Source organism: Glutamicibacter sp. 0426 (genome assembly GCF_001906485.1).
Taxonomy (GTDB): Bacteria; Actinomycetota; Actinomycetes; order Actinomycetales; family Micrococcaceae; genus Glutamicibacter; species Glutamicibacter nicotianae.
The window spans coordinates 803194-918536 of the sequence record NZ_MPBI01000001.1; the positions used below are offsets into that span (position 1 = coordinate 803194).

108 protein-coding genes (2 of these 108 only partly in view) are annotated in these 115343 nt (G+C 62.3%); 79 read left to right on the forward strand and 29 right to left on the reverse strand.

The genetic code is table 11. The features are described from left to right. Nucleotides 1-1852: the 5' portion of a M3 family metallopeptidase gene (locus BKX98_RS03820; RefSeq protein ID WP_073706188.1), read on the reverse strand. Its footprint begins 161 nt before the window's first position; the window shows 1852 of its 2013 coding nt (coding positions 1-1852); it begins with the start codon at nt 1850-1852; its stop codon lies beyond the left edge, outside the window. 283 nt (nt 1853-2135) lie between these two features. Between BKX98_RS03820 and BKX98_RS03825 the strand changes: the two genes are divergently transcribed. Further along, entirely contained in the window at nt 2136-3134 is a 999-nt protein-coding gene (locus tag BKX98_RS03825) for a CapA family protein (protein ID WP_233125268.1), read from the forward strand. Nucleotides 3135-3139: 5 nt separating this feature from the next. Here BKX98_RS03825 and BKX98_RS03830 read toward each other — a convergent pair whose 3' ends face one another. Together BKX98_RS03830 and BKX98_RS03835 are read right to left on the reverse strand one after the other, a co-directional pair. After that, nucleotides 3140-3775: a DUF6226 family protein gene (locus BKX98_RS03830; protein ID WP_143181010.1), complete on the reverse strand. Its 636-nt coding sequence runs from the start codon at nt 3773-3775 to the stop codon at nt 3140-3142. A gap of 42 nt (nt 3776-3817) precedes the next feature. Further along, nucleotides 3818-4651 carry an aldo/keto reductase gene (locus tag BKX98_RS03835; RefSeq protein WP_073706191.1) on the reverse strand — a complete coding sequence of 278 codons (834 nt, stop codon included), beginning with the start codon at nt 4649-4651 and terminating at the stop codon, nt 3818-3820. 158 nt (nt 4652-4809) lie between these two features. On the opposite strand from BKX98_RS03835, the gene pdxT reads away from it, so the two are divergent. The 9 genes from pdxT (at nt 4810) to BKX98_RS03880 (ending at nt 14455) form a co-directional block, all read left to right on the forward strand. Beyond that, nucleotides 4810-5421: a pyridoxal 5'-phosphate synthase glutaminase subunit PdxT gene (gene pdxT, locus BKX98_RS03840; RefSeq protein ID WP_083586603.1), complete on the forward strand. Its 612-nt coding sequence runs from the start codon at nt 4810-4812 to the stop codon at nt 5419-5421. 3 nt (nt 5422-5424) lie between these two features. Beyond that, a complete protein-coding gene (locus BKX98_RS03845; protein ID WP_073706193.1) occupies nt 5425-6183 on the forward strand; it encodes a YebC/PmpR family DNA-binding transcriptional regulator in 759 nt (252 codons plus the stop codon). Between the two features lie 3 nt (nt 6184-6186). Then, nucleotides 6187-6786 (forward strand): crossover junction endodeoxyribonuclease RuvC, encoded by a 600-nt coding sequence (ruvC, locus tag BKX98_RS03850; RefSeq protein WP_073706194.1) that lies wholly within the window; start codon nt 6187-6189, stop codon nt 6784-6786. Between the two features lie 106 nt (nt 6787-6892). Further along, the gene (ruvA, locus tag BKX98_RS03855; RefSeq protein ID WP_066138500.1) at nt 6893-7510 is read left to right on the forward strand and encodes a Holliday junction branch migration protein RuvA; all 618 of its coding nucleotides are present in this window, start codon (nt 6893-6895) and stop codon (nt 7508-7510) included. 26 nt (nt 7511-7536) lie between these two features. Further along, nucleotides 7537-8586: a Holliday junction branch migration DNA helicase RuvB gene (ruvB, locus tag BKX98_RS03860; protein WP_073706195.1), complete on the forward strand. Its 1050-nt coding sequence runs from the start codon at nt 7537-7539 to the stop codon at nt 8584-8586. A gap of 187 nt (nt 8587-8773) precedes the next feature. Continuing rightward, entirely contained in the window at nt 8774-9184 is a 411-nt protein-coding gene (yajC, locus tag BKX98_RS03865) for a preprotein translocase subunit YajC (RefSeq protein ID WP_233125269.1), read from the forward strand. Nucleotides 9185-9244: 60 nt separating this feature from the next. After that, nucleotides 9245-10987 carry a protein translocase subunit SecD gene (secD, locus tag BKX98_RS03870; RefSeq protein WP_073706196.1) on the forward strand — a complete coding sequence of 581 codons (1743 nt, stop codon included), beginning with the start codon at nt 9245-9247 and terminating at the stop codon, nt 10985-10987. Next, nucleotides 10980-11948: a protein translocase subunit SecF gene (gene secF / locus BKX98_RS03875; protein ID WP_073706197.1), complete on the forward strand. Its 969-nt coding sequence runs from the start codon at nt 10980-10982 to the stop codon at nt 11946-11948. The genes secD and secF overlap by 8 nt, the downstream gene beginning before the upstream one ends. Before the next feature lie 239 nt (nt 11949-12187). Next, the gene (locus BKX98_RS03880) at nt 12188-14455 is read left to right on the forward strand and encodes a bifunctional (p)ppGpp synthetase/guanosine-3',5'-bis(diphosphate) 3'-pyrophosphohydrolase (protein WP_038991313.1); all 2268 of its coding nucleotides are present in this window, start codon (nt 12188-12190) and stop codon (nt 14453-14455) included. Between the two features lie 22 nt (nt 14456-14477). Here BKX98_RS03880 and BKX98_RS03885 read toward each other — a convergent pair whose 3' ends face one another. Beyond that, complete coding sequence (locus BKX98_RS03885) at nt 14478-15101, reverse strand: hypothetical protein (protein ID WP_143181011.1); 624 nt, start codon at nt 15099-15101, stop codon at nt 14478-14480. A gap of 60 nt (nt 15102-15161) precedes the next feature. Further along, on the reverse strand, nt 15162-16520 hold the full coding sequence (locus BKX98_RS03890; RefSeq protein ID WP_073706199.1) for a DUF349 domain-containing protein: 1359 nt from the start codon (nt 16518-16520) through the stop codon (nt 15162-15164). 143 nt (nt 16521-16663) lie between these two features. Here BKX98_RS03890 and hisS point away from each other — a divergent pair, with 143 nt between their 5' ends. The 4 genes from hisS (at nt 16664) to BKX98_RS03910 (ending at nt 21465) form a co-directional block, all read left to right on the forward strand. Next, complete coding sequence (gene hisS / locus BKX98_RS03895) at nt 16664-17986, forward strand: histidine--tRNA ligase (RefSeq protein ID WP_073706200.1); 1323 nt, start codon at nt 16664-16666, stop codon at nt 17984-17986. An 89-nt stretch (nt 17987-18075) separates the two neighbouring features. Beyond that, a complete protein-coding gene (aspS, locus tag BKX98_RS03900; RefSeq protein WP_073706201.1) occupies nt 18076-19878 on the forward strand; it encodes an aspartate--tRNA ligase in 1803 nt (600 codons plus the stop codon). A gap of 146 nt (nt 19879-20024) precedes the next feature. Beyond that, entirely contained in the window at nt 20025-21143 is a 1119-nt protein-coding gene (locus BKX98_RS03905; protein WP_143181012.1) for a hypothetical protein, read from the forward strand. Beyond that, nucleotides 21136-21465 carry a PadR family transcriptional regulator gene (locus BKX98_RS03910; RefSeq protein ID WP_073706203.1) on the forward strand — a complete coding sequence of 110 codons (330 nt, stop codon included), beginning with the start codon at nt 21136-21138 and terminating at the stop codon, nt 21463-21465. The genes BKX98_RS03905 and BKX98_RS03910 overlap by 8 nt, the downstream gene beginning before the upstream one ends. On the opposite strand, the gene dtd is transcribed toward BKX98_RS03910, so the two are convergent. After that, nucleotides 21462-21899: a D-aminoacyl-tRNA deacylase gene (gene dtd, locus BKX98_RS03915; protein WP_073706204.1), complete on the reverse strand. Its 438-nt coding sequence runs from the start codon at nt 21897-21899 to the stop codon at nt 21462-21464. The two genes, BKX98_RS03910 and dtd, sit on opposite strands and share 4 nt — an antisense overlap. A gap of 89 nt (nt 21900-21988) precedes the next feature. Between dtd and BKX98_RS03920 the strand changes: the two genes are divergently transcribed. The 28 genes from BKX98_RS03920 (at nt 21989) to BKX98_RS04055 (ending at nt 50525) form a co-directional block, all read left to right on the forward strand. After that, complete coding sequence (locus tag BKX98_RS03920) at nt 21989-23395, forward strand: replication-associated recombination protein A (RefSeq protein ID WP_022875202.1); 1407 nt, start codon at nt 21989-21991, stop codon at nt 23393-23395. A gap of 187 nt (nt 23396-23582) precedes the next feature. Continuing rightward, on the forward strand, nt 23583-24206 hold the full coding sequence (gene rpsD / locus BKX98_RS03925; RefSeq protein WP_038991153.1) for a 30S ribosomal protein S4: 624 nt from the start codon (nt 23583-23585) through the stop codon (nt 24204-24206). A 125-nt stretch (nt 24207-24331) separates the two neighbouring features. Further along, nucleotides 24332-24703 carry a DUF948 domain-containing protein gene (locus BKX98_RS03930; RefSeq protein ID WP_038991152.1) on the forward strand — a complete coding sequence of 124 codons (372 nt, stop codon included), beginning with the start codon at nt 24332-24334 and terminating at the stop codon, nt 24701-24703. 80 nt (nt 24704-24783) lie between these two features. Continuing rightward, nucleotides 24784-24993 (forward strand): hypothetical protein, encoded by a 210-nt coding sequence (locus BKX98_RS03935; RefSeq protein ID WP_038991150.1) that lies wholly within the window; start codon nt 24784-24786, stop codon nt 24991-24993. Nucleotides 24994-25012: 19 nt separating this feature from the next. Further along, nucleotides 25013-27703, forward strand: a complete 2691-nt coding sequence (gene alaS / locus BKX98_RS03940) for an alanine--tRNA ligase (protein ID WP_073706205.1) — start codon at nt 25013-25015, stop codon at nt 27701-27703. Then, on the forward strand, nt 27696-28169 hold the full coding sequence (gene ruvX / locus BKX98_RS03945) for a Holliday junction resolvase RuvX (protein ID WP_066138484.1): 474 nt from the start codon (nt 27696-27698) through the stop codon (nt 28167-28169). The genes alaS and ruvX overlap by 8 nt, the downstream gene beginning before the upstream one ends. A 45-nt stretch (nt 28170-28214) precedes the next feature. Then, nucleotides 28215-29636 (forward strand): endolytic transglycosylase MltG, encoded by a 1422-nt coding sequence (gene mltG, locus BKX98_RS03950; RefSeq protein WP_083586604.1) that lies wholly within the window; start codon nt 28215-28217, stop codon nt 29634-29636. Between the two features lie 65 nt (nt 29637-29701). Continuing rightward, a complete protein-coding gene (locus tag BKX98_RS03955; protein WP_143181013.1) occupies nt 29702-30550 on the forward strand; it encodes a shikimate dehydrogenase in 849 nt (282 codons plus the stop codon). A 29-nt stretch (nt 30551-30579) separates the two neighbouring features. Beyond that, the gene (gene aroC / locus BKX98_RS03960; protein WP_038991142.1) at nt 30580-31779 is read left to right on the forward strand and encodes a chorismate synthase; all 1200 of its coding nucleotides are present in this window, start codon (nt 30580-30582) and stop codon (nt 31777-31779) included. A gap of 13 nt (nt 31780-31792) precedes the next feature. Next, entirely contained in the window at nt 31793-32281 is a 489-nt protein-coding gene (locus BKX98_RS03965; protein WP_066138479.1) for a shikimate kinase, read from the forward strand. Nucleotides 32282-32361: 80 nt separating this feature from the next. Further along, entirely contained in the window at nt 32362-33453 is a 1092-nt protein-coding gene (gene aroB / locus BKX98_RS03970) for a 3-dehydroquinate synthase (RefSeq protein ID WP_066138477.1), read from the forward strand. A 4-nt stretch (nt 33454-33457) separates the two neighbouring features. Then, a complete protein-coding gene (locus tag BKX98_RS03975) occupies nt 33458-33988 on the forward strand; it encodes a tol-pal system YbgF family protein (RefSeq protein WP_038991136.1) in 531 nt (176 codons plus the stop codon). Nucleotides 33989-34098: 110 nt separating this feature from the next. After that, entirely contained in the window at nt 34099-34659 is a 561-nt protein-coding gene (efp, locus tag BKX98_RS03980; RefSeq protein WP_038991131.1) for an elongation factor P, read from the forward strand. Then, nucleotides 34659-35069 (forward strand): transcription antitermination factor NusB, encoded by a 411-nt coding sequence (nusB, locus tag BKX98_RS03985; protein WP_038991129.1) that lies wholly within the window; start codon nt 34659-34661, stop codon nt 35067-35069. Before efp ends, nusB begins: the two co-directional genes overlap by 1 nt. A 110-nt stretch (nt 35070-35179) precedes the next feature. Beyond that, entirely contained in the window at nt 35180-35737 is a 558-nt protein-coding gene (locus tag BKX98_RS03990; RefSeq protein WP_073706206.1) for a DUF664 domain-containing protein, read from the forward strand. Nucleotides 35738-36004: 267 nt separating this feature from the next. Next, nucleotides 36005-36574 carry a bifunctional pyr operon transcriptional regulator/uracil phosphoribosyltransferase PyrR gene (gene pyrR, locus BKX98_RS03995; RefSeq protein ID WP_198934341.1) on the forward strand — a complete coding sequence of 190 codons (570 nt, stop codon included), beginning with the start codon at nt 36005-36007 and terminating at the stop codon, nt 36572-36574. After that, entirely contained in the window at nt 36571-37533 is a 963-nt protein-coding gene (locus BKX98_RS04000) for an aspartate carbamoyltransferase catalytic subunit (protein ID WP_038991125.1), read from the forward strand. The genes pyrR and BKX98_RS04000 overlap by 4 nt, the downstream gene beginning before the upstream one ends. 11 nt (nt 37534-37544) lie before the next feature. Continuing rightward, complete coding sequence (locus BKX98_RS04005; protein WP_121866846.1) at nt 37545-38849, forward strand: dihydroorotase; 1305 nt, start codon at nt 37545-37547, stop codon at nt 38847-38849. After that, nucleotides 38842-39348 (forward strand): hypothetical protein, encoded by a 507-nt coding sequence (locus BKX98_RS04010; RefSeq protein WP_083586605.1) that lies wholly within the window; start codon nt 38842-38844, stop codon nt 39346-39348. Before BKX98_RS04005 ends, BKX98_RS04010 begins: the two co-directional genes overlap by 8 nt. Continuing rightward, nucleotides 39349-40518 (forward strand): glutamine-hydrolyzing carbamoyl-phosphate synthase small subunit, encoded by a 1170-nt coding sequence (carA, locus tag BKX98_RS04015; RefSeq protein ID WP_066138470.1) that lies wholly within the window; start codon nt 39349-39351, stop codon nt 40516-40518. Further along, nucleotides 40518-43796, forward strand: coding sequence for a carbamoyl-phosphate synthase large subunit (carB, locus tag BKX98_RS04020; protein ID WP_073706209.1), 3279 nt, complete (start codon nt 40518-40520; stop codon nt 43794-43796). Before carA ends, carB begins: the two co-directional genes overlap by 1 nt. Further along, nucleotides 43789-44631, forward strand: coding sequence for an orotidine-5'-phosphate decarboxylase (gene pyrF / locus BKX98_RS04025; protein ID WP_073706210.1), 843 nt, complete (start codon nt 43789-43791; stop codon nt 44629-44631). Before carB ends, pyrF begins: the two co-directional genes overlap by 8 nt. Nucleotides 44632-44778: 147 nt before the next feature. Further along, nucleotides 44779-45114 carry an integration host factor, actinobacterial type gene (gene mihF, locus BKX98_RS04030; protein ID WP_013349055.1) on the forward strand — a complete coding sequence of 112 codons (336 nt, stop codon included), beginning with the start codon at nt 44779-44781 and terminating at the stop codon, nt 45112-45114. 3 nt (nt 45115-45117) lie between these two features. Further along, nucleotides 45118-45684, forward strand: a complete 567-nt coding sequence (gene gmk / locus BKX98_RS04035; protein WP_038991117.1) for a guanylate kinase — start codon at nt 45118-45120, stop codon at nt 45682-45684. A gap of 8 nt (nt 45685-45692) precedes the next feature. Continuing rightward, the gene (rpoZ, locus tag BKX98_RS04040; RefSeq protein ID WP_038991115.1) at nt 45693-45953 is read left to right on the forward strand and encodes a DNA-directed RNA polymerase subunit omega; all 261 of its coding nucleotides are present in this window, start codon (nt 45693-45695) and stop codon (nt 45951-45953) included. 96 nt (nt 45954-46049) lie between these two features. Beyond that, nucleotides 46050-47276, forward strand: coding sequence for a bifunctional phosphopantothenoylcysteine decarboxylase/phosphopantothenate--cysteine ligase CoaBC (coaBC, locus tag BKX98_RS04045; RefSeq protein ID WP_038991114.1), 1227 nt, complete (start codon nt 46050-46052; stop codon nt 47274-47276). A gap of 76 nt (nt 47277-47352) precedes the next feature. After that, a complete protein-coding gene (gene metK, locus BKX98_RS04050) occupies nt 47353-48558 on the forward strand; it encodes a methionine adenosyltransferase (protein ID WP_038991113.1) in 1206 nt (401 codons plus the stop codon). A 5-nt stretch (nt 48559-48563) separates the two neighbouring features. Next, entirely contained in the window at nt 48564-50525 is a 1962-nt protein-coding gene (locus tag BKX98_RS04055; protein WP_073706211.1) for a primosomal protein PriA, read from the forward strand. A gap of 15 nt (nt 50526-50540) precedes the next feature. Here the strand turns inward: BKX98_RS04055 and BKX98_RS04060 are convergent, their stop codons facing one another. Continuing rightward, complete coding sequence (locus BKX98_RS04060; protein ID WP_073706212.1) at nt 50541-51416, reverse strand: alpha/beta fold hydrolase; 876 nt, start codon at nt 51414-51416, stop codon at nt 50541-50543. A gap of 10 nt (nt 51417-51426) precedes the next feature. Continuing rightward, nucleotides 51427-52434, reverse strand: coding sequence for a sugar-binding transcriptional regulator (locus BKX98_RS04065; RefSeq protein ID WP_073706213.1), 1008 nt, complete (start codon nt 52432-52434; stop codon nt 51427-51429). A 106-nt stretch (nt 52435-52540) separates the two neighbouring features. Between BKX98_RS04065 and BKX98_RS04070 the strand changes: the two genes are divergently transcribed. Genes BKX98_RS04070 through glpK form a run of 3 tightly spaced genes read left to right on the forward strand, consistent with a single transcriptional unit; the run spans nt 52541 to nt 56546 of the window. Then, nucleotides 52541-54220, forward strand: coding sequence for a glycerol-3-phosphate dehydrogenase/oxidase (locus tag BKX98_RS04070; protein WP_083586606.1), 1680 nt, complete (start codon nt 52541-52543; stop codon nt 54218-54220). A 59-nt stretch (nt 54221-54279) separates the two neighbouring features. Then, the gene (locus BKX98_RS04075; protein ID WP_038991305.1) at nt 54280-55008 is read left to right on the forward strand and encodes an MIP/aquaporin family protein; all 729 of its coding nucleotides are present in this window, start codon (nt 54280-54282) and stop codon (nt 55006-55008) included. A 17-nt stretch (nt 55009-55025) separates the two neighbouring features. Beyond that, nucleotides 55026-56546: a glycerol kinase GlpK gene (glpK, locus tag BKX98_RS04080; RefSeq protein WP_073706215.1), complete on the forward strand. Its 1521-nt coding sequence runs from the start codon at nt 55026-55028 to the stop codon at nt 56544-56546. Between the two features lie 113 nt (nt 56547-56659). Here glpK and BKX98_RS04085 read toward each other — a convergent pair whose 3' ends face one another. Next, nucleotides 56660-57922 (reverse strand): HNH endonuclease signature motif containing protein, encoded by a 1263-nt coding sequence (locus BKX98_RS04085; RefSeq protein WP_073706216.1) that lies wholly within the window; start codon nt 57920-57922, stop codon nt 56660-56662. Nucleotides 57923-57926: 4 nt separating this feature from the next. Then, on the reverse strand, nt 57927-58535 hold the full coding sequence (locus BKX98_RS04090) for a hypothetical protein (protein WP_073706217.1): 609 nt from the start codon (nt 58533-58535) through the stop codon (nt 57927-57929). A gap of 287 nt (nt 58536-58822) precedes the next feature. On the opposite strand from BKX98_RS04090, the gene leuS reads away from it, so the two are divergent. The 5 genes from leuS to holA are packed head-to-tail and all read left to right on the forward strand — an operon-like array spanning nt 58823 to nt 66214. Continuing rightward, nucleotides 58823-61312 (forward strand): leucine--tRNA ligase, encoded by a 2490-nt coding sequence (leuS, locus tag BKX98_RS04095; protein WP_073706218.1) that lies wholly within the window; start codon nt 58823-58825, stop codon nt 61310-61312. 9 nt (nt 61313-61321) lie between these two features. Then, the gene (locus tag BKX98_RS04100) at nt 61322-62260 is read left to right on the forward strand and encodes a DegV family protein (RefSeq protein WP_073706219.1); all 939 of its coding nucleotides are present in this window, start codon (nt 61322-61324) and stop codon (nt 62258-62260) included. A 15-nt stretch (nt 62261-62275) separates the two neighbouring features. Then, nucleotides 62276-62923: a ComEA family DNA-binding protein gene (locus tag BKX98_RS04105; protein WP_083586607.1), complete on the forward strand. Its 648-nt coding sequence runs from the start codon at nt 62276-62278 to the stop codon at nt 62921-62923. After that, on the forward strand, nt 62920-65187 hold the full coding sequence (locus BKX98_RS04110; protein WP_073706220.1) for a ComEC/Rec2 family competence protein: 2268 nt from the start codon (nt 62920-62922) through the stop codon (nt 65185-65187). Before BKX98_RS04105 ends, BKX98_RS04110 begins: the two co-directional genes overlap by 4 nt. A gap of 34 nt (nt 65188-65221) precedes the next feature. After that, nucleotides 65222-66214: a DNA polymerase III subunit delta gene (gene holA, locus BKX98_RS04115; protein WP_073706221.1), complete on the forward strand. Its 993-nt coding sequence runs from the start codon at nt 65222-65224 to the stop codon at nt 66212-66214. A gap of 177 nt (nt 66215-66391) precedes the next feature. On the opposite strand, the gene rpsT is transcribed toward holA, so the two are convergent. Both rpsT and BKX98_RS04125 read right to left on the reverse strand, forming a co-directional pair. Then, nucleotides 66392-66652 (reverse strand): 30S ribosomal protein S20, encoded by a 261-nt coding sequence (gene rpsT / locus BKX98_RS04120; protein ID WP_038991103.1) that lies wholly within the window; start codon nt 66650-66652, stop codon nt 66392-66394. 170 nt (nt 66653-66822) lie between these two features. Next, a complete protein-coding gene (locus tag BKX98_RS04125; protein WP_073706222.1) occupies nt 66823-67392 on the reverse strand; it encodes a type II toxin-antitoxin system PemK/MazF family toxin in 570 nt (189 codons plus the stop codon). Nucleotides 67393-67504: 112 nt separating this feature from the next. Here BKX98_RS04125 and lepA point away from each other — a divergent pair, with 112 nt between their 5' ends. Together lepA and hemW are read left to right on the forward strand one after the other, a co-directional pair. Next, nucleotides 67505-69352, forward strand: a complete 1848-nt coding sequence (lepA, locus tag BKX98_RS04130; protein WP_073706223.1) for a translation elongation factor 4 — start codon at nt 67505-67507, stop codon at nt 69350-69352. After that, nucleotides 69353-70582, forward strand: a complete 1230-nt coding sequence (gene hemW / locus BKX98_RS04135) for a radical SAM family heme chaperone HemW (protein WP_038991099.1) — start codon at nt 69353-69355, stop codon at nt 70580-70582. It begins immediately after the preceding gene. A 16-nt stretch (nt 70583-70598) separates the two neighbouring features. Here the strand turns inward: hemW and BKX98_RS04140 are convergent, their stop codons facing one another. Further along, nucleotides 70599-71000, reverse strand: coding sequence for a DUF4870 domain-containing protein (locus tag BKX98_RS04140; protein ID WP_073706224.1), 402 nt, complete (start codon nt 70998-71000; stop codon nt 70599-70601). Nucleotides 71001-71091: 91 nt separating this feature from the next. Further along, on the reverse strand, nt 71092-71961 hold the full coding sequence (locus BKX98_RS04145) for a DUF3097 domain-containing protein (protein WP_073706225.1): 870 nt from the start codon (nt 71959-71961) through the stop codon (nt 71092-71094). 127 nt (nt 71962-72088) lie between these two features. Between BKX98_RS04145 and hrcA the strand changes: the two genes are divergently transcribed. The 3 genes from hrcA to BKX98_RS04160 all read left to right on the forward strand — a co-directional run bounded on the left by hrcA (nt 72089) and on the right by BKX98_RS04160 (nt 75070). Next, nucleotides 72089-73102, forward strand: a complete 1014-nt coding sequence (hrcA, locus tag BKX98_RS04150) for a heat-inducible transcriptional repressor HrcA (protein WP_073706226.1) — start codon at nt 72089-72091, stop codon at nt 73100-73102. 66 nt (nt 73103-73168) lie between these two features. Next, nucleotides 73169-74293, forward strand: coding sequence for a molecular chaperone DnaJ (gene dnaJ / locus BKX98_RS04155; RefSeq protein WP_038991094.1), 1125 nt, complete (start codon nt 73169-73171; stop codon nt 74291-74293). Between the two features lie 3 nt (nt 74294-74296). Next, nucleotides 74297-75070, forward strand: coding sequence for a 16S rRNA (uracil(1498)-N(3))-methyltransferase (locus tag BKX98_RS04160; RefSeq protein WP_073706227.1), 774 nt, complete (start codon nt 74297-74299; stop codon nt 75068-75070). 352 nt (nt 75071-75422) lie between these two features. On the opposite strand, the gene BKX98_RS04165 is transcribed toward BKX98_RS04160, so the two are convergent. Further along, a complete protein-coding gene (locus BKX98_RS04165) occupies nt 75423-76334 on the reverse strand; it encodes a GerMN domain-containing protein (protein WP_141355314.1) in 912 nt (303 codons plus the stop codon). A 310-nt stretch (nt 76335-76644) separates the two neighbouring features. On the opposite strand from BKX98_RS04165, the gene BKX98_RS04170 reads away from it, so the two are divergent. The 4 genes from BKX98_RS04170 to era are packed head-to-tail and all read left to right on the forward strand — an operon-like array spanning nt 76645 to nt 80389. Further along, the gene (locus tag BKX98_RS04170; protein WP_073706228.1) at nt 76645-77673 is read left to right on the forward strand and encodes a PhoH family protein; all 1029 of its coding nucleotides are present in this window, start codon (nt 76645-76647) and stop codon (nt 77671-77673) included. Next, a complete protein-coding gene (gene ybeY / locus BKX98_RS04175; RefSeq protein ID WP_038991091.1) occupies nt 77670-78143 on the forward strand; it encodes an rRNA maturation RNase YbeY in 474 nt (157 codons plus the stop codon). The genes BKX98_RS04170 and ybeY overlap by 4 nt, the downstream gene beginning before the upstream one ends. Before the next feature lie 4 nt (nt 78144-78147). Continuing rightward, a complete protein-coding gene (locus tag BKX98_RS04180) occupies nt 78148-79434 on the forward strand; it encodes a hemolysin family protein (RefSeq protein ID WP_038991090.1) in 1287 nt (428 codons plus the stop codon). Continuing rightward, complete coding sequence (era, locus tag BKX98_RS04185; RefSeq protein WP_073706229.1) at nt 79427-80389, forward strand: GTPase Era; 963 nt, start codon at nt 79427-79429, stop codon at nt 80387-80389. The genes BKX98_RS04180 and era overlap by 8 nt, the downstream gene beginning before the upstream one ends. A gap of 84 nt (nt 80390-80473) precedes the next feature. On the opposite strand, the gene BKX98_RS04190 is transcribed toward era, so the two are convergent. Further along, complete coding sequence (locus BKX98_RS04190) at nt 80474-81646, reverse strand: FAD-dependent monooxygenase (RefSeq protein ID WP_073706230.1); 1173 nt, start codon at nt 81644-81646, stop codon at nt 80474-80476. Nucleotides 81647-81944: 298 nt separating this feature from the next. Between BKX98_RS04190 and leuA the strand changes: the two genes are divergently transcribed. The 3 genes from leuA to BKX98_RS04205 all read left to right on the forward strand — a co-directional run bounded on the left by leuA (nt 81945) and on the right by BKX98_RS04205 (nt 85487). Continuing rightward, nucleotides 81945-83687 (forward strand): 2-isopropylmalate synthase, encoded by a 1743-nt coding sequence (leuA, locus tag BKX98_RS04195; protein ID WP_073706231.1) that lies wholly within the window; start codon nt 81945-81947, stop codon nt 83685-83687. 247 nt (nt 83688-83934) lie between these two features. Next, nucleotides 83935-84684: a DNA repair protein RecO gene (gene recO / locus BKX98_RS04200; protein WP_073706232.1), complete on the forward strand. Its 750-nt coding sequence runs from the start codon at nt 83935-83937 to the stop codon at nt 84682-84684. After that, nucleotides 84681-85487, forward strand: a complete 807-nt coding sequence (locus BKX98_RS04205) for an isoprenyl transferase (RefSeq protein WP_073706233.1) — start codon at nt 84681-84683, stop codon at nt 85485-85487. The genes recO and BKX98_RS04205 overlap by 4 nt, the downstream gene beginning before the upstream one ends. A gap of 5 nt (nt 85488-85492) precedes the next feature. Here the strand turns inward: BKX98_RS04205 and BKX98_RS04210 are convergent, their stop codons facing one another. Continuing rightward, entirely contained in the window at nt 85493-86656 is a 1164-nt protein-coding gene (locus tag BKX98_RS04210) for an alpha/beta hydrolase (protein WP_083586608.1), read from the reverse strand. Between BKX98_RS04210 and BKX98_RS04215 the strand changes: the two genes are divergently transcribed. Next, nucleotides 86591-87655, forward strand: coding sequence for a quinone-dependent dihydroorotate dehydrogenase (locus BKX98_RS04215; RefSeq protein WP_073706234.1), 1065 nt, complete (start codon nt 86591-86593; stop codon nt 87653-87655). The two genes, BKX98_RS04210 and BKX98_RS04215, sit on opposite strands and share 66 nt — an antisense overlap. Nucleotides 87656-88060: 405 nt before the next feature. Here the strand turns inward: BKX98_RS04215 and BKX98_RS04220 are convergent, their stop codons facing one another. Then, nucleotides 88061-88654 (reverse strand): DUF3043 domain-containing protein, encoded by a 594-nt coding sequence (locus BKX98_RS04220; protein ID WP_038991084.1) that lies wholly within the window; start codon nt 88652-88654, stop codon nt 88061-88063. Between the two features lie 69 nt (nt 88655-88723). Between BKX98_RS04220 and BKX98_RS04225 the strand changes: the two genes are divergently transcribed. The 6 genes from BKX98_RS04225 (at nt 88724) to BKX98_RS04250 (ending at nt 94758) form a co-directional block, all read left to right on the forward strand. Then, complete coding sequence (locus BKX98_RS04225) at nt 88724-90133, forward strand: M20/M25/M40 family metallo-hydrolase (RefSeq protein ID WP_073706235.1); 1410 nt, start codon at nt 88724-88726, stop codon at nt 90131-90133. 133 nt (nt 90134-90266) lie between these two features. Further along, nucleotides 90267-90641, forward strand: coding sequence for an iron-sulfur cluster assembly accessory protein (locus tag BKX98_RS04230; protein ID WP_038991082.1), 375 nt, complete (start codon nt 90267-90269; stop codon nt 90639-90641). 172 nt (nt 90642-90813) lie between these two features. Continuing rightward, entirely contained in the window at nt 90814-91737 is a 924-nt protein-coding gene (gene coxB / locus BKX98_RS04235) for a cytochrome c oxidase subunit II (protein WP_223308954.1), read from the forward strand. A gap of 2 nt (nt 91738-91739) precedes the next feature. Then, nucleotides 91740-93458: a cytochrome c oxidase subunit I gene (gene ctaD, locus BKX98_RS04240; protein WP_073706236.1), complete on the forward strand. Its 1719-nt coding sequence runs from the start codon at nt 91740-91742 to the stop codon at nt 93456-93458. A 2-nt stretch (nt 93459-93460) separates the two neighbouring features. After that, the gene (locus BKX98_RS04245) at nt 93461-93862 is read left to right on the forward strand and encodes a cytochrome c oxidase subunit 4 (protein ID WP_038991079.1); all 402 of its coding nucleotides are present in this window, start codon (nt 93461-93463) and stop codon (nt 93860-93862) included. Between the two features lie 113 nt (nt 93863-93975). Then, nucleotides 93976-94758 carry a GntR family transcriptional regulator gene (locus BKX98_RS04250; protein WP_038991078.1) on the forward strand — a complete coding sequence of 261 codons (783 nt, stop codon included), beginning with the start codon at nt 93976-93978 and terminating at the stop codon, nt 94756-94758. Between the two features lie 742 nt (nt 94759-95500). Here the strand turns inward: BKX98_RS04250 and BKX98_RS04255 are convergent. From BKX98_RS04255 to BKX98_RS04270, 4 genes are all read right to left on the reverse strand, one after another. Next, the gene (locus tag BKX98_RS04255) at nt 95501-97168 is read right to left on the reverse strand and encodes a ubiquinol-cytochrome c reductase cytochrome b subunit (protein ID WP_038991077.1); all 1668 of its coding nucleotides are present in this window, start codon (nt 97166-97168) and stop codon (nt 95501-95503) included. Nucleotides 97169-97170: 2 nt separating this feature from the next. Then, nucleotides 97171-98220, reverse strand: coding sequence for a ubiquinol-cytochrome c reductase iron-sulfur subunit (locus BKX98_RS04260; RefSeq protein ID WP_066138349.1), 1050 nt, complete (start codon nt 98218-98220; stop codon nt 97171-97173). Between the two features lie 70 nt (nt 98221-98290). After that, nucleotides 98291-99085, reverse strand: coding sequence for a c-type cytochrome (locus tag BKX98_RS04265; RefSeq protein WP_073706237.1), 795 nt, complete (start codon nt 99083-99085; stop codon nt 98291-98293). Nucleotides 99086-99161: 76 nt separating this feature from the next. Further along, on the reverse strand, nt 99162-99800 hold the full coding sequence (locus BKX98_RS04270; RefSeq protein WP_038991074.1) for a heme-copper oxidase subunit III: 639 nt from the start codon (nt 99798-99800) through the stop codon (nt 99162-99164). A gap of 287 nt (nt 99801-100087) precedes the next feature. Between BKX98_RS04270 and trpD the strand changes: the two genes are divergently transcribed. After that, nucleotides 100088-101155, forward strand: a complete 1068-nt coding sequence (trpD, locus tag BKX98_RS04275) for an anthranilate phosphoribosyltransferase (RefSeq protein ID WP_073706238.1) — start codon at nt 100088-100090, stop codon at nt 101153-101155. Between the two features lie 84 nt (nt 101156-101239). Here trpD and BKX98_RS04280 read toward each other — a convergent pair whose 3' ends face one another. Continuing rightward, nucleotides 101240-101521, reverse strand: coding sequence for an Lrp/AsnC family transcriptional regulator (locus tag BKX98_RS04280; RefSeq protein WP_066138340.1), 282 nt, complete (start codon nt 101519-101521; stop codon nt 101240-101242). Nucleotides 101522-101685: 164 nt separating this feature from the next. Here BKX98_RS04280 and BKX98_RS04285 point away from each other — a divergent pair, with 164 nt between their 5' ends. Then, nucleotides 101686-102282, forward strand: a complete 597-nt coding sequence (locus BKX98_RS04285) for a sigma factor-like helix-turn-helix DNA-binding protein (protein ID WP_038991298.1) — start codon at nt 101686-101688, stop codon at nt 102280-102282. Next, a complete protein-coding gene (locus tag BKX98_RS17100; protein WP_052253720.1) occupies nt 102283-102825 on the forward strand; it encodes a hypothetical protein in 543 nt (180 codons plus the stop codon). On the opposite strand, the gene BKX98_RS04295 is transcribed toward BKX98_RS17100, so the two are convergent. Beyond that, a complete protein-coding gene (locus BKX98_RS04295) occupies nt 102814-103188 on the reverse strand; it encodes a DUF3054 domain-containing protein (RefSeq protein WP_073706239.1) in 375 nt (124 codons plus the stop codon). The two genes, BKX98_RS17100 and BKX98_RS04295, sit on opposite strands and share 12 nt — an antisense overlap. Nucleotides 103189-103337: 149 nt before the next feature. On the opposite strand from BKX98_RS04295, the gene BKX98_RS04300 reads away from it, so the two are divergent. Further along, nucleotides 103338-104318 (forward strand): arsenic resistance protein, encoded by a 981-nt coding sequence (locus tag BKX98_RS04300; RefSeq protein ID WP_073706240.1) that lies wholly within the window; start codon nt 103338-103340, stop codon nt 104316-104318. A 334-nt stretch (nt 104319-104652) separates the two neighbouring features. On the opposite strand, the gene BKX98_RS17370 is transcribed toward BKX98_RS04300, so the two are convergent. Continuing rightward, nucleotides 104653-105147, reverse strand: coding sequence for an SRPBCC domain-containing protein (locus tag BKX98_RS17370; RefSeq protein WP_083586609.1), 495 nt, complete (start codon nt 105145-105147; stop codon nt 104653-104655). A gap of 171 nt (nt 105148-105318) precedes the next feature. Beyond that, complete coding sequence (locus BKX98_RS04310) at nt 105319-105681, reverse strand: helix-turn-helix transcriptional regulator (RefSeq protein ID WP_073706241.1); 363 nt, start codon at nt 105679-105681, stop codon at nt 105319-105321. A gap of 319 nt (nt 105682-106000) precedes the next feature. Between BKX98_RS04310 and zapE the strand changes: the two genes are divergently transcribed. The 6 genes from zapE (at nt 106001) to BKX98_RS04340 (ending at nt 110647) form a co-directional block, all read left to right on the forward strand. Beyond that, on the forward strand, nt 106001-107053 hold the full coding sequence (zapE, locus tag BKX98_RS04315; protein WP_073706242.1) for an AFG1/ZapE family ATPase: 1053 nt from the start codon (nt 106001-106003) through the stop codon (nt 107051-107053). Further along, on the forward strand, nt 107050-107691 hold the full coding sequence (gene def / locus BKX98_RS04320) for a peptide deformylase (protein WP_038991065.1): 642 nt from the start codon (nt 107050-107052) through the stop codon (nt 107689-107691). The genes zapE and def overlap by 4 nt, the downstream gene beginning before the upstream one ends. Continuing rightward, nucleotides 107691-108542 carry a putative RNA methyltransferase gene (locus BKX98_RS04325; protein WP_038991064.1) on the forward strand — a complete coding sequence of 284 codons (852 nt, stop codon included), beginning with the start codon at nt 107691-107693 and terminating at the stop codon, nt 108540-108542. Before def ends, BKX98_RS04325 begins: the two co-directional genes overlap by 1 nt. Before the next feature lie 104 nt (nt 108543-108646). Beyond that, the gene (locus BKX98_RS04330; protein WP_038991063.1) at nt 108647-109123 is read left to right on the forward strand and encodes an NfeD family protein; all 477 of its coding nucleotides are present in this window, start codon (nt 108647-108649) and stop codon (nt 109121-109123) included. Between the two features lie 53 nt (nt 109124-109176). Continuing rightward, the gene (locus tag BKX98_RS04335; RefSeq protein ID WP_073706243.1) at nt 109177-110115 is read left to right on the forward strand and encodes an SPFH domain-containing protein; all 939 of its coding nucleotides are present in this window, start codon (nt 109177-109179) and stop codon (nt 110113-110115) included. Between the two features lie 184 nt (nt 110116-110299). Beyond that, nucleotides 110300-110647, forward strand: coding sequence for an RNA polymerase-binding protein RbpA (locus tag BKX98_RS04340; RefSeq protein WP_038991059.1), 348 nt, complete (start codon nt 110300-110302; stop codon nt 110645-110647). 255 nt (nt 110648-110902) lie between these two features. Here the strand turns inward: BKX98_RS04340 and BKX98_RS04345 are convergent, their stop codons facing one another. The 3 genes from BKX98_RS04345 to BKX98_RS04355 form a co-directional block, all read right to left on the reverse strand. Then, complete coding sequence (locus BKX98_RS04345; protein ID WP_073706244.1) at nt 110903-111631, reverse strand: polyprenol monophosphomannose synthase; 729 nt, start codon at nt 111629-111631, stop codon at nt 110903-110905. A 410-nt stretch (nt 111632-112041) separates the two neighbouring features. Further along, a complete protein-coding gene (locus BKX98_RS04350) occupies nt 112042-113646 on the reverse strand; it encodes an amidohydrolase (protein ID WP_038991056.1) in 1605 nt (534 codons plus the stop codon). A 55-nt stretch (nt 113647-113701) separates the two neighbouring features. Beyond that, nucleotides 113702-115343 carry the 3' portion of an RNA helicase gene (locus tag BKX98_RS04355; RefSeq protein ID WP_073706245.1) on the reverse strand. 1157 nt of this gene lie beyond the right edge of the window, so the window shows 1642 of its 2799 coding nt (coding positions 1158-2799); its start codon lies beyond the right edge, outside the window — the gene reads right to left on this strand; the stop codon is at nt 113702-113704.

Genomic DNA, 115343 nt, shown 5'->3' on the forward strand with positions numbered 1-115343 from the left:
CCTCGAACCACTGCACAGTGTCGGCATCGAGCACCTCACTCCAGATGTAGGAGTAGTAGCCAGCGGAGTATCCATTGGCGAAAATGTGCTGGAAATAACCGGTGCGGTAACGAGGCGGAATCAGCTCGGTATCGAAGCCGGCTTGCTGAAGCACGTCTTGTTCGAACTGCAGCGGATCGGCGATAACGGTCCCGGCGCTGATGGTATGCCAGGCCCAGTCGAGCACGCTGGCAGCCAGGTACTCGGTGGTTGCAAAACCCTGGCCCCATAGCGAAGCTGCGCGGATCTTCTCGATCAGCGCCTCGCTCAACGCTTCGCCGCTCTGGTGGTGGACTGCATAACCGGTGACGACATCCTCGTGGAGCATCCACATCTCGTTGACCTGGGAAGGGAACTCCACGAAGTCGCGCGGGACCGAGGTGCCGGCAAGAGAAGCGTATTTTCCACTGGAGAACATGCCGTGCAGCGCGTGGCCGAACTCATGGAAGAGCGTATTCGCCTCATCCATGGACAGCAGGATTGGATCACCAGGCGCAGGCGGGGTGATGTTCAAGGTGTTGGTGACGATCGGTCGTTCTTCCAGGAATGAAGCGGCATCGCGCAGGCTGGTCATCCACGCGCCGCCCTTCTTCGTGTCCCGGGCCAGATAGTCTCCGGTGTAGAGCGCCAAAGGCTTGCCATCGGCGTCGAAGACTTCGAAGACCCGAACGTCCGGGTGGTAGGCAGGCAGGTCGAACCGTTCCTGGAAGGTGATGCCGAACAGCTTGGTAGCCGTCGCGAAGACCCCATCGATGAGCACCCGGTCCAACTCGAAGTAGTTGCGCAGCGCTTCGGAATCCACCGAGTACTGATCACGCAGGACCTGATTGGAGAAGTATTTCCAATCCCACGCGTTGATTTCAGCACCGGAAATCTCACCGAGCACCTCAGCTTCCCTCCGGGCGTTTGCGGTGGCAGCTTTCGTCAGTTCGGCTAGGCGCTCTTCCACCGCAGCGGTGGAAGGGGCGGTGGCTTGGGCGAGCACGGTTTCGGCATGATTGGCGAATCCGAGCAGCGCGGCTCGTTCGGCACGAAGCTGCGCCATTTCGGCGGCAATGTGAATTGTCGCGTTATCCTCGGTGCCACGGCTCGTTGATGCATTGAAAACCTTGCGGCGGGACTCGCTTGAGGCCAGCGACTCCAGAACCGGCTGCTGGGTCGGAGAAACCAACGCCAGCAGGTAGCCCGACTCGTGGCCTGCTTGCTTCGCCGCCTCCGCTGCCGACTCGATGGCTGGACCGGACAGGCCGTCGAGTTCCGCTGCATCCTCGAAGTGCACCGCATGGGCGTTCTGATTCTTCAGCACGAGGTCAGCGAACTGCGTTGAAAGTTCGGCCAGCTTCGCGTTCAGTGCCTTCAGGCGATCCTTTTCGGCATCGCCCAAGCCTGCCCCGGCCAATTGGAAATTCTTCAAAGTTTGATCCGCTAAGCGGGCGTCTTCACCCTGGAGGCTTGCACAATCCAAGGCTTGTAAACGCGAATACAAGGTTTGGTTCAGGTAGATCTCGTCTTCCTGCTCGGACCAGATCGATGAAATCTCTGATTGAATCGCCCGCAGATCTTCCGTCCCATGGGCAGAAATCACCGAGAAGTAGGTCATGAGCGCACGGCGCAGGGTCTGCCCGCTGGCTTCCAAAGCGAGGAAGGTGTTCTCGAAAGTCGGCTCCTGCGTATCGTCAATAATGCGCTGCAGCTCTTCGCGTTGCTCGGCTGCCCCGAGACGAACTGCCTCCACGTAATGCTCTGCAGTGAGCTGGTCGAAGGCTGGCCACTGATAGGGCCTGGTACTGGGAGTCAGAAGAGGGTTTTGCATAGGCCTAGGTTTTCATGGAAAAAGTGATTCAGCTTGCATTTACACCCCGCATATCAAGCTGGGCTAGGCTCGATGCATGCCCCAACGTGCTCCGTCCGTAATACTTCCGCTTGGATCAACGCTCATGGCCGCGTTGCTGATTGGCGGCTGCTCTGCAATCCCGAGCAGCAATCAAGAACCAGCAACCCCGCGGTCTTCCGTTCAGTCCTCATCGGATCCGGCTTCAAGTCCAACCACGGAGGATAGCTCTGCCGCACCGTCGAGTCCCGAAGAACTCTCGCTGATGGTCACCGGAGACGTCTTGCTGCATCCTCAGCTATTGGATGAAGCCGAGAAGGCAGCTGGCGCACAATCGGGCAATGGCGAGGACTACGATTTCAGCCCATTGCTGGCGGGCCTGGCCCCCTATGTCCAGGACGCAGATGTGGCGCTTTGCAATCTGGAGACACCAATTGGTATCCCTCCGTATTCCGGGTATCCGCGGTTCACCGTCCCGGAACAAATCCTCATCGATCTCGAAGCCATTGGCTACGACGGATGCACCACTGCCACCAATCACACGGTCGATGCCGGTACGGCCGGAGTCGAACGAACACTCGATGCGCTGGAGTCCAATGGGCTGTTTGCGACAGGCTCCTACCGCAATGAAAAGGACTCCGAAAAACCGTCCATCCTGGAAACAAACGGGGTGAAGCTCGGGGTAGTAACCAGCACCTATTCGCTTAACGGACTGCCGGAAGCAGCTCACTGGCAGGTCGATACCGGAGTGGATGCGCAGGAGCTGATTACCCGGGGCAAGGAAACGCGCAAGTCCGGAGCGGACATCGTGGTGGCAGCCGTGCACGATGGAGCTGAATACACCACCGAGCCGACCGCCTCGCAAAGAAAACTCGGCCAGGCCCTGGCAGAATCTGGCGTCTTCGATTTCATCTACATGCACCACACCCACTCGGTCCTGCCCATTGAGAAGCACGACGGAACCTGGATCGTCTACGGTTTGGGAAACTCTGTGGCCAAGCATGCAACGCCGACCATTCTCAACCGCGAAGGCATCAGCGTGAAGGCAACATTCACCCAGGACGAACCTGGCGAATGGGAGGTCAGCAACTTGCGGTGGGTTCCGCACCAGTTGTCGAACGGGCCGGTAGCGTGGTGCCAAGTCTTCAACGCTGATGGATGCGTTCCGGAAGCTGATGGGCAAGCGTCCCTGAAGCGCAGTGAAGCCACCGTGAATGCCTATGGCGCCTTTGAGGATGGACTGCAGGCGTGGACGCTGGACTGAGCTAGCTAGCGTCTGGGCCACGCTTCCCATGCACCGTTTGGAGGCAGAATCGCTTGCGCCTTGGCCAGCTGGGCCGGCGATATGTCATCGAGGCCGCCGGATTGCTCACTGAATTCCGTCTCCTTGGCAACGAAACGATGCACGAGGCGGCCAGCGCCGATATCCAAGGACTCGCCAAATGTTCCGGACACGGCTGCCCCCACCTGGGCTTCCAGTTCCTCGATCATCTCGGGAACGTGTTCATCGCAGGCGTCGCAACCGCAGGTCGGGAAAACCGCGTGGTAAAGCGCACCGAGCTCCAGATGCACCCCGGGAAAGGTCGTAAGGATCATGCCCAATGGAGCGCAGCGCGAATTCAACGGAAGGATCCGGACAGAACTCACCACGGTGTCCGGCGGAATCCGCAGTTCGGCGGCCAGTCCGGGATCATCGAAGCAGCGCACCTCGAATTGCTCCTGCATCCAGCTCAGCAACGCCCGGGCTACTTGCTGCACCGGGGCAAAACGCTGGGGGTGGGCGGTTACCGAGTAGCTGTCGTCAGCTGGCTGCCCATCCCATCGTTGGCCGTAGGCGATCGGGGTCCCAAGCTCGTCGAAGTACTCCCCGGGGACGTTGTCCGGCCGCTGGTAGCCAAGGAGCATGCCCAGTTCCTCCTTCCGCATCAAAGACCGGCGATCAGTGGATTAATGCCCGAATTCATCTGAATCCGTGAAGGGGCCGACTCCGGTATCCATGGCATCGATGGTGGCCATGTCCTCCGGGCTGAGCTGGAAGCCGAAAATGTCCAGGTTCTCACTTTGCCGGCGCGGATCGGCCGATTTCGGTGCCGCGGCTCGTCCGGACTGGACATGCCAGCGCAGGGTCACCTGGGCGGTGCTCTTCCCATGCGCTCGGGCAATCCGTGCCAGGGCGGGATCCGAGCGGAACCCGGACTTCTGCCGTCCCAATGGGGAATAGGCTTCGGTCCGCACGCCATGCTCCGTATTGAAAGCTTGCCAATCGACGTTTTGCCGCTCAGGGTCCACCTGGATCTGGTTCAGTGCCGGCACGAGCCCGGCATCGAGGACCTTCTGCAACTGGTAAGGCTTGAAATTCGAGACGCCGGCGGCCCGGATCTTGCCCTCGGCAACGAGCTTGTCCAGCTCAATGAAGGCTTCCACGTGGGTGTTCTGCTGCGGGTTTGGCCAATGGATCAGGAACAGGTCCACATAGTCGAGGCCAAGGCGGGACAGGGAGTTGTCCAACGCCTGACGTACGCCCTGGGCCGAATGCCACATCTTGTTGAACTTGGTAGTGACGAACAATGCATCGCGGTCAAGCCCGCTTAGCGCCAAGGCCTGGCCTACGGCATCCTCGTTCTCATAGTTCTCCGCCGTGTCCACGCGGCGGTAACCCGTATCCAGGGCCGAACGGACCGCGGCAACCGCCTCCTGGCCGCGCAGGGGCCACGTGCCCAAGCCAATGGAAGGCATGCTCACGCCACCGGCAAGTTCGAGGGAAGAAATATCAGCAGTCATGTTCCCGAACCTACCAAGCTTCACGGGCTGCCAGGAGATTGCACCGAAGAATCCGCGACACACCGGGAAACAAAACCGGCGCACGGGGTCCATGGGTTTAACGTTGTTTCGGCGCATTTCCGTGTTGCCAGCCACCGAACACCATGAAGGTTACAACCATGCCGAAAATAGGCGTCCTCGCGCTGCAAGGGGATTTCCGCGAACACCTGGCCTCTTTTGAACGGCTTGGGCAACCTGCTCAGATGGTGCGCACTGTCGAGGATTTGGCGCAGGTCGACGCGCTGGTGCTTCCCGGCGGCGAGTCCTCGGTGATCGACCGGCTCTCCCGCAACTACGGGCTGGCCGATCCCATCAAGGAACGCATCGCCGACGGCATGCCGGTCTACGGCTCCTGCGCTGGAATGATCATGCTCGCCGATCGCATTGAGAATCCTGCAATCGCGCGGGATGGCGCGGTGCAGCAAAGCTTCGGCGGCATCGACATGACGGTGAAGCGCAATGCCTTCGGGCGCCAGGTCGACTCGTTCGAGCACCAGCTGGACTTCAACGGGCACACTCTCGAAGCGGTGTTCATCCGCGCCCCGGAAGCCGTGCAAGTTGGTCCGGATGTCGAGGTGATCAGCACCGTTCAAGCCGGGCCGAATGGCGGACAGGGTAGAATTGTTGCAGTACGCCAGGGAAAATTGTTGGCAACCAGCTTTCACCCGGAAGTCACCGGCAGCACGGCTATCCATCAATTTTTCATCAATCTCACGCGAGGAGACGCTTAAAGCATGTCAGGCCACTCCAAATGGGCAACTACCAAGCACAAGAAGGCGGCGATCGACGCCAAGCGCGCCAAGGCCTTCGCCAAGTTCATCAAGGGCATTGAAGTTGCCGCCCGTGCCGGCGGAGCCGACTTGTCCGGCAACCCGGCCCTGGAACTTGCCGTCAGCAAGGCCAAGAAGAACTCCGTGCCGATCAACAACATCGACCGCGCAATCAAGCGTGGCGCTGGCCTGACCGGTGAGGTCGTCGACTACACCGAGATCATCTACGAAGCACGCGGCCCGCAGGGCTCGGCGTTGCTGATCGAGTGCCTGACCGACAACAAGAACCGCGCAGCCTCCGAGGTCCGCGTGGGCATCACCCGCAATGGCGGCACCGTCGCCGACCCGGGATCGGTGGCCTACCTGTTCAACCGCCAGGGCGTAGTGCGCCTGCCCAAGGGCGAGCTGACCGAAGATGACCTGCTGATGATCGTGCTGGATGCCGGTGCCGACGAGATCCTGGACGAGGACGAGAACTTCGCCATCGTGTGCGATCCTTCGGACCTGCGCGCGGTCGCAGCGGCGCTGGACGAGAACGATATCGCCTACGAATCCGACGAAATGGAATTCCTGCCGTCGATGAAGGTGGAACTGGATGTCGACGGAGCACGCAAGTTCCTGAAGCTCTACGACGCACTGGAAGAACTGGACGATGTCCAGGGCATCTACACCAACGCCGACCTGTCCGATGAGGTTCGCGCCGCATTGGACGAAGAGCAGTAGGGCTTGGCCTTACGTGTTGTCGGCGTCGACCCCGGCCTGACCCGTTGCGGTCTTGCCGTGGTCGACGTCGCTGCTAACAGGCAGGTTTCGCTGGTGGACGTCACCGTCGCCGGCACCCCGCCGGGCACCCCGCTCGACGCCCGGCTCTTGACGATCGCCAACGCGATCGAGTCGTGGCTGGATCAGCATCAGCCGGATGTGCTCGCCCTGGAACGCGTATTTGCTTCGGCGAACGTCTCCACAGTGATCGGCACCGCCCAGGTCACCGGCGTGGTGATCACCGCAGCTGCGCGACGGGGCATTCCTGTTGCGTTGCATACGCCGACCGAGGTCAAGGCCGCGGTGACTGGTTCCGGCCAGGCGACCAAGGCGGCGATCGGCAAGATGATTGCCAAGATCTGCCGGCTTGATGAACCGCCGAAACCTGCCGACGCCGCTGACGCGGTGGCTCTGGCAATTACCCATGGCTGGCGCGGAGCGGCCACCGGCTCGAACGCCTCGGCCTCTGCGGTGCATGCCGGCGGGTCCTCGCAGCTGACAGGTGCGCAGCAGGCATGGATCGCCGCCGAAGCGTCAGCCAAGCGCCGCGCGGTGCGCCGCTAGCCGGCTGCCGGGCAATGGTCTCGACCCACCGGGAAACGCGGCGGATCGATATTCGTAGGTATCTTCGATAAACTGGGTTTCATCGAACATACTTCCAAGGAGTGGCATGATCAGCTCATTGACCGGCACCGTGCAGGCGGTTGCACTGAACACCGCGGTAATCGACGTTAACGGCTTCGGAATGCTGGTCAACGCCACCCCCGGAACGCTGTCCGGCCTGCATCAAGGGCGCGAGGCGACGGTCTTCACCTCCATGGTGGTGCGCGAGGACTCCATGACCCTCTTCGGCTTCGCCACCGCTGAGGAGCGCGATGTCTTCGAGGTCCTGATCTCCGTATCGGGAATCGGGCCGCGCACCGGCCTGGCCATCCTTGCCGTGCATTCTCCTGAAGAAGTGCGCATCGCGGCGAACACGAAGGACACCGCCGCCTTCACCAAGGTGTCCGGCATCGGCCCCAAGGGCGCCAGCCGGATCGTGCTGGAACTGAACGGCAAGCTGGTCCCGACCGGCGCGCCGGTGGCTCCGGTGTCCGGCGGCGGTACCGCCAGCGTCTGGGAACCGCAGGTGATCGAAGCGCTGACCGGACTGGGCTGGAGCGAAAAGGATGCAACCAGTACCCTGAAGTCGCTGTCCAAGGCCGATCCGGATGTCGTTGCCACCGGTAACGTCGCAGAAATCCTGCGTGCCGCGCTGCGCAGCATGTCCAGCGGAACCCGCGTCTAAGCGGTCTGCGAGAGGATCGACTTTTCATGAATGACTCCACCGGGCTCACGAACGCCGGCAGCGAACCCGAAGAACGGGTTATCGAAGCTGCCCTGCGCCCGCGGAACCTCGACGACTTCGTCGGCCAATCCCGGGTGCGCCAGCAGCTTTCGCTGGTACTCGAAGCAGCCAAGATCCGCGAACGCACCGCGGACCACGTACTGCTCTCGGGTCCGCCCGGGCTGGGCAAGACCACTTTGTCGATGATTATCGCCGCCGAGATGAACGCGCCATTGCGCATCTCATCCGGCCCGGCAATCCAGCACGCGGGCGACCTGGCCGCGATCCTCTCTTCGCTGACCGAGGGCGAGGTGCTGTTCTTGGATGAAATCCACCGCATGTCGCGGCCTGCCGAAGAAATGCTCTACATGGCGATGGAAGACTTCCGGGTCGACATCGTCGTCGGCAAGGGGGCTGGCGCGACAGCCATTCCACTGGAACTTCCGCCGTTTACGCTCGTTGGGGCGACCACGCGTGCGGGCTTGCTGCCTGGGCCGCTGCGCGACCGCTTCGGCTTCACCGGGCACCTGGAGTTCTACGCGGTCAAGGAACTCGAGCTGGTACTGCGCCGTTCGGCAATGATGCTGGATCTGAGCGTGACCTCAGCTGCATTCACCGAGATCGCCGGTCGATCCCGCGGAACCCCGCGTATCGCCAACCGCCTGCTGCGCCGCGTGCGCGACTGGGCCCTGGTGCACAAGCTCGAAGAGATCGATGCCAAGGCAGCGGCTGCCGCTCTGGACATGTACGAGGTCGATGCGCGCGGACTGGACCGCCTGGACCGCGGAGTGCTGGAAGCACTGTGCACGAAATTCGGCGGGGGACCGGTGGGGCTTTCAACCCTGGCCATTGCCGTGGGCGAAGAAACCGAAACCGTCGAAACCGTCGCCGAGCCATACCTGGTGCGCGAAGGATTGATGGGCCGGACCCCGCGAGGGCGCATCGCCATGCCCGGAGCCTGGGAGCATCTGGGCTTGGCCATGCCCAAGGATGCCGTCTTCGCCAGTGCGCAAGGCTATGAAAACGATGAGGATTAGGCAAGCATTACTTCACTGCCCGCGTAAATGGCCTGCCGGTTCACCGTGACCCATTAGACTAAAGACGCCCGACCTGTGCCCATTTCAGGGTAAGGTGGGGCGTCTTTGCTGTTTCGCGCCAGAAAATGGCGCAGCGGCATCCCAGAATTCCAGATCAAATCGCAACGAATCGTTAGCAGGTAAATACGTGAATCCTCTCGTAATCGCACAGGCCGCTGGTGGCGGCTTCAACCCATCGCTGATCCTGATGGTCGCCCTGTTTGCAGTGCTGATCTTCATGATGTTCCGTGGCCGCAAGAAGCAGGCCGCCCAGCAGGAGAAGCTGAAGAACAACACCGTGCCAGGCGCCAAGGTGATGACCAACTCGGGAATTTTCGGCACCGTCGTCGGTGTAGACGCAGAGGATCGCGTACAGGTTGAGGTTTCGCCAGGCGTGGTGCTGACCCTGCACCGCCAGGCCATCGCCACCTTCCTGGACAAGGATGCGGCAACCCCGGCCGCTGCCGACGAACCAGCAGCACCCTCCAGCACCACCGAAACCCCGGAAGAGTCCCTGCGTCGCTTGAACGACGAGGGCAAGGACGAGCGCAACGCCTAAGTCCCGGGCAGCATAGCGGTGGCCTGAAGGCTAAGCCACCCGAACCAGAAAGCACATTAGATGTCATCAATCAGACCTGTTAAGCAGGCGCGCAAAGCGTTGCTGTGGTTGCTGGTCGTCTTCATCATCGCAACCGGCGTGTTGGTGGGTGGTGCGGTGAACGGCAAAACCGGATGGGGGCCGAAGCTGGCCCTCGACCTCGAAGGCGGCACCGAGATGATCCTGGCCCCTCGGGTCCAGGGCGACGAGGCGATCAACCAAGAGCAGCTGGACCAAGCGGTGGAGATCATCCGCCAGCGCGTGGACGGTTCCGGTGTCACCGAATCGGAAATCACCACCCAGTCCGGACGCAACGTCGTGGTCTCGATGCCCGGTACCCCGGACCAGACCACCCGCGATTTGATCCAGGCCTCGGCCAACATGGAATTCCGCCCGGTGCTGATCACCGGTGGCTTCGCGGCCACTCCGAAGGAAGACCGCACCCCCAAGGAAGACCTGCCAAAGCCTAGCGGCAAGCCGGAGAATCCATCGGATACCAACTGGATCACCCCAGAGCTGTTCCAGGAGTTCGAAGGCTACGACTGCGAGGTAGAGCTCAAGGATCGCGGTGGCGAAGCCGCCGACCCAGACAAGCCAATGATCTCCTGCGACCGCGAGATGGGCGTGAAGTACATCCTCGGCCCGCAGGAAATCTCCGGTGACATGATCAAGGACGCCTACGCCCAGTTGGCCCGCGGCGTCAATGGATCGGTGACCGGCGAATGGGTCGTCGTTATCGAGTTCAACGCCGAAGGCACCAAGCTCTTCGCGGATACCACCCAGCGTCTGATTGCCCTGCAGGGGTCGCAGAACCAGTTCGCTATCGTGCTTGATGGCGAAACCATTTCGGCGCCAACCACCAATGCAGTGATTTCCGATGGCCGTCCGCAGATTTCCGGCGGTTTCACCCAGGAAAGCTCGCAGGCGTTGGCCGAGCAGCTGAAGTACGGCGCGCTGCCAATCAGCTTCGACATCCAGTCCGAGCGCCAGGTTTCCGCAACCCTGGGCGCTGACCAGCTCACCGCTGGCCTCATCGCCGGCATCATCGGCCTGGTTCTGGTCTTCATCTACTCGCTGTTCCAGTACCGGGCCTTGGGCCTGGTGACCATCGCGTCGCTGCTGGTTTCCGGCGTGCTCACCTACCTGGCGCTGGTGCTGCTGGGCTGGGGCATGAACTACCGCCTGTCGCTGGCAGGCGTCGCCGGCCTGATCGTTGCCATCGGCCTCATCGCCGACTCGTTCATCGTGTACTTCGAGCGCGTGCGCGACGAGCTGCGCGAAGGCAGGCCGCTGGCAAGCGCCGTGGATATCGGCTGGAAGCGCGCCAAGCGCACCATTCTGGCATCCAAGGCAGTGAACGTGCTGGCCGCAATCGTGCTCTACATCGTTGCCGTGGGCAACGTGCGAGGCTTCGCCTTCACCCTGGGCCTGACCGCCATCATCGACCTCATCGTCGTGTACGGCCTGACCCACCCGACCTTGGTGCTGCTGGCACGCACCAAGTTCTTCGCCAACGGCCACCCGATGTCGGGCATGGATCCATCGTTGCTTGGCGTCAAGCCGCTGTACCAGGGCGCGGGCAAGGTTCGCCGCTTCGATGAGAATGTTGCGGCAAATCGCGGCAAGAAGAATGCGAAGGCATCGGCTGAGGCAGCGAAGCGCATGACCATTGCCGAACGCCGCCGTGCACAGACCGAGCAGTCCGCTGGCTCGAACGCGTCTGGCAGCACGCAGGCCAAGGCCCAGGAGGAGAACAATGAATAAGCTAGTCACTTGGGGCAACGAGCTCTACACCGGCAAGCGTTCCTACCCGTTCACTTCCAAGCACCGCTTGTGGTTCCTGATCGCCGGCATCCTGGTGATCCTGTCCATCCTGATCCCGGTGGTCAAGGGCGGCTTCAATCTGGGTATCGACTTCCGCGGCGGTTCTGAATTCACCGTTTCGGATGTGCAGAACACGGATATCTCGATTGGCGAAGAGACGGTCAGCTCAGTGGCTTCGGGATCTGAGGCAACGGTGACCAATATTGCTCCGGGCACCATGCGCGTGCAGACCGAGCGTTTGAGCGATGACCAGACCCTGGCCATTGCCGATCAGCTCGCGAAGAACTACGGCGTCAGCAGCGACGAAGTGACCAGCAACTTCATCGGCCCGACCTGGGGCGAAGACGTTTCACGCCAGGCACTGTTTGGCCTGGTCGTCTTCGTGGTCCTGGTGGGCTTGCTGATGGCAGCATACTTCCGCACCTGGAAGATGTCACTGGCAGCGATCGTCGGCCTGATGGCAGTGGTGATCGTGACTGGGGGCATCTACTCGCTGACCGGTTTCGAAATCACGCCGAGCGCGATCATCGGCTTCCTGACCATCCTGAGCTACTCGCTGTATGACACCGTGGTGGTTTTCGACAAGGTCCGCGAAAACACCAAGGACTACACCCAGCAGACCAAGCGCACCTTCGAGCAGCTGGTCAACCTCGCTGTGAACCAGACCTTGGTCCGCTCGATCAACACCTCGGTTGTGGCCGTGCTGCCTGTGGCCGCGATCCTGTTCATCGGCTCCTACCTGCTGGGAGCTGGTACGCTCAAGGACCTTTCCTTGGCGCTGTTCGTCGGCATCATCGTCTCGGCCCTGTCGACCCTGTTCGTCCAAGCACCGATGTTCCACTGGCTGCGCCACAAGGACGAGGACGTGGTTGCGCACGACAAGAAGATGGCAGCGCTCTAACGCGATCTGAAGTCTAGGATATGGTGCCCCCGGCAGATGGCCGGGGGCACCATATCGCTTAAGCTGGAAGATGCGTAATTAGTTGTCACCGCGCGAACGTGCTATAACGTTTGAACTAAAGAAGGTGTTTTTCAAGTGCACGGCCACCGGTGATCTGGCGGCCCGAAACTACCGATGGATTTGACCTGGCTCCATTCAGGCTTCGGGACAATTCCAACGGCAACGGGAAGGAGCGGGGCATGGCGAATACGCCTAACCTGAACAATTCGAAACGACGCTCTATCTCTCGTCTGGTGCGCTTTGCAGGCCGGGGGAGCACTCCGAGCACATCGCCGACTCTCGAACCGCTGCTGCGCACGGTCAAGTCCAAGCATCCGAAGGCGGATCTGGATTTGCTGGTCCGTGCCTACGAGGTCGCAGAAAAATATCATGAGGGCCAAAAGCGCAAGAGCGGCGACCCCTACATCACGCACCCTGTCGCGGTCGCCACGATCTTGGCAGAAATGGGCATGACCGGTTCGATTCTCGCCGCTGCCTTGCTGCACGACACGGTCGAAGACACCGAGTACTCCCTCGAGTCGGTGAAGAAGGAATTCTCCGAAGAAATCGCCATGCTGGTGGACGGCGTGACCAAGCTGGACAAGGTCACCTACGGCGATGCGGCCCCCGCCGAAACCGTGCGCAAAATGGTCGTCGCGATGTCCCGCGACATCCGCGTGCTGCTGATCAAGTTGGCGGATCGCCTGCACAATGCACGCACCTGGCGCTACGTCTCGCCGGAATCCTCCTCCCGCAAGGCAAAGGAAACCCTGGAAATCTTCGCTCCGCTGGCACACCGCCTGGGCATGAACACGGTCAAATGGGAGCTGGAGGACCTGTCCTTCGCCGCTTTGCATCCCAAGGTCTACCAGGAGATCGTCCGCATGGTCGGCGACCGCACCCCTGAGCGCGAAAAGTACCTTTCATCAATCCGCCAGACCCTTTCGCACGATCTGGGAGATGTGGCCATCCACGCCTCGGTATCCGGCCGGCCCAAGCACTACTATTCGATCTACCAGAAGATGATCGTGCGCGGCAAGGACTTCGACGACATCCACGACCTGATGGGCGTGCGGATCCTGGTCGACACCGTCAAGGACTGCTACGGCGCGCTGGGCGTCGTGCACGCGGAGTGGAATCCGCTGCCCAACCGCTTCAAGGACTACATCGCCATCCCGAAGCTGAATCTCTACCAGTCGCTGCACACCACGGTGATGGGTCCCGAGGGCAAGCCCGTGGAAATCCAGATCCGCACCCATGACATGCATGTGCGCGCTGAATACGGCGTCGCCGCGCATTTCCAGTACAAGCATGGCCAGACCGACAACTCCATGCTCTCTCCGGAGCAGAACATGGATTGGCTGCGCTCCCTGATGGAATGGCAAGCCGACACCGCCGACTCCGAAGAATTCCTGGACGGGCTGCGCTACACCATCAGCTCCGCCGAGGTCTACGTGTTCACCCCGAAGGGCGACATCATGTCCCTGCCGGTTGGGGCAACACCGGTGGACTTCGCCTACTCGATTCACACCGACGTAGGGCACCGCACCATCGGTTCGCGCGTCAATGGCAAGCTCGTGCCCCTGCATACCGAACTCAAGCAGGGCGATGTGGTGGAGGTCTTCACCTCCAAGGCCGAAGGCGCCGGCCCATCCCAGGACTGGCAGAATTTCGTCAAGTCGCCGCGGGCCAAGGCGAAGATCCGCGGCTACTTCTCCAAGGAGCGCCGCGAAGAGGCCATCGAAAAGGGCAAGGAGCTGCTGACCAAGGAACTGCGACGCAACCAGCTGCCGTTGCAGAAGCTGATGACGCACGATTTGCTCACCGCGGTAGCCAACGAGCTGCACCACACTGACATTTCTGCCCTGTACCAGTCGGTGGGCGACGGCCATACCAGTGCGCAAAACGTCATCGAGCATCTAACGGCTCTGATCGGCCCGCCAGAAGCCGAACAGGTCGATGAGGAAGCGGTAATCCACCCGGTCGCTCCTAGCCCGTCTACGGGCAATGAGGCCGGCGTGATCGTCGAAGGCCTGGGTGACGTGCTGGTCAAGCTGGCGCGTTGCTGCACCCCCGTGCCGCCAGACGAGATCCAGGGCTTCGTCACCCGTGGCGCCGGCGTCTCGGTGCACCGCACGGATTGCCTGAACCTGACGCAGCTCGCTGAGCAGCCGGATCGGCTCGTCAACGTCACGTGGGCCACCAAGCACCATGGCGTATTCCTGGTCGAAATCCAGGTCGAGGCGCTGGATCGCAAGTCGCTGCTGTCCGACGTGACCCGGATCCTCTCCGAAAGCCACCTGAACATCCTCTCGGCCAGTGTGCAGACCAGCAAGGACCGTGTTGCCATTTCCCGCTTTGCCTTCGAAATGGGCGACCCGAAGTTCCTGAGCCACGTGCTGAACCAGGTGCGGCGGATTGATGGCGTCTACGATGTCTACCGCACCACTGCGGGATCGCGCCGGTAACTTGCCTGGCCGGCCCCGCGGCCTATGCGGCCTGTGCTGTGCCGGAGAAGGACTGCACCAGGCGCAGCGCCCTGGATCGTTCAGGTGACGGATCCTCGCTATCCAGCGCCTGCCGGATCAGATCCAAGTTCAGGTAGGGGTCTGCCAGGGATATGACGGTGCCCAGCACCCGGCTGGCAATGGGCAATGGATCATATTTGGCGCAATCGCAGGCGCTGCGCAATGCCGTGGTGACCTTGATGCGGCTGCGGAATACCATCTGCGTATCTGGCACCTGCATCTGGGCGAATTCGGCCTTCAGGCCGTGCCCGGGATAAAAGGGTCGATGGTAGTTCTTGGTGTAGATGCACAAGGTGAAGACCGAGGGCAAGAGCCCGTGGATCCAGGCCGCGGTCTGGCGCGCCAGCACTGCATCGCGGCCCAGTTCCCGGCCGCAGGCGAAGCCCGCAATGCGGGCACGCACCGAGGCGTTGACCTCAATGCTGCTGGGCAGGAAGTAGTCACCAAGCACCTCGCGCAATAAGCCGTTGGAAGCCATGGCGGCCAATTCATTGCGGGTGAACATCTCGCCGGCGATCCAGAGATCCCCGGGAATGCGCAACGCGGCGGCGCGGGGTCCGGTAGCTGCGGAATTTCTCGTTTCCATAGAGCTACTGAACCAGTCCGCACCGCCGCGTTGGCGGGTTGCAAGCGATCTGTGGATTACTTACTGGAAGTCGGCTGCCGACTTCTCCAAGGTGCTCAGCCACATGCGGCGTGCATCCAGGGCTTCCTGGGCTGCCGCGATCTGCTTGGCATTGCCCTTGGCCTGCGCTGCTGCCAGATCATCTTCCAGAGCGGCGATGGTGTCCTGCAGCTGCGAGAGCATGGAGTTGGAACGGGCCTTGGTCTCCGGGTTGGAACGGCGCCACTGCTCGTCTTCGGCGCCCTTGACCGCGTCCTCGACCTGGCGCAGTGCCGATTCGATGCGCTGCAGGTCGTTGCGCGGCACCTTGCCGGCTTCTTCCCAGCGGGTGCGGATCGAATCCAGTTCCTTCTTGGCGGTAGCCAGGTCCTTGATCGGAAGCAGCGCGCGGGCTTCTTCCAGCAGCGCTTCTTTCACCACGAGGTTCTGGGCGTACTCTTCATCGATCTTGGCGTTGGCCGCGGCGCGAGCCTGGAAGAAGACATCCTGGGCGGCGCGGAAGCGGCTCCACAGCTGGTCGTCATCCTTGCGCGAGGCGCGGCGCGACTTCTTCCACTCATCCATGAGCTTGCGGTACTCGGCGGCCGTGGCAGCCCAGTCGGTCGAACCCTGCAGCGCCTCGGCGCGGGCGATCAGTTCTTCCTTGACTTCCTTGGCGGCCGCGTTGGTCGAATCCAGCTGCGAGAAGTATGCGCGGCGGTGGCGGTCGAAGGTGGTGCGGGCCGAACGGAACCGCTTCCACAGCGCATCCTCGGTGGCGCGCGGCAGGCGGACCGAGGAACGCTGCGCGCCCTTCCAGGCATCGAACAGCTCGTTCATGGTGGCCGAGGCGGTCTTCCACTGGATCTGCTCCGGGCGCTTGGCGGCCAGCGCCTCGGCCTGCTCGACAATGGCTTCGCGGGCAGCGAGCTGCTCGGCACGAGCCTCGTCGTTGGCCTTGCGCTGTTCGCTGGCCAATGCCTCGACGGCGACGCGGACATCTTCCAGGCGGGATTCCAGTGCCGGGATGTCGCCGACCATGTGGCGTTCTGCGACGGTGGCCGACAGCGCCTGCACAGCCTTGCTGAGCTCGCCGGCCGGGGCCTTGGCGACAACACGCTGCTCCAGCAGCATCAGCTGCGAGAGCGCGTCGTCGTATTTGCGCACGAAGTAGCCAAGGGCTTCTTCCTGCGTTGCGTCCGGGTACTGGCCCACGGGGGACTCGGCGCCGTCGATGATCACGAAGACGTGGCCGTCCTCGGTCACGCGGGCGAACTTGGCCGCTTCATCGAGGGGAGTGGTGTGTGCGACGCTTGGCGCTACAACCGGCTTTGCGGCAGGCTTCTGCGCCTGAGGCAAGGGGGTCTTCTGGCTGTCGTCGGATTGCTGACTGGTGGTCACCGCTGAAACTCTTTCACTTTACGAGCACTTGCTTTACCCAACTCTACCTGTGACCTCCGCTTCTTAGTAAGCCGACGTGCACAGGTTTCTCGGGTTTCGGGCTATAAGATGGGTAGGTAGCCCAATTTGCACTAAGGAGTTTCATGGCACGCAAGGCCTCACTATCAGGTTTCCCGGAATGGCTTCCAGCCGAACGGGCTGTCGAACAGCACGTGCTGGACACCTTGCGCCATGTCTTCGAACTGCATGGATTCGCCAATATCGAGACCCGTGCCGTGGAAACCCGCGCGCAGCTGCTGCGCAAGGGCGAAATCGACAAGGAAGTCTACGGACTGTCGCGCCTGGCCGCCGAGGATGACAAGAACGATCCGAACGCCCTGGCCCTGCACTTCGACCTCACCGTGCCTTTCGCCCGCTACGTGGTGGAGAACGCCGGACACCTGGCCTTCCCGTTCCGCCGCTACCAGATGCAGAAGGTGTGGCGCGGCGAACGCCCGCAGGATGGCCGTTTCCGCGAATTCACCCAGGCAGATATCGACGTCGTGGGCGATGGCGCCCTGCCCTTCAGCTACGACGTGGAACTGGCGCTGACCATCGCAGATGCGCTTTCCGCCCTGCCGATCGGAGATTTCCGCCTGCGCGTGAACAACCGCAAGCTGGCCGAGGGCTTCTACCGCGGTCTGGGCCTGGAGGATCCGGACGCCGTGTTGCGCGCCATTGACAAGCTGGAGAAGATCGGCGATGACGCAGTTGCCAAGATCCTCATCGAAGAAGTCGGCGCCACCGCCGAGCAGGCCGCCGCCGCCCTGGCCCTGGCCAAGATCCGCACCCTGGACACCTCCTTCATTGAGCAGGTCCGCGCCCTGGGTGTGACGCACGAGCTGCTGGACACCGGCCTGGATGAGCTCTCGCAGGTCATCGACGCCGCGTCCAAGCGCGCACCGGGCAAGGTCATGGCCGACCTGTCCATCGCCCGCGGCCTGGACTACTACACCGGCACCGTGTACGAGACCGTGCTGGTGGGCCATGAGTCGCTGGGTTCGATCTGCTCGGGAGGCCGCTACGAATCATTAGCTTCCAAGGGGAAGAAGAACTACCCGGGCGTGGGCCTGTCCATCGGCGTCACCCGCTTGGTCTCGCGCATCCTGGCCGAAGAGGTGGTAACCGCGAGCCGTTCGGTGCCGTCGGTGGTATATGTCACCTTGGCCAACGAGGACTCCTGGCACGAAGCTCAGGATGTCGCCGCGCAGCTGCGCGAGCGCGGCATTGCCTGCGAGGTCGCGGCCAGCGCGGAGAAGTTCGGCAAGCAGATCAAATACGCTGATCGCCGCGGGATTCCGTTCGTGTGGTTCACCCACGCCGACGGCACCCATGAGGTCAAGGACATCCGTTCCGGCGAGCAGGTGACCGCCGATCCGGCCACCTGGATGCCGGCCGAAGCAGATCTGAAGATCGCCATCAGCTAGTTTCAGAGCTTTGCCGCCCGCCCGCGCATCAGCAATGGTGCACTAAACTTCATGGGAAGCAACTTTCCACACAAACCGAAAGGATCGTAGTGCTACGCACTCATCAGCTGGGCGTCTTGAACGCCGAGCACATTGGACAGCAAGTCACCCTCACCGGCTGGGTCGCACGCCGCCGTGACCACGGCGGAGTCGCCTTCCTGGATTTGCGCGACGCGTCGGGCGTGGCCCAAGTCGTCGTGCGCGATGAAGAGGACTTCCATCCGCTGCGCAATGAGTTCGTCCTGCAGATCACCGGCAATGTCGAGCGCCGCCCGGAAGGCAACGAGAACCCGAACCTGCCAACCGGCGAGATCGAGGTCATCGCGGACACCGTGACCGTGCTGAACACCGCCGCTCCGCTGCCGTTCCAGGTCGATGAGCACGTCGAGGTCGGCGAAGAGGCGCGCCTGCGCCACCGCTACCTGGATCTGCGCCGCCCGACCCCGGCACGCAACATCCGCCTGCGCTCCGAAGCCAACCGCGTCGCACGCAACCTGCTGCACGATGAGGGCTTCATTGAAATCGAAACCCCGACGCTGACCCGCTCCACCCCGGAAGGCGCCCGCGACTTCGTCGTGCCTGCACGCCTGACCCCGGGCTCCTGGTACGCGCTGCCTCAGTCCCCGCAGCTGTTCAAGCAGCTGCTGCAGGTCGGCGGCTTCGAGAAGTACTACCAGATCGCCCGCTGCTACCGCGACGAGGACTTCCGCGCGGACCGCCAGCCGGAGTTCACCCAGCTGGACATCGAGGCATCGTTCGTCGAGGAAGACGACATCATCGCGCTCGGCGAGAAGCTGGTCAAGGAGCTGTGGAGCCTGATCGACGTCCAGGTGCCGACCCCGATCCGCCGCATGGCCTACTCCGAGGCGATGGCCAAGTACGGTTCGGACAAGCCGGACCTGCGCTTCGGCCTGGAACTGACGGAGATGACCGAGTACTTCGCGAACACCTCCTTCAAGGTGTTCCAGTCCGAGTACGTCGGTGCCGTAGTCATGCCTGGCGGCGCATCCCAGCCACGCCGCACCCTGGATGCCTGGCAGGAATTCGCCAAGCAGCGCGGTGCCAAGGGCCTGGCCTACGTGCTGATCAAGGAAGATGGCGAGCTGGCAGGCCCAGTGGCCAAGAACCTGTCCGACGAGGAGAAGGCCGGCCTGGCCGCAGCCACCGGCGCCTCTGCCGGCGACTGCATCTTCTTCTCCGCCGGCAAGAAGAACGAATCCCGCGCGTTGCTCGGCTCGGTCCGTGTCGAGATCGGCCACCGCACCGGCCTGATCAAGGACGGCGACTGGGCCTTCGTCTGGATCGTCGATGCACCGATGTTCGAAGTCGCTTCCGACGCTGTCGCTTCCGGCGACGTGGCAGTGGGTGCCGGCGCCTGGACCGCTGTGCACCACGCGTTCACCAGCCCGAAGCCTGAGTTCATGGATACCTTTGACACCGATCCTGGCTCGGCCCTGTCCTATGCCTACGACATTGTCTGCAACGGCAATGAAATCGGCGGCGGCTCGATACGTATCCACCAGCGCGACGTGCAGGAGCGTGTCTTCAAGGTCATGGGCGTGACCCAGGAGCAGGCCGACACCCAGTTCGGCTTCCTGCTCGAGGGCTTCAAGTACGGCGCCCCACCGCATGGCGGCATCGCCCTGGGCTGGGACCGCGTGCTGCAGCTGCTGACCAACTCCGAGTCCATCCGCGACGTCATCGCATTCCCGAAGACCGGTGGCGGCTTCGATCCGCTGACCCAGGCTCCTGCGCCAATTACCCCGCAGCAGCGCAAGGAAGCCGGCATCGATTTCAAGCCGGAAAAGAAGAAGGCCGAAGAAGGCGACAAGGCTGAAGCAGAAGCCAAGTAGGCATTCGCTGTTCAAGGAAGCCGGGTGGAACGCATTTCATGTGTTCCACCCGGCTTCTTTTGCGTATTTGTTGGCCAAGCAATGGATTAATGGCGATTTTAATACTAGGTTGGTTTTCAACCTAGTTTTCGATCCCAGGAGAACCCGTGTTGTTAGTGCTTCCCGACGACGTTATTGAGCTCTACCCAGAAAGCGACCGCGAATGGGCGCGGGACTTCAACATTGCTCTGTGGTGGAAGGACCTGGATGATTCACAGTGCGCAGCGGAACTGGGGAAGGTCCTGGATGCCATCCGCGACAGCGGGCAGAGCGCGGAAGAACTCTTCGGTGATCCCGCCGAATTCGGCGAAGTCCGCGCTTATGCGCGCTTGACCCCTCAGCAACTGGCTGATTCGGAGCTGCCGGTCAGTAATAGCTGGGGCCTGATTGCTGGTGCCGGCTTGGTCGTCGGGCTGCTATGCGCAGGGTTCGGTATTTGGATCGGATTCAGAGATGGATGGGCCGCGACATCGTGGCATTATTGGCAGCTGGCGGCTTTGTCCGCCGGGGCCGGCTTGGCAGTATCTGGACACCTGTGGTGGTTGCATCGGGTCAGGGGCAAATTCGCCCTATCCTGGATACTCGGCCTTGCCGCAGCCACTGCTGCCACCGCTGTAGCCGTGCTGATCGCAGTACTCGGCGCGGAGGAAGCGATGCCGCTGCCCAACTGGCTGGTGCCGATCATCGGCGTTGCACTGGTTGTCAGCGTTTTTTGGTTGCCGTTCACAGAGGAATCTGGCGCGAAACGAGAAGCGGTCTGCGTGGATGTGGATCCTGAGTCCTGGTTTGCCGAGGTTTCGCGTTTACTACGCGGGCGCTATGGAATGCGGAGCAAAGAGGCGGACTTCGCCCTTGAATCTGCCCGCGAACACTGGTCAGCCCTGCACAGGGAGGACGGCAATGCCAGAATTTCCGATGAGTTCGGCACGCCGATCGAATTCGCCATCGGGCTGTCGGTCAACACCGGCAAAGCGTTAAAGCGGCGCTGGTTGCTTCGTCGCCTGTTTCCGCTAGCCGTCGTGGGTCTGTACAGCATCAGCCTTGTTCCGGCAGTGATCGCTCCAGAACGCAGCGGTTGGGATATCTTCTTCGCGGTCTGCATGCTGATTTTTGCTGCAGGGACACTCTATGAGCTGCGTCCTGCGAACCGGGCAAGCTATGTCGAGGACAGGCTGGCCGAAAGGCGTGCCCAGTCCCGCGGGCTGGAAGAAGGAAAAGATGGGTAAAGATGCGCCATTTCCCGGTAGCTGGCAACGCGCGATGCTGCCCATGCTGCTTCTTGCAGAGCTCTCCAGCAGCCCGGCTCATGGTTATGCGCTGTCCAAATCCCTGCAGGAACGGGGTTTCGGTCCGATCAAGGGTGCCACGCTCTATCCCGCATTGTCCAAGCTTGAGGCCGCGGGCTTCGTGGACACGCGGTGGGAAGAAGGCCAAGGTGGTCCTGGACGGAAGGTCTACGGGCTATCTGCCGCCGGTCGCGCCGAGCTGGGCCGCCAGCGCGACAGTTTCGATAAGCTGGCAGCACTGGTTCAATCCACCGGAACCTAGGCCAGATCGGCCGAATCCACGATCACCGTGAAAGGCCCGGAATTCACCAGCGACACATTCATCATCGCCCCGAACTTCCCGGTCTCCACGTGGGCCCCCAGCTCCCGCAGGTAGGACACGAAGTACTCGTAGAGCGGTTCGCTCACTGGGCCCGGCGCGGCATTGGACCAGGACGGGCGCCGGCCCTTGCGCACCGAGCCGTAGAGCGTGAACTGGCTGATCACCAGCAGTGGAGCGGCAGTGGACTCTGCACTGGATTCGTCCTTCAAGATCCGCAGCCGCCAGATCTTCTCCGCAACCTTGCGTGCCGTTGCTTCATCATCGTCATGGGTGACCCCCAGCAGGATCACCAGCCCGGGGGAAGCGAGACGGCCTACGATCTCCCCTTCGATTTCGACGTGGGCGGTGCTGGCGACCTGGACGACGGCGCGCATGGAGCAAGTCCTTTCAAGAGGCGGTGTGTGAGTGCGACGACGCGTTGGCTTGCGCCGCGCGACTACCAGAGTATCGGTAGGCTTAGGGGGTGAGCGATTTGTTCGATTCCTTGTCCGATGATCAGCACGATGGGAGCACCTCCCAAGTCAACCGGCCGCGTCCGCCGCTGGCGGTGCGCATGCGCCCTCGATCCCTGGACGAACTGGTTGGCCAGCAGCACCTCTTGGGTCCCGGCTCTCCGCTGCGCCAGCTCGCCGAGCATCCGGAAACCGGCCTGGCAGGCCCGGCCAGCGTGATCCTCTACGGCCCTCCGGGGATCGGCAAAACCACCATCGCCCACGTGATCGCCCGCGCCACCGACCGCAAGTTCGTCGAGCTCTCCGCGATCACCGCAGGCGTCAAGGACGTGCGCCGGGTCATCGAACAGGCGAAGGACGACCGAGATCTGCGCGGGATCACCACCGTCTTGTTCCTCGATGAGATCCACCGCTTCAACAAGGCCCAGCAGGATGCCCTGCTGCCCGGCGTGGAGAACCGTGTTGTCGTCCTAGTAGCCGCGACGACCGAAAACCCTTCCTTCTCGGTGATTTCTCCGTTGCTCTCGCGCTCCTTGCTGCTGACCTTGCGCCCGCTGACCGACGGCGACCTGTCCACCTTGCTCGAGCGTGCTGTAGCCGACGAGCGCGGCTTCGATGGACAAGTGATCCTGGACGACGAGCAGCGCGAGGCGATTGTCCGCCTGGCCCAGGGCGATGCGCGCCGCTCGCTCACCGTGCTGGAGGCCGCCGGCGCGGTCGCCTGGAACGCCGCCGGGAAGGATGTCGCACCGCCGGTGCACATCACCGCAGGCCATGTGCAGCTGGCCATGGACCAGGCAGTACAGCGCTACGACAAGGATGGCGACCAGCATTACGACATCATCTCCGCGTTCATCAAGTCCATCCGCGGCTCGGATGTGGACGCTGCCCTGCACTATCTGGCCCGCATGCTCTCCGCAGGGGAGGACCCCCGCTTCATCGCCCGCCGGCTGATGATCTCGGCCTCGGAAGACATCGGCATGGCCGATCCCACCGCGCTCCCGCTCGCGGTCGCCGCCGCCCAGTCGGTTCAGCTCACCGGCATGCCCGAAGCACGGATCATGCTTGGCCAGGCGACAGTGCATCTGGCCACCGCTCCGAAGTCCAACGCCTCCTACAACGCGATCAACGCCGCCCTGGCCGATGTGTCCGAAGGCAAGGGCTCGCTGGTACCCGACCACCTGCGCGACGCGCACTATCCAGGTGCGAAATCGCTGGGCCACGGGGTGGGCTACATCTACTCGCACGATGCGCCGCATTCCATCGCCACCCAGCAGTACCTGCCCGATGACCTGGTGGGCACCAACTACTACACGCCCACCAATAACGGCGCCGAAAAGACCCTTGGGTCCCGCCTGGCCCGCTTGCGCGAGATCATCCGAGGCAAGGATCCGCTGCGCTCCAAGGGCAAGCGCTAAGTGTGCGCTAGGACTCAGCGAAAGCAACGGCGGTTTCGTGTAAACTTGATCTTTGGCTGGCAAGCCTTGCCTGTGCATCCGAGTGATCGGCTGCACAGCGAGGTTGAAGTGAAGCAGGGACGCGACGCCCACACACTCTCCCTCCTGGAGGCCAGTAGATACCGTCGCTAATCGAAAGGGACACACCATGGCTAACGCCCGTGCCCGCCGTACCGTACGCCTCTCGCGTGCGCTCGGCCTTGCATTGACTCCAAAAGCTGAAAAGTACATGGAGCGCCGTCCATACGGTCCAGGCCAGCACGGCCGCGCCCGTAAGAAGCAGGACAGCGACTACGCAGTACGTCTGCGCGAAAAGCAGCGTCTGCGTGCCCAGTACGGCATCCGCGAAGCTCAGATGCTGAGCGCCTTCAAGGAAGCTAAGCGCCTCGGCGGCGAAACCGGCGGCAACCTGCTGGCTCTGCTCGAGTCCCGTCTGGATGCCCTGGTTCTGCGTGCAGGCTTCGCCCGCACCATCCAGCAGGCTCGCCAGATGGTTGTACACCGCCACATCCTGGTCAACGGCCAGCGTGTAGACCGTCCGTCCTTCAAGGTGCAGCCGGGTCAGCTGATCCACGTGCACGAGAAGAGCGAGAAGATGGTTCCATTCCAGATGGCTGCAGCCGGCGAGCACGCAAAGGTGCTGCCAGCTGTTCCTGCTTACCTGGACGTGAAGCTGGAAGCCCTCCAGGCGACCTTCGTGCGCACCCCAGAGCGCGCCGAAATCCCAGTGACCTGCGAAGAGAACCTCGTGGTCGAGTACTACGCACGCTAAATCCGTGCGCTAGTTCCAAGCCCGCAGCCGGAAACGGTTGCGGGCTTGTCGCTTAACTACCTATCTATGCTCTGACTTCGATAAGGTGGACTGGCACCAAAAACCCAAAGCAGAAGAGGAAGCACATGTCGGGTTCGGATATTGCAGGGCTCATCGCCGCCGGCGCGTTTGTCGTACTAGTTGTGCTGCTGGCAGTGCCGATCATCAAGTTGGGCAAGGTGTTCGACGAGCTGCGCAAATCGATCAAGGACCTGGCTGACGGAACCACTCCGTTGATCGGCGAAGTCGCGACCACCGTTGCGACCACCAATGACCAGCTCAAGAAGGTCGACGTCATCACCAGCAACGTTTCTGACACCACCGCCAACGTTTCCGCGCTGTCCTCGCTGATAGCAGCCACCGTTGGCAAGCCGCTGATCAAGGTTGCAGCATTCACCGAAGGCGTTAAGGCTGCCATGAACACCAAGCCAAGCGGCAAAGCACGCCGCAGCCGCTAAGCAGGCAACGCTGTTTGATCGAACACGTATCGGCGTGCTGAATAGGATACGGCCATCTGGTGGCCGCCAAGGAGACTAGAATGAAAAAGCTCTTGTGGGTTTCGATTGGAGTGGGCGTTGGCGTGCTCGCGTCCAAGAAATACGCTGAAGTTTCGTCCGGGGCGGCGCTGAACCGCCAGGTCGGCAAGTACGCCGACCGCGCCTCGGAATATTGGGAAGCCTTCCGCCAGGGAATGAGCTCCCGCGAAGAAGAATTGCGTTCCGCCTTGGGCGTGGACGCCGCTAAGTGAAGGGATCATCCGTAACACGATGAAAACGCAGGAAATTGCCCGTCGTTGGGTCGACTTTTTCGTCTCTAAGGGCCATGCCGCGGTGCCGAGCGCCTCGCTGGTCTCGGCCGACCCTTCGCTGTTGTTCACGGTGGCCGGCATGGTTCCGTTCATCCCTTACCTCACCGCGCGCGAAGAGCCGCCATACTCCCGTGCCACCTCGGTGCAGAAGTGCATCCGCACCGGTGACATCGAAGAGGTCGGCAAGACCGCCCGTCATGGCACCTTCTTCCAGATGTGCGGCAACTTCTCCTTCGGCGACTACTTCAAGAAGGAAGCCATCCACTTCGCCTGGGAGCTGCTGACCAGTTCCGTCGAGGACGGCGGCTACGGCCTGGACAAGGACCGCCTGTGGGTCACCGTCTACGAAGACGGCGACGAGAAGGACCTCGAGGCCCGCCGCATCTGGGAAGAAGAGATCGGCATGCCTACCGAGCGCGTTGTCGGCACCGGCAAGGAAGACAATTACTGGAACACCGGCCAGCCAGGTCCGGGCGGACCATGCTCGGAGATCTACTACGACCGCGGCCCGGCCTACGGCGTCGAAGGCGGCCCCGCCGTCGACGAGACCCGCTACGTGGAAATCTGGAATCTGGTGTTCATGCAGTACCGCCTCTCGGCAGTACGCTCCAAGACCGACTTCGACGTTGCCGGCGAACTGCCCAAGCGCAACATCGATACCGGCTTGGGCCTGGAGCGCCTGGCGATGATCCTGCAGGGCGTCGAGAACATGTACGAGACCGACCAGGTCCGTCCGGTCCTCGACAAGGCAGCCGAACTGGCTTCCGTCACCTACACCTCCACCGAGGATCCTGCCGACCCGAACCACGCCACCGACGTACGCCTGCGCATGATCGCCGACCACATCCGCTCCTCGCTGATGCTGATCTCCGACCAGGTCACCCCGGGCAACGAAGGCCGCGGCTACGTGCTGCGCCGGCTGATCCGCCGCGCCGTGCGAGCCATGCGCCTGATGGGCGTGGACACCGAGGTGCTCCCTGAGCTGCTTCCGGTCTCGCGCGACGCCATGAAGGGCGTTTACCCGGAGGTCGAGGCCGATTTCGAGCGCATCGCCCGCATCGCCTACGCCGAGGAACGCGCCTTCCGACGCACCATCGCTTCGGGCACCACCCGCCTGGACGAGGCGCTGAACCACGCCAAGGAGGAAGGCAAGAACCTCTCCGGCGACGACGCCTTCACCCTGCACGACACCTACGGCTTCCCGATCGACCTGACCCTGGAGATCGCCGCCGAGGCTGGCCTGTCCGTCGACGAGTCGCGCTTCCGCGAACTGATGAACGAGCAGCGCACCCGCGCCCAGAAGGACGCCAAGGCCAAGAAGGCCGGCCACGCCGACCTGTCGGTGTACAACAAGCTGGCCGAGGCCGGCAACGTGCACTTCACCGGCTACGACACCCTCGAAGGCGAATCCTCCATCCGCGGCATCATCCGCGATGGCCAGGTCGTGCCGTTCGCCGAGCAGGGCCAGGAAATCGACCTGGTGCTCAACGAAACCCCGTTCTACGCCGAATCCGGCGGCCAGGCAGGTGACAGCGGCCTGATCACCGGCGACGGATTCGTGCTGGAAGTCACCGATGTGCAGGCCCCGGTCAAGGGCCTGAGCGTCCACAAGGTCATCGTGCGCGAAGGCGAACTGCCTGCCGAGGCACTGGTGCGCACCCAGGTCGACGCCGTGCGCCGCCGCTCCGGCGAGCAGGCGCACTCGGCTACCCACCTGGTGCATGCCGCCCTGCGCGAGCTGCTTGGCCCGACCGCCACCCAGGCCGGCTCCTTCAACAAGGCAGGCTACCTGCGCTTCGACTTCTCCTGGGCCGAGGCGCTGTCCGCTGCCGCGCGCAGCGAGGTCGAAGAGGTCGTCAACCTTGCCATCGCCGCTAACCACCAGGTCATCACCAACGAGATGGCGCTGTCCGAGGCGAAGAAGCTGGGCGCGATGAGCCTGTTCGGCGAGAAGTACGCCAACGACGTGCGCGTGGTGGAGATGAACGGCGCCTGGTCGCGCGAGCTGTGCGGCGGCACCCACGTGGATACCACCGCCCGCATCGGCCAGCTGACCCTGCTCTCCGAGGCTTCGGTGGGTTCGGGCAACCGCCGCGTCGAGGCGCTGGTGGGCATGGAAGCCTTCCGCCACGGCGCTGCCGAGCGCGCCCTGGTCTCCGAGCTTTCCGGCCTGTTTCGCGTGCCATCCAGCCAGGTCTCCGAGCGCGTCAACGATACCGTTGCCAAGCTCAAGGCCGCTGAGAAGCAGATTGCCGAACTGAAGAGCCAGGCAATGCTGGCCCAGTCCGCGGCGCTGCTGCAGAAGGTCGTCACCATCGGCGGCACCCGCCTGCTGGCCCACAACGCCGGAGAGGTCGACTCCGCCGATGCGCTGCGCACCATGGCGCTGGACCTGCGTGGCAAGCTAGGCTCCGACGCCGCAGTCATCGTGCTGATCGGCGTGTCCAACGGCCGTCCGCTGGTGCTGGCGGTCACCAACGAGGAGGCCCGCGCCAACGGCTTCAAGGCCGGCGCCCTGGTCCGCACCGCAACCGGCGTGCTCGGCGGCGGTGGCGGCGGCAAGGACGACATGGCCCAGGGCGGCGGCCAGGACGCGTCGAAGATCGACGACGCGCTGGCTGCCATCCAGGCGGCACTGGCCAATGGCTAATGCCGCTCTCGGCGTCGACGTGGGCCTGGCCCGCGTCGGCGTCGCCGCATCCGATCCCTCGGGAATCCTCGCCACTCCGGTGATGACCCTGCGCCGGGATGCCAAGAAGAATTCGGATCTGCGGATGCTCTTGCGCATCATTGCCGATCGCGGCGTCACCGAGGTCTTCGTCGGGGAGCCGAAATCGCTGGCCGGCAACTCGACCGAATCCACCAAAATGGCACGTGACTACGCGATTGCCTTGGCGGAAGAAGCCGCAAGCGCTAATATCGAGCTTGAGGTTTTCCTGGTCGACGAACGCCTGAGCACCGTCAACGCGCATCGGTCGTTGCACGCCTCGGGCAAGAAGATGGCAGAGCACCGCAAGGTGGTCGACCAGGTCGCAGCCACCGAGATCCTGCAGCAAGTGCTGGAAATGCGGCGCAACAACGTCCGCGTGCAAGCCAGCCGGATTGTGCTGCGCTAGCCCATCACCGCTAGTGCTCCACAACGACCCGAGAGATGAGAGTTGATGCGAGAAGAAGCCCGCCACGAACGGCAACGCGAAACGCATCGCGCGCTATATGAACGCTTTGCCGCCGGAACTGGCGTGCCGATCGCACAACCCTCTGAACCGGAACTGGCCGGCGCCGAGCACTACCGCGAATCGCTAGCGGCCACCGCAGAACCCGGCGCTTCGGGCGGGGAAGACACCCACACCAGGTTCCTCCCCGCCCAAGCGGCCGCTGACCCCGAAATGCAGGAATCCGACGATCCTGCAGACGCCCAGGATGAGGACTACACCGGGGAAACGCACGCCGTACAGCCGGCAGTTGTCTTCGGCGACGAGCCGCAGGACGAGCAAGCCGCAGCACACAAGGCCCAACGGCGCAAGCGCACCAAGCGCAAGCGCAACCTGGTGATGCTGGCCACCGTCCTGATCTTCGCGCTGGTGGTCTCCGGCTCGGTCTTCTTCGTCAAGTCCGTGCTCAAGCAGTTCAACCCCGACGATTACCCGGGCCCGGGCGGGGCCACCGTGGAATTCACCGTGGAAGATGGCTGGGGCGTGAACATCATTTCGCGCAAGCTCGAAGAGCTCGACGTCGTCTCCGACGATGGCCTGTTCTCCGACGCCGTCGCCAACTCCGAAGCCGAGAACAAGCTCATCCACCCCGGCACCTACCTGCTCAAGAAGCAGATGCCAGCAGCCGACGCGGCCGAGATCCTCATCAACCAGCGTCCGGACAAGGTCTTCTACATCGCGTTGAAGGCCAATATGCGCATGGATGCCGCGCTCAAGGAAATTGCCAAGGGCTCGGGCCTGAAGGAGAAGGACCTGCAGGCGCTGGCCACCAAGCCGCAGGAATTCGGCCTGCCCGACTCGGTGACCAACCTCGAGGGCTGGCTGCACCCGGGGGAGTACCGCTTCCCGTTGGAAACCAGCGCCAAGGAAGTGCTGGCTGAACTGGTCAAGGCCACCAAGGTTTCCCTCGAGCAGGCGGGCATTACCGACCTCGACGAGGGCTACCGCATCTTGAAGATCGCCTCGATCCTGCAGGCGGAGGCGCGCACCCCGGACTACGCCACGGTCGCCGGAGCGATCGAGAACCGGCTGGATCCGGGCAACCGCGAGACGCACGGGCTGCTGCAGGTCGACTCCGCGGTGATCTACGGGCTGGGCCGCTACTCGCTGCAGTTCAGCGCGCAGGAGAAGCAGGACGCGTCGAACAAATACAACACCTACGTGCACAAGGGCCTGACGCCAACTCCGATCGGCTCGCCAGCGAATCCTGCGATCGAGGCCGCCGCCAATCCGGAAGACAACGGCTACTACTACTGGGTGACCGTCAACATCGAAACCGGCGAGACCAAGTTCGCCTCGACCTACGAAGAGCACCAGCGGTACAAGGCCGAATTCGACGCCTGGTGCGACGAGCATCCAGACGTCTGCTAGCGCAAGCCCGCGAACGAAAGACGCGTTGCCGCCCCCAGGGCCGGGCAATTACCAGCAGGAAGTCCATGAAGAAAATGAAGCAGGCAGCCGTCCTCGGCCACCCCATCAGCCACTCCAAATCGCCGGTGCTGCACCGCGCCGCCTACCAGCTGCTCGGCGCGCCGATCAGCTACAGCGCGATCGACATGGAACCGGGCCAGGCTGCCGAGCATGCTGCCGCACTGCGCGCAGGCAACTGGGCCGGCTGCTCGGTGACCATGCCGCTGAAGGACGCATTCGTGCCATTGATGGATGACCTGTCCGCACGCGTGCAGCGCCTCGGCGCGCTGAACACCATCGTGGTCCGCGACGACGGCACCCTCTACGGGGAAAACACCGACGTCGACGGCCTGGTCCAGGCCCTCGCCGATTTCGGGCTCGCCCAGTGCGCGCAGGCGATGATCCTGGGCTCTGGCAACACCGCGCTGGCAGCCATCGAGGCCGCCGCTGAAGTGGGCGTGAGCCAGCTGGCACTTGTCGTGCGCAGCGCCGCGCGGGCCTCCCGGGCCGTCGATCTGGCCCACCAGCTCGGGATGGAAACGACCGTCCACGAGATTTCGGGAATCGACCAGGCAGTGGCGGCGACACTGAACGATATCCCGCTCGTGTTCTCCACGCTGCCGCCGCGTGCGGCCGACGACTGGGTGCCGGTGATCGGCGCAGGCAGCGGCATCCTGCTGGATGTGGCCTACGACCCCTGGCCCTCTGCCTTGGCGCAAGCATGGCAAGGCACCGTAATCTCCGGTATCCACATGCTCGTGCACCAAGCCGTGGAACAAGTGCGATTCTTCAGTGCCGGAGCCTGGCAGGAATCGCGCCGAGCGGACGTCACAAATGCGATGTATGACTCTTTGGGTCTGGCCCGACACCAGTAATCAGTTCGTGTCATGGCAAAATAGATGACATGTTGCGTTGGTTGACCGCGGGCGAATCGCATGGCCCGGCACTCGTTGGAATTCTTGAAGGCCTACCCGCCGGAGTATCGGTGGATAGCGAAGCAGTGCGGGAGGCACTGGCACGCCGCCGTCTCGGCTATGGCCGCGGCGCGCGCATGAAATTTGAAAAGGACCAGGTCACCTTCCTCGGTGGCGTCCGCCATGGCAAGACACAGGGCGGCCCGGTAGCCATCGAAATCGGCAACACCGAATGGCCCAAGTGGGAACGCGTGATGAACGCCGACCCGGTGGATCTGGATGAGCTGGCCTCGCTGGCGCGCAACGCGCCGCTGACCCGCCCGCGTCCGGGCCACGCCGATTTCACCGGCATGCAGAAGTACGGCTTCGAGGACGCCCGCCCGATCCTCGAGCGCGCCAGCGCCCGCGAAACAGCGGCCCGCGTCGCACTGGGCACGGTGGCCTCGCGTTTCCTCAATGATTTGGGGATCCAGCTCGTCTCGCACACCACGGCCGTTGGCGCCGTGGCCGCACCGGCCGATGCACCGCTGCCCACCGCAGCCGATGTCGCCGCCCTGGACGCCGACCCGCTGCGCTGCTTCCACCCCGAGACCAGCGTAGCCATGGTCGCCGAGGTCGACGACGCCCACAAGGCAGGGGAGACCCTGGGCGGCGTCGTCGAGGTCCTCGCCTACAACCTGCCTCCGGGCATCGGTTCCTACGTGCACTGGGACCGCCGCCTGGACGCGCGCCTGGCCGCCGCCCTGATGGGCATCCAGGCCATCAAGGGCGTCGAGGTCGGCGACGGCTTTGCCACCGCCGCGCGCCGCGGTTCGGCCGCGCACGATGAGATCGTGCACGCGGAAGACGGCAGCATCAAGCGCAACTCGAACCGCGCCGGCGGCATCGAGGGCGGCATGAGCATCGGCGAGGTGCTGCGCGTGCGCGCCGCCATGAAGCCGATCGCCACCGTGCCCCGCGCCCTGCGCACCGTGGACACCGCCACCGGCGAGGACACCACCGCGCACCACCAGCGCTCGGATGTCTGCGCCGTGCCGGCTGCCGGCGTGGTCGCCGAGGCCATGGTCGCCCTGGTGCTGGCCCAGTCCCTGCTGGAGAAGTTCGGCGGCGATTCGGTGGCCGAGACCAAGCGCAATATCGAGTCCTACCTGGCCAGCATCCCGGGCAATCTGGGTTCGACCGGCGTCTAGGAAGCACGCTTCAATGATCTACCTCATTGGTCCGATGGCCAGTGGCAAGTCCACCGTGGGCAAGTCACTGGCCACGGCCCTTTCTACCAGCTTCGCGGATTCCGACGCGGCCATCGTCGCCCACCACGGAACCATCGCGCAGATCTTCGCCGAACATGGCGAAGCGCATTTCCGCGACCTGGAAGTCCAAGCGCTGTGCCGGCTGCGCACCGGCGTGGTCGCCACCGGCGGAGGCGCGGTGCTGCGCGAGGAGAACCAGCAGCTGCTCTCGCGCGGCACGGTAATCTACCTGGAACTCGGCGAACAGGCTGCCGCCGAGCGCATCAAGGGCGACGGGCACCGCCCGCTGCTGGCTGGTGACGAAGCCCTCAAGAGCTGGATCGCCGTCTACGAAAAGCGCCGCCCGATTTATGAAATGCTCGCTGACGTGCATGTTCTCGTGGATGGAAAGTCCGTTTCGCAAATTCTCGACGAGGTATTGCCGCAGCTGGAACGGCTGTGATTAGCCTCACGAGATGCAACTTCTGGCCGGGCTCACGCGTACGCTAGAAAAATCACCACCATCAGGAGGAAGCTAGACTGATGCCTATCGCACCGACCACCATGAAGGTCACCGGAAGCACCCCCGCGGAGTCGTACCCCGTCATGGTCGGCAACGGCCTCTTGGGCCAACTGCCCGACCTGCTTGGTCCCGCGGTCAAGAAGGTCCTGGTCATCCACCCGCGAGCACTGCGCGCCACCGGCGACGTGGTTCGCGACGAACTGGCGAAGTTCGGCCTGGAGGCATTGACCGCGGAAATTCCGGACGCCGAAGAAGGCAAGCACATCCAGGTTGCCTCCTTCTGCTGGGAAGTGCTGGGCAAGAACGACTTCACCCGCTCCGATGCAGTCATTTCCGTGGGCGGCGGGGCCGTCACCGACGTGGCAGGATTCGTTGCTGCCACTTGGCTGCGCGGCGTGAAGGTCATCCATATTCCTACCTCGCTGCTGGCCATGGTCGACGCTGCCGTGGGCGGCAAGACCGGAATCAACACCGCCGAGGGCAAGAACCTCGTCGGCGCCTTCCATCCGCCGGCCGCGGTGCTCGCCGACCTGGACGCGCTGGCCACCTTGCCGAAGAACGAGCTGGTCACCGGCATGGCTGAAATCGTCAAATGCGGCTTCATCGCCGACGAGCGCATCCTGGAACTGATCGAAGAGGATCCGGCCGACGCCGTCGATCCCGCCAGCGACCGCCTGCGAGAGCTGGTCGAGCGCACCATCGCCGTGAAGATCGACGTGGTCTCGCGCGACTTGAAGGAATCCGGCGACCGCGAATTCCTGAACTACGGCCACACCCTGGCCCACGCCATCGAGCTGGCCGAGCGCTACCAGATGCGCCATGGCGCAGCCGTGTCCATCGGCCTGGCCTTCGCCGCCGAACTGGGCCGCTCGGTGGGCTACACCTCCGACGCCGTGGCCGACCGCCACGTCGCGATCCTGAAGTCCCTCGGGTTGCCGACCACCTACCGCAACGACCGCTGGGCGGCGCTGCTCGACGGCATGAAGCGCGACAAGAAGGCCCGCGGCAGCCAGCTGCGCTTTGTCGTGCTGGAAGAAATCGGCAAGCCGCGCATCTACGAAGTGCCCGATAACTCGCTGCTCTTCGCCGCCTACCAGGAAATCGGGGAGTAAGCACATGGTCGACTACACCGCATACGCCATTGACGTCGCATCGGTAAACCGCGAAGGTGTCGGCACAGCTGTTGAAGGCGTGCTGATCGATCCCGAGACGCTCAAGCCCTACATCGCCGACGAGGCGGCCGCCGAGCAGCAGCTGCTGGTGGGTTCGCCCACCGACCAGGTAATGGTGCTGCTCGCCCGGGGCGAGCTGGCCAAGGCCGGCGAGCTGATCGCGGAATCGCGTTTCGTTGATCCGACCAACGCCCATCTGCGCGTCCTGGACACCGAGCTGACCCGCATGCAGGGCGACTTCGATCGCGCCATCAACCGCCTGCGCAAGCTGGCCGAGGAATTCGCCGGCACCGCGTACGAGCCGCTGATGCACTACCATGCAGGCCTGTCCTTCTTCGCAAAGGGCGATTACAAGGCGGCGGCCACGCGATTCCGCAAGGCCCTGGAGCTGCGCATCGAGTTGGACGACGACGCATACCTGGTCAACGCGGCCAGCACCTGCATGCATATTGCCGAAGAGCGCGCCGCGCAGTAATGCGCGCCACCGCGCCCAACCCTTTGTGCCCCATGGCGCGTAGGGTAAACTTGAACATGGATTTTTGATAATGCCGGCTGCAGCTGGCGAAAATAGAGGATTGAGGAAACGTGGCGGATACAACTGACATCAAGAATGGACAGGTCATCAAGATCGATGGCCAGCTCTGGACCATCATCGACTTCCAGCACGTCAAGCCAGGCAAGGGCGGCGCATTCGTGCGCACCAAGATGCGCAACGTCATCTCCGGCAAGGTCCTGGACAAGACCTACAACGCAGGCACCAAGATCGAACTGGCCACCGTTGACCGCCGCGATTACCAGTACCTCTACCAGGATGGCGAAGACTACGTCTTCATGAACCTGGAAGACTACGACCAGCTCACCGTTCCCGGCGCCACCGTTGGCGATGCCGCCGGCTTCCTGCTGGAGAACCAGAACCTGACCATCGCCATGTACGACGGCAGCCCGCTGTACCTGGAACTGCCGGCATCGGTCGTCCTGGAAATCACCTACACCGAGCCGGGCCTGCAGGGCGACCGCTCCTCGGCTGGCACCAAGCCGGCAACCCTGGAAACCGGCAAGGAAATCCAGGTGCCGCTGTTCGTCGAGCAGAACACCAAGGTGAAGGTTGACACCCGCACCGGCGATTACCTGGGTCGTGTCAACTAGTGAGAGCCCGCGCCAAAGCCCGCCGCCGAGCCCTTGAGTTCCTGTTCGAAGCCGAGGCCCGCGATGCAGATCCGCTGGCCGTAGCCATCGCACGACGGGAAAACTCGGACATCGTACTCAACGAGTACTCGCTGGCGATCATCGAAGGCGTGACCGCCCACCTGGCCCGCATTGACGAAGTTCTCGAAAGCTACGTCAAGGACTGGACCATCGAGCGCATGCCAGCTGTTGACCGCAGCGCACTGCGCATCGGCGTGTGGGAGCTGCTGTACAACGATGACGTTCCCGACGCTGTCGCTGTGGCCGAAGCCGTGGTGAACGTGCGGGAATTGTCCACCGATGAATCGCCGGAGTTCGTCAATGGCGTTTTGGGCCGCATCCAGAGTGTCAAGGACACCCTGGTCGACTAATTCGATCCTCACGTTTCCGAGCCCGGGCCGGAACCCTTTTGCGGGGTTCCGGCCCGGGCTTTTTTGCGCAGCCATTGCCCGCGGGGCGTGCAACGGCGAGGCTAGGGTGCATGAACCAGAAGCCCGAACGCTGGAGCAAATCGGTGATCATGCCGGACATGTGGCTTGATCCCGACCGGGATCCGCGGGAAGCAGGGGACGACCCGGTAGGGGAGCGGGCCACCTGCGAACGCTACCTGCGCGACTACCGGCTCACCATCGAACTCAAATGCCAGGGCCTGGACGCGGCCCAGATGGCCTCGCGCCCGGTCCCGCCCTCCACGCTCAGCCTGCTGGGCCTGCTGCGCCATCTCGGCGAAGTCGAGCGGGACTGGCGCAACTGGATCACCGCGGGCGAGCCTGCCGGCAGGATCTACTGCCCGGCGGGATCCGACTTCGAAACGGTGCGCCCGGATCCCGCCCAGGTATCCCAGGCGCTGCGCATCCTGCATGAAGAGCAAGACGCCACCGACCGCCTGCTGGCCGGCTTCGAAGACCTCGGCCAGCGCGCAGGACGCGAGCAGGTGGTCATCCGCGACCTGATGGTTCACCGCATCGAGGAGTACGCCAGGCACAGCGGGCATGCAGACCTGCTGCGCGAATGCTTCGACGGACGGGTGGGCCAATAGCGCAGCACACTTCCAACGGTCCTGGCCGCTTAGTGCGTGTGTCGATCGCAACACCTGCCGTGCCTGCGGCAGAGTCGGTTCACGGGATCTGCGTGATTCTGCCTCTCGGCGAGAACCGCCAGCTGCATCCTTGTGACCGATTCCACGCCCTATTCAGTGTCATGCATAGGTTTCCGCTAGGGAATCGCCTCGCGCTCGTGATAATTTGAGTTAGCAATATTCCTTTAAATCCCGTCCCGTGAGGCGGAGAAGGGAGAGATGCACAGCATGGATGAGAATCCAGTGCCAGATGCCGCGCGCACGGTATTAACCGGCGACGACATCGAACGTGTACTCACTCGCGTAGCCTACGAAATCATCGAGGCCAACAAGGGCACCGACGACCTGGTCCTCCTTGGCATTCCCAGCCGCGGATTCCCGCTGGCCCAGCGCCTGGCAACCCGCATCGCAGCCACCGCCGACGGCAATCTCGACCCGGCATCGCTGGTCGGCCAGCTCGACATCACCATGTACCGCGACGATCTGCGCCACTCCACCACCCGCACCCCGGCGCCAACGCGCCTTCCAGCAGGCGGCATCGAGGGCAAGGTTGTCGTCCTGGTCGACGACGTGCTCTATTCAGGTCGCACCATCCGCGCCGCCCTGGACGCACTGGCCGACTGGGGGCGCCCGCGCATCGTGCGCCTGGCCGTGCTGGTTGACCGCGGGCATCGCGAACTGCCGATCCGCGCCGATCATGTGGGCAAGAACCTGCCGACCGCGAAGAGCGAAAAGGTGCGCGTGCACCTGGCAGAAATCGATGGCACCAACGAAGTAGTGATCGAGGGCGCCGCATGAAGCACCTGCTCTCCACCGCGGATCTGACCCGCGACGAAGCCATCGCCATCCTGGATATCGCCGAAGAGATGCGTGAATCGGGAACCCGCCAGATCAAGAAGCTGCCGGCCCTGCGCGGGCGCACCGTGGTGAATCTGTTCTTCGAGGACTCCACCCGCACCCGGATTTCCTTCGAGGCCGCCGCCAAGCGCCTGAGCGCCGACGTCATCAACTTCTCGGCCAAGGGATCGAGCGTATCCAAGGGCGAGTCGCTGAAGGACACCGCGCAGACCCTGCTGGCCATCGGCGCCGACGCGGTGGTCATCCGCCACCCGGATTCCGGTGCCCCGGCCCGGCTGGCGGCCACCGACTGGATCGGGCTGCCGATCGTCAACGCCGGCGACGGCACGCATGAGCACCCCACCCAGGCGCTGCTCGACGCCTTCACCCTGCGCCGCCAGGTGGCGCTGCGCGAGGGCACCAGCCCGGCAGGCCGCGGCCTGGACGGGCTGAAGGTCGCGATCGTCGGCGACATCCTGCACAGCCGTGTCGCCCGCTCCAACCTGTGGCTGCTGAACACCCTCGGTGCCGAAGTCACGATGGTCGCCCCTCCGACCCTGCTGCCGGTCGGCGCCGGATCCTGGCCGTGCACCATCAGCTACGACCTGGACGAGGTGATCGCCAAGGGCGTCGACGCGCTGATGATGCTGCGCGTGCAGGGTGAGCGGATGAATGCCGCCTACTTCCCGAACCCCCGCGAATACTCGCGCTACTGGGGACTGGACGATGCGCGTCTGGCGGAATTGGACGCTTCGGGCGCCGAAACCCTGATCATGCACCCGGGTCCGATGAACCGCGGCCTGGAGATCTCCTCGGCCGCCGCGGACTCGCCGCGCTCCACCGTGCTCGACCAGGTCACCAATGGCGTGGCCGTGCGCATGGCCAGCCTCTACATGCTCCTCTCCGGCGACCTGATCTGAAGGAAGAAACCATGAACTACTTGATCAAGCAGGCCTCCATCCTCGGCGGCGAACCTGCCGACGTGCTGATCGCCGACGGCAAGATCGCCCAGCTAGGCACCATCGCCGACGCCGGCGACGCGCAGGTGATCGATGCGACGGACCTGGTGCTGCTGCCGGGCCTGGTCGACACCCACACCCACCTGCGCGAACCGGGCCGCGAAGACGCCGAAACCGTGGAAACCGGTTCGCAGGCAGCCGCCCGCGGCGGCTACACCGCCGTGCACGCGATGGCCAACTCCACCCCGGTGGCCGACACCGCCGGCGTCGTCGAGCAGGTCTACGAATTGGGCCGCAAGGCCGGCTGGGTGGATGTCCGCCCGGTCGGTGCGGTCACCGTCGGCCTGGCCGGCAAGCAGCTGAGCGAAATCGGCGCGATGGCCGATTCCCGTGCCGCGGTGAAGATGTTCTCCGACGACGGCATCTGCGTCTTCGACCCGCTGCTGATGCGCCGCGCCCTGGAATACGTGAAGGCCTTCGACGGGGTCATCGCCCAGCACGCCCAGGAACCGCGGCTGACCGAAGGCGCCCAGATGAACGAGGGCGAAGTCTCCTCGATCCTGGGCATGCCCGGCTGGCCTGCGGTCGCCGAGGAATCGATCATCGCCCGCGATGTGCTGCTGGCCGAGCATGTCGGCGCGCGGCTGCACATCTGCCATGTGTCCACTGCCGGCTCGGTGGAGATCATCCGCTGGGCCAAGGCCCGCGGCATCCAGGTCACCGCGGAGGTCACCCCGCACCACCTGCTGCTCACCGACGAGAAAGTCCGCACCTACGACCCGGTGTTCAAGGTCAACCCGCCGCTGCGCCGCGAGGAAGACGTGATGGCGCTGCGCGCCGGCGTCGCCGACGGCACCATCGACGTGATCGGCACCGACCACGCCCCTCACCCGTCCGAAGCCAAGGACTGCGAGTGGGGCGCGGCGGCCATGGGCATGACTGGGCTGGAGACCGCGCTGTCGATCGTGCAGCACACGCTGGTCGACACCGGCTTGATGGGTTGGGCTGACGTCGCGCGCATCACCTCCGAGGTGCCCGCGCAGATCGGCCGCGTCGCCGACCAGGGCCGCCCGATCGCCGTGGGCGAGCCGGCCAACCTCACCCTGGTGGATCCGGCAGCCCGCTGGATCGTCGACCCGGCAGCCATGGCCACCAAGGGCCGCAACTCGCCGTTCGCCGGCATGGAGCTGCCCGGATCGGTGCGCGCCACCTTCTTCCACGGGCACGCCACCGTGCTCGATGGCCAGCTGGCAACCCCGAGGTCGATCAATGCCTGAGGGAGCACTTCAGCCGCTCATCTGGACGATCGTCGCGGTCGTCGCTGCCGTGACGCTGATCCTGCTGGGCTGGCGCAACCTCAAGGCCCGGCAATCGGCGATTCCCGAGCCGTATGAGGAGTTCGCCGACCAGGTGGAGCACAGCTTCGAGGGCATGTACGTGGTCACCACGAAATTCGACGACTGGCTGGACCGCATTGCCGTGCATGAGCTCGGCGTGCGCACCAACGCCACCTTGGAACTGGGCAGCGAAGGCGTGCACCTGATCCGTTCCGGAGCGCGCGACGTGCACATCCCGTGGGAGCGCTACGAACAGGTCAAGCGCAGCAGCGGGATGATCGGCAAGGTCGTGGAGAAGAACGGCCTGATCGTCATCACCTGGAACAAGGATGGCTTCACCTTCGACACCGGATTCCGTCCCCGCTACCACGAGGACACCCCCAAGATTTATCAGTTGCTGGCGTCGCACGACGACGTAAGCCGAGCAGGAGACAAATAAGTGAATTCCCTGAGCAACCTACCAGCCGTGTTGGTACTCGAAGATGGCCGCATCTTCCGCGGACGCAGCTATGGCGCCGTGGGCACCACCCTGGGTGAAGCAGTCTTCACCACCGGCATGACCGGCTACCAGGAAACCCTGACTGACCCGTCCTACGCGCACCAGATCATCGTGCAGACCTTCCCGCACATCGGCAACACCGGCGTGAACTCCGAGGATCCGGAATCCACCCGCATGTGGGCCGCCGGCTACGTGGTCCGCGACGCCGCCCGCCGTCCAAGCAACTGGCGCAGCGAGCGCACCCTGGACGAGGACCTGGTCGAGTACGGCATCGTCGGCATCCAGGGCGTGGACACCCGCGCGCTGACCCGGCACCTGCGCGACGCCGGCGCCATGAAGTCCGGCATTTTCTCCGGCGATGACGCCGCGAAGTCCGACGCCGAACTGGTGGAACTGGTCAAGGCGCAGCCGTCGATGGCCGGGCGCAACATCTCCGCCGAGGTCTCGGTTGACACCGCCTACATCGTCGAGCCGGCCGACCACGGCTACACCGGCGAGCCCAAGCGCACCGTCGCCGCCATCGACCTGGGCATGAAGTCGATGACCCCGCACCGCCTGGCCGAGCGCGGCCTGCGCGTGCACGTGCTGCCGTACAACGCCACCCTTGAGGACATCAAGGCCACCGGCGCCGAAGGCGTCTTCTTCTCCAACGGCCCGGGCGACCCCGCCACCGCCACCGCGCAGGTGGAACTGGTGCGCTCGGTGCTCGATGCCGGCATGCCGTACTTCGGCATCTGCTTCGGCAACCAGATCCTGGGCCGCGCGCTGGGCTTCGACACCTACAAGCTGCGCTTCGGCCACCGCGGCATCAACCAGCCGGTGATGGACAAGGCCACCGGCCGCGTGGAAATCACCAGCCAGAACCACGGCTTCGCCGTCGACGCGCCGATCGAAGGCACCGTCACCGCGCCGGTCGAGCGCTTCGGCAAGGTCGAGGTCTCGCACTACTCGCTGAACGACCACGTGGTCGAGGGCCTGTCCTGCCTGGACATCCCGGCCTTCTCCGTGCAGTACCACCCAGAGGCCGCATCCGGCCCCCACGATGCCGCCTACCTCTTTGACCGCTTCATGACCGCGTTGGATTCCGCCGCAGAAAAGGACAGCAAGTAATGCCTAAGCGCACCGATCTGAAATCAGTTCTCGTCATCGGTTCGGGTCCGATCGTCATCGGCCAGGCCGCCGAGTTCGACTACTCCGGCACCCAGGCCCTGCGCGTGCTGAAGGAGGAGGGCCTGCGGGTCATCCTGGTCAACTCCAACCCGGCCACCATCATGACCGACCCGGAATTCGCCGACGCCACCTACGTCGAGCCGATCACCCCCGAGGTCGTCGAGAAGATCATCGCCAAGGAACGCCCGGATGCGATCCTGCCGACCCTGGGCGGGCAGACCGCGCTGAACACCGCGATCGCGCTGGACAAGTCCGGCGCCCTCCAGAAGTACGACGTCGAGCTGATCGGCGCGAACATCGAAGCCATCGAGCTGGGCGAGGACCGCGAGAAGTTCAAGGGCGTCGTCGAGCGCTGCGGCGCCGAATCGGCCCGCTCGGTCATCGTGCACACCCTGGACGAGGCCTTTGCCGCCGTCGAGGAGCTGAACTACCCGGTAGTCGTGCGCCCGTCGTTCACCATGGGCGGCCTGGGTTCGGGCATGGCCTACAACCCGGAGGACCTGCGCCGCATCGCCGGCGCCGGCCTGCAGTATTCGCCAACCACCGAGGTGCTCCTTGAGGAGTCTATCCTGGGCTGGAAGGAGTACGAGCTGGAGATGATGCGCGACAAGAACGACAACGTCGTGGTCGTGTGCTCCATCGAGAACTTCGATCCGGTCGGCGTGCACACCGGCGACTCGATCACCGTCGCCCCGGCGATGACCCTGACCGACCGCGAATACCAGAAGCTGCGCGACATCTCCATCGCGGTCATCCGCGAAGTCGGCGTGGACACCGGCGGCTGCAACATCCAGTTCGCCATCGACCCGGCCACCGGCCGCGTCGTGGTCATCGAGATGAACCCGCGCGTTTCGCGTTCCTCCGCGCTGGCCTCCAAGGCCACCGGCTTCGCGATCGCGAAGATCGCCACCAAGCTGGCCGTGGGCTACACCCTGGACGAGATCCCGAACGACATCACCCAGAAGACCCCGGCTTCCTTCGAGCCGGCCCTGGACTACGTGGTCGTGAAGGTCCCGCGCTTCGCCTTCGAGAAGTTCCCGGCCGCGGACAAGACCCTGACCACCACCATGAAGTCGGTCGGCGAAGCGATGGCCCTGGGCCGCAACTTCACCGAAGCGCTGCAGAAGGCGCTGCGCTCCCTGGAGCAGAAGGGCTCCGAGCTGTCCTTCGAGCCGATCCCGGAAGCCGAGCACGAAGCAGTGCTGGCCTCGATCGTGAAGGGCTCGACCGAACGCCTCTCGCTGGTCCAGCGCCTGCTGTTCTCCGGCGTGTCCATCGAGAAGCTGTTCGAGACCACCGCGATCGACCCGTGGTACCTGGACCAGCTGCAGCTGATCAACGAGGTCGCGCAGCTGGTGGCCGCGAACAAGCACCTGCCCGAGCACGTGCTGCGCGAAGCCAAGCGCCACGGCTTCTCCGATGCGCAGCTGGCCCAGCTCACCGGCAAGTCCGAGTCGGTGATCCGCGGCATCCGCCACGCGCTGGGCGTGCGCCCGGTCTACAAGACCGTTGACACCTGCGCCGCCGAGTTCGAGGCCTTCACCCCGTACATGTACTCCTCGTACGACGAGGAGACCGAGGTGGCGGCCCACGAGAAGAAGTCGGTCATCATCCTCGGCTCGGGTCCGAACCGCATCGGCCAGGGCATCGAGTTCGACTACTCCTGCGTGCACGCAGTGATGGCGCTGCGCGCCGAGGGCTACGAGACCGTGATGGTCAACTGCAACCCGGAGACTGTCTCCACCGACTACGACATCTCCGACCGCCTCTACTTCGAGCCGCTGACCCTGGAAGACGTGCTCGAGGTCATCCACGCCGAAGAGGAAACCGGCGGCGTGCTGGGCGTATTCGTCCAGCTCGGCGGCCAGACCCCGCTGAAGCTCGCCGCCGAGCTGAAGGCCGCCGGCGTGCCGATCCTGGGCACCTCGCCGGAAGCCATCGACCTGGCCGAGCACCGCGGCGCCTTCCAGCAGGTGCTGGACAACGCCGGGCTCGTCGCGCCGAAGAACGGCACCGCCGTGTCCTTCGCCGAGGCCAAGTCCATCGCCGACTCCATCGGCTACCCGGTGCTGGTCCGGCCGTCCTACGTGCTGGGCGGCCGCGGCATGGAGATCGTGTACGACGAGGCCAACCTCGAGCGCTACATCGCCAACGCCACCGAGATCACCGTGGACCACCCGGTCCTGGTCGACCGCTTCCTGGAAGACGCGATCGAGATTGACGTCGACGCCCTGTTCGACGGCACCGACCTGTACGTCGGCGGCATCATGGAGCACATCGAGGAAGCCGGCATCCACTCGGGCGACTCGGCCTGCACCCTGCCTCCGATCACCCTGGGCCCTGACGTGCGCGAGCGCGTGAAGCAGGCCACCCGGGCGATCGCCGAAGGCGTGGGCGTGCGCGGCCTGATCAACATCCAGTTCGCGCTGGCCAGCGACATCCTGTACGTGATCGAGGCGAACCCGCGTGCTTCGCGCACCGTGCCGTTCACCTCGAAGGCCACCGGCGTGCAGCTGTCCAAGGTCGCCGCGCTGATCGGCGTCGGCAAGACCCTGGCCGAGCTGCGCGGCAGCTACCTGCCGGCCACCGGCGACGGCGCGCACCTGCCGGAAGCCGCGGCCATCGCCGTGAAGGAAGCGGTCATGCCGTTCGCCCGCTTCCGCACCCCGGAAGGCAAGGTCGTCGACTCGCTGCTCGGCCCTGAAATGCGCTCCACCGGCGAGGTCATGGGCTTCGACAAGTACTTCGACACCGCCTTCGCCAAGTCGCAGGCCGCGGCGAACAACCCGCTGCCCACCGCCGGCAAGGTCTTCGTCTCGGTCACCAACCGCGACAAGCGCTCGATCGTGATGCCGGTCAAGCACCTGTCCGACAACGGCTTCGAGATCATCTCCACCGGCGGCACCGCCGAGGTGCTGCGCCGCAACGGCATCCCGACCCAGGTGGTGGGCAAGCTGCACGAAGGCGGGGAGTCCATCGTCGACCTGATCGTGGCCGGCCAGATCGGCCTGATCCTGAACACCCCGTCGGGTTCGGATGCGCGTGGCGACGGCTACGAGATCCGCGCCGCCGCGACCTCGGTCGGCACCCCGGTGATCACCACCGTTGCGGAATTCAACGCCTCCGTCCAGGCAATCGATGCCCTGCGCGAGTACGAGTGGGATGTCACCAGCTTGCAGGTGCACGACGCCAACCTGAACGCGGCACGCAATGCCTGAGCCGATTCCATTCGGCCAGCGGCTTCGTTCGGCCATGCAGGCTTCCGGCCCGCTGTGCGTGGGGATTGATCCGCACCCGGCGCTGCTGGAAGCCTGGGGGCTGGAGAATACCGCCGATGGCGTGCGATCTTTCTCACTGGCAGTCGTGGAAGCGATGGCCGGTGCGGCGGCAATCCTCAAGCCCCAGGTCGCCCTGTACGAGCGCTTCGGGTCCAAGGGATTTGCCGCGCTGGAGGACACCTTGAGCGCCGCGAAGGCCGCCGGGCTGCTCACGCTGGCCGACGCCAAGCGCGGGGATATCGGTTCGACCATGGCCGCGTACGCGACCGCATGGCTCGATGACGCTTCCCCGCTGGCCTCAGACGCGGTGACCTTAAGCCCATACCTGGGCTACGAGTCGCTGCGACCGGCACTGGATTTGGCTGCTGCCACCGGCCGGGGAGTGTTCGTTCTCGGACTGACTTCCAACCCGGAGGGGCCGTCGGTGCAGCATGTCGGCGGAGAAAACTCTGTTGCTAAAACGATTATTGACCAAGTCACTGCGGAAAATTCAGGTGCAGAAGATTTAGGTCATGTCGGTTTGGTCGTCGGCGCCACCATCGGCGATGCGCCGGCCAAGCTCGGAATCGATCTAGCGACCTCCAAGGCTCCGCTGCTCACACCGGGACTTGGCGCGCAAGGCGCCACGGCAGCTGATATTGCCAAGTCATTCGCCTCCAGCTACGGCCAAGTGCTGGGCACGAGCAGCCGGGACATCCTCAAAGCGGGGCCGGACAAGACCGCGCTCCGCGACAAGGCCCTGAGGGTCCGGGACGAATTGCTGGCAGCTAGCTAGCAAAAAATTCGAATAAGTGGCATAGGCGCGTTGTGGCTATTAGAGTTTCTAGTAGCCACAACGCGTTTAGTCTTGCAAAAGCAGCGTTACCTCGCTATGTTTCTCAACATAAGCCTTAGTCCACTACAACTGAAGGATGGCTGAACGATGGTACTGCGAGAACTCTCTGACGAAGATCGTATCCGGGCCCGCGCCAAGGCACTCGCCGCACGCACTCGTCGTGCAGAAATCAAGGCGGAGTTCAGTGCCGGAAAAATTTCCATCACCGAGGTACTAGACTTGGTATACGAAGATGAAGCCGTGGGACGCATGCGTGTCATGGACCTTCTGGAATCGGTACCGGGCGTAGGTGAAGTACGCGCGGCAAACTTGCTGGAGCGACTTGGCATTTCCCCATCACGCCGTCTGCGCGGACTGGGACGCAAGCAGCGCACCGCAATCACCGAGCACTTCAAGCAAAGCCCGCCAAAAACGAAAGTGTAGTCAATGACCGCAGCGTCGGTAACTGTTCTAGCCGGCCCCACGGCAGTAGGCAAGGGCACCGTCTCTACCTACATCCGCGATAACTATCCAGATGTCTGGCTCTCGGTGTCGGCAACGACCCGCAACGCCCGGCCGGGGGAGCAGGATGGAGTCCACTACTTCTTCGTGGGCCCCGAGCGCTTCCAAACCCTGGTTGAGGAAGGCCAGATGCTGGAATGGGCTGTCGTCCATGGCCAGAACAGCTACGGCACGATTCGCTCCACGGTTGAAAATGCAGTGGCACAGGGCAAGAAGGTCCTGCTGGAAATCGATCTGCAGGGTGCGCGCCAGGTCAAGGAGTCGATGCCCGAGGCAAAATTCGTCTTTCTCGCCCCGCCATCGTGGGACGAATTGGTGCGCCGGCTTGTGGGACGCGGCACTGAAACCGCCGAGGAACAGCAGCGCCGCCTGGAAACCGCTAAACTAGAACTTGCAGCGGAATCAGAATTCGACGTGACCATCGTCAACGACGATGTCGCACGTGCCGCCGAAGAGCTTGTAGCCCTCATGGGGCTAAAGAACGACAAATAGGGAGTCCTGTGTCCAACCCAGAGGGAATCATCAACCCATCGATCGACTCGTTGCTTGAGACCAACGACTCGAAGTACGCCATCGTGCTGAACTCGGCCAAGCGCGCACGCCAGATCAACGCCTACTACGCGCAGCTCAACGAAGGCCTGTTCGAGTACGTCGGCCCGCTGGTGGAAACCAAGCTGAACGAGAAGCCCCTGACCATCGCCTTGCGCGAGCTGGATGACAGCCTGCTGAAGGTCACTCCGGCCGAGGCCATCGAGGACTAATCGAAAAGTCGGCGCCCCGCAGCGGGCGCCTTCTTTTTCGTTAAGCCCCTTTTCCACCCACCTCATCACCGCACCGAATCCTCGAGGAAGTACTTCGTGAAGCGAATTGTCCTAGGCGTCTCGGCTGGCATCGCCGCCTACAAGTCCGTGCTCCTGCTGCGCTTGCTGCGCGAAGCCGGCCACCATGTCGATGTGATCCCCACCCAGAACGTCGCGAACTTCGTGGGCAATGCCACCTGGGAGGCCCTGTCCGGAAATCCGGTGACCTCGAATGTGTTCGAAGCGGTCGATACCGTCAACCACGTGCGCCTCGGCCAGCAGGCCGATCTGGTATTGATTGTTCCGGCTACCGCCGATGTGCTGGCCAAGGCCGCCGCAGGGCTGGCCGACGACCTGCTCACCGGCACCTTGCTGGCCACCCGGGCTCCGGTTGTGATGGCCCCGGCCATGCACACCGAAATGTGGCAGCACCCGGCCACCGTCGCGAACGTGCAGACCCTGCGCGATCGCGGCGTGCGGGTGATCGAACCTGCCTCGGGGCGGCTTACCGGAAAGGATTCGGGACCGGGCCGGCTTCCGGAACCAGATGAGATCTTCGCGGCAGTCCAGGACCTGCTCTCCGAGCCGGTGCTCGCTGGTTCCAAGGTCCTGATCACCGCCGGGGGCACCCGCGAACCGCTGGACCCGGTGCGCTTCTTGGGCAACCGCTCCTCGGGCCGCCAGGGTGTCGCGCTGGCGCAGGCCGCCCGTGATGCCGGGGCCGAGGTCACGCTGATCGCCACCCATCTGGAAGTTCCCGCGCCGCATGGCGTGAAGCTGGTGCACGCTTCAAGCGCGCTGGAGCTGCGCGAGGCGGTCTTCGAGAACGCTCCGGGCCAGGACGTGCTGATCATGAACGCGGCGGTCGCCGATTTCCGTCCGGCACGCATCGAGAACTCGAAGATCAAGAAGCGCGACGAGCATTCGGCACCGGTCATCGAGTTGGTGCGCAACCCGGATATCCTCGCCGAACTGGTTTCCGCCCGCAGCCAGAACCCGGACCTGCCGGAGTTCATCGTCGGCTTTGCCGCCGAGACCGGCGACGAGCAGGGCAGCGTGCTCGAGTACGGGCAGGCCAAGCTGGAGCGCAAGGGCTGCGAAATGCTCGTGGTCAATGAGGTGGGCGCGACGCTGACCTTCGGGCAGGAAACCAACAGCATCCACGTCCTCTTCGCCGATCACGCCGAAGCGGTGCAAGCCTCGGGCAGCAAGCTGGAGGTGGCCCGCGTGGTCATCGAGCAGATTTCGAATGCCACAAAAAGTCATGCAGCTGTAACAAAGTGAGCCGCGCCATGTGGTGCTTGTTCACGAAATGTCCTAGTTCTGCTTACCGGTCCCAGAGACCAGATAGAGTTATACGGTGACTTCAACAACCCCTGAACTTCGTCTTTTCACCTCGGAATCCGTGACCGAGGGCCACCCCGACAAGATCTGCGACCAGATCTCGGACGCGATCCTCGACGCCATGCTGGCCCAGGATCCGGACTCGAAGGTCGCCGTCGAGACGCTGACCACCACCGGCCTGGTGCACGTGGCCGGCGAGGTGACCACCAACGGCTATGTGGAGATCCCTGAGATCGTCCGCAAGACCATTTTGGACATCGGCTACGACTCCTCGGCCAACGGCTTCGACGGGGCGCGCTGCGGCGTGTCCGTGTCCATCGGCCAGCAGTCCCAGGAAATCCACGACGGCGTCTTCAACTCGCTGGAGTCCCGCGAAGGCACCGCCAAGGACCCGCGCGACATGCAGGGCGCCGGCGACCAAGGCCTGATGTTCGGCTATGCCTCGGATGAAACCGATTCGCTGATGCCTACCTCGATCTTCCTGGCGCACCGCCTGTCCGAACGCCTGACCCAGGTCCGAAAGAACGGCCGCATGCCGCTGCTGCGCCCGGACGGCAAGACCCAGGTCACCATCGGCTACGACGGCGACAAGCCGGTCTCCGTGGACACCGTGGTCGTCTCCAGCCAGCACGCCGCCGAATACGAGCTGGCCACGCTGAAGGCCGACCTGCACGAAGAGGTCGTCACCCCGATCCTGGAGCGTTCGGGCCTGGATACCTCGAACACGAAGATCATCCTGAATCCTTCGGGCCCGTTCATCATCGGCGGCCCCGTCGGCGATGCCGGGTTGACCGGACGCAAGATCATCGTCGATACCTACGGCGGCTTCGCCCGCCACGGCGGCGGCGCGTTCTCCGGCAAGGATCCATCGAAGGTCGACCGCTCCGCAGCCTACGCCATGCGCTGGGTGGCCAAGAATGTGGTCGCCGCCGGCCTGGCCCGCCGCGCCGAGGTCCAGGTGGCCTACGCGATCGGCGTGGCCCGTCCGGTGGGCCTGTACGTGGAGACCTTCGGCACCGAGACCGTTGACCCGGCGAAGATCACCAAGGCCATCAACGAGGTGTTCGACCTGCGTCCGCTGGGCATCATCGAGGACCTGGACCTCAAGCGCCCGATCTACCGCAAGACCGCTGCCCACGGCCATTTCGGCCGCGAGGACAACGACTTCACCTGGGAGAAGCTGGACCGCGTCGACGCCCTGCGCAGCTGGTTCAACGCCTAGCCACCGTGCAGCAAGACGCCCTGATCTCAGCACCCGAGCCGGCCCGCATCAAGCGGGTTGCCCGGGTGCTGATTGATTCTTCGGTCCCGCACCTGGACCGCTTCTTCGACTACGAGATCCCGCCCTCGATGACGGAGGATGCGGTGGCCGGAGTCCGCGTGAAGGTGCACTTCGGCCCCCAGCTGCTCTCCGGGTTCATCGTTGCCGTGCTTGAGGACTACGCCCCGGAAATGAAGCTGAGGCCGCTGGCCAAGCTGGTCAGCACCCAGGTGGCGCTGTACCCGGCGATCGTGGACGCCGCGCAGGAGGTCGCCACCCGCTACGCCGGCACCCTGTGGGATGTGGTGCGCCTGGCCGTGCCCGTCCGCGCCGCCAAGGTCGAAAAAGAGGAACTGGCCACCGTCGCCCCAAAGCTGCCCGAGACGCCGAACCAGCTGCTCCACTACGAGCATGGGGAGCAGGCACTGGCGGCCTGGGGCAGCGGCGAAACCCTGCGGGCAGTGGCCACCTGGGTGCCGAATTTCCACGGTGCCTGGCCCGGTTTCCTGATGGATGCCGCCCGTCCGGTGATCGAGCGCGGCCAGCGGGTGCTGCTGATCGTGCCCGATGCCCGCGACCTGCGCCTGCTGGGCAGCTACCTCGACGAGCACTTCGGGGCCGAATCCTATGCCCGGCTGCAGGCCGACGACGGGCCGACACCGCGCTACCGCAACTTCCTGCGCGCCATCGGCGGGCACGTGCAGATCGTCATCGGCACCCGCTCGGCGGCCTTGTGCCACGTGCCCGGGCTGGAACTGATGATCGTGTGGCAGGACGCGGACCACTCGCACCGCGAACAGCGCGCACCCTACCAGCACAGCCGCGAAGTGGCCTTGCTGCGCAGCGCGCAGGCAGGCATCTCCCTGCTGATCGCCGCGCCATCACGCTCGGTCGAAGCCCAGCGCCTGGTGGACACCGGCTGGGCCATCGAGCTGAAGATGCCGCGCGAGCTGCTGCGTGCGCACACGGCCCGCGTCGTGGCCACCACCAATGATTTCGAGCTGGAGCGCGACCCGGTGCTGGCTAGGGCCCGCATCCCGTCGCTGGCTTGGCGCGAAGCCACCAAGGCGCTGGAAACCGGTCCGGTGCTGGTGCAGGTGGCGCGCACCGGGTTCATGCCTGCCCTGGCCTGCCAGGATTGCCGGACCGCTGCGCGCTGCCCCGCCTGCCAGGGCCCGCTGCACATTGCCGGCAAGGGCTCGCATGTGGCCTGCCGCTGGTGCGGCGAGCAGTACCACGACTACCGCTGCGCGCACTGCGCCTCGCCGCGGATCCGGGCCGCCAGCATCGGCGCCGACCGCACCGCCGAAGAACTCGGCCTGGCCTTTCCCAAGGTCAGCGTTATTTCTTCCACCGGAGCAAAGCCGGTGGACAGGATCGGCGACAAGCCGGCGCTGGTCGTCGCAACCCCTGGGGTCGAACCGTTTGCCGAATCCGGGTACGCCGCGGTGCTGCTGCTCGATGCCGACAGGATGATGGCCCACGATTCGCTGCGCAACGCCGAGGAAGTCATCGCCCGATGGTTCACCGCCGCCTCCATGGCGCGGGCTGACGGAGTCGTGGTGCTGACCGGCAATCCGAGCCCTGCCGGGGCCGCGCTGGTGCGCTACGACCCGGCGAGCTTTGCCGAACGCGAATTGGCCGAGCGCCGCGAGGTGGGGCTGCCTCCGGCGGTGCGCAGCGCGGTCATTTCGGGCTTGGGAGCCGAACGGCTGGTCGCCAACCTGGATCCCGAGACCCGTGCGCGCGTGCAAATCCATGGTCCGACGGTGATTGACGGGCCGCCGGCCCAGCACCGCTACGTGCTCTTCTTCTCCTACGCCGACGGAACCGCGGTGACCACGGCGCTGCGCCACCTGCGCGCAACCATGTCCGCGGCCAAGGACCCGGTCGTGGCGATCGCCATCGACCCGGACGACGCGCTCTAGGAACGTGCCGCGGCGCTAGTGTCGGCCAGCTGCCAGCTGCTGCAGGAAGCGGTCGATGGCCTTCGCGGTTTCCGGGGCCTTTTCATAGTGGATCAGGTGCCCGACGTTCTCGAGCATCACCAGCTGCGCGTCGGCGAAGCTTGCCCGCAGCGTTTCCTGCGTCTGCGGGGTGCCCAATTCGTCTTCCCTGCCGGCGACCAGTAGCGTGGGCAGTCCCAGGGCAGGGGAGTAGTCCCCGACGGTCGAGCTGATCGACGCGCGGTAGGACTGGGCCAGGGTCGCGCGCGAATGGAAGCCGCCGAAATAGGCGCGGTGCTGCTCGCGCACGTAGGCCCGGATGTCCGGGTCCTTGCTCTTGGTCATCACCAGGCTCATCGCATCGCTGAACAGCCTGGATCGCAGCAGCGCTTCGCCGATGCCTGCCGGAATCCTGGCGCATGCCTCGTAGTAGCCGCTGGCCAGCTTGGACAGCAGCGCCTGGTCGGATTCCAAGGCAAGCTCCGAGATCGGATTCAGCAAGAGCAACGAGGCGAAGCTGCGCACGGTGGCCAGCTTGGCGGCCACGATCGATCCGAAGGAATGCCCCAGCAGGTGCACCGAAGGACCCAGCTGCAGTTCTTCGGCCAGCTGGTTGAGCACCGCCGCATACCCGTCGACATCGTGGTCCAGATCCAGCATCGACGTCGAGGAGCCGAAACCCGGCAGGTCGGGGACGACCACCGTGTAGTGCGGCAGATGCGAGACGATGCGCGCCAGCCCGTGGTGGTCGCCGCGGAATCCGTGCACCGCGTAGATCACGCCGCGCGAGGGCTTCTGGGCCGGGTGGGTGTAGACGCGGATTTCGGCGCCGTTGAAATGGTGGGTGGTCGCTAGCTGCTGTCGGGGGGCCATGGCTTTAACCCTACCCGTCCAGCAGCGCCAGGGCCGTGCCCTCGTCGATCACCAGATCGGTGATCAACCCGCCTTTAAGCGCACCGCGCACCGCCTGCAGCTTGCCGCGCCCTGCAACCACGCAGAACCGTGTCGGCACCTTGCGCAGTGCATCGAGGGCTGGCCCGGTGGAACGCGCATTGAGCGAAATATTCGAGCTGGTGCCGTTCTTGTCGAAGAACACCGTAGCCACGTCGCCGACCACACCGATCTCGTTCAGTTCCTGGGCTTCGTCTTTGGTCAAGTAGCCGCCGCGGTACACCTGCGAGACGACAGCGGAACCGGCCGAGCCCAGCGAGAACACCGCGAGGTTCATCTCCTTCTGCACCTGCAGCACCCGTTGGATCGACGTCTCCTGCCACATGGCTTCGCGGGTGGATGCCCGGTCGAAGAAGGCCGGGACCGGGAACTGCTCGGTGCGTGCGGTGAAGGCCTGGCCGAAACGCGTGAGGATGTCGCTGGCGTAGCGCACTCCGCTGGTTACCGGGTTTGCCGCACCATTGAGCTGCACGATTTTCGTGTCATGGGTGGGGTGCGAGCCCAGGGCCATGGACACCGCCTGCATCGTCGACCCCCATGCGACGCCCACGGTCATCGAGGAGGAGACCATGCCGCCGAGCAGATAGGCGGCGTGCGCAGCGACGCGGGAAAGCAATTCGGAGTCGTCCATGTTGCCGTCGGTGGGCACGACGTTGAAGCTTATCCCGTAGTGCTCGGAGAGCTGGTTGCCCAGCAGCGCCGACATGTTGGCGCTGGGCGAGATGCTGATCGAGACCATGCCGGTGCGCTTAGCGTGGGAGAGCAAGCGGGAGACCGTCGAACGCGAGGTTCCCAGCTCTTTGGCGATCGCTTCCATCTTCATGTCCTGCAGGTAGTACAGCTGGGCGGCGCGCAGCGCGTCCTTGGCCTTGGGAGTGCTGTGCACGGATGTGCCATTCGTTGCCCGCTTGTAGGTGCCCCGGGGGGAGGATTTCATCATGATTTAGACCACTTCTGCACGTTTGTGCATTTTGTTTGACCGCTTTGCCGTTCTGTAACAAGACTAGCTTCAGACTCATCCATTTATTACACAAGGGGCACAAATCGTGATTCGGGAACAGCTAGCCAAACTGCGTGAACGTTCGCAGGCGCAGGTTCTGGTTGTTGGCGGCGGCATCAACGGCGTCGCCACTTTCCGCTACCTAGCCATGCAGGGGATCGATGTCGCCCTGGTCGAGCGCGGCGATTACTGCCAGGGCGCCTCCGGTGCCAGCTCCCACATGATCCACGGCGGAATCCGCTACCTGGAGAACGGCGAGTTCCGCCTGGTCCACGAATCCGTGCAGGAACGCAACTCGCTGCTCCAGATCGCGCCGCACTACGTCAAGCCGCTGCAGACCACCATCCCCATTTTCTCCACGTTCTCCGGCATGCTCAGCGCGCCAATGCGCTTCTTGACCCACAAGTCGGGCAAGCCCACAGAGCGCGGCGCCGCGCTGATCAAAGCCGGCTTGATCATGTACGACGTGTTCGCCGGCATCGGCGGACGCAACACCCCATGGCACAACTTCAAGGCAGGCAAGGCTGCCCGCAAGGACCTGCCCGCGCTGCGCGATGACGTGAAGTACACCGCCACCTACTTCGACGCTTCGGTGCACAACCCGGAGCGCCTGACCCTGGACGTGCTTCAGGAAGGCCTGAGCGCCAACAGCGCTGCCCGCGCCAGCAACTACGTCGAACTGACAGGCGTCGACGGCGGCACCGCGAAGCTGCGCGATGTGCTCACCGGCGAAAGCTTCGACTTCGAGGCCGAGGTCATCATCAACGCCACCGGCGCGTGGGTGGATATGACCAATAAAGATCTGGGCCGCGAAACCAAGTGGACCGGCGGCACCAAGGGCTCGCACATCGTGCTCGACCACCCAGAGCTGCTGGCCGCCACCGGCGGGCGTGAAATCTTCTTCGAGCACGAAGACGGCCGCATCGTATTGATCTACCCTATGCTCGGCCGGGTGCTGGTAGGCACCACCGATCTCGAGCACGACATGAACGAGCCAGCGGTTTGCACCGATGAGGAAGTCGACTACTTCTTCGAGCTGGTGCACCATGTCTTCCCGGGCATCCGCGTGAGCGAAGAACAGATCGTCTACAAGTTCTCCGGCGTCCGCCCGCTGCCGAATCACGATGACACCGCACCGGGCTTCGTCTCCCGCGACTACCAGGTCAAGGAAACCCGCCTGACCGACAAGACCACGATGCTCTCGCTGATCGGCGGCAAATGGACCACCTTCCGTGCCCTGAGCGAGAACCTGGGCGGCAAAGCGCTTGAATTCCTGGGTGAGCGCGAGACCGCGAGCACCGTGGGCGTAGCTATCGGCGGAGGCAAGAACTTCCCGAAGAATGAGGGCGAGCTGGCCGCCTGGTTTGCGGCCCGCGAGCACCTGGCCGGACGCGAACGCCTGCGTGTGCTCCTGGAGCGCTACGGCACCGGCGCAGATGCAGTGCTCGAAGCGCTCGGCAGCAACGAAACCATGCTCGAGCACACCAACGAGCTGTCCTGCCAGGAACTGGCCTACATGGCCAAGCATGAGCAGGTGGGCCGCCTGATCGACGTCTTCATCCGACGCACCAACCTGGCCTTCCGCGGCCTGGTCACGAAGAATTTGGTGATCGAGGCAGCTAATTGCCTCGCTAACCCGATGGAATGGGATAAGTCCCAGATCCAAGCCGAGATCGACCATTCGCTCTCGGTCCTTGCAGATGCCCACGGTGTCACCCTGGTCTAAGCTGCATCTTGGCCGGCGGCAAGTCGCCGCCGGCAATCGAAACCACTAAGAGGTCAACGTTGTCCACTCACGTGTTTCTCGCCGAATTAGCCGGCACTTTCATACTCCTGCTCATGGGCGGCGGCGTCTGCGCCAACGTCGCCCTGAAAGGCACCCTCGGCAGCGCAGCGGGCTGGGTAGCCATCAGCTTCGGCTGGGGCTTTGCCGTCTACTGCGGCGTCTGGATCGCCGGAATTTCCGGAGCCCACCTGAACCCGGCAGTCACCCTCGGCCTGCTGGTCAACCCGGATGCCGCCGAATACGCCCCAGGGGTCGCCAAGACCTTCGCCAACACGATGCTGTATTTCCTGGCGCAGTTCATTGGCGCCTTCCTCGGTGCCGTGGGAACCTGGCTTGCCTACAAGAAGCATCTGGACGATCCGCAGAACGCGGGCCAGCAGCTGGGTGTCTTCTCCACCGGACCGGCCATCCGCTCCTATGGCTGGAACCTGGTCACGGAGATCTTCGGCACCTTTGTCCTGGTGTTCGTGATCGCCGGGTTGGGCCACACCCCGCATGAGCTCGGCCCGTTGGCCGTGGCCCTGCTGGTTGTCGCCATCGGCCTGTCCCTGGGCGGTGCCACCGGCTACGCCATCAACCCGTTCCGCGACCTGGGTCCACGCGTCGCCCACGCCATCCTGCCGATCAAGGGCAAGGGCTCTTCCGACTGGTCCTATTCGTGGGTTCCGTTGGTCGGTCCAGCTATCGGCGGTATCCTTGGCGGACTTGCCGCCGCGCCAATGTTCTAGAAAGAGAGCAGTGAATCATGAGTGAAAAATTCGTCATCGCCATTGACCAAGGCACCACCAGTTCCCGTGCAATCGTCTTCAACCATGCCGGAGAGGTGCACTCGGTAGGCCAGAAGGAACACGAGCAGATCTTCCCGGCCGCCGGATGGGTCGAACATGATCCAGCCGAAATCTGGACCAATGTGCGCGAAGTGATCGGCCAGGCCTTGTCCAAGGCCAACCTGACCCGTCACGACATCGAGGTCGTCGGCATCACCAACCAGCGCGAAACCACGGTGGTGTGGGACAAGAACACCGGCGAAGCCGTTTACAACGCGATTGTCTGGCAGGACACCCGTACCCAGGACATCGTCGACGAGCTGGCGGGTGATGGCGGCCTGGAACGCTACAAGCAGACCGTCGGCTTGCCGCTGGCAACCTACTTCTCGGGCACCAAGATCAAGTGGATCCTGGACAATGTCGAAGGCGCGAGGGAACGCGCAGAAGCAGGAGACCTGCTGTTCGGCACCACCGACAGCTGGGTGCTGTGGAACCTGACCGGCGGCGTGGACGGCGGTGTGCACGTCACCGACGTGACCAACGCGTCGCGCACGCTGTTCATGGACCTGAAGACCCTCCAATGGGACGAGAAGATCCTGGCCGATTTCGGCGTGCCGCTGTCCATGATGCCGGAGATCCGTTCGTCTTCGGAGGTGTACGGCACGGTGCACACGAACCAGTTGCTGCGCGAGGTGCCGGTTGCCGGTATCCTGGGCGACCAGCAGGCGGCAACCTTCGGCCAGGCCGCATTCACCGCGGGCACCGCGAAGAATACCTATGGCACCGGCTGCTTCCTGATCTTCAACACCGGCACGGAGATCGTGAATTCGTCCAACGGCCTGCTGACCACGATGGCGTACAAGCTGGGCGAGAGCGCACCGGTGTATGCCCTGGAAGGTTCCATCGCCGTTGCCGGTTCCCTGATCCAGTGGCTGCGCGACAACATCGGCATGATCGCCACCGCCCCGGAGGTCGAACAGCTGGCGGCCCAGGTTGAGGATAACGGCGGCGTATATATCGTTCCGGCTTTCTCCGGCTTGTTCGCTCCCTATTGGCGTTCGGATGCCCGGGGCGCGATCGTCGGCCTGACCCGCTATGCGAACAAGAACCACATTGCCCGTGCGGCGCTCGAGTCCACCGCATTCCAGACGCGAGAAGTACTGGATGCGGTCAACGCCGACGCTGAGGTTCCGTTGACCGAACTGAAGGTCGACGGCGGCATGGTGGCCAACGAAGCCCTGATGCAGTTCCAGGCCGACATCCTCGGCGTGCCAGTGGTTCGCCCGCAGGTCACCGAGACCACCGCGCTGGGTGCGGCTTACGCCGCTGGCCTCGCCGTTGGCTTCTGGAAGGACCTTGGCGAGCTGGAGCAGAACTGGGCCGAGGACAAGCGTTGGGAGCCGACCATGGATGAGGCATCGCGCGAGCGCAGCCTGCGCCTGTGGAAGAAGGCTGTCACGCGCACCTTCGACTGGGTCGACGAGGATACCAAGGCCTGAGCCCGACTGCGGCTTGGCCGGAACCGTTCCGGACACCGGCAGCGCCCGAACCGCCCATTGGCGTGGTTCGGGCGCCGCCCGTTTAAGACGGCCCTGTCAACACCTTGGGCCGCTCAGGTTTCCCGCCCTGCATCAGGGGTTTCTTCCTTGCCCGGCGGCTCGGGGTCCGGTGCGGCAGGTGCGTGGCGGGTGGGGGATTCGCCTGCCTGCCGGGCACCCCAATAGGTATTGCGGCGCGGAATTCGTTCCGGATCGACATGCTCCGGCATGAGCACGTGCGGCAGCCCGTCGACATCGATCACCGTGATCTGCCCGGCGTGGCGCTTGTGGTGATCGCCCGTGCACAGTCCGGCCCCTGACCAGACGCTGGTTTCCCCGCCGTCAGACCAGGGTTTCAGGTAGTGGTCGGTTTCGACCTGGTCCGGGGGCGCGGTGCAGTCAGGCACGATGCAGCCTCGGTCCCGGGCCATGATGGCTTCGCCGATCGCACCCTTGTGATAGCGCATCTTGCGCCCCATATCCAGCACTTGGCTGTTGCCTCCGAGCACGATCGGGATGATGTTCGCCCTGGCCAGTTGCCGCCGCAGCTCGCCGGGCGGGATATCGACGCCGTTGGCGGTCATGCCATGCGCATCGGCCAGGTTTTGCAAGTCTGCGAGCCACAGGTAGACCACGAATTTCGGGGTGACGACCTTCCTTTTTCCGCCGGTGAAGGGGGCCCGCAGCAACGCCATGAATGCATTGAGCCGGCGGCGGTGCAGATCCGGCTGTTCGGTGGCCTCGTCGCTTCGCAGCTCGTCGTGTGCCGCATCGCCATCTGCATGCGCTTCGGTGTTTCCGGGCTCCGGAGCACACCCGTTGCCGGGTTCTGCTTCGTCTTCGGCCCACGGCGGCATGGGGTGTTCGCTGGGCAGCCAGAAAGGCGCCTGCGGTGCAGTTTCTGGTTCAGTTGATGGCTGCGGCTCGGCACCCGAGTCCTGGCTGGCCGTGGAATCGTGGCCGGCCTGGGGTTCCTGATCCTGGTCATCGGGGTTTCCGGTGCCGGAGCCCGATTCCGGCGTGCGCTGCTGTTCGGCTTCGCGGTCGGCGCGGCCTGACTTGGTCCGCGGATTTCCGGCCTGGGCGGCCATCGAATTCAGCAGCTGCGCGTCGCTGGCATCGGTGCGAAGCGAGAAGAAATGCACGCCGTCCTTCACAGGGCCGATGAAGAAGCCCAGTCGCGGCGGCAGCTTTTTGCCATGCAGTTCCTTGTAGGTCCTGATCTCGGCGCTGATCCGCTTCTGCGCTGCCCGTGGGCCCAGGTCGCCCAGCGCTTCGGCCGCGGATTCATCCAGGGTGCGGCCATCGGTGCCGTAGGCTTGCAATTTCAGGGGCACGCCGTCAAAGGTGGTGTCCTGCGGTTCGAGCCGGTCGAGGCGCCGTGCGGCCGAGGCGATGGCCCGGCGGTCGCCAGTGCCCTTGGCATAGAGCCCTGCCAGTTGGGGGAAGCGCGGCGCGCAGATGCCGCCATCGGGGGGCGCGGCGCCCGATGAGCAGGTGCGCGTCGGCCAGGCGCTGCCGGGCTTCGAAGTAGCCCAGCCCCAGCCAGGCGGCCAGCAGCTCAGCGGTGTCCTTGTAGCAGCAGCGCCCCGGCACGATGCCCGGCTCCCCGGCAAACAGGTCATCGCTGATGGCTTCGGGATCATCGGCGGGCACCCGCAGCGCGGCATAGCCCTCCAGGGACAACGCGTGGGCGCCGGTGGCTTCGGCCTGCAGCGCGCCTGATAGCTGGTCGCCATGGACCTGCTGGGCGAAGCGTTCGGCCAGCTGCAGATGCGCCAGGACCAGGCGCGGGTCGCCCGAGCCGTGCACCAGCTTACCCAGGGTCGTGTACAGGGCCAGGCAGAGGTAGCCCAGGCGAAGCAGCATGGCGCCGGATAATGCAGGTCCGAGGTGCAGCGGGACCTGGCATGCGGTGCGCAGAGCGGCGATCAGGGCAGGGGCGTTCATGGCTCCATGATCGGGCGCTGGATCGGCCTGCGCGTCGGCGTTGCCGCCAATTGTGGATAAGCGCGGGCGGCCCGTTGGCGGTTGTGAACAATCTTGCGCTTCACCGATGCGCGCGTGGGCAGGACAGATGCGATAGAATCGCGATATGAATCCTCAGCGCAACCTAGTGTAAGCGCGGCCCGATGGCCGTGCCCCCGAGTGGAAATTTGGGGGCTTTTGTTGTGTCTGGAACCAAGAGCAAATTTTCCTATCGGAAATTTTTCCGCAAAGCGTGTGAGAAGAGCAGCGTGACATCATCGACGAACGAACCCAGGACCTACGACTTCAAGGACATCGAGTCCAAGTGGCTTCCGGTGTGGGACGAGCTACAGGTGTTCAAGCCCGCCGATGACGGCAGCCGCGAACGCCGCTACGTGCTGGACATGTTCCCGTACCCCTCGGGCGATTTGCACATGGGCCACGCCGAGGCCTTCGCCATGGGCGACGTCGTCGCACGCTACTGGCGCCTGCGCGGCTATGACGTGATGCACCCGATCGGCTGGGACTCGTTCGGCCTTCCGGCGGAGAACGCCGCGATCAAGCGCAATGCGCACCCTGCGGAGTGGACCTACAAGAACATCGACACCCAGGCCGCCAGCTTCAAGCGCTACGCGATTTCCGCGGACTGGTCGCGCCGCCTGCACACCTCCGATCCGGAGTACTACCGCTGGACCCAGTGGCTGTTCAACAAGTTCTACGAGAAGGGCCTGGCCTACCGCAAGGACCACCCGGTGAACTGGTGCCCGAAGGACCAGACCGTGCTGGCCAACGAGCAGGTCGTCAACGGCGCGTGCGAACGCTGCGGCACCGCAGTGACCAAGAAGTCGCTGAACCAGTGGTACTTCAAGATCACCGACTACGCCGACCGCCTGCTTGAGGACATGGACCAGCTCAAGGGCCACTGGCCCGAGCGCGTGCTGCTGATGCAGAAGAACTGGATCGGCCGCTCCGAAGGCGCCGAGGTCACCTTCGAGATCGAGGCGCACGAGGATCAGCCGGCGGTGAAGATCCCGGTGTTCACCACCCGCCCGGACACCCTGTACGGCGCGACCTTCATGGTCGTCGCCGCCGATGCCGACCTGGCCGGAGAGTTGGTCACCGCTGAGCACCGCGAAGCGCTGGAAGCCTACCAGGAGCAGGTCAAGGCGCTGAGCGAAATCGAGCGCCAGTCCACCGAGCGCGAGAAGACCGGCGTGTTCACCGGCCGCTACGGGATCAACCCGCTGTCGGGGGAGAAGCTGCCGATCTGGGCCGCCGACTACGTGCTGGCCGACTACGGCACCGGCGCGATCATGGCCGTGCCCGCGCACGACCAGCGCGACCTGGACTTCGCCCGCACCTTCGATTTGCCGGTGCGCGTGGTCGTCGACACCGGGGAAGAGGACCCGAACGCCACCGGCATCGCCACCGCCGGCGAGGGCCAGCTGGTGAACTCCGGGCAGCTGGACGGGCTGGGCAAGGCCGAAGCGATCGCCCGCGCCATCGAAATCGTGGAAGCTGCCGGCACCGGCAAGCACACCGTGAACTTCCGCCTGCGCGACTGGCTGCTGAGCCGCCAGCGCTTCTGGGGCACCCCGATCCCGATCATCCACTGCGCGGACTGCGGCGAGGTGCCGGTTCCCGAGGACCAGCTGCCGGTGCGCCTGCCGGATAATCTGCGCGGCGAGCAGCTCGCCCCGAAGGGCACCAGCCCGCTGGCCGCCGCCGAGGAATGGGTCAACGTTCCCTGCCCGAAGTGCGGGGGAGCGGCCAAGCGCGACACCGACACCATGGACACCTTCGTGGATTCGTCCTGGTACTTCCTGCGCTTCGTCTCCCCGAACTATGCCGAAGGGCCGTTCGACCCGAAGGCGGTGCGCGACTGGATGCCGGTCGGCCAATATGTCGGCGGCGTCGAGCATGCGATCCTGCACCTGCTCTACTCGCGCTTCTTCACCAAGGTCATCCACGATTTGGGCCTGATCGACGCGACCGAGCCGTTCAGCGCGCTGCTGAACCAGGGCCAGGTGCTCAACGGCGGCAAGGCGATGAGCAAGTCGCTGGGCAACGGCGTGGATCTGGGCGAGCAGCTGGACAAGTTCGGCGTCGACGCGGTGCGCCTGACCATGGTGTTCGCCTCCCCTCCGGAGGACGACGTGGACTGGGCCGACGTCTCGCCATCGGGCTCGCAGAAGTTCCTGGCCCGCGCCTGGCGCATTGCCCAGGACGTGGCCAGCGAACCAGGCGTGGACTACGCGGCAGGGGACAAGGCGCTGCGCCAGGTCACCCACCGCACCGTGCACGAGGCCGCGCAGCTGCTGGACTCGGGCAAGTTCAACGTGGTGATCGCCAAGGCCATGGAGCTGGTCAACGCCACCCGCAAGACCATCGACTCCGGTGCCGGCGCCGCCGACCCGGCAGTGCGCGAGGCCGCTACGGTTCTCGCCCAGCTGCTGAGCATGTTCGCCCCGTACACCGCCGAGGACATGTGGGAAGCGCTGGGCTACGCCCCGAGCGTGGTCACCAGCGCGTGGCCGCAGGTCGATGAGTCCCTGCTGGTCGATGACACCATCACCGCGGTCGTGCAGATCAAGGGCAAGGTGCGCGCGCGCCTGGAAGTATCCGTGGACATTACCGAGGACGAGCTGCGCGAGCAGGCGCTGGCCCACGAGTCGGTGATCCGGATGCTCGATGGCAAGGAGCCGCTGAAGGTCATCGTGCGTGCGCCGAAGCTGGTGAACGTGGTCCCCGCCCCGTAAGCTCGGCTCATGACTGAACGCCAGAAAAGCTCGCGCGCGGGCTGGCTGCCCAAGTGGCTGGCCCCGCGCGGGCTTTCGCGTACCCGCATCGGGGTGGTCTCCGATTCGGCGTCCTGCCTGCCCGAGGCCTTCGCGCGGCATGCGGATTTCATCCAGGTGCCGATCCCGATCATCGTGGACAACCATGTGCAGGGCGAAGACCTGCAGGCGCTGATGATGGGCCTGGCCATGGGCAAGGCGGTGAAGACCTCCCGCCCGGCACCAGGCGAGTTCGAACGCGCCTACCGGCAGCTGCTGGAGGCCGGGTGCGAATCGGTCATCTCGATCCACATGTCCGGGGCGCTGTCGGGCACCGTGGATGCCGCCCGCCTGGCCGCGCGCGGCTTCGACGCGCCGATCGCCGTGGTCGACACGCGTACCGTCTGCCTGCCCCAGGGCTTCGCCGTGGCCGATGTGCTGGCTGCGCGCGACGCCGGCGCCCCGCTGGAAATGCTCGAGCAGATCGCCGGCACCGCCACCGCCAATTCCGTGTACTTCGCGGTGCCCAGCCTGGAGCAGCTGCGCCGCGGCGGCCGGATCAGCGCACTGTCCTCGGTTCTCGGCAGCCTGCTGAACTTCAAGCCGATCCTCGGTATTGCCGATGGCGCGATCGCCGCGCTGGAAAAGCCCCGCTCCTTCGCGCGCGCCACCGCGCGGCTGGTCTCGCTGGCCTTGCGCGATGCCCGTGGCGCGAAGGGCGAGGTGCGCCTGGGGGTGATGCATTTCGGCGCCGAGGAACTGGCCGAGGAGATCGCCACCGAACTGGCCCCGTTCAGCGCTGCGCCGGTCGTGGTCGAGTCGCTTCCCGCGGTGCTGGCCGCGCATACCGGCATGGGCGTGATCGCGGTCTGCGTCGCGCCGCTGAATCCACAGCCGGAATCGATCCTGGACAACCCGCCGGCGCCATAGCCCAGACTGTGGCCCATGGGCCGCCACGACTTCTTCAGCAAGTACGCGCCACGTCCCGGCCGCTTGAGGTTTGCGATCTCGCGCGTGGCCGTGCTGGTGCTGGTCATCGTGGTGCTCGCCTGGATCGCGATCTCCATCCTGCTGGCGCCACCGCCGGTAGCCCAGGAGCTTGAAACGGTTCCGCTGGTGTCCGATCCCTCCGCGACGGCTCCGGGGGACCAGCTGTCCCCGAGCCCGTCCGGTCCCGAGGTCACGGTCCATGTGGTGGGCGCGGTGAAGAAGCCCGGCGTCTACACGCTGCCCGCGGATTCGCTGATCACCGATGCGGTCGAGGCCGCCGGCGGGCTGGCCAAGGGCGCCCAGGCGCAGCTGGTGAACCTGGCAGCCAAGCTGGTCGACGGCCAGCAGGTCATCCTTCCCGGCACCGAGACCGGCAGGGACCTCCCAGCCGCCCCGAGCGCCACGGCCGGCGGGAAGATCTCGCTGAACACCGCCGATGCGCAGACCCTGCAGGAGCTTCCGGGGATCGGCCCGGCCCTGGCCGGCAGGATCATCGACTTCCGCACCGAGAACGGCCCCTTCACCTCCGTAGAGGAGCTGGATGCCGTCTCCGGCATCGGCCCGGCGCTGCTGGGGCAGCTGAGCGAGCTGGTGGTCCCGTGAACACCGATTTCCGGGGCCTGTGGCTGCTGGCCGGTGCCTGGACCGCCGCCTATTTCAGCCTCCCGGCCTGGCTGCTGTGGCTGCTGTCGGCGCTGCTCGCCTTTCTGCTGTTCCTGCTCCTGCGTCCCCGGCACGACCGCGCCTACGCCGCACCGTGGTTCACCGGTCCGATCATCCTGCTGCTGGGAATGGTCGCGGTCAGCAGCCTGTCGTTCACCGACCCCCAATGCCAGCTGCCCGGCGCTCCCGAGCAGCAGCGGCGCGCGGTCGTGCGTTTCGAGGACCTGGCCAGCGCGCAGGGCCAGGGAAGCACCGCGGGCCGGGCGGAAATCCAGCGCTACTGGAACGATGGCCAATGGGTGGCATGCCAGGTGCCGGTCTACCTGAGCGTGGATTTCGGGCTGCCTGCCAACGCCGGGCAGTTCGAGGCCATCCTCGATCTGGATGCCGCGGATGCCGGATCCTTCGACTGGTGGGCGCAGGCCGCCAGCGAGCCGCAGGTCAGTTCTTGGGCGGAACCGACGGCCGCCGACCTGCTCAAGGAACGCTTCACCCTCAGCCTGAGCGACCTGCCCGGCAACGCGCAGGCGCTGCTGCCCGGCATGCTCTACGGCGACCGCTCCGGGCAGGATGAAGCACTGGGCGAGGCGATGAGATCCAGCGGGCTGAGTCATCTCACCGCCGTGAGCGGCTCGAATATCGCCCTGATCGGGGCCATCGTGCTGGTGCTGTTCCGGCTGTTCTCGGTTCCGCGCGTCCCCAGCGCGATCCTGATGATTGGCGTGGTCGGGCTTTTCGCCTGGTTCGCCGGGCCGGATCCCAGCGTGCTGCGCGCCAGCCTGATGGGCAGCATTGCGGCGGTTTCGGTACTGCTCGGCCGCGGCCAGGGCTCATTGGGGATCCTGTGCATGAGCGGAACAGCCTTGCTGGCCATCGATCGAAGCCTGGGCGCCGAACCGGCTTTTGCCCTGTCGGTGCTGGCAACCTTGGGCATCATCATGCTCTCGCCGGCGCTGACCGAAATCCTGCTCCACATCATGCCGGCCTGGCTGGCGCAGCTGACCGCCATCTGCTGCGCCGCGCAATTCACCTGCCTGCCGGTGGTGATCGCATTGAATTCGGATTTCAGCCTGTACTCGCTGCCCGCGAATCTACTGGTGGCGCCGTTGCTGCCGTTGATTACCGCGCTAGGCATGATCTGCCTGCTGCTGTGCACCCCATGGCCAGGATTCGAATCGGTGCTGATCTGGGTGCCCGGACTTCCAGCCGAAGCCATCGGCAAGGTTGCCCATGCCGTCTCCGGGCTGCCGGGTGCTGCCCGTCCATGGCCGGAAGGACTGCCGGGAATCCTGCTGGCGGTCATGCTGTCGCTTGCGCTGTGCTCGCTGCTGGTGCTGGGCCGCGAAACCGAGCGGCTGCGCGTGCGCCAGATCTCGCTCGGCGTGCTGGGCGCGATCATGGTCTTCGCCGTGGCGCTCATTGTGCCTGCAACCCTGTTCTATCGGGAAGATGTTGCCACGGATTGGAGCATCGCCATGTGCGATGTGGGGCAGGGCGATGCGTTCGTCATCAACCTGGGGGATGCGGAAGGCTGGCTGATCGATACCGGGCCCCCCGATAGCGGTTTGCTGCTGTGCCTGGAGCGGCTGGGCATCACCACGCTGGGCAAGGTCTTCATCACGCATACGCACAGCGACCATTTCGGGGCCATCCGGGAACTGGAGGAGTCGAAGGTGCGGATCGGGGACCGCCTGGTCTCGACCGGATTCGATCTGGAACTCTGGCCCGGGGCTCGGGTGCTGGAGCCTGGTACGCGGCAGACTGCGGAGGAGGTGAGCTTCGAAGTCGTGGGTCCTGAGGCGCGGTACGCGCAATACGCCGAACCCAACGACACGTCGCTGGGCATCCGTTTCAGCTTTTCCACCCCGAGTGGTGCCGTCGATTTCTTTGCGGCCGGGGATATGGAGACCGAAGCCATGGATCGCCTGCTGCGGCTGCATCCGCAAGGCCATGCCGCGATCTTGAAGGCTTCGCACCATGGCGCGCGCAACGGCGGCACACGGATCATTGAGCAGATCCATCCGCAGATCCTGCTGGTCTCGGCAGGGAAGGACAATTCCTATGGCCACCCGCACCCGGAAACATTGGAAATGGCGAAGCGGATCGGCGCGACAGTGCTGCGCACCGACCAATCCGGTACCGTACTGCTCACATTTACCGGCCAGGGCATCCGTGGTACCTCCCTGGGTACTCCGGTTCGGTAGGATCAATATATCGACCGATGCACTAAGGAGCTCGATGGCACGCGCCCAAGCAAATCCGGGAATCTCATGGCGGGAACTGCGCCCGCAACCGCTGATCCTGTTGACCGGTTCAGAAGATTACCTCGCTTCACGCGCCTTCGAGCTGCTGCGCTCCCAAGCCGGCCAGCGGGACGACATCCAGCACACGCGTCTTGACGCGGCCAAGTACGAGCCGGGAGAGCTGCTCATGGCCACCAGCTCCTCGCTGTTCTCCACCGCCAATCTGGTCGAGGTCCACGAACTGGCGCACATGAACGAGTACTTCCTCAAGGATGCGATGGCCTATCTGAAGGACCAGGCACCCGAGAATGTGCTGATCATGCATTATTCGGGCGGCACCCGCGGCAAGAAGCTGATAGACGCGATCAAGGCCGCCGGCGCGGTGGTCGTCAACTGCCAGCCGGTGAAGAAGGACTCCGAGAAGATCGACTTCGTCCAGTCCGAATTCAAGGCAGCCAAGCGCCGGATTACCAATGACGCGGTCAAGGCCCTCGTTGCCGCAGTCGGCAATTCGCTGGCAGAGCTCGGTTCGAGCTGCTCCCAGCTGATCGCCGACACCACGGGAACGATTGACCAGGATACCGTTGACAAGTACTACGGGGGCCGGGTCGAAGCGACCGCGTTCAAGGTGGCCGATGCGGCGATTTCGGGCAATGCCCAGCTGGCGCTGCGCACCTTGCGCCACGCGCTGGGTACCGGAACCGACCCGATTCCCATTGTTGCCACCTTGGCGATGAAGGTCCGCCAGATCGCCAAGGTCGCGGGCGTGAATGAACCTGCTGCTGCCCTGGCCTCCGAATTGGGGATGGCTCCGTGGCAGGTGCAGCAGGCGCAGCAGCAGGCTCGCGGCTGGAAGCGCGGCGATCTGGCCCTGTGCGTCGAGGAAATCGCGAATACCGACCGCATGGTCAAGGGCGGCAGCCGTTCACCCGGATATGCCCTGGAACACGCCATCATGTTTATTGCCGGCAAGGCACCTGGACGCTGAGCCCGTTCAGGTCCAGTGGGTGCGCGCACGATGCATTCGTGCGCGCCTCCACTGCGGCCGCTTCCGCGAAGCCTGCCACGCGTCCCTGATCCGGGAAAGCCGCGAAAAGCAGTTTTGGGCAAAACAAAACCCCCGCACTCGATGAGCGCGGGGGAGTTGATGAAGTCTAAGCTCGGCTTAGAGGGCGTTAACCTTCTTGGCGATGGCCGACTTGCGGTTAGCAGCGTTGTTCTTGTGCAGAACACCCTTGCTTACAGCCTTGTCGAGCTTCTTGCCAGCCAGGCGCAGCGCCTCGGTTGCCTTGTCCTTGTCGCCGGCGGCGATTGCCTCGTTGACGTTGCGGATCACGGTCTTGACCTCGGAACGGACAGCTACGTTACGCAGACGTGCCTTCTCGTTGGTCAGGTTACGCTTCTTCTGGGACTTGATGTTAGCCACTTTAATAAACTCTCTCGTTTATCGTTTTATACGGTCGGTAGAGGGTTCATCCTCCAGGCCATCGACTGAGCGGTGTGGGGCACCTATGGCGACCCGAAGGGGGCGTGTTGCCCAACCTGCGCAACACACAAGGATTAACTCTATCAGATACAGAGCCCGGCAACGAGTGCCTACGCGAGTTCGTTTAGGGCGTTCACCACATTCGAGAAGCGTTCGCGGTCCAGAATGGCGCCTTCGCGGCGAACAGCCCGTTCGTCTACTCGAATGATGCGATCAAGCTTGACCTCACTAGGGCGACGCTCGCGGTCCCAGTCCCCGGTACCAATATCCATGTAATTCCGATCGCGGTGACCCGGATTATTCCGGTCCTTGCTGGTTAGCATGAGCCCGAGCAGCCAACCGCTATCGCGTCCAACAATCAGCACCGGTCGATCTTTGCCTCTCGAATAGTCTTCTTCATAAGGAACCCAGGTCCAAACGATCTCGCCTGGATCAGCATTGCCATCCTTGGACGGGTTGTACTCGTAGTGAACCTTGCCACGGTAATCGCCCGGGTATCCGGCACCCCTTGGCGCATGCTGCACGGTGGAAGCTGCTGGAGATTCTCCACTAGCACTCCGAGTCCGACCGTTCGGGCGATTGCGAGCTGGGGAACTGCCGGTCGAATTCGCGCGAATCTTGTTGATTTCCTTGACCACGCGCATGACGATGCTAAATATCTTCTGCGAATTCAGTGCCATGCACGACAAACTACCAGTTCGAGGCTGTCGAAATATGTGATGACGCGGAAATCATGACAGAATGGAAGCTAATCCAACTATGTCTTTTAGTCAGCTAGTGAGGTCTGTTTAGGTGTCTCCATTGGCCCGCACCGCTCAGGTGCCTGCCGCGACCGATCCGTCGCTCATCCGTAATTTCTGCATTATTGCCCATATCGACCACGGCAAGTCGACCCTGGCCGACCGGATGCTGCAGCTGACCGGCGTTGTTGCTGCCCGCGACATGAAGGCCCAGTACCTCGACCGCATGGACATCGAGCGCGAACGCGGCATCACCATCAAGTCCCAGGCCGTGCGCATGCCCTGGGCCGCCGAGGACGGCACGACGTTCGCGCTGAATATGATCGATACCCCGGGGCACGTCGACTTCACCTATGAAGTCTCGCGTTCGCTGGCCGCCTGCGAAGGCGCGATCCTGCTGGTCGACGCCGCCCAGGGCATCGAAGCCCAGACCCTGGCGAATCTGTATCTGGCGATTGAGGGCGATCTGACGATCATCCCGGTGCTGAACAAGATCGACCTGCCTAACGCGCAGCCGGAGAAGTACGCCGCCGAGATCGCCAACCTGATCGGTTGCGAGCCCGAAGACGTGCTGAAGGTTTCGGGCAAGACCGGCGAAGGCGTCGAGGCGCTGCTCGACGAAGTCATCAAGCAGCTGCCGCCGCCGGTCGGCGAAGCCGACGCACCGGCCCGTGCGATGATCTTCGACTCCGTCTATGACACCTACCGCGGCGTGGTCACCTACGTCCGAGTGGTCGACGGCAAGCTCACTCCTCGCGAGAAGATCCAGATGATGTCCACCGGCACCACCCACGAACTGCTGGAAATCGGCGTATCCTCGCCGAACCCCGAGCCCACCAAGGGCCTGGGCGTCGGCGAGGTAGGCTACCTGATCACCGGCGTGAAGGACGTGCGCCAGTCCAAGGTCGGCGATACCGTCACCAACTCGCTCAAGCCTGCCAGCGAATCCCTGGGCGGCTACGAAGAAGCCAAGCCGATGGTCTTCTCCGGCCTGTACCCGATGGACGGGACCGACTACCCGGCACTGCGTGATGCGCTGGACAAGCTGCAGCTCAACGATGCCGCACTGACCTACGAGCCGGAAACGTCCGTCGCACTGGGCTTCGGCTTCCGCGTGGGCTTCCTGGGCCTGCTGCACCTGGAAATCACCCGCCAGCGCCTGGAATCCGAATTCAACCTGGACCTGATCTCCACCGCGCCGAACGTGGTGTACGAGGTCATGGGCGAAGACAAGCAGATGATGACGGTGACCAACCCTTCGGAATTCCCCGATGGGAAGATCCTCGAGGTGCATGAGCCGATGGTCGCCGCCACCATCCTGGCGCCGAGCGAATTCATTGGTGCGGTCATGGAGCTGTGCCAGTCCCGCCGCGGCACCATGCGAGGGATGGACTACCTCTCCGAGGACCGCGTGGAAATGCGCTACCACCTGCCGCTGGCCGAGATCGTGTTCGACTTCTTCGACCAGCTCAAGTCCAAGACCCGCGGCTACGCTTCGCTGGACTGGAAGGCCGACGGCGAGCAGGTGGCAGACCTGGTCAAGGTCGACATCCTGCTCCAGGGCGACCAGGTGGACGCATTCTCCGCGATCACCCACCGCGACAAGGCCTACGCCTACGGCACCATGATGACCACGAAGCTGCGCGAGCTGATCCCGCGCCAGCAGTTCGAAGTGCCGATCCAGGCCGCGATCGGTTCGCGCATCATTGCCCGCGAGAACATCCGCGCCATCCGCAAGGACGTGCTCGCCAAGTGCTACGGCGGCGACATCAGCCGCAAGCGCAAGCTGCTGGAAAAGCAGAAGGAAGGCAAGAAGCGCATGAAGATGGTCGGCCGCGTGGAGGTCCCGCAAGAGGCCTTCATTGCAGCGCTGTCCACCGACGAGCCGAAAAAGAAGTAAATGCCATCAGTTCTGCCTGACGGCGATCCGGCTCCGGCCGATGGTCTGCTCCCTGCCTCATGCGCGCATGAGGCACAGGAGCGGACCATGTCCTTTTATGTGCATATCCCGTTTTGCACCGTCCGTTGCGGCTACTGCGATTTCAACACCTACACCGCCACGGAGCTGGGCTCCGGCTCCAGCCAAGCGACCTACGCTGCCACCGTCAGCAAGGAAATCAGCTTCGCCCGCGAGGTGATGGACCGTTCGGGCCAGCCGGATCGCGAAATCGAGACCGTCTTCTTCGGAGGAGGCACTCCCACATTGCTGCCCGCCGGCGACCTGGTTTCGGTGCTCGGCAGGATCCGCGACGAATTCGGCCTGAAGCCAGGTGCAGAAATCACCACCGAGGCCAACCCTGATTCGGTAACCCGCGAGAGCCTGCAGGAGCTGGCCGATGGCGGTTTCACCCGGGTGTCCTTCGGCATGCAGTCGGCGGTGCCGCATGTGCTCAAGGTGCTGGAGCGCACCCATGATCCGAAGCGGGTTCCGCAAGCGGTTGCCTGGGCGCGCGAGGCCGGCCTGGATGTCAGTGTCGATCTGATTTATGGCACCCCGGGGGAAAGCCTTGAGGATTGGCGCACCAGCATCGAAGCCGCGCTGAGCTACGAGCCTGATCATATTTCGGCCTACGCGCTGATCATCGAGGAGGGCACCAAGCTCGCGGCCCAGATCCGCCGCGGCCAGGTGCCGAACATCGACGATGACGATCATGCCGAAAAGTACCAGATGGCCGATGAGATGTTTGCCGCGGCCGGATTCTCCTGGTACGAGGTCAGCAATTGGGCCAAGACCCCGGCCAATGCGTGCCAGCACAACATCGCCTACTGGAAGGGCGGCGACTGGTGGGGTGCAGGCCCCGGCGCGCATTCGCACGTTGGCGGACTGCGCTGGTGGAATGTGAAGCATCCAGCCGCCTATCAGCAGCGGATCGACGCCGGAATTTCACCGGGACATGGCCGCGAGTACCCGGATGCCCAAGCCGTGCAGCTGGAACGCACCATGCTGCTCACCCGCTTGAGCTCTGGAATGCAGATCAGCGAGCTCGATGAGACCGGGCGCAAGAAGATTGCCGGATTGATCGCAGACGAGCTGATTGATGCCAAGGCAGCATTCTCCGGGACCTTGGTGTTAACGCAGCGAGGCCGGCTCCTGGCCGACCTCGTGGTGCGTGAACTGCTTGATTTCTGAGACTGGGTAGCTGGCGCTACTTCATCAGCCTCAGATTGAATCGATAGCGGTAGGGGCGTCCCTTGTTGGCCTGGATGGCGGCAAGGGCGCCGGAGACCGTCATGTAGACCCACAGGGCCACGGCCAGAACGGCAAAAAGCCAGCCGATCACCGGCAAGATCATCAGCACGTTGAACACGATGGCCAGAATGGTCAGCGGGAACGTGAAATTGAACGCTTCCTTGGATTCCTGTGCCGTGAATGGGCCGCGGTCACGGAATACGGCGAAGACGATTGCCGATGGAACACAACCCAAGATGGCGCCGAAGTGGGCCATCGTGGCCCACTGGCGGTCTTCTGAAGGAGTCAGCGGCAGCGCAGAGGCCTGGGAACCTTCGAAGCGGGAATTCTCCGATGGCTTCGTCTGGCGTGATGTCACTATTAATCCTTGTCTTGCTTAAGTGTGGTTCCTCTTATCATAGCGACCGCGGCTGAGCGGACGGGGAGATTCGCCGACTAATCTCCAACTATTAGTCAATCGTTAGGAAACCGTAATCTTCGGTCGTGAGAAAATCGATCAATTCTTCTATTCGGCCCAGCAGCTGCGGTTCAAGCTGCCCGTAATGCTGCACCGTGGACAGCAGCCGTTGCCATCCGATGCCGATATCCTCTGCCGTAGCGTGCGGCCAGCCAAAGGCCTTGAGCACTCCGGTTTTCCAGTCGACCCCCTTGGGGATGACCGGCCACGCCTTGATGCCCAGGGTCGCAGGCTTGATCGCCTGCCACACGTCAACGTAGGGGTGGCCGAGGATCAGCACGTTATCGGCGGCACCGGGAACCTGCATCGCCTCGGCGACAATACGCGATTCCTTGCTGCCAGCGACCAAGTGGTCGACCAGGATTCCCAGACGACGCTGCGGCGACGGGGCGAAGTCGCGGATGGCTCCGGCCAGATCGTCAACGCCATGCAGCGGTTCGACGACAATGCCTTCGACACGCAAGTCGTGTCCCCAGACTTTTTCCACCAGCTCGGCATCGTGCTTGCCTTCAACCCAGATGCGGCTGGCCCTGGCCTCCCGGGCCTTCAGCCCCGCTACGGCACGCGAACCCGAAGCGGAAACCAGGTTCTTCGGCGCCGCGGCCTTGGCGACGGGCTCGACAATTTCCACCGGTTCGCCTTCGAGGAGGAACCCGAAGCCGGCTTGGAAGGAACGGCTCTTGCCGTGGCGGTCTTCGAGCATGATCACGCGCATGCCGCCGGACTTTTCGGTACGGATGACTTCTCCCACCCAACCTGAGGTGGCATCTTCCAGGATCATGCCACGTTCCACGGGGACCTGGCGGAGTTTTCGAGGTGCCGGTGCACTGAGATCTCGTGGTCCCCAGGAGTAATTAGCCACGTACTGCCTTTCGCTGTGATCGAATACGCTCGAAATCCAATGCTAGCAACAGCTGAACGTATTAGACTTGGCACTTGAGAGGTTAGAGTGCCAAAGCCGGGCACAGGGAATCCAAGGAGGTGCTGTCATGTCGGAGCCACGACGCTTGGACGTTTTGCGTGCCATCGTGGAGGACTACGTCCAATCCCGTGAGCCGGTGGGTTCCAAAGCGCTCCTCGACCGCCACAACCTCGGCGTCAGCGCCGCGACGATCCGCAATGACATGGCTTTGCTGGAAGAGGAGGGGCTGATTGCCGCTCCGCATACTTCCTCCGGACGCATCCCCACCGAAAAGGGCTACCGCCGCTTCGTGGACGAGATCGGCGAACTGAAGCCGCTGTCGCGGGCCGAACGCGACGCCATCAACAAGATCCTGGATAATTCCACGGACCTCGACGAGATGCTCAAGAGCACCGTGCGCCTGCTGGCACGATTGACCAACCAGGTGGCGATGATCCAGGTGCCGCACTATGACACCGCGTCATTGAAGAACCTCGAACTGGTGGGCTTGGGCCCAACCCAGGTGCTGATGGTGATGATCGCCTCCAACGGCACGGTGGACCAGCGGATGATGCCGGTCAAGCGTTCCTACAGCGATGACGAGCTGGGCGAGCTGAAGTCGTGGCTGCTCAATAATTTCGGGGGAGTGCAGCTGGCGGAGCTGGCCGGCCGGCTCGGCCGCATGGAGCTCAGCCCGGCACAGCAGGCCGACCCGTTGGTGGAGCATGTGATCGGCGCGCTGGAAGAAATGGCCCAAGCAGCCAATGCCCAGCGCATCATCATGGCCGGCACCGCCAACCTCGCCCGCGTGGAGGGGGACTTCCCGCTGAGCATCACCCCGGTGCTCGAGGCGCTAGAAGAGCAGGTGGTGCTGCTCAAGCTCTTCTCCGAGCTGGAAGCCGATTCTCGCGGGGTGGCCGTGGCGATCGGCACCGAGCACCACTATGGCCAGCTCTCGGATGCAGCAGTGGTCGCGACGACCTATGGCGCCGATGTGCGCAACAAGCTCGGGGTCCTGGGCCCCACCCGGATGAACTATCCGACCTCCATGGCCTCGGTTCGTGCGGTGGCACGGTACCTGTCGAAGATTTTGGCTAGCTAGCCTCGCTGGGCGCCAGCCCGGCACGAATGAAGTTTAAGAGTCTTAGGAAAGGACACGGCGAATAACGTGAGCTCGCATTACGAGACCCTGGGTGTAGCCAAGGACGCGACCCCGCAGGAAATCAAGAGTGCCTACCGGAAGCTGGCACGTAAGCTGCACCCGGATGTGAACCCGAGCGATGAAGCTGCAGAGCAGTTCAAGCTGGTCACCCGCGCCTACGAAGTCCTTTCCGACCAGACCAAGCGCGCCAACTACGACGCCACCGGCGATGAGAACGGCAACGGCCACCCGGGCTTCGGCGGCGGCGGCCAGGGCTTTGGCGGCTTCGGCGACATCTTCGAGCAGTTCTTCGGGGGCGGCCAGGCCCAGGGCCCGGCATCGCGCACCCAGCCGGGCCGCGACGCGCTGATCACCATCACCATCGACCTGGAGGACGCGGTCAAGGGCACCGTGTACCCGCTGGAGATGGAAACCGCCGTCACCTGCAAGACTTGCAACGGCTCGTGCACCCGCGAGGGCACCAGCCCGGTCACCTGCGACATCTGCCATGGCGCAGGCCAGGTGCAGCGTCCGGTGCGTTCCTTCCTGGGCCAGATGATGACCGTGGAAACCTGCGCCGCCTGCCGCGGTTTCGGCACCACCATCCCGGACCCTTGCCTGGAGTGCAACGGCGAAGGCCGCGTGCGCGAGCATGTCTCCAAGTCGCTGAACGTTCCTGCAGGCGTCGATTCCGGCACCCGCATCCAGCTGCGCGGCCAGGGCGAGGCCGGCCCGGGCGGCGGCCCGAACGGCAACCTGTTCGTCGAGGTCGACGTGCGCCGCCACAAGGTGTTCGAACGCTCCGGCACCGACCTGCACGCCAAGATGAGCCTGCCGATGACCGCCGCGGCCCTGGGCTGCGAGCTGAAGCTGGAAACCTTCGACGGTGAGCAGGCCATCAATGTCGAGCCGGGCGCCCAGGATGGCGACACCGTGACCCTGCCGGGCCTCGGCGTGCCGCGCCTGCGCGGAGGCAAGCGCGGGGACATCATCGTGCACCTGCAGGTGGAGACCCCGACAAAGCTGGACTCTGCGCAGCGCGAGCTGCTCGAGCAGCTGGCCAAGCTGCGTGGCGAGGAAATGACGGCCGGCCGTGTCGAGCATTCCGGCGGCATGTTCTCCCGCCTGCGCGACAAGCTGAACCAGCGCTAGGCCATGAGCAACCACAGCTTCGTCATCGACGCCCAGCAGGGCCAGGATGCCTCGGTCGGGGACTTCCTTGAATTGGACGGCCCCGAGGCGCACCACGCGGTCACCGTCAAGCGGGCCGCCGCCGGCGAGCACCTGGACCTGCTCGATGGCAAGGGGCTGCGCCTGACCGTGGAGGTCGTCGCCACCGCCAAGGACCTGCTGCGCGTCAAGGTCCTGCGGCGCACCGAGGAAGCCGTCAGCGACCACCCGGTCACCCTGGTCCAGGCCCTGTCCAAGGGTGACCGCGACCTGCAGGCCGTTGAGGCCGCCGTCGAGCTTGGCGCCCTGGCTGTGCGCCCCTGGCAGGCCGACCGGTCGATCGTGCGCTGGAACGCGGCGAAGGTCGAGAAGGCCATGGCCAAGTGGCGTGCGCAGGTGCGTTCTGCGCAGAAGCAGTCGCGCCGCGCCTATGAGCCAGAGGTATTGGACCCGATGGGTTCCAAGGAACTGGCCAAGGCCATTGCCGCTGATGCCGATCGCGGCGCTCTGGTGCTGGTCCTGCATGAGCAGGCTGTGGATTCGGTCGCGCGGCACGTGCAGTCGTGGCTCGCCGAGGCGCAGGCCGGCCAGGAGGTCATCATGATCGTCGGTCCGGAAGGCGGCATCTCGGACGCGGAGCTGCAGTCCTTCGTGGATGCGGGTGCGCATGCAGCCCTGCTCGGCCAGCACGTGCTGCGCGCTTCGACCGCCGGTCCGTCGGCACTAGTCTTGATCCGCCATCTGATCGGCGAGATCTAGCTTCATGCAATCTTGCGAGCATCGAAAGTGCTCCGTGCAAGCCTAGGGTGCGCCTGCGCGCTCGGCTTGTGCGGAGCACTTCTGCTTTTCGCGGGCACGCAAGTTTCTTGCACCTCGACCTGGCATGGCCCAGGCGACTGCCATCCGGCTCGACGCGCAGGATCTTCGTTCGCCGCAGCGCATCCCATGGTTGTGAAGTCAGTTTCGCGGGCAGCCTGAAGCGGGAAAATTCGGCGCTATCGCGCCATTAGTTGCTGTTCGCGGGACAGGGATCGTTGCCTTTCGAGGTCTTTTGCAACCACGTCAGGCCGTTGCAGGAAACCGGGAACCGGCCGGCAACAGTGGCGGTACGCTACTCGACGCGGAAGTCGCTGATGACCTTGCCGGCCAGATGCTCTGATCCGGTTTCAAGTCCCCAGAAAGTCAGCCGGTAGGATCCTGCACGCAGATCGGTGGTCAGGGTGAAGGAACCGTCGTCCTTGATCTGTCCGGGATTGACCTGCTTCTGGGCGGTGATCACCGTGAGCTTGCCGTCGGCGTCCTTGCGCTGCAGGGAGTAGAAGGTGCCGATGTCGAACTGCGTGGTTCGGCCATTGATCTTGATCGAGCCGCTTTTCAAGGTTGCGCCGAATTGCGGATCAATAATCCAGATCGGTGCAATGAACTCGGCATCGCGTGCGTAGACATCCTTGAGCCGGAAGCCGTCGAAGACCGTTGCGTTGGCTTGTCCGTCCACCAGGATGCGGACCGTTGGGGCGGTGTCGCCGACAACCAGGCCAGAGTTGGCGGCGGCTGCCGTGGCGGTGAACACGAGCTGCTGGATGGCCCGTTCGGAAAGTCCCTGATCCAGGCGGGCGCTGAACACCTTGGCCGGAAGATCCAACGTGATGACATTCGCGTTGCTGATGGAAACGCCGATTTCATCGGTTGGCTTCAGGTGGGTATAGCGCTTCGGCTTCATCGGGTCTGCCGTGAGCAGCGTCCAGATCGCATCACCAATGGGTTCCTGATGGCGGGTGTCCTGGATGTATTCGCGGTACAGGTACACGCCGGTGTCCGTGTTTTCCAGCCAGTAGACCGGCAGGCTGGCGGCCATGCCGACATCCTCGCCAGCGTCGGTGGCGCTCGGCAGGTTCAGCGATGCGGCCGCGGGGGTCGAAGGCATCTCATAGGAGCTCTCGCGATTCGTCAAACCGCAGCCTGCGGCGACGACGAGAGCGGCGGTGATTCCCAAAACGCCGAATCGACGTGGAATCTTCCGCAAGATCCTTGATTGCACTGCGAACCAATCCGTGGTGATTTATTGCTGTTTCGGTCCGCGGCAGTTGCGGAACCGCTCTCAAGCTTGCCATATTCGAGGCGGCTAACTGGCTAAAAATGCCCCAACTTACTAATCCGTAATCAAATCTATATGTTCACCACTTGCTCTTATTAGCATCATTCAAGAGTACTTTCAGGTATTCCTGCTTACGCTGAGACCTGAATTTTCTCCGGATTGGCCTGCGACTCGATAGAATGGCAAGCACAACAATTCTCGAACACTACGAAGCTCGCAAAGGGGCGCCGCGCACTGCATGCAGGTTGAACAGAATAAAGCGACAACGGAGAACGGATCCGCGTCGCTCACCATCAGTTTTGATACGGCTGAGCTCATGATTGCCACGCTGGGCCCCAATGACGAGCTATTGCGGATCCTCTCCGGGGCCTACCCGCAGGTCAGCTTCCGCCCCAACGGCCAAGCCCTGGCCCTGGTCGGCGACCCGCAGCAAGTCCGCAAGGCCCAGCGAGTCACCGAGGAAGCGCGGTCGCTGGCCACCCGCGGCTCGCGCATGAGCGCCGAAACCATCGAGCAGATCATCAAGATGCTCAGCGCCGGCAACCCGGATGCGCCCACCGACGTCCTGGGCTTGAAGATCCTCTCGGGACGCGGACGCTCCATCCGGCCCAAGACCGTGAACCAGAAGAGCTATGTCGACGCCATCGAGGATTCGACCATCACCTTCGGCATCGGCCCGGCCGGCACCGGAAAGACCTTCCTGGCCATGGCCATGGCCGTCGCCGCCCTGCAGGACAAGCAGGTCAACCGCATCATCCTGACCCGTCCTGCGGTTGAGGCGGGGGAGAAGCTGGGCTTCTTGCCCGGCTCGTTGACCGAGAAGATCGACCCGTACCTGCGTCCGCTCTACGACGCCCTGCACGACATGGTCAATCCGGAAACCATTCCGCAGCTGCTGGAAGCCGGAACCATCGAGGTCGCTCCGCTGGCCTATATGCGCGGCCGCACGCTCAATGACGCCTTCGTGATCCTGGACGAAGCGCAGAACACCACCACCGAGCAGATGAAGATGTTCCTCACCCGCCTGGGGTTCGGCTCGAAGATGGTAGTGACCGGCGATGTCACCCAGGTGGATCTGCCGAACAATGCCACCTCCGGGTTGCGCATGGCCAGCGATGTCCTCGACGGCATCGACGACATCAGGATCTGCCGGCTCGACTCTTCGGATGTGGTGCGCCACCGCCTGATTGCCGACATCGTCACAGCCTACGACCGTTGGGATGACACCCGACGCAAAGAACACAACCGGGGACGCCGCAGCAAATGAGCATCGAAGTAAATAACGAAACCGAGTACGACGTCGATCTCAAGGACGTCAACGCCTTGGCCGAATCGGTGATGCGGGCCATGTTCCTGCACCCGGAAACCGAAGTGTCCATCGTTTTCATCGACGAGGACGCCATGAGCGCCCTGCATGTCGAGTGGATGGACCTCGAAGGCCCTACCGACGTAATGAGCTTCCCGATGGATGAGCTGCGTCCCGGCACCGCCGGCGCGCCAGGGGAGAACGGCATCCTTGGCGACATCGTGATCTGCCCTTCGGTCGCCGAAGCGCAGGCCAAGGCCGGCGGGCACAGCACGCACGACGAGATCCTGCTGCTGACCACCCACGGCCTGCTGCACCTGATGGGCTTCGACCACATGGAACCAGCAGAAAAGGAAGAGATGTTCGCACTGCAGCGCAAGCTGCTGGAGTCCTACACCGGCCGCCCAGCACCGAAGGAAACGGTGGAATAGCCCGGTGGAAATCGTCTTGCTGGTCCTGGCCCTGGTTTTCATGGCCTTCTCGGCAGTGCTGACCGCGGTCGACTCGGCCTTCTATGCGTTATCCCGGCACGCGGCCGAACGCCTGCGCGCCGAATCGAACTCCAAGGCGCTTTCCGCGATCCTGGATGAGGCAGAAAGCCATGCCCAGGCGGTGAAGTTCTGGCGCATCTGGTTCGAGACCGCTTCGGCGGTCGCCGTGGCCCTGCTCGTTTCGCAGTGGATCGAGAATGTGTGGCTGATCGGGATGATCTCGACGATTGCCATGGCTGCCCTGGGCTTCGTCCTGGTCAGCGTGTCCCCGCGGCGCTATGGGCGCTCCAACGCGCAGACGGTCGTTCAGTCCACGGCCACACTGGTTCGCTTCCTGCGCTTGGTCCTGGGTCCGGTCACCAACTGGCTGGCATCCATCGCCAAGGCGCTGAGCCCCGGCGGCGCGGACGGCGAAGGCTACCTGGGCAAGGAACGCCTGCGCGATCTGGTGGATCGCGCCTCCGAAGGCGAGGATCTGGACGAGGAATCGGCCGAACTGATCTCCTCGGTGATCGACCTGGAGGAGACCAGCGTCCGCTCGGTGATGGTGCCGCGCACCGACATGGTGGTGCTGGACGCTGACCATTCATTCCACAGCGCCATGGACCTGTTCATCGCCTCCGGCTTCTCCCGCATCCCGCTGATCGGCGAGGATACCGATGACATTCAGGGCATCATCTACCTCAAGGACCTGATCCGCGAGATCCACGGCCTGCAGCAGGCGCAGTCCCTGGCCGACCTGGCGCGCAAGGTCCGCTTCGTTCCCGAATCGAAGTCCGCGGCAGAGCTGATGCAGGAACTGCAGCAGGAGTCCATCCACCTGGCAGTCGTCATCGACGAATACGGCGGCACCGCGGGCCTGGTGACCCTCGAGGACCTGCTCGAGGAAATCGTGGGCGAGATCGACGACGAGTATGATCGTTCCCGGGCCGAACTGATCGAGAACCCCGACGGTTCGATCTTCGCCGTGGCCGCCGCATCCATTGACGATGTGGCCGACCACTTCGGCATGCACATTGAGGAAGAGGACGTCGATACCGTCGCCGGCCTGCTCTCCAAGGCCCTGGAATCGGTGCCGGTACTCGGTTCCACCGCTGATGTGCACGGCCTGCGCCTGACCGTGGTGGCCCTCGCCGGCCGCCGCAACCGTATCGGCAAAATCCATGTAGAGCGCCTGGAAACAGACGCATCCGACCATATTGAGAACGACGAGGATTCCTCAGATGAGTGAAAACCAGAACCTGCTCGCCTCCAGCGGATGGCCCGAGGGCTTCCGCTCCGGCTTCACCTCCTTCGTGGGCCGCCCGAACGCCGGCAAGTCCACGCTGACCAACGCGCTGGTGGGCCAGAAGGTGGCCATCACCTCCGCCAAGCCGCAGACGACCCGCCACACCATCCGCGGCATCGTGCACCGCGAGGACGCGCAGCTGATCCTGGTCGACACCCCCGGCCTGCACCGTCCGCGCACCCTGCTCGGCCAGCGCCTGAACGACCTGGTCGCCGAGACCCTCTCCGAGGTGGACGCGATCGGCTTCTGCATCCCGGCCAACGAGAAGATCGGCCCGGGCGACCGCTACATCGCCACGCAGCTGGCGCAGCTGCAGCGCAAGCCGATCATCGCGCTGGTCACCAAGGCCGACCTGGTGGACCGCGAGCAGCTCGCGCAGCAGCTGATCGCCGTCGCCGAAATGGGCACGCAGAACTTCGGCGAACAGGGGTTCGCCGCGATCGTGCCAGTCTCCGCGGTTAAGGAATTCCAGGTCGAAGAAGTGGCCAATGTGCTGGTCGAGCACCTGCCGGCAGGCCCGCCGCTGTACCCGGATGGCGAGCTGACCGACGAGCCGGAAGCCAAGATGGTTGCCGAGCTGATCCGCGAAGCCGCGCTGGAAGGCGTGCGCGACGAATTGCCGCACTCGCTGGCAGTGGTCGTCGAGGAAATGGTGCCGCGCGAAGGCCGCAGCGAAAACAACCCGCTGATCGACATCCACGTTTCGCTGTTCGTCGAGCGCTCCAGCCAGAAGGCCATCATCATCGGCCGTGGCGGTTCGCGGCTGCGCGAGGTCGGAACCAATGCCCGCCGCGGCATCGAGAAGCTGCTGGGCACCAAGGTCTACCTTGACCTGCATGTGAAGGTCGCCAAGGATTGGCAGCGCGACCCGAAGCAGCTCGGGCGCCTGGGCTTCTAGGCCGCGCGCCGCCGCACCGGGCCAACGCCCAACTTCGTCCCCAAGACCGCGCCGGTCTTGGGGACGCGCTGGATAGGCAGCCTCCTACTTGGCCAGGCGGTTGACGATCTGGCGGGCCACCAGCCGATCCACGCCGGGCAGACGCGTGGAATTGATAATTAATCTCCGCATCCTCAGGGCCAGCTGGTTGCGCGGCAGGAAGCTGTTGGCCGCACGCCGCCCCGAAGCCTGGGCCGTGTCGATCTTCGGCCGCATCGCCTTCTCGTACCGTGCGAGGGCGGGCGGCAACTGCCCCGGTTCGGTGGCACTGCCCACCGCATCGCCCAGGGCGGCCGCGGCGCACACGGCCATCGCCCCGCCCTGGCCGGCCAGCAGCGAGACCGAGGCCGCCGCATCCCCGATCAGCACCACCGGGACGGCATGCCAGGAATCCATCACTACCTGCGCGACGGCATCGTCATAGGGGTCATCCGGGCATTGCATCAGCAGCCGGTCCACCTGCGCGCCGCAACCGGCGAAAATGCTGCGCAGCCGATCGCGGGCCGGCCCGAGGGGCGCCCCGTGTTCATGGCGATAGACCAGGAAAGATGCCACCTCGTCGCTGCGCAGCCCATAGATTCCCGCGGTGCGGTCAACCGTATCGGTGAGCACGAAGCGGTTCTTGAAGCGCCGGTTCAGCTCGGGATCCCGGATGATGAAGGCTGCCGCCCGCATTCCCAAGGGGCGCAGGAACGCCCCTTCCGGACCGAAGAACCTTGCCCGGACCGTTGAATGGATGCCGTCGGCCCCGACCAGCAGATCCGCAAGCTCCGGCTGGTTCTGCCCCTTGATGCGGATCTGGGCCCGCTGGCCATGGATGTCCAGCTGGTCGATATGAACCCCGTAGCGCAGCTGGACCCGCGACGGATCGGCATCCTGGAGCGCGGCTCGCGCGGCCGCTTCCATGTCCGGGCGCAGCAAGGTGAGCACCCTGCCGCCGGCGAGTTCGGAGAACTTCGAATAATCCAGCGACGCTGTCGGCTTGCCCCGAGGATCCACATATTGCGCGGCCTGCACGCGGTAGGCGGCCTCGGCGAGATAGGGCAGCAGTCCGATGCGCTCGGACGCTTCAATGCCCGGACCGAAGAAGTCCATCATGTAGCCGTCCGGGCGAGGGGCATCCGATCGCTCAAGCACCAGCACCTCCCAGCCGGCCAAGCCCAATTGCCTGGCCGCGACCAGTCCGGCGATTCCAGCGCCAACGATAATCGCCCTCATCAACCAACCTCCTTTGGCGTGTGGTGTGGTGGAACCCATTCTTCGCCGGCGCCATCATCCTGTCCACCGCCGCGCACCAGCGGCCTGTCCAATATGTGACACGGAGGTGACACAAGTTTCACCTGCCTGCACAGCGTGGTGCTATGCTCATCTCGTGCATTTCGAGCTTCTACTACTACTCAGCCGCTGCGAGGATCCAAAGGACCGCTAGTGGTCTACAGGCCGACCCCTCGTCGCGGAGTAGCTCTTGTCTGGCCCCACAAAGTAAGCACTATTTTTGTCTAGGGGACCCAAAGAAATGCAGAACATGCAGAAATCTTCGAACATGCCAATCCACAAGTATGTTCCATTCCAGGACCAGATCGAGGTCAATCTGCCCGATCGCACCTGGCCTGACAAGTACATCACCAAGGCCCCGCGCTGGTGCGCAGTCGACCTGCGCGACGGCAACCAGGCGCTGATCGACCCGATGAGCCCCGAACGCAAGCACAAGATGTTCGACCTGCTGGTGCAGATGGGCTTCAAGGAGATCGAGGTCGGCTTCCCATCGGCCTCGCAGACCGACTTCGACTTCGTGCGCCAGCTCATCGAGCAGAACCGCATCCCGGAGGACGTCACCATCCAGGTGCTCACCCAGTCGCGCGAACACCTGATCGAGCGCACCTACCAGGCGCTGGAAGGCGCCAAGCAGGCCATCGTGCACCTGTACAACTCCACCTCGATCCTGCAGCGCGAGGTCGTCTTCCGCCAGGACGAGGACGGCATCGTGGACATCGCCGTCAACGGCGCGCGGCTGTGCAAGAAGTACGAGGAACAGCTGACCGGCACCAAGATCACCTACGAATACTCGCCGGAGTCCTACACCGGCACCGAGCTGGAATTCGCCAAGCGCATCTCCGAGGCGGTCGCCGAAGTGCTGGAGGCCAGCCCGGAGAACAAGATGATCCTGAACCTGCCGGCCACCGTGGAAATGGCCACCCCGAACGTGTACGCGGACTCCATCGAGTGGATGCACCGCAACCTGGCCAACCGCGACTCGATCATCCTCTCGCTGCACCCGCACAACGACCGCGGCACCGGCGTGGCCGCCGCGGAGCTGGGCTACCTGGCCGGCGCGGACCGCATCGAAGGCTGCCTGTTCGGCAACGGCGAACGCACCGGCAACGTGGACCTGGTGACCCTGGGCATGAACATGTTCGGCCAGGGCGTGGACCCGCAGATCGACTTCTCCGACATGGACCACATCCGCCGCACCGTCGAGTACTGCAACCAGCTGCCGGTGCCCGAGCGCAGCCCGTACGGCGGCGACCTGGTGTTCACCGCCTTCTCCGGCTCGCACCAGGATGCGATCAAGAAGGGCCTGGAAGCGATGGAAGCCAAGGCTTCGGCTGAAGGCAAGGACGTCAATGACCTGGTCTGGGCTGTTCCGTACCTGCCTGTCGATCCGAAGGATATCGGCCGCTCCTACGAAGCAGTGATCCGGGTCAATTCGCAATCCGGCAAGGGCGGCGTGGCCTACTTGCTGAAGAACGACTACAACCTGGATCTGCCGCGCCGCGCGCAGATCGAGTTCTCCGGCGTCATCCAGCGCAAGACGGATACCGAGGGCGGCGAGATCTCCTCGCAGCATATCTGGGATGTCTTCCAGGACGAGTACCTGCCGGTCAGCGAGGATTCGGGAATGAACTCGTGGGGCTACTACCAGATCGCTTCGGCCACCGCGGCTTCGGCAGAGGATGGCAGCTTCCGCCTGGATACCAAGCTGATCATCGACGGCGTGGCCCATGAGCGCAGCGCCCAGGGCAACGGTCCGGTCTCCGCACTGGTCAAGCTGCTCAACGACGATGGCGTGGATCTGCGCGTGCTGGACTACTCCGAGCATGCCATGAGCGAAGGCGGCAACGCCCGCGCCGCGGCCTTCGTCGAATGCGCCGTGGGCGACCGCATCCTCTGGGGCATCGGCCTGGACACCAATACCAACATCGCGGCGCTGAAGGCCGTGGTCTCTGCGGTCAACCGCGCAATCCGCGACAGCAAGTAGGCAGCCGGCAGAACCTGCCGCCAGCAAAACGCCACGGCCAGCCCACTCAGCTGGCCGTGGCGTTTAGTCCTGCACGGCATTCTCGGCCTTTCTGCCCGGTTCAAGTCGAGGAGTGCCTCGAACCCTTTGGATTCGGGCCCGGTAGATGCCGGTTTGCTCGTGCAACTGCCATGTCCGCCGGCGAATCGGAACTCCTGGTATTCAAGCGATTCAGAACTTTGGCAGTTGAAGTGGGAGAATACTGTCTGTGTCCAGATCAGGTTTCGCTTCCAAGAGCTACCACACCCGTGGTCTGGTCTTGCGCACCCATAAGCTGGGTGAAGCCGACCGGATCATCACGCTGCTGACCCCCAGCGGAATTGTCCGTGCCGTGGCCAAGGGCGTACGCCGGACGTCGTCGAGGATGGGCGCAACGCTGGAACCTTTCATGGAAGTCAATGCCCTGCTGGTGATGGGCCGGAACCTCGATATCGTCTCGCAGGCCCAGCTGCGCAACCCCTACGGCCAGCTGCTGGTCATGGATTACCCGAGCTATACGGTGGCCAACGCCATGTCGGAGATCGCCGAAAGGCTGCTCGAGACGGACAGCGATTCAACGCTCCAGCAATATCAGCTCTTCCACGGTGCGATCGCGCTGCTCTCCAAGCAGAGGGTCGATTCCGGGGCCGTGCTCGATTCCTATATTCTGCGGGCGCTGTCGGTCGCTGGTTGGGCACCGTCATTCACCAATTGCGTGCGCTGCGGCAAGCCTGGCCCGCATCAAGCACTGCACGTCCAGCTTGGCGGCGTGGTTTGCCCCGAATGCCGCCCTCCCGGGTCATTATCCCCGCACCCCATCACCATCGAATATCTGCAGGCCCTATTGGAGGGGGACTGGTCCACCGTGGCACAGGCAGGACCCCGTGCGCGGAAGCAGGCAGCAGATATCGTGGCCAATTACTTGCAATGGCACCTAGAGCGTGCAGTGAATTCCCTACGTCTTGTGGAGAGAAATTGAAGAAGCTTCCAAAGATCACCGGCCGCCGAGGCCCCGTTGCTCCCTTTGCGCATCCGGAGAATCCACAGGTGCCGGCCATTCCCCAGGAGCTCATCCCTGAGCACGTGGCGATTGTCATGGACGGCAATGGGCGGTGGGCCAACCAGCGCGGACTGCCGCGTACCGAGGGGCATCGTGCAGGCGAAGCCGCGCTGCTCGATGTGATGGCAGGCGCCGTGGAGTTGGGTGTCAAATATGTTTCGGTCTATGCGTTCTCCACGGAAAACTGGAAGCGCAGCCCAGAGGAAGTCCGCTTCCTGATGGGCTTTTCGCGTGATGTCCTGCGCCGCCAACGCGATACGTTGAATTCTTGGGGCGTGCGCATTCGCTGGTCGGGCCGGGAGCCCAAGCTCTGGAAGTCAGTGATCAACGAGCTCAAAGAAGCCGAAGAGCTGACCAAGGACAACTTGGGATGCCAGCTGACCATGTGCGTGAACTATGGCGGTCGGGCAGAACTTGGCGACGCAGTCAGCCAAATTGCCCAAGATGTCGCTGCCGGCAAGCTTCGCGCCAGTTCCGTTGGCGAAAAGACCATTGCCAAGTACCTGCATGCGCCAGAACTCCCAGATGTGGATCTCTTCCTGCGGACCAGTGGCGAGCAGCGCACCAGCAACTTCCTGCTGTGGCAGTCGGCCTACGCGGAGATGGTCTTCCTGGACCAGTTGTGGCCGGATGTCGACCGGCGGACGCTGTATGCCGCGGTGGAAGAATACGCAAAGCGCGATCGCCGCTACGGCGGAGCCGTCGACAAGCCCCAGGGGTAGGACGTTCAGCGCGCTGTGCCCACCATCCGCAGCCAAAGGCTCAAGTCGCGATACGCCGCGGCTCTGGCCGGTTCAGCGGAGGTGAACACATCGTGCATTGCTCCGGGAATTTCGGACAGGGTGACGAAACTGCCCAGCTTCATCGCCCGCAGGCGAGTCTGCTGAACGTCCAGTACCGAATCGCAATGCTGCATATCGGGGGAGTAGGTCGTGCCGATGTGGGTCCGGTCCGAGGTGAGCACGAAGATCGGCTGCTGGAGTTTCAGCCCTTTGGCTACTAGTGCATGGCCATCGAAGATCGTTTTCAGCCATCCCGCGGTATTCGGAAAAGCGACTCTTGGCCGCCACAGTCGATGAACATCCCACTGGCCGTGACTGTCGGTACTCAGTGATTGCCAGTAATGGTCGAATTCTGGCCCGCTGAGCTTCCGGCGCGGATTCGTGCGGGTGATCGCTTCCATCAGGCCATGAATGGGAATGCGCAAGAAGGCTGTTCCCTGGAATTCGAGCCATGGAGCATTCAGCACCAGAGCCTTGATCTCTGGTTGCCGGCGGGCAATCCATAAGCTAAGAATCAGTCCGCCGGTCGAGTGCCCTTGGGCCACTACTGGCAGGCCCGGATGCTCCTTGCGCAGCAGTTCCAAAGTCGCTTCAAGCTCTTCGTCGAAGTCCGCCAAGTCGTCAACGTATCCGGGCAAGGCATGTTCTGCTCTCAAGCTGCGACCATGCCTGCGCAGATCCAGTGCGTAGAAGTGGTATCCGTGGTGATGCCAGAAAACAGCCAGTTCACGGTTGTAGAAATAGTCGCTCCAGCCGTGCACGCTCAGCACGATTCCCTGCGCCTTGCGCCCGAGACGTTGCCGGAATCCTGCCGGGCGGTACCGAATCAGCGTTGCCACCGCCGGGCCTTCGGCATCGGTTCCGAAATCCAGGGTTTGGTGCTCGAAATCGGGCCCCAGCGGATCTTCAACCCATTGCCCCGGGCAGGTGGAAGACATGAAGTCGGGCCAGTTGCTGCTTTCTGGGACGACGAAGTGCTTCATATCTTGAATACTACCCACCTCAAGTTGTCTGTTTCGGCCTCTTCGCGGGAAAATGGGTCTATGCGCATATACCCACTGGTCTTCAAGCACGTCTTCACCAAGATGGATCCTGAACAGGCTCACCATTTTGCCTTCAACGCGATCAAGATTGCGCAACGTGCAGGGCTCACCAAGGCAGCACGCAAATTCTTCGCCCCGGCACCCAAACTGAATCGCACCGTCATGGGTATCGACTTCCCATCGCCATTTGGATTGGCTGCCGGTTTCGACAAGGGAGCCACCGGCATCTTGGCGTTGAGCGACATAGGTTTCGGCCATGTTGAAATCGGAACGGTTACCGGACAGGCCCAGCCCGGCAATCCGCAACCAAGGCTTTTCCGTCTGGTTGACGACCGCGCGGTTATCAACCGAATGGGCTTCAACAATGAAGGTGCCGAGCGCGTGGCTGCCCGCGTCGCCGGTGCCCGCCAGGAGCTCAAGTCTGATTACGCTGGAACCCGTCCGGTGATTGGCGTGAATATCGGCAAGACCAAGGTCGTGGAGTTGGAGGATGCGGTCGCGGATTACCTGTCGTCCACTCGCCAGCTGGCGATCCACGCGGATTACCTGGTGGTGAACGTTTCAAGCCCGAACACCCCAGGACTTCGCCTGCTGCAGAGCGTCGATTCTCTTCGCCCGCTGCTTTCGGAAGTTGGCCAGCTGGCTGACAAGGTTGCAGGCCGGCACATCCCGCTGCTGGTTAAGATCGCTCCCGACTTGAGCGATGAGGACGTTGCCGATGTCGCGCGCTTGGCCATCGAACTTGAACTCGATGGCATCATTGCCACCAACACGACTATCGGTCGTGAGAACTTGAATAGCGATGCCGCCAAAGTTGAAGAAATTGGTGCCGGCGGACTATCAGGGGCTCCGCTCAAGCAGCGATCGCTTGAGGTTCTTCGCCAGCTGCGTTCATTGGTTCCTGCCGAAATGGCGTTGATTTCCGTCGGCGGCGTGGAAAATGCCACGGATGTGAAGGAACGCCTGGACGCGGGCGCGGACTTGGTGCAGGGCTACACTGCATTCCTCTACGAGGGTCCGTTCTGGGCACGTTCCATCAACAAGGATCTGGAGCGCATGCTCTAGAGCGTTGGGCCGGCAAGCCCCTCATCACTCTGGTACGGCCTCGATTTTCACAATCGGGGCCGTACAGCTTTAAGCTCGTTCAGCTACTGCGAAGCTGGCCCGACAATGACCTCGTGTGCTATCTCGCGCACGTGGTGAATCCAGAGCCAGGGAGACAGGGGAGAAGCTGGCAATTTAGAGCGACAGGCTCCAGGAATCCTTGTATCCACGTCCACAAGCACGAGACTCACCTCCAGATACAAGGCTGTATGGAAAATTTCCTGCTGGAACTGCCCGGTAGATGAAGATCTCCATTCTTCTTGTATTCACGTTCACAAAGTTATAACCCTGTACCACATGGAGGAATTCGATTAGAAAAGGGGCAAGCTCATGCGAGCTTGCCCCTCAGTGGTCTAGCTGGATCGACTAGTCGATAATTTCGCCGCGCTTCACCTGCGGCTTCGGCAGGCGCAATTTGCGGAACTGCATGCCGCGCATCGCAGCGTACATGCGTACGCCCTTCTCCATGTGGCCGAACTTGGCAGTCAAGCGCTTCTTCAAGATTATGGAAGTCACGATGGCCTCGACGATGATCAATGCGATCACGACCCACAGGGCCAGCTGCACGAACATCTGGACCTGCAGATTGCTCTGGAATACCAGCGAGATGACCAAGAAGGCCAGGATGATGAACATCATGAACTCGCCGAACATCCAGCGGGAGTCAATGAAATTCCGGGTGTAGCGCTTCTGCTCGCCCTTATCGCGCGGCATCAGGTAGCGTTCATCGCCAGTTTCGTTCGCCAAGCGTAAACGGTTCTGGGCTTCGATGCGTCGTTGACGTTCAGCCTCTTTCGCGGCCTTGCGATCAGTAGGAACCAACGGGCGTTGCCGGTTCGCCTGCTGCGCACTGCGCTTGGGCGTTGGACCGGTCTTGCGGCCGTCGGTGGATTCCGGGGCCTGCTGAGCAGGCTCCACATTTACGGGGGATTGAGGTTCATCCTTCTTACGTCCAAACACCCCTCCATCTTAGCCGGGATTCGACAACGGCGTGACATTCGATACCCGTGGAATTGCTAGGCTGAAGACATGACCGAAAATACTACCTTCGACGCCGCTGCTAACGGTGTCGATATTGCCGCGCTCAAGAGCCACATCGAAACGAACTTCGAGAAGATCCTCGAAGAGCTCACCTCCCTAGTCGCGATCCCAAGCATCGCATGGGAATCCTTCGACCCGCAGAACCTGGAAAAATCAGCTGCTGCCGCTGCCGAATTGGCGAAGTCGGCTGGCATGGAGACCGTGGAAATCCTGCGCGAACCAGCGCAGAATGGCGCTATGGGCGCACCTGCCGTTGTCGCGCAGCGCAAGGCGGCCCCCGGGAAGCCGACCGTGCTGCTCTACGCGCACCACGACGTCCAGCCCCCAGGCAACGAGGCAGACTGGAATACCCCGGTCTTCGAAGCCACGAGGGTAGGGGACCGGCTGTTCGGACGCGGCGCCGCCGACGACAAGGCGGGCATCATGGTGCACATCGCTGCGATGCGCGCCGTGCTGGATCTCGTCAGCGACTTCGGCGTTGGCGTAACCTACTTCTTCGAAGGCGAAGAAGAAGCAGGCTCCCCATCCTTCCGCAACTTCTTGGAAGCGCATCAGGAAAAGCTGGCGGCAGACGTTATCGTCGTTGCCGACTCGTCCAACTGGTCAGTTGGAACTCCGGCGCTGACCAGTTCATTGCGCGGCATGTGCGCGGCAGAGATCACCGTCCGCTCGCTAAACCATGCGGTCCATTCTGGCATGTTCGGCGGCCCAGTTCTCGATGGCCCCATCCTGGCTGCCAAGCTGATTTCCAGTTTCCACAATGACGATGGCTCCGTGGCCGTTGCGGGATTGGTCGCCAACGACGCTGCCGAAGTCGATTTCGATGAAGCCGAGTTCCGCAAGGATTCCGGCGTACTGGATTCCTTCCAGCTCGCTGGATCCGGGAAAATCACCGACCGCTTATGGAATAAACCAGCACTGAGCGTGATTGGAATGGATATCCCAAGCGTTGACCACTCATCGAATACCTTGCTGCCGGCAACTCGCTTCAAGGTATCGATGCGGCTGGCGCCAGGGCAGGACCCGGCCGACGCGCTCAAGGCCCTTGAATCACATGTCAAGAGCATTGACCTGCGTGGCGCCGAAATTGAATTTGTGGCTACGGAAGCGGGCAACGCCTACAAGGCCGATTTGGATGCTTCAGCTAATGACACTGCGCGCTGGGCACTGGAACAAGCTTGGGGTGTTGTACCAGTGAATATGGGGCTGGGTGGATCAATTCCATTCATTGCAGATTTGCTGGAAGTCTTCCCGCAGGCCCAGATTCTCGTCACTGGCGTCGAGGATCCTGATTCGCGCGCGCATTCAGCCAACGAGTCGCTGCACCTGGGCGACTTCCAGCACGCCATTGAGGCTGAAGCACTGATGCTGGCAAGGATCAACGCCGAGGGACTATGAAGCGTGTCATACGGAGAGACGCAAGGGGAGAAATCTTCAGCGTAGCGACGTAGGATAGAAGCAAGAACAGAGGTGCCAGCTCCAGAACAAATCTGGGGCTTGGTACCGCATCGAGCAGTATGGGAGGAAAATCATGACTGCATCTGTTGACCAGACCAAGGGCGACCCAACCGAGGTTCCAACCCACGAGGTAGAAATTTCCGACGTGGCAGCGGCCAAGGTTCGCTCGCTTCTGGAGCAGGAAGGTCGGGATGATCTTCGTCTCCGCATCGCAGTGCAGCCAGGAGGCTGCTCGGGCCTGATCTACCAGCTTTATTTCGATGAGCGCATGCTCGAAGGCGACGCTGTGCGCGACTTCGACGGCGTTGAAGTCATCGTCGACAAGATGAGCGTGCCTTATCTTGCTGGCGCATCCATTGATTTCGAGGACACCATCTCGAAGCAGGGCTTCACCATCGACAACCCCGCCGCATCCGGCTCCTGCGCGTGTGGAGATTCCTTCCACTAGGCCGTAGGGAACTAACGCCGCTGTTCAAACGTTGAAGAAATTTCTCGTTAGTACAGCGGCGTTTTTCGGCATTCTGACCCCAAAGAGGGTAAGCTCTACATTAAGTAGTAAAACTATGTTTCCCTTCGTGAGCCACCTCACCGTGCAACTCGTTTAAACCACGAGGTGACTTATGAAGACCACATTCTGCACCAACAAAGAGGAAGGGCCGTCTGTGAGTTCGCAAGACCGAACCGGCAGTCGCGGGTCCGCTAAAGCCAAAGTACTGGCTTTAGTCGGCACTGGCGCATTGCTGTTGACGGGATGTACAGCGGAGGCAAAACGCGGTTGGCTCCCAAACGTGGAGCGCGATACCACCAACCACACCGGGGCAATCCAGGATTTCTGGGTTAACTCGTGGATCGCTGTTATTGTCATCGGCGTATTGACCTGGGGATTGATGCTCTGGTGCGTCATTGCCTACCGTCGCCGCAAGAACGATACGGGTTACCCGCGTCAGCTGAGCTACAACCTGCCATTGGAGATCTTCTACACGGCCATTCCTTTGGTCCTTGTTCTAGTCTTCTTTAGCTTCAACAACAACCTGGAAAAGCAGATCAACGCTCCTGTTGATTCTGAGGTTGTAGTGGACGTCCGAGCCAAGCAATGGGCCTGGGACTTCAACTACAGCTACCAGGGCACCGAGAAGTACTTTGCCGGCGAACAGGCTCACTTGAACACCGATGGCTCGGAAGGCGTTCGCGAAGAACTGCCAACCTTGTACCTGCCAGCAGGCAAGTCGGTAACCCTTGAGCTCAATAGCCGCGATGTCATCCACTCCTTCTGGGTCCCAGCCTTCTTGCAGAAGCTGGACATGATCCCAGGCAAGACCAACTACATCTACCTGACTCCGCAGGTTGAAGGCAGCTACGACGGCAAGTGCGCCGAGCTTTGCGGCGAGTACCACTCGGAGATGCTCTTCAACGTCGAGGTTGTCAGCGAGTCCGAGTTCAAGGCTCAGCTGGCGAAGATGGAAGATGGCCACATTGGTGAAGAATACGACCGTCAGCCAAATGCTGTAAACGGCGTAGTAGTAGAGCACGGGGAAGGAGAGTAATCATGACAACGTTTGAATATGCGACTGACGACGTAAAGTCGATTGCCCCAGCCGTAGTGCCGAAGTCTAAGGGTCGTCTGTTCGTCGACTACATCACTTCGACCGACCACAAGAAGATCGGGTACATGTACCTGATCAGCTCGTTCATCCTGTTCTGCGTCGGCGGCCTGATGGCGCTGCTGATTCGTGCAGAGCTGTTCGAACCAGGCATGCAGATCCTGCAGACCAAGGAACAGTACAACCAGCTGTTCACCATGCACGGCACCGTCATGCTCCTGATGTTCGCAACCCCGCTGTTCGCTGGTTTCGCCAACGTCATGATGCCTCTGCAGATCGGCTCGCCGGATGTGGCCTTCCCACGTCTGAACGCCTTGGCATTCTGGTTCTTCTCGCTGGGCTCGATTATCGCCCTGGCCGGCTACCTCACCCCTCAGGGTGCAGCTAGCTTCGGTTGGTTCGCGTACGCACCGCTGTCGAACACCACCTTCTCGCCAGGCATCGGCGGCGACCTCTGGGTCTTCGGCCTTGCACTGTCGGGCTTCGGTACCATCCTTGGCGCCGTCAACTTCATCACCACCATCATCTGCCTGCGCGCGCCTGGCATGACCATGTGGCGCATGTCGATCTTCTCGTGGAACACCCTGATCACCTCGTTGCTGGTCCTGATGGCCTTCCCGCCACTGGCAGCTGCGCTGTTCGCACTGGGTGCAGACCGCCGCTTCGGCGCTCACATCTTCGATCCGGACAATGGCGGTGCCGTACTCTGGCAGCACCTGTTCTGGTTCTTCGGCCACCCTGAGGTATACATCATTGCATTGCCGTTCTTCGGCATCGTCTCTGAGATCTTCCCAGTGTTTTCCCGCAAGCCGATCTTCGGCTACAAGGGCCTGGTCTTCGCGACCATCGCAATTGCCGCCCTGTCGGTTTCCGTGTGGGCACACCACATGTACGTCACCGGCTCGGTCATGCTGCCATTCTTCGGCTTCATGACCATGCTGATCGCGGTTCCAACCGGTGTGAAGTTCTTCAACTGGATCGGTACCCTGTGGCGCGGCTCGATCACCTTCGAAACCCCCATGCTCTGGAGCATGGGCTTCATGATCACCTTCCTGTTCGGCGGCCTGACCGGCATCATCCTGTCGGCTCCGTCCCTGGACTTCCACGTATCGGATACCTACTTCGTTGTGGCCCACTTCCACTACGTGGTCTTCGGTACCGTCGTGTTCGCGATGTTCGCTGGCTTCTACTTCTGGTGGCCAAAGTGGACCGGCAAGATGCTCAACGAGCGCCTTGGCAAGATCCACTTCTGGTTGCTGTTCATCGGCTTCCACGGCACTTTCCTGATCCAGCACTGGCTGGGCGTCATGGGCATGCCACGTCGCTACGCCGACTACATGCCTGAAGATGGCTTCACCACCATGAACCAGGTATCGACCGTCTTCGCATTCATCCTGGGTGCATCGATGATTCCATTCTTCTGGAACGTGTGGGTAACCCACCGAAACGCCAAGAAGGTTGAAGTTGACGATCCATGGGGCTTCGGCGCATCGCTGGAGTGGGCAACCTCTTGCCCTCCACCACGTCACAACTTCCACTCCATCCCTCGCATCCGTTCGGAGCGTCCAGCACTGGATCTGCACCACCCGGAACTGAGCGGACGGGTTACCCCCGAAACTCCGGTTGCGAAGATCTTCGGCTCGGCTGACCAGAAGGACGTATAACGATGAAAGTTGAATCCTGGATTTTCCTGGGTGGCGTCTTCTTCTTCACCCCGGTAGCAATTGTCTACGGTTACATGACCAACTGGGAAGAATGGGTCGGATTGCTGGCCTTGATCATGCTGGTTGGACTCTCGGCAATGGTAGGCGGCTACTTGCTGTTCACCGCTAAGCGCGTTGGCAACCGCCCGGAGGACCGTGTGGATGGCGAAATCCACGAGAACGCGGGCGATATCGGAATGTTCTCCCCATGGAGCTGGTGGCCATTGGTCCTGGCATCCGCGGCAGCTGTTGGCTTCCTTGGCCTGGCTGTCGGCTGGTGGGTCTTCTTCATCGGCGCCGGCTTGGCCGTCGTTGGTGTGACCGGCTGGGTTTACGAATACAGCCGTGGCGATCACGCTCACTAAGCAGTAACCCTGACGGGGTGGCAAGCACTTTTGCTTGCCACCCCGTTAGTCTTTTAATAACAGTTCTTCGAAGGCAATTGGCCCTCGGGATATCCAGTTCGAGGAGATGCAGCATGCGCCACGCACCGCAGCCACACGTTCAGGCGCACCTTGATCCGCAGAGCAAGCAAAGCAAGTACCGGCAGATCCGCGAGATTCTCAAGACCCATGCGCGCGAAGCCTGCAAACCCGGCTACAAGCTGCCACCCGAACGCGTGCTGGCTGAGCACTTCGGCGTGGCCCGCAAAACCATCCGGCAAGCCATCGACGCGCTGGTCGATGAACAGGTGCTCAAGCGGGTAGTCGGAATTGGGACCTTCGTCGTGCCCGAGAAACTGGATCTCCGTGTCCGCTTGCACTCCTACTCCGAGGACATGATGCGCCGCGGCATGGTTCCCGATGCCCACGTACTCGAATTCGCGGAGATCAAGGCCAACGCCAGCCTTGCGGCGCAGCTGATGGTGGAGGAGGGCACAGCAGTCGTCCAGTTCAAGCGCCTGCTGCTCGCCGATGGCATTCCCATGAGTCTGGACGAGAACTATATGCCCGCTGATCTCGTGCCGGGTTTCGTGGACGGCGAGCCGCCGTCCAAGCTATATCAAGCCTTGCACGAGCGCTACGGCATCTTGCTTGAATGGGGCGAGGATCAAGTGGAAAGCACTGCAGCCAGCAAGAGGCAAGCGGTGCTCTTGGGCGTAGACCCCGGCTTCCCGCTCCTGCAGATCACGCGCTACGCCTACATCGGCGATCGGTTGGCCGACTATTCTGTCTCGCTCTACCGGTCGGACCGCTACAAGCTGTTCGTTCCATTGCAGCGAGTCGGTACTCGCACGCCACGCTACACGGACACCTTCTGAGCCTAGGCTTGCGACTCGGGTGTCAAGGAAATTGGTTTCTGCCCAACAGCAGCCATGAATAATGCCCACTGATGGCCAACAGAACTGCACGTTGACGGTCAGCAGCACCACTGCACACTGGCCTATCCGCGCAAGCATGGCGGCGACCGTCATCCATCGCAACAATCCAACCTCCAAAACGCCATCTCCAGGTCCTCATCAACTATTCCAACGACGGTGCCGGCCCTTGATCTCTTGAAAGTGTGTCAGGGGAGAGACGCAGCAAGTTGGCTGCTACAGGGAATAGGCCTAGATCGCTTCCTGGAGCTGGACTCTTGTCTGGGCAGCAACCACCTTGAGCAGCCACAGTCGTGAGCGGCTCCGATCCGGAATTGCGGCTGGCTGGTGGCCTCCCAGATTCATCTGCAGACGGCATTCCGCTTCCTCGCGGGTGAAGAGCAATGGAGCCTACGCGCACAGGTTGAATCAACCATCGCAGCAGGTTCTTGGCCTCACCCGGTAACCCCCAACGCCTATTGCGAACCTGGCGGGGGAGCAAGGCCTTGCTGGCCCCGGCATCGCATGCTGGCACAGCGCCAGAAGCCCTTCTAATCGACTGGGAGATCCGTGGATGGCCCCGACCTCATGTTCGCGGCATTGGCTGGCGCTCTGGTGCACACAAGGCCGCAGGAAAGATGGGTTAACGAAGGGAGAGACACACCTTGCGGTGTGTCCCTCCCTTTGTGACTAACTCGAGTCGCTGTTACTTAGTGATCGAGTCCTGCTTGTCGCCTTCGACCTCATGGTGGCCGTGGGCTGCATGAGCAGCTTCCAGCTCCGATGGGGTTACCGGGGCGACGCGGTCTTCGAAGAAGAACTTCGACAGTGCCGCACGACGCTTCTCCGAACCGGAGACGTGTCCTGCTGCATCAGGCTGAGCCGGGATGTACTGGCGATCAACGTAGTTGGTCAGCAGGTAACGCTTGTAGACATCAATTTCCTCGTGCTTCTCCGAGAAGCCACCCTCAGGCGACATCTGGATGATGCCGGCTTCGCGGCCGTGCAGGACGATCTCGCGATCCTTGCGCTGCAGCGACAGGCAGATACGGCGAGTCAGCCAGAAGGCCAGGATTGGGCCCAGGAAGAACAGCGTACGCAGCCAGTAGGTGACATCGTTCAGCGACACATGGAAGTGGGTCGCGATCAAGTCGGAGGAGGCAGCAGCCCACATGACGCAGTAGAACACTACGCCTGCCGCGCCCATTGCCGTACGGAATGGAGCGTTGCGTGGACGGTCGAGCAGGTGGTGCTCGCGGTCATCCTTGGTGACCCAGCGTTCGATCCATGGCCAGGCGAACATCACTGCGAACAGTGCGCCGGCAGGAACCAATGCTGGCAGCAGGACGGACAGCACCAGGGTGTTGTCGCCCCATGGGAATGGAATGATCCATTCGAAGCTGAAGTTGCCAAGCACACCAGGCATCAGGCGCAGAGCGCCATCAACGAAGCCGATGTACCAGTCCGGCTGGGTACCAGCCGAAACAGGGGATGGGTCGTAAGGCCCGTAGTTCCATACCGGGTTGATCTGGAACAGGCCAGCAATCAATGCCACGATGCCGAAGACGATGAAGAAGAATCCACCGGCCTTCGCTGCGTAGACCGGGCCAACAGGGAAGCCAACAACGTTGTCGTTGGTGCGGCCTGGGCCTGGGTACTGGGTGTGCTTGTGGGTCACAACCATGAACAGGTGGATCACGATCAGCAGGATGATGATCGCAGGAACGATCATGATGTGCAGCGAGTACAGACGCGGGATCACCGTATCGCCTGGGAACTCTCCGCCGAAGAAGAACATCGACAGGTAGGTGCCCACGATTGGCAGAGCCTTCATGACGCCATCGATAATGCGCAGTCCGTTACCGGACAGCAGGTCATCCGGCAGGGAGTAGCCGGTGAAACCGGCAGCCAGACCCATGATCAGCAGCACGCCGCCAACAACCCAGTTCAGTTCACGTGGGCGACGGAATGCGCCGGTGAAGAATACGCGCAGCATGTGCACGGAGAGGGAAGCAACAAACAGCAGTGCCGACCAGTGGTGCACCTGGCGCATGAACAGGCCGCCGCGCACGTCGAAGGAGATCTCCATGGTCGAGGCCATAGCCGTCGACATGCCGATGCCCTTCATCGGTACATACGAACCGTTGTAGATGACGTGCGCCATCGACGGATCGAAGAAGAAGGTCAGGAAGGTGCCGGAGAGCAGCAGCAGCACGAAGGTGTACATCGCCACTTCACCGAACATGAACGACCAGTGGTCAGGGAAGATCTTGCGACCGAATTCCTTGACAATGCCCGACGCGCCAACGCGGGAGTCCACGAAGTTCGCGATGCGACCGGTAGCGGTCGATGCTTGGTACTCGTTAGTAGCCATGATTAACCACGCTCCCAGTACGATGGGCCAACTGGCTCGTGGAAGTCACTCTGGGCGACCAGGTAGCCCTCGGAGTCCACGGTGATTGGCAGCTGCGGCAGTGCGTGGCCAGCCGGGCCGAAGATGACCTTGCATTCCTGCGTCAGGTCAAAGGTCGACTGGTGGCATGGGCACAGCAAGTGGTGGGTGTGCTGCTCGTACAGAGCAATCGGGCAACCAACGTGGGTGCAAATCTTGGAGTACGCGACGATGCCGTCGACGTTCCAGGTTTCACGCCCCTCGGAGATCTGCATTTCCGCTGGATCCATGCGCATCAGCAGAACGACGGCCTTGGCCTTTTCATTCAGCGGGTGCTCGGCCTCGTTCAGGCCTTCGGGGATCACGTGGAAAGCAGAACCGATCTGCACGTCCGAAGCCTTGATCGGGGTACCGGATGGGTCGCGGGTCAGACGGACGCCCTTGTCCCACATGGTGTGGCGCAGGGAATCGATCATCTGGCTCGCGGTGTTGCCGGTGCGATCCAGGTCGCGGAACATGAAGATTGCCGGGATTGGAGCCAAGGCAATGGCGCCGATCAGGGTATTGCGGATCAGCGGACGACGCTTGATGCCCGATTCCTCGATAACGGTATCGATGATCTCGACGGCATCCTGGCGATCTTCTTCCGAGCGGATCTCGTGGCGCATTTCCATGAGCTCGTGATCCGGCATCAGGGTCTTGGCCCAGTGAACAATACCCACACCGATACCAAGCATCGCGAAGGCGGTGCCCAGTCCCAGTGCAGCGTTCTGCACACGCAGTTCAGCGAAGGTCATCTCGCCTAGGCGGCCCAGGACGAAGTAGGCCACGAAGAAGAAGAGCGTGCCGATGATGGAGATGGTAAATAGGAGCGCTACTTGACGCTCATGTCGCTTGGCTGCGCGCGGATCGCGGTCTGCGAGACGCGGACGATGCGGTGGTAGGCCCGGATCTGGGAAACGATCCTGAGCTACATCGTCAGCCTTAGCAACGGTGCCCGAGTTTTCGGGACTGCCGTGACTATGGTCGCCCATGTTTCTCTCTCATCCTTCTGTTAGGAATTTATGTACGTAGTGATGGTTACGGCCGTGGCCGTGGTTTGCCTTAGGAAGGACGCGAGGTCAACCAAATGGTGAAGGCAATGATGATACCCAGACCTGCGGTCCAGGTGAACAGGCCTTCAGCAACTGGACCCAGGGAGCCCAGGGCTGCACCGCCAGCGGAACCATTGGCTTCAATGGTCTTCAGGAAGGTGATGACATCACGCTTCTCTTCTGGGGTGATGTTCGAGTCGTTGAACACTGGCATGTTCTGTGGGCCGGTAGCCATCGCTTCGTAGATGTGCTTTTCGGATACACCGGTCAGGGTTGGTGCGAACTTGCCGCGGGTCAGCGCACCACCGGCAGCAGCCGCGTTGTGGCACATCGCGCAGTTCACACGGAAGACGGTGCCACCGTGGGCGGCGTCGCCCTGGGTGGTATCCAAGTATTCCTCATCAGGGATCGCTGGGCCTGCACCCAGGCTTGCAACGTATGCTGCCAGCTGGGAGATCTGCTCGTCGTCGAACTGCACCGGCTTGACCTGGGCCTGTGGTCCCTGCATCTGCATCGGCATGCGGCCGGTGCCGACCTGGAAGTCCACGGATGCCGCGCCAACGCCAATCAGCGATGGACCGGAATCGGAGCCTTCGGCATTCATGCCGTGGCAAGTAGCGCAGTTGGCGACGAAAAGCTTCTGACCTTCTTCTACATCGGCCTGCGATGCAGTAGTGGTCTCAGCTGCCTTCGCTTCGCTGATGTTACCGGCTGCAGTGTAGAGACTGCCGGTAATCAGCAATCCGAACAGAAGCAGGGCCACAGCGGCGAGCGGGTGGCGGCGCTTTTTCGAAAGAGCCTTCACTTGCTGGTTCCTCACTTAGTTTCTTTGGTGTGGTGTTGCCGTACTTCTTGTTGAGGCAACTAATGAATTTAAGCTGCTACTTCAAGAAGTAGATGATCGCGAACAGGGCGATCCAAACAACGTCAACGAAGTGCCAGTAGTAGGACACCACGATGGAGCCGGTTGCTTCGAAGTGACCAAACTTCTTAGCCAGCATCGCACGACCAATGATCAGCAAGAATGCGATCAGACCACCAGCGACGTGGATGCCGTGGAAGCCGGTCGTAATGTAGAAGGCCGAAGCGTAGGAGTTCGAGTTGATGGCCACGCCCTCGCTAACGAGGACAGCGTATTCGTAGGCCTGGACCGAAACGAAGATCGCACCAAGGATGAAGGTGAGAATGAACCATTCAATCATTCCCCATTCCTTGAAGTTGAACAGCCCGCCAGAGCGGCGAGGCTTGAATTCTTCGGCACGGAACACGCCTAGCTGGCAGGAGAACGAGCTGGACACCAGGATGATGGTGTTAGCCAGCGCGAACGGCACGTTGAGCTTGGCAGTTTCAGTCGCCCATAGTTCGGGCGCGGCAGCCCGGAGGCTGAAGTACATGGCGAAGAGGGCGGCGAAGAACATGAGCTCGCTGGAGAGCCACACCATCGTTCCCACCGACACCATGTTTGGGCGGTTCGGCGCATGTGGCGCCGTCGTATTTGGGGCATGAGTCGCAGTTGTCACACTGACATTATGTCTCTAAATGGCCCTCAGATACCAATGCAAAAGCGGGTTCACGGAGGTTTGTTGCGCCACATCACGGCAACATCCGCGGAAACATGCGGAAGTACGGAGAAAACTCTTTCTACAATTCGTAGAGGTTCATTCGGCGCGTCTCACGAAACAATCATTTATGCAACGAAAGTGTTGCGTATTTAACCTTGGAAACTAGGCGATTTTAGCGACTTGAGCCACATCATTTAGCGACATGAATTGGGTGGCGCGGCCAGTGTCTCGATAGGCTTTCTCATGTGTCAACGAGCCTTGTAAACGAAAAGTTCCCGACGTGGCCAGATCTATTGGCCACCCTGATCGACGGTGGCGATCTCAGCCGCGAACAGGCCGCTTGGGCCATGAATGAGATCATGTCCGGCGAGGCGAGCGACGTGCAGATCGCCGGCTTCCTGGTTGCACTGCGCTCCAAAGGCGAAACCGTGGCCGAATTGACCGGCCTAGTGGACTCCATGGTGGCCAACGCGCGCCCATTGACCATTGACGCACAAACCTTGGACATTGTCGGCACGGGCGGCGATCGCCAGAACACGGTCAATATCTCCACGATGTCCACGTTGGTCTGCGCTGGTGCCGGCGTGAGCATAGTTAAGCACGGCAACCGCGCGTCCTCTTCATCCTCAGGATCGGCCGACGTGCTCGAAGCACTAGGGGTCCGCCTGGAGGTACCAATCGAGCGCCTTGTAGAGGTGTACGACAAGGTTGGGATTGCGTTCTGCTTCGCCAATGTCTTCCACCCCTCAATGCGCCACGTTGCCGGGGCACGACGTCAATTGCGGATACCTACCGCCTTCAACTTCATGGGCCCGTTGACCAATCCCGCCTTGCCAACCGCATCCGCCATCGGATGCTCCGACCTGGTCATGGCACCAATCATGGCTGGCGTGCTTGCAAGCCGTGGCGTGCGCGGCCTGGTCTTCCGCGGAGACGACGGACTGGATGAACTAACGACCACCGCTGCCAACCGAGTCTGGGAAGTGCGCAATGGCCAAGTCACCGAGTTCACGTTCGACGCCCAAGATGTTGGACTCGCCCGGGCGACGCTCGATGATCTCCGCGGTGGGGATGCGCAACACAACGCAGGGGTTGTACTCGATGTCATCTCGGGAGCGACCGGCCCTGTTCGGGACGCAGTTCTCCTCAACGCGGCCGCAGGAATGGTTGCGTACAGCGATACTGCTGAGGGCAGTTTCGAAGATCGCATGCGGGCCGCCATTGAAAAGGCAGCACATTCGATCGATTCCGGTGCGGCGAAGTCCGCCCTGGACGCTTGGTCGTCAACGACCCAGGCGATCGTAGGGGAGTAGCTCCTGCAGGCAGCGACAAAGCCGGTCTTTGGTTCACGACTTTACAATCAGTGAACCAAAGACCGGCTTTGTTTTCGATACCGCTTAGTCGTCTAGACCGAGGGAAAAAGCTGCTTCGAGGTCATGCTCGGAATAAGCGCGGAAGGCGATGTGGGTCTGGGTGCCGCGGATGCCTGGAATCTTGGAAAGCTTATTAGCAATGACTTCGGCGAGATCCTCGTGCTTGTTGACCCGTGCAATGGCAATCAAGTCCCAGTCGCCTGCGACGGAGTAGACTTCACTGATGCCCGAGATTGCCGAGATCTGCTGTGCGCACTCGGGGATACTGTCAGTTGCAGTCTGGATCATGACGAATGCGGTGACCATCACTATGCCTTTCGGTTCTAACTTGCCGCCTGGCAAGAGGCGGTTGATCTGGAATCAACTGTAGTCGAAAAGCCGAGAATGGCAGGCATGGCTGCATCACCAGACTTAGCAAAGTACAAGAATTTTAATTTGTAGATATAAATACAAAGTTTTATGATTGTTCCATGATTGTCTTGACTATTGACCAGCGACGTTCCCGATCCACCGAAGACAAGGTGGAAGCACTAGTCAAGCAAGCTAATGCTACCGTCCCTGTGGTCCGCCCGTTCCAGCGAACCGCCGGCGATGAGGTTCAGGCTGTCTTGGATGATGCCAATGAAGCGATTCGCTTGGCAGTGATGATGGCGGCGTCAGGGGACTGGAGCGTTGGCCTTGGTTTCGGACAGGTCGAAACGCCGTTGCCGGAAGAGACCCGGGCTGGCCGAGGACCAGCCTTTGAATATGCCCGTGTTGCCGTGGAACGCGCGAAGAACACCAACGCACATATCGCTGTTCACGGGCCATCGCATGAAGCCACCCGTCTGGAAGCTGAGCTCCAGTTAACTGCCTGCATCGTTTCCAAGCGAAGGGCCACAGCTTGGGAAGCCGGCACATTGGCTGACGAGGGCATGACCCAGCAACAGATTGCCAAGAAACTTGGAATCACTCAGCAAGCCGTCTCTTCTCGGCTGTCGGCCGCACTATGGTTTGAAGCGAATCGGATGATGGATGAAGCTGCGAAATCGCTAACCCGTCAGCTCAAGATGTTAAAGGAGCAGTAAATGCTTTGGATCGCGTGGGGGAGTCTTTGCCTAGCGGCATTCGTCTCGTGCATTTCCGCCTACTTCGGTCATGCCATGGGCAAACGAGCTCGCGTTCGTGACTGGCTCGTAGTTGGTTCTGGCTTGTTCGCACTGCTTTCGGCACTGCTGGCTGCAGTCTCCCAAACATCGATGCAGACGCAAGGGATTCCACCGGTTTACGCTATCGTCCTGAGTTCCATCTTTGCCATTAGTTTCGGCGGCCCTTTTACGGAGCTGATTTTCCGGCTTGCTGCCAAGAATGACGTCGAGCTCCAAAAGGAAGAGTCCGACCCTTCACCGCTTCGTGGCGGACTTTGGATCGGACTTCTGGAACGGACGGCAATTGTCGGAAGCCTCTGGGCTGGTTGGCCAGAAGGCATTGCGGTCGTTCTGGCGGTTAAGGGTCTCGGGCGGTTCTCGGAACTGAAAGATCATCGCGCCGCTGAACAGTTCATCCTGGGGACTTTCGCCAGCGGCCTTGTTGCCGCAGGTTCCTACGGGCTTGGACTGCTATTTATCTAAGCGCTTGGCCACCAACGAAGTTAACAGCCTACGCCCCATCAAGAACAGGCCCAGGACCAGCGAAGCAACGATAATGAATGGGACAGCTGCGGTGGAACCAAAAGCGATGCGCAGCGCTAGCCCAGCTGCTACGGTCCCTACCCAGACCAGTACGCCTGCAGGGAAGAACTTATTGATCGTGAACCATGGCCTGGACAGCAAGGTCATCACCACATAGGCGATCAAGAACGGCAGGGCTGTCATCAAGATGCCACTAAAGCTCAAGGCATGTTCATGTTCACGCCTGCCGAGCAGGGCGAAGAGAACAATCAGAACAACGTCGACAGCCATCCACAATGGCCACATACGAATAGATTCCTTCATGTACTCATCATAGGTTTACCCTGCGGACCATGAATAATCTGGTGCTGTTTCGAGCGATCTCGGTTCAGACACACGCGTGCCTGATGAAGGCTCGCCACGAATGCCCTGGCATTCCTTCCTGATGCAAGGTCTGCTCTAGCATTAGTCCCATGAAGACGTGGCCTGGCAATGCATGGATGCAAGCTCACCAGATCGCTCTCTATCTCACCGCGATCGCGGCCGGATGCGTCTTCGGCCTGGTTTTGCCTTCAGCCAGCAAGGCGCTTGAATTCACGGTCAATCCAATCTTGGGTCTGCTGCTCTACGCTACTTTCCTGAGCATGCCGCTAACACGTTTGCCCCAGGCCTTCCGGGACATCCGGTTCATGGGTGCACTGTGCACCATCAACTTTGTCGTAGTGCCGATCGTGGCGTTCGGCTTATCGCGTCTCGTGGCGGGGGAACAGCCTCTGCTCTTCGGGGTTCTACTGGTCCTGCTGGCACCCTGCATCGACTACGTCATCGTGTTTACCGGCTTAGCTGGGGGAGACAGCCAAAGGCTGCTGGCCGCCACACCCCTTTTGCTGATTTTACAGATGGTGCTTGTGCCGGCATACCTCTACTTGTTTGCTGGCCCTTCTGCAATCAGCATGATCGTTCCAGGGCCTTTCCTGATGGCGTTGCTGGGGCTCATTACGCTTCCCTTGCTCGCAGCAGCACTCACCCAAGCACTGTCAACGCGCTTTGCACGCATGGAGTGCATCGGCAATTGGGCCGACTACCTCATGGTTCCCTTGATGATGGGAACGCTGTTTTGCGTGGTCGGTTCGCAGATCTACACGGTGCAGTCCAGCTTTGCCCAATTGGCGCTGGGCATCCTGGTTTTTGTCCTTTTTATCGGCCTGATGAACATCCTTGGATACTCTGCAGGAAAACTCTTCCAGCTACCCATGGCCTCACTGCGGGCCGCGACATTCAGCGGCGTCACCCGAAATTCACTGGTAGTGCTTCCACTGGCCCTGGCTCTGCCGGCGGAGCTGGAATTAGCCTCTGCCGTAGTCGTGAGCCAGACCTTGGTAGAGCTGCTTGGCATGTTGGTGATGGTTCGCTTCACGCCGAAACAAAGCACCACATTGCAATCCAAACTATAAGCAATACACCTCGAATATGATGATGCACCGTCGTTGGGGTCCTTGAAATGAGCGGATGGGGGATGCCCATCCTGCACGACCAGAGCGGCAATTGCGCCACCAGACACAATATTAATCGATCGTTGAATCAATCCGATGAGCACTGGCCTCGTCGCCTATCCCTCCAGGAAGAAAGCGCCGAGATGGTCGAGAGTAAAACCAGCAGACCACCAATCGCGGCCCTGCACGGCGAAGGCGAGGTGAGCATCAGCTTCGTCCCAGGTGGTGTTTCTGCACGGTCATGCAAACCGTCCGCAAAGTCTAGAGAAATCGGAACCACCTGTCGGCAAAAAGATTAGGGGAGAGGTGCAGGCGAATCGCCCAAACTCTCGTATATCTCCCGATATAGATCCCAAAATTGATCCATCGACCGCGGCGCTCCCAGCAAGACGGACTCCAGATAGGTTAGATGCGTTTCCCACCCAGCCAAGTAAGTTGCGACGTCAACGCTGATATTTGAGTGGGTGAGCACGAGTTCAGCTCCGATCGGGACGGACCGCAGAATCCAACTAACCTTCGATTCCGATTCTTCTGGAAACTTCCAGGACATCTCAAGGGCCGTCGCTGGATCAATCCGCTCAATCAGGCTTTCGCAGATATAGCCTTCCGCATGTTCGATTTTCACAGTCGAACCCACGGCAAGGTTGCCAGCGCGGTGGGTACCCAGCCAGAGTGGCAAGGTCTGGCAGCCAGTCAGCACATTCCAGAGTCGGTCAGCCGATACGTTGAAACACCATCGAAGAACTACCGAATCCGACGAATCGTCCGCGAACTTTCGGCTGAGTGGCATATGAAGACACTACGTCGATACTTTGACGTCGCCAAGGGGAATAGCGCACTGAAACCCGAATCGGGGAGGCCTAGATTTCCACTACTTTACATAATGTAGATTATCGGCTTATCAGAAATTCGGCTGGAAGTGGCTGCATTCGTCCCATTGGCCATGCATTTCCACAGTTGCTTATTGGTCTTCCTCTAGGCGCGCATCCTGCAGATCAAGCCGATGCTTCGCGAAGTCCAAGGTCTGCCGGATGAACTCCCGCGATCGCTCGTCGTGCATCGAGTAAATTACGTGACGTCCGGACTTCCTTGTTTGAAGCACACCCGCGGCCCGCAACCTGGACAGCAACTGGCTGGCGACCGTTGGGCTGACGCCAATCAACTGGGCCAGATCAGACAGAGATAGGTCCTCCATGGACAACGCCCAGAGCATCTGAAGTCTTGCCGGATCAGACAAGGTCTTGAGCACGGTTACCGACATGTCCAAGAGATCACTGGAGACGATCCCGTCTTCAGTCGTTGGGACAATGAATTCGCTGGTCATCTCACGCACTCCCTCTCCGCCATTCGCCCGCCCTGGCCTGATCCAACCATTGCGGTCCAGCCCTATGGGTGTGTCCATTATGGCCACGGATCGCGATAAAGCGATAGATACGCAAAAAATTCACATGGCTTGCGCGGTTTCATGGTCAAAACCGTGAGCACTCCCCTGCTTAAATCATCCATTTAGTTATACACGGCATAACCGGTGACTAGTAGTTTTGACCAGAATTTCCTAGCACAAAGCTTTCGTGCCGTCTCCAAAGGTGGCGATTGCATCACAGAAGATTGGTCGTATCAGTGCCCGGTGGCAAAATTTAGATATGGCTAAACCGCTGCTAGGCATTCCCCACAGGAATAAGTACGCTCGTCGGATCCGTGAATCGCTCAAGCTGCAACATATCGAAGCTGATACGGTCCAGAGTGAACTGATCGACCTTCTTGAACGCACTCTGCGCGCGCAGTCGCCCGCCAAACACCCCGGTGTCTATATTTACGGCCCTCCAGGCCGCGGCAAGACACTCATCATGAACACCCTGGTCTCCGTCTTGCCAAACGCCACCACGGCGCGCTTCCATTTCCACGAGTTCTTCCAGCGTTTGAATTCGCCGGTCAACCGCGTCCCTGGACAGCCACTGGGGGCGATCTTCGCGCAAGGGCTTGAGCGCGAACTTGCTGGAATCGAAGTCCTGGTTTTCGATGAATTCCATTGCACCGAACCCGGAGATGCGATGTTCATGGCAAAACTCATCCGGCATTGCACGGAGCATGGAATCCAACTGTTCACCACGTCGAACTACGGTCCGGAGAACCTGTTGGATGATGACACGTTCCATCACCTGGTGCAGCCAACCATTGACCGGATTCAACGGGACTTCATCGTTTTTTCCCTGGATCATTCAGTTGATTATCGCCAGCTCGCATCCGATCCAGGGCTCGCTCCTGACGGGTATCGGAAAGGCTCACTGAATCTTTTCGAGACGCCAGACGACATGCCACTTCACGATACGATGGTCGAGATCGGCTACGACGAAATCGGTCCTGCGCACTTGAGGGCGGATGAAATCTGGATCAGCTTCGATCAAATCAGCCGAACCCGCCGCAATACTGCCGACTATCTGGAGCTGGTAAGCCGGTATTCGTGCTGGCATATAACTTCCATCCCAGCGAGCTCCACCTTGCCGATGGATGAGGAACGTCGACTAGCGAATCTCATCGATATCTTCTATGACAAGAACGTGGAAGTGCACCTGTACGCCGCGGACAATCTCGGCGATCTTGGCCATATGCTGCATGACACCGAAAGGGCTCGACTCACTTCGCGGCTGGCCCAACTGCAGCTCAACGAGTACGAACGGACTTGCGTTTCCCGATGAACACCCCATACACCGCCCAGGACATCGAGATTTTGGTTCGAGAAGTCCTGGACACGGCCAACGATGATCTCGTTTTGCCAATCGTCCAGCTAGGTCATCCAGTTCTCCGCCAGCAGGCCGAAGCCTACGACCACCAGCTGCCACAGGAATTGCTCGAAGAACTGCTCGATGCGATGCGCCAGACCATGTACGATGCTCCTGGCGTAGGCCTCGCAGCGCCTCAGGTGGGTATCCCCCTGCAGATCGCGGTACTCGAAGATCTCTATCCAGTTCCAGAGGAAATTGCTGCGCAACGAGAGCGTGAACCGCTGGATTACTTCGAGATCTTCAACCCTGCTTATGCTGCCGCCACGGATCGTGAAGCAGTGTTCTATGAAGGCTGCCTGTCCTTCGAGGGATTCCAAGGCGTAGTCACCCGCCCCGCCGATATCACCGCAAATTACCAAGACCGCGACGGCCAGAAAATCACGCGCAACTTCTCCGGCTGGCAGGCCCGCATTTTCCAGCACGAAACCGATCACCTGTCGGGCACCGTCTACATCGACAAGGCCGTAACCCGCTCCTTGATCAACGAGTCCGAACTGTGGCGCCATGAAAGCATGGACGTCGCAACTGCACAAAAGGTACTGAAATTCTAATGTCCTCCGGCGCTACCAGCGTTACCTGTCCGGTATGCGAGCAACCCCTAGGCTACACAGGAACCCCGGGCAAAACCCTGAGCTGCGATGCAGGGCACCGCTTCGATGCCGCAAAACAGGGCTACTTCAATTTCTTGACTGGCAAGGGAACCAATTTCCTCGAAGACACCTCGGCCATGGTTCAGGCCCGTGATGCGTTCCAAGCCAAGGGGCATTACGAGCCTCTGGCGCTCGCGCTGTCCCAGCTGATCAATAGTCATCACCACGGAAGTTCTCTCGACGTGCTGGATGCGGGCGCAGGTACTGGCTACTACCTAGCAAGAATCCTGGAACACTCCCCCGCTGACGAACGTGATGCGTTGGCCTTGGACATCTCGCGCTTTGCAATGCGTCGAGCCGCGAAAGTTCCCAGCACGCTCGCCGTGGTCTGGGATGTCTGGCGAAAATTGCCCACGGCTGATCGATCACGCGATGTGGTGCTCAACTGCTTCGCTCCGCATAACCCCGCCGAGTTCCAGCGCGTGCTCCGTCCCGGTGGGATATGCATTGTGGTGACCGGTGAACCAGAACATCTGAACGAAGTCATCGAGCCGCTGGGCATGCTCTCCGTCGCTCCAGGCAAGCAAGCAGCCCTGATTGAAAAATTTGATGCCGAAGGATTCCGCCATCTCGAATCCACGAAGCTGTCCTATCGAATGAATTTGAATACGGATGATCTCTTTCAACTGGCATTCATGGGTCCATCCGGTCACCACCTCTCCCCCGAATTGCTGCATCAGCAAGCTGTCGAACTGGGTGACCAGGCGGTAACCGCCTCCTTCGGAGTACACGCATTCGTCACGCAGGGCTAGAAAATACCCATAAATGACTACACTCTTTACCCGACATCTACGGCAGAATGTAGGAAAGACCAGTTACGGCTGGTCAGGGTCCTAACAGAATTTAGGTGAATGCCATGACAACCGCCGAATGGATCATCAGCAACGCTTGGGTGATCTGGCTGGCACTGTTCTTGCTGCTGGCGATCATCGAGATGCTATCTCTTGATCTCTACTTCATCATGCTCGGCGTCGGGGCCCTAGGTGGCGTAGCGGTCGCACTGCTCAGTGGACCCATATGGCTGCAGGTTCTCGTATTCTGCGTTATTTCATTGTTGATGATCTTCTTGGTTCGACCAATCGCGGTCAAGCATCTACGGAAATCACCCGAGGGATTCCGCACGAACATCGAGCGGCTCATTGGTGCGGATGCACTAATTCTTGAACCGACCTCGCGCATGTCGGGTTCGGCCAAGATCCATGGAGAGATTTGGACTGCCCGCGCTGATTCGAGCGTTCCGACCATGAATCCCGGTACGTATGCCGTGGTTTCCCGTATCGACGGGGCAACTGCGTACCTGACCGCGAAGTCCCCGGACCCCGCAAACGGCTAAATTGCCTGACGCCCCAAATTCATCACTACTGCACAAAGAAAGAGAGTACGACCATGAATTCAGATGGTTTTGGCTTGACTATTGTGCTTGTCGTTCTGGCAATCTTCGTGATTGTCGTCCTGTTGCGCAGCGTGCGTATCGTGCCACAGGCACGTGCTGGCATCGTTGAGCGGCTCGGCAAGTACAACCGAACCCTAAACCCCGGCCTGACGATCTTGATACCCTTTGTGGATCGCTTGCTGCCCCTGCTGGACCTCCGTGAACAGGTTGTTTCCTTCCCGCCACAGCCAGTCATCACCGAAGACAACCTGGTCGTTTCGATTGACACCGTGGTCTACTTCCAGATCACCGAGCCACGCGCGGCCACCTATGAAATCGCCAACTACATCCAAGCTGTCGAACAGCTGACCACCACGACGCTTCGTAACGTCGTAGGTGGCCTGAATCTGGAAGAGGCCTTGACCAGCCGCGACCAGATCAATGGCCAGCTGCGCGGCGTGCTCGACGAGGCCACCGGCAAATGGGGCATCCGTGTTTCCCGTGTCGAGCTGAAGGCCATTGATCCACCGCTGTCGATCCAGGACTCGATGGAGAAGCAGATGCGTGCCGAGCGTGACCGCCGTGCGGCCATCTTGACCGCTGAGGGCACCAAGCAGTCCGATATCCTCACCGCCGAGGGTGAGCGCCAGGCAGCGATTCTCAAAGCCGAAGGTGACGCACAGGCAGCCATCCTGCGCGCGGATGGCGAGTCCCAAGCTATCCAGAAGGTCTTCGACGCAATTCACGCAGGACGCCCGGACCACGAGTTGCTGGCCTACCAGTACCTGCAGACCCTCCCGAAGCTTGCCGAAGGCACTTCGAACACCCTGTGGGTCATTCCGAGTGAACTGACCGAAGCGCTCAAGGGCATCGGCGGAGCACTGGGCGGCAACGGTTCAAGCAGCAAACCTGCGGCTCCGGAATCGCCATCAGCTCCCGACAGCAACCTCTAGCGACAACCGGTTGAGAACCGAATAGCCGTCTGCGGCGAGGTGCATACGATGCACCTCGCCGCAGACGCGTATAATGGATGTTTTGGCACCAAGAATTATCTTCACCTCTAGTCGGAGGGAATGATTTCAGAATGCCAAACGTTGGTACGTGTAGCGAATTCTTCAAACATCGCGGAGGGAAAACATGAGCGATCGCAGCCTACGAGGCATGCGCCTGGGTGCACAGAGCATGGAATCTGAGGCAGGTGTGGAGCCGGCTGCCCGTCAGCGCGTGGAATACCGTACCGAAGAGGGCGAGACCGTCTTCGTCGTCTTCGCTGCAGAAGCTGAAATTCCAGCGACCTGGCACACCAAGACCGGTAAGGAAGCCAAGCTCGTCCATGGCGAAGCCAAGGCCGAAGAACCAGGCAATGAGAAGCCTGTCCGTACCCACTGGGACATGCTTCTCGAGCGCCGTTCCGAGGAAGAACTGGAAAAGACTCTGGCTGACCGCCTCCAGCAGCTGCGTGCTGCGCGTGGAGAAGCCGTCTAATCTCCCCCACTGCCGGTTGGATGCCGTTTTGGCAAGTCCGCAAGGGTTTTAGTCGAGGGCCCGGTTTGACAGCATTATTGCTGTCAAACCGGGCCCTCGAACTTGTACCCGAATGGCTTGAGCCCAAACGCCGATGGTGATGCGTAATTTGCGGACGCTGTAAGGCGGATGCTTGAAGCTTTCCGATACTTCTGGGTTAAAGGGAACTGGCGTGCAACGATTCTTCGTTGCACGCCAGTTCCCTATGCCAAGTATTTACTTCTTGGAAGTCAGCTTCTTCCACCGGGCGCCCAAGCCCCAGCGGGTGACATTCCACATTGCTTCGAATACGATGTTGCCACTCATCTTCGAGGCGCCCAGTTCGCGCTCTACGAAGGTGACCGGAACTTCAACGATCTTCTTGCGCAGCATGGCCACGCGGAAGGTCATATCCACCTGGAAGCCGTAGCCCCGCGACTCAACTGCATCGAAGTCGATGGCTTCCAAGGTTTCGCGCTTGAAGGCACGGTAGCCTGCGGTGATGTCACGCAGCGGCAAGCCCAGCATGGTACGCGAGTAGAAGCTGCCGCCGCGGGAAATGATCTTGCGCAGCAACGGCCAGTTAACTACTTCGCCGCCTTTGACCCAGCGCGAACCGATCACGAGATCCGCACCTGCAGCGCTTGCCTCCAGAAGGCGTGGAAGCTGCTCTGGCATATGCGAGCCGTCAGCGTCCATCTCAACCAGCACGTCGTAGTCGCGTGCCAGGGCCCATTCGAAACCTGCGATGTATGCGGCGCCTAGGCCATCCTTGCCGGTACGGTGCAACACATGGATACTCGAGTCCTCAGCAGCCATCTTGTCTGCCAGTTCTCCGGTGCCGTCGGGCGAGTTATCATCGACGATCAATACATCCGAGTTAGGAACTGCGGTACGCAAGCGTCCTACGGTCAGCGGAAGCGACTCCAGTTCGTTGTAAGTCGGAATGATTGTAATGACGCGCACGCGGCGGCACCTTTCTTGGTATTCGACACAAAGCTTGTTGCCTGCTCGGCTTCGGCCCATGGCTTCAGCAGGAATCTAGGCCAACAAGAGTTAATCCAAACTCAAATTATAGTCATCAATTGCAAGCCAGCGATCTTCGGACACCGTGTTAACGAACGATCCTCAGTGACTTCGGCCCTATTCTCTACGTCGAAAAGCACAGAGAATGTTATCTAAGGTCACTGAGGATCGTTGTATAAATTGCGTCGTTTCCAACGCAATGAATGTGCATCTCGAAGAGGCGCTTAGTCCAGCCTAGTGCGTACCCCACCTAGCCTGTCAACCATCAAATGACTTCACTCTTTATCTAGACAGCACTAGTCAGAATAAAATTCGTGAAATTATTCCACTTATTGAGCAACTGTTTCGCTTTAGGCTAATTCCGCTGGTTCGAGCGCATTGAAAAGCGTGACTCCAGCGCGTACTGTACGCAGGCACTGTGGAATCTCCTCATCAACCACCGGGAGCATCGGAGTCCCAGCACGGGCGTCAGTGCTCCAAGAACTAATTCGGACATCCGGGGTTTGCACAGCAAGTTCAGAGGCAGTCCACACCGCAAAGGTCGCCGGTGCACCGATCACGAGCTGCCCGGCAAATGGGTTCATCTCGCCCATGGCTCGATAGGTGGATCGAGTCTGCGCCAGGAAGGCCGCACGTGCAGAGATTCGCGCGTCGGCATTCGCCATGTTCATGCCGGCGCGCACAACCTGCCAGCCGTCGACCTCGGTGACCGGGGCATCAGAACCAAGCACCAGTGGGACACCGGCGGAGAGCATGGCCGAGAGGTTGTTCATTGAGCTTGCGCGCTCCCCCAGGCGCTGCGCATACATGCCGTTCGAACCGCCCCACGCCTGGTCGAAGACCGGCTGCATGGAAACCATGATGGCGTACTTCAGCAAACGGGCCCGCGAAGCGTCATCAACCATCTCGACGTGTTCCAGACGGTGGCGGCACATCTGCAGCTTGGCTACGCCAATCTGCTCGGCGGCCAGATCGAAACCTGCCAAGACCTCGTCCAGGGCGCCATCGCCGATGACATGGAATGCTGCCTGGATTCCCCGGGAACTGCACGCAACCAGATGGGCCGCGATCTCCTCGCGCTTCAGGTACAGGCAGCCACGTTCACCTGCCAGATCGCTATACTCCTCACGCAGGTATGCCGTGTGGCTGCCCAGCGAACCATCCACGCGAAGGTCGCCTCCCAAGCCCAGCAGCTTGCCTTGCGGGAACGACGCGACTATTTCCTGGGCGATGTCCGGATCGCTGACCAGTTCACCCCAGTAGGCATGCACCTGCGGCAGCTCAGGGTTGTCGATGGACAGCAGCTGTTCCAGTGCCTCGCGGCCTTCGATATGCGGGGCCGCCATCTCCACAACGCTGGCGAATCCACGCGAGGCATAGTGCTCCAGTGCCAGGCGCTGGTATTCCTGTTCGGCTTTCTGCGCGCCGGCCAGTGCTTCACGCACCGCGTCGTGATCCGCACCGGCAACGATGCCGGAGACAAGGTGCCCCAGATCCAGCAAATCCAGCAGTTCCCGATTCACCAATGCGCTATGCACATCCCGGCGGGCCAGATAGTAGCCACGGCCTCCAGCGGCACTGGTCAGGTCGGTTTCCGCAGGCAGTTCCTGGTTGGCCCACGCGGAGTTGTCCCAGCCCTGGGCCAGTACCAGCTTGGTAGACTTCTGCGCCTGCTCGGCGACGAGGGACAGCAGCGACGAACCCGAGGTAGCTGCCCCCAGGTCGGCGCCCGACAGGGTCCGGCCCAGTGCGGCAAGGTGGGTATGGGATTCGACGAAGGCGGGGGTGACCAGGCCGCCCTTCAGGTCGATCACTTCGTCGACGGCCGCCGCGTGGCGTTCAGCCGCGTCCTCGCCGCCCAACCAAGAAATGGTGTCGCCGTCCACCACCATGGCGGTCGCGAATGGATCGGCCGCCGAATAGATGGACCCGTTTCGGTAGAGTGATTTTGCCATCAGCGTCTCCCTTTTCTCCTGCACTGGCTAATAAGTGTTCGACTGGACGACCTGGCTAGTCCAGCACATTCGAGTAGGCCACGACGCCGCGCTTGATCTGGTCCACTGCCTTGTAGGCGTTGCGCACCAGCAAGGGCGGAAGGTCGGAATTCTTGGCGAACTGGTCCAGCGTATCGATGACCTGCTTGGCCCAGCGCACGAAGTCGCCCGGTGCCAGATCGGTACCGCGCAACGCGCTGTTCAGGCTCGAGCCCCGCGCCCACTTGTATATCGGCCAGATCAAGCCGGATTCCGGCGGAGCGGTCGGGTCGAGGTTCAACGCCTCTTCAGCATCCGAGAGTTCGCCCCAGATCTTGATGGTGGTGTTCCAGATGTCATCAATCTTGCCCGTGGGCATTTTCGGATCGGCACGATCCATGTCCCGGCGCGCCTGGTAGACCAGGCTGGCCACCACTGCGCAAAGTTCTTCGGACTTGAGCTGGGTCAATTTTCCGGTCTCCAGGATCTGGCTGGTGAGCAGGTCGCGGTCGCCATAAATCCGGCGCAACCGGCGGCCCGAGTCGGTCAGCACGAAATCTTCGCCGCCGTCGGATGGAACAAGGTATTCGAACTGCTCCAGCACCTTGCAGACCTTGTCGAACTGTGTGGCAATGGTATTGGTCCGTCCGCGGATGGCGCGACGGGCCTTGTCCGTATCCTTCTTCAGCTTCCAGTACCTGTCGGCCCAGCGCATGTGCTGGTCCTTCTCCGAGCAGGCGTGGCAAGGATGGTCCTTGAGCTCAAGGCGCAGCGCATTGATTTCACGTTCGAAAGAATCCGATCCTTCGAAATCGAAGCTCTGGGCATCCTGGCGCGGAGGACGCGACTCGTAGATCGCGTTGCGCAGGGACGAAGCGAGGTCCCGGCGCTCCTTCGGCGTACGCCCGCTGAAGCCCTTGGGAATCTTGATCCTCGAGATGATCTGGACTGGTCCGTTGAGGTCTTCTACCGAGAGCCGGCGAAGCTGCGCTTCTTCGGTCAGGACCGTATGGCGGGGGTTGTACATTGCCTTATCAAGCTCGACGACCACGGCACGGCCAAAGCGGCGTCCGCCGGGCAAGTCAACCACATCTCCGCGGATCACTGCCTGCAAGGACTGCTCTGCTGCCGAACGGCGCTGGTGGCGGCGGTCCTTGGCAGCATTCTTCTCTACTTGCGCCAGATTCCGCTGCAGTTTCAGGTACTCCGTGAAATCACCGAGATGGCATTCCATCGACTTCGCGTAGCCAGCCAGGGATTCCTCCTTGGAACGAACCTGGCGGGCCATCCCCACCACGGAACGGTCCGCCTGGTACTGGGCAAAGGACGACTCGAGAATCTGCCGGGTCTGCTCACGGCCAAACTGCGCCAGCAAATTGGTCGACATGTTGTAGGTCGGGCGGAACGAAGAATTCAGCGGATAGGTGCGCTTCGAAGCGAGGCCTGCCAAGGACTCCGGCTCCAGATCAGGGTTCCAGAGGACAATTGAATGGCCCTCAACGTCAATGCCACGTCGCCCCGCACGCCCGGTGAGCTGGGTGTACTCCCCCGAGGAGATCTGCACATGGGATTCGCCGTTGAATTTCACCAGCTTCTCCAGCACAACCGAACGAGCCGGCATGTTCACGCCCAGCGCGAGGGTTTCTGTCGCGAACACCACCTTGATCAGGTTCCGCGCA

Coding starts and splice junctions, on each gene's coding strand:
- BKX98_RS03825 (WP_233125268.1), top strand. CDS start 2,136: ATGGTCACCGGAGACGTCTTGCTGCATCCTCAGCTATTGGATGAAGCC.
- BKX98_RS03830 (WP_143181010.1), bottom strand. CDS start 3,775: ATGCTCCTTGGCTACCAGCGGCCGGACAACGTCCCCGGGGAGTACTTC.
- BKX98_RS03835 (WP_073706191.1), bottom strand. CDS start 4,651: ATGACTGCTGATATTTCTTCCCTCGAACTTGCCGGTGGCGTGAGCATG.
- pdxT (WP_083586603.1), top strand. CDS start 4,810: ATGCCGAAAATAGGCGTCCTCGCGCTGCAAGGGGATTTCCGCGAACAC.
- BKX98_RS03845 (WP_073706193.1), top strand. CDS start 5,425: ATGTCAGGCCACTCCAAATGGGCAACTACCAAGCACAAGAAGGCGGCG.
- ruvA (WP_066138500.1), top strand. CDS start 6,893: ATGATCAGCTCATTGACCGGCACCGTGCAGGCGGTTGCACTGAACACC.
- ruvB (WP_073706195.1), top strand. CDS start 7,537: ATGAATGACTCCACCGGGCTCACGAACGCCGGCAGCGAACCCGAAGAA.
- secD (WP_073706196.1), top strand. CDS start 9,245: ATGTCATCAATCAGACCTGTTAAGCAGGCGCGCAAAGCGTTGCTGTGG.
- secF (WP_073706197.1), top strand. CDS start 10,980: ATGAATAAGCTAGTCACTTGGGGCAACGAGCTCTACACCGGCAAGCGT.
- BKX98_RS03880 (WP_038991313.1), top strand. CDS start 12,188: ATGGCGAATACGCCTAACCTGAACAATTCGAAACGACGCTCTATCTCT.
- BKX98_RS03885 (WP_143181011.1), bottom strand. CDS start 15,101: ATGGAAACGAGAAATTCCGCAGCTACCGGACCCCGCGCCGCCGCGTTG.
- hisS (WP_073706200.1), top strand. CDS start 16,664: ATGGCACGCAAGGCCTCACTATCAGGTTTCCCGGAATGGCTTCCAGCC.
- BKX98_RS03910 (WP_073706203.1), top strand. CDS start 21,136: ATGGGTAAAGATGCGCCATTTCCCGGTAGCTGGCAACGCGCGATGCTG.
- dtd (WP_073706204.1), bottom strand. CDS start 21,899: ATGCGCGCCGTCGTCCAGGTCGCCAGCACCGCCCACGTCGAAATCGAA.
- rpsD (WP_038991153.1), top strand. CDS start 23,583: ATGGCTAACGCCCGTGCCCGCCGTACCGTACGCCTCTCGCGTGCGCTC.
- BKX98_RS03930 (WP_038991152.1), top strand. CDS start 24,332: ATGTCGGGTTCGGATATTGCAGGGCTCATCGCCGCCGGCGCGTTTGTC.
- BKX98_RS03935 (WP_038991150.1), top strand. CDS start 24,784: ATGAAAAAGCTCTTGTGGGTTTCGATTGGAGTGGGCGTTGGCGTGCTC.
- alaS (WP_073706205.1), top strand. CDS start 25,013: ATGAAAACGCAGGAAATTGCCCGTCGTTGGGTCGACTTTTTCGTCTCT.
- ruvX (WP_066138484.1), top strand. CDS start 27,696: ATGGCTAATGCCGCTCTCGGCGTCGACGTGGGCCTGGCCCGCGTCGGC.
- mltG (WP_083586604.1), top strand. CDS start 28,215: ATGCGAGAAGAAGCCCGCCACGAACGGCAACGCGAAACGCATCGCGCG.
- BKX98_RS03955 (WP_143181013.1), top strand. CDS start 29,702: ATGAAGAAAATGAAGCAGGCAGCCGTCCTCGGCCACCCCATCAGCCAC.
- aroC (WP_038991142.1), top strand. CDS start 30,580: ATGTTGCGTTGGTTGACCGCGGGCGAATCGCATGGCCCGGCACTCGTT.
- BKX98_RS03965 (WP_066138479.1), top strand. CDS start 31,793: ATGATCTACCTCATTGGTCCGATGGCCAGTGGCAAGTCCACCGTGGGC.
- aroB (WP_066138477.1), top strand. CDS start 32,362: ATGCCTATCGCACCGACCACCATGAAGGTCACCGGAAGCACCCCCGCG.
- BKX98_RS03975 (WP_038991136.1), top strand. CDS start 33,458: ATGGTCGACTACACCGCATACGCCATTGACGTCGCATCGGTAAACCGC.
- BKX98_RS03990 (WP_073706206.1), top strand. CDS start 35,180: ATGAACCAGAAGCCCGAACGCTGGAGCAAATCGGTGATCATGCCGGAC.
- pyrR (WP_198934341.1), top strand. CDS start 36,005: ATGGATGAGAATCCAGTGCCAGATGCCGCGCGCACGGTATTAACCGGC.
- BKX98_RS04000 (WP_038991125.1), top strand. CDS start 36,571: ATGAAGCACCTGCTCTCCACCGCGGATCTGACCCGCGACGAAGCCATC.
- BKX98_RS04005 (WP_121866846.1), top strand. CDS start 37,545: ATGAACTACTTGATCAAGCAGGCCTCCATCCTCGGCGGCGAACCTGCC.
- BKX98_RS04010 (WP_083586605.1), top strand. CDS start 38,842: ATGCCTGAGGGAGCACTTCAGCCGCTCATCTGGACGATCGTCGCGGTC.
- carB (WP_073706209.1), top strand. CDS start 40,518: ATGCCTAAGCGCACCGATCTGAAATCAGTTCTCGTCATCGGTTCGGGT.
- pyrF (WP_073706210.1), top strand. CDS start 43,789: ATGCCTGAGCCGATTCCATTCGGCCAGCGGCTTCGTTCGGCCATGCAG.
- mihF (WP_013349055.1), top strand. CDS start 44,779: ATGGTACTGCGAGAACTCTCTGACGAAGATCGTATCCGGGCCCGCGCC.
- gmk (WP_038991117.1), top strand. CDS start 45,118: ATGACCGCAGCGTCGGTAACTGTTCTAGCCGGCCCCACGGCAGTAGGC.
- BKX98_RS04060 (WP_073706212.1), bottom strand. CDS start 51,416: ATGGCCCCCCGACAGCAGCTAGCGACCACCCACCATTTCAACGGCGCC.
- BKX98_RS04065 (WP_073706213.1), bottom strand. CDS start 52,434: ATGATGAAATCCTCCCCCCGGGGCACCTACAAGCGGGCAACGAATGGC.
- glpK (WP_073706215.1), top strand. CDS start 55,026: ATGAGTGAAAAATTCGTCATCGCCATTGACCAAGGCACCACCAGTTCC.
- BKX98_RS04090 (WP_073706217.1), bottom strand. CDS start 58,535: ATGAACGCCCCTGCCCTGATCGCCGCTCTGCGCACCGCATGCCAGGTC.
- BKX98_RS04100 (WP_073706219.1), top strand. CDS start 61,322: ATGACTGAACGCCAGAAAAGCTCGCGCGCGGGCTGGCTGCCCAAGTGG.
- BKX98_RS04105 (WP_083586607.1), top strand. CDS start 62,276: ATGGGCCGCCACGACTTCTTCAGCAAGTACGCGCCACGTCCCGGCCGC.
- holA (WP_073706221.1), top strand. CDS start 65,222: ATGGCACGCGCCCAAGCAAATCCGGGAATCTCATGGCGGGAACTGCGC.
- BKX98_RS04125 (WP_073706222.1), bottom strand. CDS start 67,392: ATGGCACTGAATTCGCAGAAGATATTTAGCATCGTCATGCGCGTGGTC.
- hemW (WP_038991099.1), top strand. CDS start 69,353: ATGCCATCAGTTCTGCCTGACGGCGATCCGGCTCCGGCCGATGGTCTG.
- hrcA (WP_073706226.1), top strand. CDS start 72,089: ATGTCGGAGCCACGACGCTTGGACGTTTTGCGTGCCATCGTGGAGGAC.
- BKX98_RS04160 (WP_073706227.1), top strand. CDS start 74,297: ATGAGCAACCACAGCTTCGTCATCGACGCCCAGCAGGGCCAGGATGCC.
- BKX98_RS04170 (WP_073706228.1), top strand. CDS start 76,645: ATGCAGGTTGAACAGAATAAAGCGACAACGGAGAACGGATCCGCGTCG.
- ybeY (WP_038991091.1), top strand. CDS start 77,670: ATGAGCATCGAAGTAAATAACGAAACCGAGTACGACGTCGATCTCAAG.
- era (WP_073706229.1), top strand. CDS start 79,427: ATGAGTGAAAACCAGAACCTGCTCGCCTCCAGCGGATGGCCCGAGGGC.
- BKX98_RS04190 (WP_073706230.1), bottom strand. CDS start 81,646: ATGAGGGCGATTATCGTTGGCGCTGGAATCGCCGGACTGGTCGCGGCC.
- leuA (WP_073706231.1), top strand. CDS start 81,945: ATGCAGAACATGCAGAAATCTTCGAACATGCCAATCCACAAGTATGTT.
- BKX98_RS04215 (WP_073706234.1), top strand. CDS start 86,591: ATGCGCATATACCCACTGGTCTTCAAGCACGTCTTCACCAAGATGGAT.
- BKX98_RS04210 (WP_083586608.1), bottom strand. CDS start 86,656: ATGGTGAGCCTGTTCAGGATCCATCTTGGTGAAGACGTGCTTGAAGAC.
- BKX98_RS04225 (WP_073706235.1), top strand. CDS start 88,724: ATGACCGAAAATACTACCTTCGACGCCGCTGCTAACGGTGTCGATATT.
- BKX98_RS04230 (WP_038991082.1), top strand. CDS start 90,267: ATGACTGCATCTGTTGACCAGACCAAGGGCGACCCAACCGAGGTTCCA.
- coxB (WP_223308954.1), top strand. CDS start 90,814: ATGAAGACCACATTCTGCACCAACAAAGAGGAAGGGCCGTCTGTGAGT.
- ctaD (WP_073706236.1), top strand. CDS start 91,740: ATGACAACGTTTGAATATGCGACTGACGACGTAAAGTCGATTGCCCCA.
- BKX98_RS04245 (WP_038991079.1), top strand. CDS start 93,461: ATGAAAGTTGAATCCTGGATTTTCCTGGGTGGCGTCTTCTTCTTCACC.
- BKX98_RS04250 (WP_038991078.1), top strand. CDS start 93,976: ATGCGCCACGCACCGCAGCCACACGTTCAGGCGCACCTTGATCCGCAG.
- BKX98_RS04255 (WP_038991077.1), bottom strand. CDS start 97,168: ATGGCTACTAACGAGTACCAAGCATCGACCGCTACCGGTCGCATCGCG.
- BKX98_RS04260 (WP_066138349.1), bottom strand. CDS start 98,220: ATGGGCGACCATAGTCACGGCAGTCCCGAAAACTCGGGCACCGTTGCT.
- BKX98_RS04280 (WP_066138340.1), bottom strand. CDS start 101,521: ATGGTCACCGCATTCGTCATGATCCAGACTGCAACTGACAGTATCCCC.
- BKX98_RS04285 (WP_038991298.1), top strand. CDS start 101,686: ATGATTGTCTTGACTATTGACCAGCGACGTTCCCGATCCACCGAAGAC.
- BKX98_RS17100 (WP_052253720.1), top strand. CDS start 102,283: ATGCTTTGGATCGCGTGGGGGAGTCTTTGCCTAGCGGCATTCGTCTCG.
- BKX98_RS04295 (WP_073706239.1), bottom strand. CDS start 103,188: ATGAAGGAATCTATTCGTATGTGGCCATTGTGGATGGCTGTCGACGTT.
- BKX98_RS04300 (WP_073706240.1), top strand. CDS start 103,338: ATGAAGACGTGGCCTGGCAATGCATGGATGCAAGCTCACCAGATCGCT.
- BKX98_RS17370 (WP_083586609.1), bottom strand. CDS start 105,147: ATGCCACTCAGCCGAAAGTTCGCGGACGATTCGTCGGATTCGGTAGTT.
- BKX98_RS04310 (WP_073706241.1), bottom strand. CDS start 105,681: ATGACCAGCGAATTCATTGTCCCAACGACTGAAGACGGGATCGTCTCC.
- zapE (WP_073706242.1), top strand. CDS start 106,001: ATGGCTAAACCGCTGCTAGGCATTCCCCACAGGAATAAGTACGCTCGT.
- def (WP_038991065.1), top strand. CDS start 107,050: ATGAACACCCCATACACCGCCCAGGACATCGAGATTTTGGTTCGAGAA.
- BKX98_RS04325 (WP_038991064.1), top strand. CDS start 107,691: ATGTCCTCCGGCGCTACCAGCGTTACCTGTCCGGTATGCGAGCAACCC.
- BKX98_RS04330 (WP_038991063.1), top strand. CDS start 108,647: ATGACAACCGCCGAATGGATCATCAGCAACGCTTGGGTGATCTGGCTG.
- BKX98_RS04335 (WP_073706243.1), top strand. CDS start 109,177: ATGAATTCAGATGGTTTTGGCTTGACTATTGTGCTTGTCGTTCTGGCA.
- BKX98_RS04340 (WP_038991059.1), top strand. CDS start 110,300: ATGAGCGATCGCAGCCTACGAGGCATGCGCCTGGGTGCACAGAGCATG.
- BKX98_RS04350 (WP_038991056.1), bottom strand. CDS start 113,646: ATGGCAAAATCACTCTACCGAAACGGGTCCATCTATTCGGCGGCCGAT.